Genomic DNA, 115,343 nt, shown 5'->3' on the forward strand with positions numbered 1-115,343 from the left:
CACTTAAATCACCGGGCACTTCAAATCCCAATTCACTTTGGCTAAAATTAATTTGCCCAAAGGCCAAATCAATATTTATGTATAATCCAATTACTAGAATTAGAAATAAAAATGATTTTTTATTTTTTATGTAATTTCTCAACATGATGAATTTGGCTATTTTAATAAGTAACAAATTTAATATATGGGCGGGCTTAATCCTTTTTTAAGAGATTATATTCGCCTAATAGCTAGATTTCTCGATTAAATGTGCCAATATTTTAAGCCGTTAAAATTGGATGGTTTATCACAAGAGGAAACTCTAACTGGAAGAATAGAAGAGGTGTTAATTTTAATAAAACAAAGTACGTAATTAATTTAATTTTATAGAGAAAACTCCACTAAAAGTACGCATACTTTAAGAGATTAAAATTGAATAGTTTACCCACAAGAGAAAACGCCAAATTGAAAATAAAAGTAATATCAACTCTCCTGGAACCTCTGAAAAGAAGGGATTTGTTTACTGTTTTAAGAAAAAAACTTCCACCATTTTGTCGTAGTCTTACCGTAGCCATAACCATATTTACCGCCATAACCAAGATTTGAATCATTTACGTCATTCACAACAAAGGAAAGACCATTTAATTTACCCTCATCATTAAGCTTCAAAGGGTACTCTATAACTCGGTTTTCAGTAACCCCTGCCCTAGTTACATAAAGCGTATGATTTGCATATTCACTTATCAATAACGTATCGGTCACCACTAATAATGGGGCAGTATCTACAATAACGTAGTCGTACATTTCTGCAACTTGGTCAAAAAGACTTTTCAACTTTGGACTCATAAGTAATTCTGCGGGGTTAGGTGGTATTTTACCGGAATATATAACATCTATGGTATTGGTATATGCTAACATCGGGGTGATGATGTCTTTAATATTAACAGAATCATCGTATAAATATTCTGTTAAACCAACATCCTTACTTCTACCTGGTTTGCCTAATTTATCAATTTCTGGATGCGTGAAAAAATTATATAATTTAGGATTTCGAATATCGGCCCCAATCAACAGCACCTTTTTATCAGTACTTGCAAATACCATCGCTAGATTAGAAGATAAAAAAGTTTTTCCCTCTCCAGGAACGCTGGAGGTAACATAAATAATATTGTTTTTTAATCCCTTTTTACTTTTTATAAGATAATCTAAATTCGTTCTCAATATACGTAATGATTCACTTAACACGGAGCGATCATTTTTAGTAATCAATTTAGATTCCTTCTTAGAAATTCTTGGTAATTCAGCGAGAACAGGTACTTGATTATCCAATAATTTCTCTAATCCGTTTTTATTGTGGATTTTATTATCCAGTAAATCATTTGTGTAAATGATGCCAAATGGAATTATAAATCCTAGCATAATTGCAGCTAAGAAAGTGATTGACCTTTTAGGAGAAACCGGTTTATCACCTATGGCATGGGCGCCATCGATAATTTTTGATTGTTCAGGACTGGATGCGGCCGATATCTGCGATTCTTCCCGTTTCTGCAACAAATAAAGATATAGTGATTCAGTTGTTTGTTGCTGTCGGGTAATATCGGTAAGTGCTCGTTGATTCCTTGGTGCTGAATATTTAATGGAATTCATGCGCGAAAGCTGACCCGACAAATTATTCACCTGCATTCCTAAGTTACGCTCCATACCTTCTAAACTGGAGTTCATTGTTTGCTTTAATGAATTCAGTTGCTGATCAAGGTTAACAACAATCGGGTTTTTTTCATCAGCACTTTGCAACAGTCTGTTCCGTTCAGAAACCAGTTCATTATACTTTGCAGTGGTATTTGCAATGGTAGGATCAGAAAGACCTATATTAGTTGGTAGAACCTCATACCCATTTTCTCCGGAAACAAATTCCCTGACCCCAGAGGCAATATTCAATTGCATTTTAGCATTTTCCAGTTCTTGCCTGCTAGATGCACCTACATTCATCGCTAAATTGGCCTCACTAGCAATATCCGTTATTCCTCTTGATGTTTTAAAATCTTCCGCTGTTTGATCTGTAGAAGTTAAATCGGTTGATATTTCCCTAATTCTTGCATTAATAAAGTCAGAGGTTTTATCCGCGATTATTTTTTTATCTTCAATTGCGTTAGTATTATAGGTTAGAATCAATCTATCTATAATATCCGATGCTTTTTGTTGAATAGGGTCATTAAGACTTATAGATAAAATAGTAGATAAATCACTTGCAGGAACTATCAAAACCTTAGCTTGATAGGCTTCAGCTACAGTATACACTGGCTTAATAATTACTTGGAGCTTTTTACCTTTATAACCCTCAAAATAAGGTGAAATAGGTGTGAGTACGATATCCCCAATTTCTGTAGGAACTTTGTTTCCATACGAAAATATTTTACTAGGGCTATCCAAATCAAGACTGTAGCCAAAGGTATTACCAGAAGTCAATTCAATAAAAAATGTAAAAGAAGCTTCATTTATTATAGAATCATTTGCAATGAAATTTATTTTAATTGGCTTTTTGGTATATACTTCAGAATTCTTAATCGTACCAAGTGCTATTAGTTTTACGTTAAGATCTAACTGTTTTACAACCTGAATAAAATTGGACCTGGAATTCAATATTTGAATTTCATCCTCCACTGTGTTATTGCCCCCCGTTAAAAATTGCATATCAGAAAAAGCAGAAAGTTCAGAACTTGAATTTTTATCTTCAATGATTTCTAATTTGGCACCAGAGGCATATTCTGGCGTTGCATATCTCAAATAAACATACGCAGCCCCGATCATGAACACCACTGACAGCACGAACCACTTCCACTGCTTTATATAGGCTGAAATTGCATCCTTTAAAGAGGAATCATCGTTAAAATTAGTACTAGGTTTTGAATTCATTAATAACTGTTTGGGTTGTTAGTAGAAAATAAGAAATTACCTATTTAGTTCGTTCTTAGTATCAAAATAGTAGAGGTAACCAACAAAGAGAATACAGAAAGATATATGGAAGCTCTATTGTCCAACGTTGAGGTCTTAATTGCCGAATTGTTCGGTTCTACATAAACCACATCATTTTGTGTTAAATAAAATACCGGTGAACTTAAAGCCTCCTTCTTAGTCAAATCTAAACGGGTATAGACTTTAGTACCGTTAAAATCACGTATGACCATCACATTATTTCTTTTTCCTTTAATAGTCAAATCATTTGCCAAACCTATAGCCTCTAAAATAGTTATTTGCTCACCATTAACAGGATATGTTCCAGGTCTATTTACCTCTCCTAATACGGTAACCGTAAAATTTTGAATTCTAATATTGATAATTGGATCTTTCAAATAATCTTTCAGTTTTTCGGTCAATAAAATTTTCGTTTCTTCTGGAGACAAACCCACTAATCTAATTTTACCTATTACAGGAAAATCTATCTCCCCGTTTTTATCAATAATATAATCCACTTGTTGAGGTCTCACCCCAGATTCATCTGAACCTTTGAACAAATTAAAGGGTACACTTGCCTGGGGGTCTAATGTAGATATGTGAATATTTACAACATCATCTACTTTGAATTTATTCGTATGGGTATTATCACTGACAATAGTTTCAAAAGCACTTGCATCTTGAAAGTAAACAACATCCTTTCTTGATGCACATGAAAAAATTAGCGGTATTATACCTAATACTAATAAGCTATTAAAATTTATTTTTTTTAAAATCATTTTTTAAGTGTTTTGGAAATAGAAAATTATATGGATTTAGCGCTGCACTATTTTTAGGTTTGATTTCGTTTGCGGAACACTTTCAGCGGTCTGCCTATCCAAATCGCAAAAGGATGAATTTTTTGAGATATATTCCGGTACTATTTCTTTCATCAATTTTACTGTATTTCCATTAAAGAACATATTGGTAATACAAAGCTCATCAATTTTTGATCTCACTTTAGTAAAATCAACCTCTCGCACTTTACTGATTTTTATTTTTTCATGGTAGGTGGGCAAAGTATTTTCACCATTGGCCAATAATTCTTCATACAATTTTTCTCCGGGTCGCAATCCAGTTATCGCAATATCGATATCCTGTGGATAACGTAGACCAGATAATTTAATCATATTCTTGGCTAGATCATAGATTTTAACGGATTCACCCATATCAAAAATAAAAATCTCACCCCCTTCTCCCATAGCACCAGCTTCTAGCACGAGCTGTGAAGCTTCGGGTATGGTCATAAAATAACGCGTGATATCTTTATGGGTTAAGGTAAGGGGCCCTCCTTTTTCAATTTGGTTACGGAATAAGGGGATAACAGAACCGTTAGACCCTAACACATTACCAAAACGCGTGGTGATAAATTTAGTCTTATTTTCTTTTTGCATACAACTAATGTACAACTCAGCAATTCGTTTGGTCGCTCCCATGACATTGGTAGGATTAACCGCCTTATCGGTAGAAACAAAAACGAATTTTTCAACACCATGGATTACAGCCAAATCTGCAATGTTCTTTGTTCCCCCTATATTAATTTTAATAGCCTCATAAGAATTGTACTCCATTAATGGAACATGTTTATAAGCAGCGGCATGGAAAACTATATCAGGCTTATATTCTGTGAAAAGTGCGTTCATCCTATTTTTATCCCTGACATCACTTACTATAGGGATGAAATTATGATATCCATTTTGTTTTAGTTCTTGTTGCAAATCATAGAGTGCAGATTCCGCAGAATCAATAATCACCAAGGATTTATATCCATAGGTGCAAATTTGACGAACAATTTCACTTCCGATTGACCCCGCACCACCAGTAACCATAATGTTTTTGTTCATTAATTCAAGAGCAATCTTACTATTCTTTATTTTTATAGGGGCACGATCCAGTAAATCTTCTATTTGTATTTGTTTAATTTGTGAAACTTTAAGCTCCCCATTGATCCAATCTTCTAAAGGGGGAACTATTTTCACTACAACAGGGTAGTCAACTAATCCTTCCACGGTTTTGCGTAACTTTTTAGCATTAATATTTTGAATGGAGAAAATTACTTCGCAAATATTATTTTTGATAATAAATTTTTCAGTTAAGTCCCTACGGCAAAAAACAGGAATACCGTTGATTTTTTTACCTATCTTTTTAACATCCCTGTCAATATAACCGACTACCTTATACCTACTTTGGGAATGATTGGTTATAGCCATTTGGGTCAACACCCCAGATTCCCCGGCACCGTAGATTACTACATTTTTATATGCCTTTACACCTCCCTTTATCTGATTATACATCGATTTAAATACAAATCGGGAAGCGGTCAAACCAACAAAGGTTATTAAACTATTGATGATAATAATGGAAAGTGGTATGGTAAAACTGCTGTAAACATTCAACTGCCTATTGGCAATAACTATGGTAATTAACAGTATACTTGACAGACATACCGCATTAAAAATATTATATACATCCCTAACACCTGTATGTCTAATAACCCCTTTATACGATCCAATAATTAGAAAGGATACTAAGGCAGTTGTCAATACCAAAGGCACCTGAACCAATAAATTTTCTAATTCAAAATTAAGGGTAAGGTTAAAACGTATGAAATAGGATAGTAAAAAAGAAAAGCCAATGGTAAAGAGATCAATACACAAAACAAGCCATTTTGAGGCATAACGTTTTGAAGTATAGGTTAAATATTTCTGTATCATAATAATACTTTTTTTATGCAATCGGCAACTCGTTCTAAATCGGCACGGCCAAGGTTACTACCACTGGGCAGACAAAGACCACGATTAAATAAAGACTCAGAAGTTCCATCCGTAAATTGCTTGTATTCTTTAAAAATAGGTTGTAGATGCAGCGGTTTCCATAAGGGCCTCGATTCGATATTTTCATCCTGCAATGCTAAACGTATCCGTTCACGCATTTCAAAAGAAGGCGTGAGTATACAGCTCAACCATCGGTTGGAATAATAACCTTCGGGTTCGTTTAAAAATTCAATTTCCTTAAATGAGTCCAGCATATCTTCGTAAAAGGCAAAATTCGCCCTACGGGCATCTACTCGATCTTGCAATACTTCCATTTGTCCCCGGCCAATACCTGCCAAAACATTACTCATTCGATAATTATAACCAACGTGAGAATGTTGGTAGTGCGGCGCATTATCTCTAGCTTGTGTAGCCAAGAATATTGCTTTATCTGTGAATGCCTTATCTTTAGACACCAATGCACCACCACCAGAAGTGGTGATAATTTTATTCCCGTTAAAGGATAATACCCCGATATCACCAAAAGTGCCACAAGCTTTTTTATTATAGGTGCTTCCTAATGCTTCCGCGCTATCTTCCAATATTGGAATGTTGAATTCGTTGGCTATGTTCTGTATCGCCTCTACATTATAAGGCATACCGTAGAGATGTACTGCTATAATCGCTTTTGGGACCCCTTTCTCCTTAATTCTATTTTCTATTGCCTTTCTCAAAAGCGTAGGAGACATATTCCACGTATCTTTTTCACTATCGATAAATACAGGTGTGGCGCCTACATACAAAATAGGATTTGCAGAAGCTGAAAACGTAAAACTTTGACATAGCACCTCATCACCTTGTTGAACCCCTAAAAGTTGCAAGCCTAAATGAAGGGCAGCAGTTCCAGAACTTAATGCAGCTACATGAACGGCATATCCAAGTTTTTCTTTTATGGCATGTTCAAAGGCATTGACATTAGGACCCAAAGGAGCTATCCAATTGGTTTCAAAAGCATCCTTGACATAACCCTGCTCTGTATCCCCCATATGTGGTGAGGACAGCCATATTTTTTCTTTTATATCTATCACTGTAGCCTATTAATATTTTAGTAAATATACATCTAGTTTAATTTAAAAATAAATTGTGTCACCTTATTTCGTTTAAGCCTAAAATTAAATCGTTCAATTACTTTAAATCAAAATTTGCTTTACCTTAGAATTTAAAAAAATTCTACAAATAATAACGGATAAATAATAAAATTACTTCAAAAAAGATTATTTTTTATTCTACTATTAAGGTATCACTTTTTTTTTAATTTTACCAGCAAACTATCTTATACCTTATTGTAGGTGCTAAAATCTTTATGGTCCCTTTTATAGAGTTCCTCCGAAGGCAAAGATTTGAAATACGCATACGTTTTTTTCATCCCTTCAGCCCTGGTAACTTTTGGCTCCCAACCCAATATTTCTTTAGCCTTAGAAATATCTGGCTGTCGTTGCATGGGATCATCCTGAGGAAGTGGTTTGTAAATTATTTTTTGGGTCGAACCGGTTAACTTTACAATTTCCTCTGCAAAATCCTTTATGGTAATCTCGTTCGGATTCCCTATGTTAATGGGCAAGGAATAATCACTTAACAATAATCGATATATTCCTTCTACTTCATCATCAACAAAACAAAACGACCTCGTTTGGTCCCCGTTTCCAAATACCGTCAAATCTTCCCCCCGTAACGCCTGCCCAATAAAAGCGGGTATCACACGACCGTCGTTCAAGCGCATTCTAGGTCCGTAGGTATTGAAAATTCTAACAATTCTAGTATCAACCCCATGAAAACGATGATAGGCCATGGTAATAGATTCCATAAAACGTTTAGCTTCATCATATACACCTCTTGGACCAATGGTATTTACATTGCCGTAATACTCCTCAGTTTGTGGATGCACCAATGGATCTCCATAAATTTCAGAAGTTGAAGCAATTAAAATTCTCGCATTTTTCTCCTTTGCCAAGCCTAGAAGGTTGTGTGTACCTAGAGCACCCACCTTTAAAGTTTGTATCGGAATTTTTAAGTAGTCTATTGGACTTGCCGGTGAGGCAAAATGTAAAATATAATCAAGATTCCCCGGTATGTGAACAAATTTGGTCACATCATGGTTGTAAAATTCAAATTGCTCCAAATGAAATAAATGCTCCAAATTTTTAAGGTCACCTGTAATAAGATTGTCCATTGCTATCACGTGATAACCCTCTTTAATAAAACGATCGCAGAGATGTGATCCCAAAAATCCTGCTCCACCTGTAATTAAAACTTTTTTCAAAATGTATTGTTGGTTTATAGATAATACGAAGATAGTTCAATGACCTCAACGACGAAATAGGAAATACCTAAAATACTACGAACGTCAAAAATATGGGATAAAAGTATACTAATACCCTATAAATTGAGTTCAATAGCTATGGAATCATTTTAATTCTGCTAAAAATGAATTTTTTAGCAGAATCCACATTAAAGAAGACTAAAACCATTAAATTAACCCTTTAACGACTTAATATTACATAATAAACTATTTTTACAATTTTTGCACTCTATTCAAATAAAAAAAATGAAAAATATTACAAATATTTGCTGTATTGGTGCGGGTTATGTAGGTGGCCCAACCATGTCTGTTATTGCAAGTCAATGCCCTGAAATAAAAGTTACCGTTGTTGACATTAATCAAGATAGAATTAACAGCTGGAACGATTCTAATTTAGACAATCTACCTGTTTATGAGCCGGGACTTAAAGAAATCGTGGCCAAAACAAGGAATAAAAATTTATTTTTTTCAACGGAAGTGGATAAAGCCATAGACGAGGCCCAAATTATTTTCATTTCGGTGAATACCCCAACCAAAACCTATGGCAAAGGGAAAGGACAAGCCGCGGACTTAAAATATGTTGAACTATGTGCCCGTAATATAGCCAAAGTTGCTACCGATGACAAAATTGTCGTTGAAAAGTCTACTCTTCCTGTTCGTACTGCAAGCGCCATCAAAAGCATCTTACAAAACACAGGCAATAAGGTTAATTTTGAAATACTATCCAATCCTGAATTTTTGGCCGAGGGCACGGCTATTGAAGACCTTCTAAAAGCAGATAGGGTCTTAATTGGTGGTGACGATACACCTTCTGGCCAAGAGGCGAAAGACACCTTAAGTTCCATTTATGAACATTGGTTGCCTAAAGAACGAATTTTACAAACTAATGTTTGGTCCTCCGAACTTTCTAAATTAGTGGCCAATGCGTTTTTGGCACAGCGCGTTTCTTCCATTAATACAATTTCGGCATTATGCGAGAAAACGGATGCCAATATCCAGGAGATTTCTAGGGCGATTGGGTATGACAGCCGCATAGGCCCTAAATTTCTAAATGCCTCTGTGGGTTTTGGTGGATCCTGTTTTCAAAAAGACATTCTCAATTTAGTGTATATCGCACGTTCTTATGGTCTTGCTGAAGTAGCCGATTATTGGGAGCAGGTAATTATCGCAAACGACTATCAGAAAAGTCGTTTTGCAGAGCATATCATTTCTTCTCTATACAATACCATTTCGGGCAAAAAAATTGTACTCTATGGCTGGGCCTTTAAAAAGGATACCAATGATACAAGGGAGTCTCCTGCAATAGCGGTAGCCGATGCCTTATTGGAAGAACATGCCGAAATTTTGGTCTATGACCCAAAAGTATCCGCAGAACGTATTTATACAGACCTTGATTATCTGAACACCCGTTCTCCTGAAGAAAATAGGAAATTGTTGAAAGTAACCCATAATCCTATCGAAGCAACGGCAGAAGCCCATGCCATAGCTATCTTGACGGAGTGGGACGAGTTCAAAGGTTATGATTGGAAGAAAATTTATGACTACATGTTAAAACCTGCCTTTGTTTTTGACGGTAGACGCCTGTTAGACAGCCATAAAATGAATTCTATAGGATTTAACTATTACAAATTAGGGCAGTCATGAAAATATTAGTAACCGGTGCTGCAGGGTTCATTGGCTTTTTTGTGGCCAAATCACTGCTTGAAAAAGGGTATACTGTAGTCGGCATGGATAATATCAATGATTACTACGATATCAATTTAAAGTATGCTCGATTAAGAGAACTAGGCATCGCCAAGACCGATGCCGAGCAATTCAATAGTTTAACCAGTAGTGGAAGCCATACCCATTTTTCCTTTATTCGTTTAGCCCTTGAGGATCGTAAAAATCTCCCGCAATTATTCGAGGCACAGGCATTCGATAAAGTCTGCAATTTAGCGGCTCAAGCTGGTGTTCGCTATAGCCTCGAAAACCCTGAGACCTATGTAGATAGCAATTTGGTGGGCTTCCTGAATATTTTGGAATGTTGCCGTAATTTTAAGATAAAACATTTGGTATACGCCAGTAGCTCGAGCGTTTACGGAATGAACGAAAAAATACCTTTTGAAACAACCGACGCTGTTGATCATCCTGTTAGTCTATATGCAGCTACCAAAAAAAGCAATGAGCTAATGGCCCATGCTTATGCGCATTTATACAATTTCAAAACCACTGGCTTACGTTTCTTTACCGTTTATGGCCCTTGGGGCAGGCCGGATATGGCCATGTTTCTCTTTACCGATGCCATTATAAACGGCAGACCCATTAAAGTGTTTAATAATGGAAAATTGGAGCGGGACTTTACCTATATCGATGATATCACCGAAGGGGTTGTTCGTATCATCGAAGACCAATATAGTTCTATTAAGGATTCACACAAAAACAACTACAAAATCTACAACATTGGTAATAGTAAATCTGTGAAGTTGATGGATTTTATTACCGCTATTGAAGAAAGTTTGGAAATAACGGCAAAAAAAGAAATGCTCCCTATGCAACCGGGTGATGTAGAAAGAACTTGGGCCAATGTCGATGATTTGATAAAAGATTATGATTACAGCCCAAATACACCCATAAAAAAAGGGGTAAAGCATTTTACAGAATGGTATAAAAATTATTACATTCCATTAGCGTAATAACACGGCTATATGCATGTCATTAGTATAGATAGATATCGCTTAGTCCATTTTTAAAAGTCTTTGATATAAAAACTTGTTCTAAATAATAAATCAAACAACATAATTACAATCTCAAAATACATAAATGAATTTATACAACCTCGATTCAAAATTTCACATTTTAGTTACCGGTGGCGCTGGCTTTATTGGATCCAATTTATGTCATGCTTTATTGGAGAATGGCAATCAAGTTACTTGTTTGGATAATTTTATCACAGGAAAGCGTGAGAACTTAGCCCCCTTAATGAACAATCCCAGATTCAAATTGATAGAGGGTGATATTCGAAACTTGAAGGATTGTAAAAAGGCCTGTGAAGGGGTAGATTACATATTACACGAAGCAGCCTTAGGCTCGGTACCACGCTCCATCAATGACCCTATTACCAGTAATGACGTCAATGTCTCTGGATTTTTAAATATGCTGGTCACCGCACGTGATGCTAAAGTGAAACGTTTTATATACGCTGCAAGTTCGTCAACCTATGGCGATTCTAAAAGCATGCCGAAAGTAGAGGATGTTATTGGAAAACCTCTTTCCCCATATGCCATCACTAAATATGTTAATGAATTATACGCCGATGTTTTTAGCAAAACCTATGGTATGGAGACCATTGGCTTGCGCTATTTTAATGTGTTTGGCAGAAAACAAGATGCAAACGGTGCCTATGCGGCGGTCATCCCAAAATTCGTCATGCAATTGATGCAACATGAATCGCCCATTATTAATGGTGATGGCACCTATTCCCGTGATTTTACCTATATCGATAATGTCATTCAAATGAATGTTCGCGCCTTGGTTACCGAAAACCAAGATGCCTTGAATACCGTATATAATGTAGCCTTTGGTGAACGTACCGATTTGAACGAACTCACCCAATTGTTGAAAGAGTATCTTAGCGCTTACGACGGTAAGATTGCTGGCATAGAGAATACCTATGGACCTACCCGTGCTGGCGATGTACCCCACTCGTTAGCCTCTATTGATAGAGCAAAACAGCTTTTAGGCTATAATCCACAGTACGATATCAAAACAGGCCTTAAAGAGGCGGTAGAATGGTATTGGGAGAATTTGAAATGAGTTGTTAGTTACAATAAAGAGTTAAGAAAGTAATAAATAGTAAAATAGCCTAGCTTAAAATTGCATTTAGTAAGACCAGTTAAAATAAATACATAAAATAGTAGTAATCGGTTTGCTAAGCGTAGCCGGAATAAATAAATTAGAAATATAATTCGGTTGCTAAGCGTAGCCGAATCCACAAATTTAAACAATATGAATAACATTAAAATTGCCATCATTGGATTAGGCTATGTGGGTTTGCCTCTTGCCCGTTTATTTGCCACAAAATATCCTGTCATAGGATTCGATATCAATGCAGATCGCATTGCGGAACTTCGAAAAGGGCATGATAACACTTTAGAATTAGAAGATGATGTTCTTCAAACCGTTCTTAAAGATTCATCCCAAATGGAAACTGGTCTATACTGTTCCGATCAATTGTCAGATATCGCTGACTGCACTTATTATATCGTAACCGTACCCACACCAGTAGACCGCACCAACCGACCGATTTTGACCCCATTATATAAGGCTAGTGAAACGGTAGGCCAAGTATTGAAAAAAGGCGATACTGTTATTTATGAATCTACGGTATATCCCGGGGTTACCGAGGATGAGTGTATACCTGTATTGGAAAAAGCTAGTGGATTGACCTATAATACCGATTTCTTTGCTGGGTATTCCCCAGAACGTATTAATCCAGGAGATAAGGAACATACCGTAGAAAAAATTTTAAAGGTAACCAGCGGTTCTACACCTGAAGTGGGTAAAAATGTAGATGCACTATATGCCTCGGTCATCACAGCCGGAACGCATTTGGCTCCAAGCATAAAAGTAGCGGAAGCTGCCAAGGTCATTGAAAACTCGCAACGAGATATCAATATTGCCTTTGTAAATGAGTTGGCTAAAATCTTTAACCTAATGGGCATCGATACCCACCAAGTATTAGAGGCAGCGGGCACCAAATGGAACTTTTTACCCTTTAAACCAGGTTTGGTTGGGGGTCACTGTATTGGTGTGGACCCCTATTATCTAGCACAAAAAGCCCAAGAATATGGGTATCACCCTGAGATTATCTTGGCAGGACGCCGAATGAACGATACCATGGGCAAATATGTAGCCTCAGAAATAATTAAATTGATGGTACAACGGGATATTAAAATAAAAGGGAGCTCCATTTTAGTGTTGGGCATCACGTTTAAGGAAAACTGCCCCGATGTGCGCAATACCAAAGCCGTGGATGTTATCAACAACTTAAAAAGCTATGGAACACATGTGACCGTTTACGACCCTTGGGCATCTATTAAGGATGTAGAACACGAATATAACATGCAAGTAACACAATCCTTACCCACAAACAAGTTCGATGCTATCGTATTAACGGTAGCTCACAACCAATTTTTAGAAATGGATTTGAAGGAAATGCTCAAACCTGATGGTGTCATTTATGATGTAAAAGGTATTTTAAAACAACATGTGGATGCACGATTGTAGCTAAACCCTATTTTAATTAATAAAAGTCCTAAAGAGAATTAATTCTCTTTAGGACTTTTACTTTACAATAAATTTTACATTTATCACTTATTTTCAATATTTATAATTATTTAATTGAAAAATATCAAAAAAACCTTAATAGTAAGATATTATCTACACATAACAAAAAATATGCAGCGATTCAAATTATTTACTTTCCTCCAATGTACAGAAAAGGTGCTTATATACTTGTGACAAACAAGAGCGTTTTAAAAAATCAACATTATGAGCAGTTCATCGAATTTTTAATAAATTCATGTAGTTCATCGAAAAAAAACATCCAATCATCTTACTTGCCTCGTATAGATTAAGAAGAAATATGCTTTTAATTATCTTATAAAACAGAAAAGTTAGTTTAGCATAATCTTCAAAATATATAAGCTATTACATCGTTATTAGTTATATACTACATTCAAACCTGTAGTTCATCGAAAATATCGATTATTTCAACGGCTTTATTAAATATTGTTTTATAATTGTAACCCAAATACTACTTTTTTTTACCCCAATACAAAATACCTACTTATGATGCATCATTTTAAAAAATTCATGCCAAAGTTACTACTTTTGGCACCTATTTTATTTAGCCACTTATCTTGTAGTAAAGATGCTGATTTACTTTCAGGTTACGTGATAAACAAAACGGATGACATTTCAGGCGTCTACAGTCTGGTAGTTGATGATATCTATTTTTCAGATATGAAATCAAGTATCCTGCTCGATGTTCTTAACAACGATACTTTTGAGAATTTTAATACTGTTACTGTCGTTGGAACTTCAGACCCTAAATTTGGAACCGTGGTCATAAACGAAAACAATACGTTAACATATACCCCACCAACGCTCGTTGAGAATGAAACGGTAGCTACAACGGTAGAAACAGTAGAGGAAGTCGTAGATACATTCGTTTATACTGTAGAAGAAACTAATGAGGACGGTACGGTTATCACTGAAGAAGGAAATGTCACCGTAAACGCTAATAGAGTACAAGATGAATTAAATGCAAGTGTTCTGGAATGGAAACAAAAGTTTGATGCGGAATGGGCTCGATCTAAAGGTTATTATACCGAGCAGAGTACCGGGCCCGAGGTAGGTAATCAGCGTAGATATTACGATTTTAGGGTTATTGATGGTTTAATTTATATGTTTCAGGCTACTGGGGATATCAAATATGTCAATGATTTCTTTTGGTATGTAGATCGAATCAAGAAAGAGGCTAGACCAAGTACATATCATAATGACTCTTATTTTGATTGGGAGGTTCCATTTGAAGGGGATATGGTGGCTTTTCAATTATATGACGGGCATGGGCTTAGAAATGTGTTTAAAATGCTCTGGTTGTTAAAGAAGTACCCCGAGGTTATGGCGCAAGCTAATTTTCAACAAAAATATGATGAGTACCTCCCTTGGTTCACCAAAAATTTATGGGATAAATGGAAATCGAGAGGTCCAAATAGTATTATTAGAAGTAATACCCATATGGCTTCCCATATGGCTTCCAATATGGCCTTATATCTTTCATTATTGGAAGAAAACACTATAAAGAAAAATGAATATTTAAGTTGGGTAGAAGCTTGGAACAATGATGTACAATCTAAATGGCCAAATTATGGAGGGACAAATCCCGGTGGTTTTAGAGATCAGTTACGGCTTAATGACCCACATAACGGCTATGTATGGGCGGGGCCTTGGGGGAACAAAAGTAGCGCTAACGATATTACCCATACCAATGCGGAAATCCAAGCGGTCATAAACCAGTACAATCAAGGTATTGAGTGGAATGACAATGATATTCAGTTATTTTTAAATACTTTAAATAACACCTTAGATCAGGCTAAAAAGGTGGATCTTTCAGATATACCTTTTTACATTGATCTAAGGACAAATTCATCCTCGGTAAAAACTTTATCATATGGCTGGGCCATGTTAGGTAGGTTTGATGAAACCACTCAATTACATTTAAAAAACTTTTCTATATCTAGAAACAAAGCGAGTTATTATTATAATATATATTTGGGGGTTATGGCCTTTAACAGAGCTTACTTAGATGACACTATTGTTTATCCTGACTTTTAATTTAAGTGTTTTTAGGTTTATGTTTTATTTCAAAAAAAAATGATAAAAAAATAAACGCAATTATTATGAAACCAAATTGGTACACTAGTTTAGTTCTTAATCCCACTTTTGATTTTTCGTAATATTTTTCTTTCAAAAATAAGGAATTTTCTTTCCTCATTCTACTAGTAAAATCTGAGTCATGAACCGAAAATTTCGATAGTATCTCTGTTGGAGCATTAAAGTGTATTGAAATTACATTGTTCTTACCCTTTACTTCTAATCTTTGAACCGTATCAATTTTTTCTTTCTCTGTGCTTATTATTGATTCTACCAGGTTAATTATATGATTAGAGGAAATCACTACTGCAATAGAGTCACTGTTTAACAAAGTGAATTTGTTATTGGATATTTTAAAAATACGGGTATTAGGATTTAGGTTAAAAGAACTTTTCAAAATCCTGTCGTTGTTTGATTCATCTTGGATGACAAGTTCTCCTTTATTTGGGTTTAAATTCACCTCTCTGGTGATGATATCTCCATTCTTATAAAACTTCTTCCCCATCATAATAGCCTTAGAATTTATTAGGTCTATTGTTTTTAGTTGTACACAGGAACTATCTGATTTCGTAAAATTTGCTATATCAAATGAAACCGTAGAATGAGCATCTTCAGCGTTTCTAAAAAAAATTCTTTCTTTAGAGTAATCATATGAGTATGTTCCCGTATTGGAAAAGAATGGATGATTAATGTATAAAGAAACCATCAAATCGTCCGGTTGCTTGTGTACATTGGGGGGGGTATAAAGGGAGGTAAATAAAATATTGATATTATTGTCATCAAAAGTCCAATTTGCTCCTGCAAGGTTGTTTGAAAAATCAAAAAATCGATTATTATCTATTTCAAGTGTATCCTTCGGACTTAGATAGTAGGAATAACTATCCCCAATACCTTCCATGTAACCATCGTTTGATGCCACATAATTCAAAAAAAATTGAGTATCGTTAAGTTTAGAAGCTAGGGTTTGAATACTCTTTAAGTCCTGCACTTCTGAAATTTTTGAGATTTTTAAAAATTGACTATAAATATAATGCCAATATTCCGTGGCAGATTCGTAAATAGCTCCATCCTCTCCTATGAAATAAGGAGTTATATCTTTTAATCTTTTATCAAACGCTTGGATTATTTTTTTTTTCGCTAAAGGGTCAGATGTAATTGCTAATAGTTGACCTAAACTTCTCAACTGCATGATGCCATGATTCGTTTGCCAAGTGAAAAAATTAGTGTCCATTAAAAGGTTTACGCACAAATTATAATCCCTTTGTAAGGCATTTAATAGATTTTCTTTTTCGGGGTAGTATTTTTTGACATAAGACGAAAAAACTGCCAAAAATTGTACACGTTCAGAAATTGCATGATCATTTATGGTGAAATAATTTTTTGAAAATGGATTTGCTATTTCTTGGTAAATAAATAAATAACAATCTCCTATTTGTTCAATCACTGCCTCATTGATTTCGTTCTCGTTAATCCTTTCCGTAAAATAATCTAACAGATACCCCATTGAAAATAGGGCTAATCTTTGTGTTGGGTGTAACTGATTTGCTTCTAGAATAATTTTATTTGAGCTATCTAAAAGAATATCATCAAAATTATCAACAGCTAAGTAAGGTTTATCGTTCTTTACAATAAATTGACCTCCTAGCATGTTATCCCCTTCGATGCTTTTGTAAACATTATCAAAGTCGGATAAGTCATGTTTAGGATAATGACTATAAAAAAATTTAGTTATATTATTGTATTTATTATAATCTATATACACTACTAAATAAACGATTGTAATTAATAAAAAACTGCCGTAAATAATTAATCTCTTTTTATTCATATAATTCGATATCTTTATGGTTTAAGTACTTTTTCTAATTTTTTTAAAAAGCTAATAAATAAGATAAAAAATAAAGAAATTCTAGCCACTTATGTTGTTCTTAAGAGAAATTAAACTCAACTTAATTTTAAAAATTGCTTTGATACGTTTCTAATATCATATTGCTCGATATTTTCAATAATTAAACCTCGTGAGTAATCGTTTTTTAGAAATTCGTTTACCTTTATCCTATCCAAATTAAAGGAATCTATAGAGAGTATAGGTTTGCCAATTAAGGCATAATCAATAAGTTTACTTGGAGTTTGAATAGCCGTTCCATTTTCAAAATTCACAACAAAATCCATTTGGCTTAGCACTTGTAGCAATTCTTCTCTAGAAATATAGTCTCTAATTTCCATTTTTCCTTTTAACTTCTCCTTAAAAGGTGCTAACAGCTCCGTATTTTTCGTATACAGTATAAATTTGAAATTGGTTTCTAGTTTAGACAGATATTCAAGAAATAAACGGGGATCTCGTATTCCCGGGTAAAATGCGCCTGCATAGGCAAAGGTTATAATTTTATTTTCGGCATTACCTTTTTTTAATAAGGCCCGTGTTTTTTCAAAATTAAAGCCTTGTGGAATAATTTTAATTTTTGAATAGAATTCAGGGTAATAGGCGCTAATGGCACCTTTTACAGGTATGGTAATAAAATCAACTTTTCTACAGAACCATTTTTCCACATACTTAAAATAGAAATTGGGCTTATGAAACTCATTTCCCATATAGGGATCCCCACAATCAGCTACCCAAACCTTTGGAAACTGCGCTGGTTTTCTAACCTTAGCCAAAGCTGCTCCCCAATGCAAAGGATATGGAATGGCTACAGTTATGAGTAAATCTACTTTCGTTTCTTTTTTGATTATACTTGGAATTTTGAACATTAACTCCACGTCTGGGAATTCTAATATTTTGCCAAAAAACTTTGACAAAATTCTTGTAGGCAAATCATTCCTTCTTTTTCCGTCACTATTAAACGTTGCGAACCTTAAATTCTCTATGGATTTGACATTAAGGTTAAACTCTTTTTCAAAGGAAGTATAATCATAACTCCCCAAAACTGAATATATAATAACCTCATGACCATATAATGCTAATTGTTTGGCCAGTTCTGTAGTGCGCAGAGCTCTAGGTGATTGTCTTGGGTAAAATGTTTGAGAAATTAGGACGATTTTTTTACTATTCATATAAGCCTATAAGGAGTCCAACAATTCTCTCTGCCGCCTTTCCATCCCATAATTGAGGTATACCTCCTGTTTTCCATTGACCGTTAAAAAGTTTATCCAAAGCCGGCTTTATATTTTTTGGATTGGTGCCTATGAGTTCGTTGGTTCCCATTGTTACGGTTTCAGGACGTTCCGTATTATCACGCAGGGTTAAACAGGGTACACCCATCACAGTTGTTTCTTCGGTTATTCCACCCGAATCTGTAATGACAGCTTTTGAATGTTTTACCAAATAATTAAATTCCAAATACCCCATTGGGTCAACAATGGTAAGGTATGGGGAGGTGATGCCCAACTCACTGAAAGTTTTGGCCGAACGTGGATGCATAGGGAAAATAATATGCGCTTCCCTTGAATTTTTTAAAATTTCTTCTATTAGTTCTTTAAATTTCTCACCTTCATCGACGTTAGCAGGACGATGTAAAGTCATCACCAAATACTCCTTTTCATCCAACGCCATTTGGTCATGAAAAATGGGTTTTTTTAGCCTTCCCATGTTAGCCAGTAGTGTATCTATCATTACATTACCAACAAAAAAAACCTTTTCACTGTCAATCCCTTCATTGCTAAGATTTTGATTTGCTGTTTCCGAGGTTGTAAAATAATAGTCCGTAATGGCATCCGTAACCATTCTATTAATTTCCTCTGGCATGGTTAAGTCAAAAGACCTTATACCTGCCTCAATATGGGCCACGGCCGTATTCATTTTCTTCGCTACGATGGCACAAGCCATTGTAGAGGTGACATCACCTACAACCAAAACTAAATCTGTAGGGTTTTCCGTCAATTCCTTTTCGAAGGCAATTAATATAGCAGCCGTCTGTTCCGATTGGGTACCCCCGCCACATCCCAAATTGCTATCTGGAGCAGGTATTCGTAATTGTTCAAAAAATGAATCACTCATTTTGGCATCATAATGTTGCCCAGTGTGCACTAACCTATAGGCTATTTTTTCTTGATCCCGGTTAGAAGCGTCAATAGCATGAATAATAGGTGCTATTTTCATAAAGTTTGGACGGGCGCCCGCAATTAAAGTTATATTCATAAAAGTAGATTTCAAAATTATTATGTTTTAAAAAATTTTTCCCTAAACTTTATTAATATAGGTTTCAGTACTATAAGATAGTCAATGTCTGCAATTCTTGCAGTCACCAACAAAATTAAGGTATAGACTACAAATGATATGCCTAATTGAATAAACATATTATTTATTGTTATAACATAAGTAAACGCAAGCCAAACTAAAGCTCCTGTAAATAGCCCATGCACAATTATTAATAATAAACTTTTAATGGGGTAAAGATCTAGTACTTTTATTTTTAATAGCTTCGCTATTAAGTAAGTAAAAATTAGAACCTTCGCTATTCGCAAAGTAACTGATAGTACAGCTATGGCCACAGGAGAATTAAATGTATTAATAATAATAAAGCCCAATACCCAGGAGGCAACGGCCAGAAACATATGTACGTTTGCGTAGAGTTTTGTTCTGCCCATCGACAACATTAATGGAGCAAAGACAATTATATTGAATAAGTTGTAAACTATAAAAATTTTGAAATAGGTTGCTGATGTAGTGTATTTTTCTGAATACAGCAGCACCATGATTTCTTTAGAAAAGAATAAAAAAAATATAACTATGGGATAAATAATTAGTGCCGACTTCGTTAATACAGAAGTCCACATACGAATAAGATTCGATGTGGACGTTTGGTCATGTATCATTTTTGAAAAAATTGGCATCACTACTGTAGCGGCGGAAACAGTTACCATTCCTACAAAAGGTACTTCTGTAAATCCATTTGCAAACTCGGCAAATACTTCTGCCCCAAAAAACCGACTGATATAGAATTGGTCAGCCGCACTAATTAGCAAGCCCCAAAAACTCGCAATAACTAAGGGTAAACTATAACTAAATATTTCTTTGTAGCTAAGACCCGTTTTTATGGGTTTTATTTTTTTAAAAGGTATGTTTTTAAAAAACAATGCAATTATCAAAGAAATAAAAGAAACCATAATCCATCCATAAAGCGCTGTTATATAGGTCCCGTTAAGCCAAACAACCGGCAGTACAATAAAACCCAGAGTTAATAACTTGGAAAGGGTATTGTAGATAGCTATATAAATAGTTTTTTTATACGTTGAGAATATCCCTTCAATGCCCAAAGTGGGTAATAATAAGGTCGGGATAATAGCAAATGTTTTCAAGCCAGTTTCTAGTTCCTTATTGTTTAACGCATTAGCAATTAACCCTGACCCAAAGAATAAACAAAGTGAAAATAAAAATCCTGCTAAAAAAAGTACTGTGGTAACTTTCCATACAATACTTTTACCTTCAGATATAGGATAACGGGGTAGAAAATATGAAAAAACCCTGGGAAGACCCGCACTAAATAATATGGATAAGGTAGTATAGACATATAGAATTTGACGATATGTTCCATATTCAAATTTATCCAAATATCGGGATAGTATAGCGGCGCTGAAAATAGCCAAAGCCAAGGAGCTAAAACTACCAATCAACATCCAAAAAGCTTGTATGGTATTACTACTTTCTTGTTTTTCCTTCAATATAAATTTTTTAGGCTTTACATTTTTATTTAAATTCTAATTTTTCTTCAGTTTAACAGTATGTTCGATTTCCTCATGATCTGATAGTAAAAAAGTTGATCCAATCAAAGCGGCGAAGAAAAAATAAAACAGAATCATGCTAATTCCACCACCGGCTTTTGCCATATTTAGAACAATGATGAAAAAAATTACCAAGTAAACTATTTTTCCATTTTTTTTGTATGACAAGAACAATATTTTAGCAATTCTCCAAATAAATATCATAAAAAAGCAAAAGCCAACTAAACCAGTGGTCATAGCAACGTATAAAAATACGTTATGGGGATCCATGGCTATACCTATTTCTTGGTACATCTCCGGTAATGCTGCTGGAAAACCCACTCCAATTATCGGATTATTCTCAATTACTTTTTGTGCTCCCACCCATGCAAGGTTCCTGCCAATATCACCTGTTTCTACGCTATCCAGCAATCTCCTTTGAAAATCTACATTATTTGCTAATACGAAAAGAAAAAAAGATATCGAACCTACTATTCCAAATAACCCTAAAACTATTTTTTTACCAATACTTATACGCATAAAAACCACAAATAAGGCTAAACCTATAAATACGGATAAAAATGCCCCACGTGATCCAGAAGCAATAACCAAACTTAATAATGGTATCATAATCAAACTGCCAAAGAGAATTTTTTTTAAGGAGAAGTTCGTTTCTAACATATTTGACAACACAATTAAAAAAGCAATTAAGGCTTTCATACCCATTATGTTTGGATTTTCACCAAAAATTCTTGGCCTGTTACTAATGTATTCTACCCCAATACCTAGTTTATACAGCAGGAACATCACTAAAATACTAAGTACATACAATAGCAAAGTCTTCGGAAGAATAGTTTGATCATTGTAATAGTGGTTTGCTATCAGAAACATCAAGATTATTAAAAGCAGCACTCGATAATGATAAGCTTCCTTCATTTCATCCAGATAAATGCTATTGAAAGCGGTTGAAATGAAACCAGTGATAATAAATAATAAAAGTGGAATTCCGAACTTTTTAAAGAGCGACAAACTTAATTCTTTAAGTTTTGGTAGCCAGCTTAATATATATAGTACACTAGCCATGAAAGTAACTGATAAGGTACCGCCAAAATTAAATGGATCCCAGTTTTCAAATGTGATGGATAAAACTAATAAATACAGACAGTAATTATTTAGTTTTTTGAGTAATTCAATCATACTTATGAATTAAGAACGTCCTCTAAAATCCAATCTTGAGTTGAAACTTTTTCTTCATGCCAGTTTAAATCAGAATCCCAATAACCTGGACAAGGCAAATACACTTTTTTGTTATAACAATAAGATACCTCCACAATTTGGGGTTGCCCCTTTTCATTGTAAATAAAATCATAGGACATAGATTGAAAACCAAGTTTTTGACTTACTTCAAAAGCTATTTTAACACACTCTTCATCAAACAATTCCCTATCGTAGTAAAACTCCCCACTACCAGATGCCCTAAAATCATTTTTTCTTACCATACGCTTAAGCCCAATCGCTCTATTGCCAATCACAATGATTCGTTGATCATGGTCATTGTTTGGTAAGAATTCTTGAAAATAAATATATCCTTTTTCGTTGGTTGACATGTTTTTAAATGGAGTACCTATAAAAAGACGTGCAACACCTTTTAAAAGCCCTAGAGCTGATTCTGTGCCCAATTTGTATTTTCTGTAACGTTCCCTTAAAATGGTATTCATATTCAAGGTAGGGAATCCTTTTCCAAAGGCTTTATTTACCAATTTTTTAGCATGGACGCGATTTTTAGCTAAAAACACATTTACCGAAGCTCCACCTTTACGAAGTTTAAATACTTTTGGAAATGAGGTTTTCTCTACCCATTCCATAGCTGTTTTTTTATTGTAGAAAACATAAGTCTCTACCATTGGCGCCCTGATTGCCTCTAGTAGATATTTTTGGGCAACTTTATCATCAAAATGCCATACCGTATTTTGGTTTGGAAATATTTTGATATTGGTGTTTTCTAAGGCCTGAATTAAATATTTTGCGAATATCTGATCTTGAAATTGTAAGTTGTCCACATGCCATAGCAAAACCTTACAATCAGCTAATTGATTTACTATATTATTATCGTAGCAAGAAACTAGTTTATAGGGGATGGAATTATTCTCACAATAATCTTTCCAATCGCGACTAAAGTCGTCTTTATTTCCGTAATGAATTGCTATCACAATGTTTAAATTTTATTTATTTATTATTAATGTTATGTATCAAAAACCTAACAATTGAAATATCTATGCGTGCGGGATGATACTTTTTATATCGATAATTTTTATTTTTTTTGCTGGTGACCCTGCTATCATTATGTCATTTTCAATAAATGATTTATTTACACTTGAATTTGCTGCGATTGCAATGTTGTTTCCAAGTTGGATATTACCATAAATCTTAGCACCGGGGCCAATATAAACGTTATCCCCTATTTGAGGAGCTTCAGGATTACCTCCAGAAGCTCCTATGTTGGTGCATGGATGAATTCGACAATTACTTCCTACTTTGGCATTAGGATTTACTACAATAGTACCATAATGAACGATAGCTAGACCGGGCCCGAAAACATTAGCAGGTATAGAGAATCCTAATTTTAAAGATTTTTTTCTAAATTTTATTTTCAAAAAAATAAGGTAAATCTTTCCCAACATACTCCTTTTACAGTTGTAATAGAACTCCAGTTTTCTAAGACACTTTTGAAAATCCCATATATAATCTGGGTAAAAAAAGTCTTTAGTCTTTTGATAAAAAGTATTAGCCTTTTTTAAGGCAATTCTATCTGCTTCTAAATAATTCAAATAGTCTGTTTTTGATTTTATCATAGTTACTTAAAATTCTATTCCAGATTTTTAAAAATTCATATTCTAAATCAAAATGTTTATATAATTATGAACTGGAGCGTAATTTACAATGCAAATTTAGTTGAACATAATAAAAATGAAATAATATAGTTGATATGTTACGGTTAATGGATAAAAAATATTAATTTGATTTTGATAATATTAATTTACTGTAAAGGCTTTCGGTCTTCCTAGCAATTCCTTCCCATTTAAAATAATCCAAAACTTTTTCCCATACCTCATCCGTTGGGTTTTTCTTACTATTGGCTATGGCATCGTGAATACTCTTTTTCATAGCATCAGTAGTCAGATCTTCTAGAACATGACCTACTTTACCAAATTTAAACGGATCGGTAAGCCCGCCGACATTTGAAACGATAACTTTCTTTTTTTCATTCATTGCAGTTAATAGAACACCGCTTTGCGAAATTTTCCTATAGGGAAGAAGCACATAATCGGTAACTTGTAACAAAGCAAGGAATTCCTCATCTAAAAGAAATCTATTTTCTAAGGACACGTTGCTCCTTTCGTTCAATTCCACTAACTTTTTATGGGTGCCCTTACCCGCAATTATAAGATGTATGTCATTCTTTTCAGATATAGTTTCGCTTTTCCAAGCATCTACAATCAACTCTATACCCTTATAATCGTTTATCACACCTAATGCCGAAAATACTGTTTTGCCCAATAGTCCAAAATCTTTAGTGAACTTGTTTTTATAAAAGGCAACTTTTTCCAAATCAATGTTGCTACTAAAATCTAGTGTACCATGGGGAATGACAGATATTTTTTCTTTTTGAACATCAAATGACTCCACTAGTTCCTCCTTAGTTTTTTCAGAATGAACAATTAGCCGGTCTGCTATGGTATATATTTTTTTATAGATTCTAAAATAACGATCGCCCGTATTGTGTGGTAGGACATTATGTGCTGTCAAAACTATTTTGGCTCCACTTTTACGAATTTTTATTAAAAAGTAATAATCCAAATAAGGAATTTTAAACCATTGAAAATGAACTATTTGTGGATATTCTGTTTGAATTATTTTTAATAATTTTAATTGAGATTTTAAATAGCTAATAAGTTTAGAGACTCCAGATTTATCGCTATAGTCATATAGCATATTCATTTTTAACGCTAGTTTTTGAGCATCATATTTAGTATTACAAAAATATTCCAGTTTAAAATGGGCTATGTTAGAAAGTAAGGAATAGTCATACATAGCCAAATTATTATAGCTCATAGGGCTTACATAAAATACTTTGGCATGACAGCTTTTATTGCTCATGAAAATAGCTATTGGTCTTAATGTAATTGAGAATGTCTTCTGCCCGTTTTGTAATTTCAAAATTTTTGGCGTAGGCTACTGCTGCTTTTCCCATTTTCTGTCTTTTAGAAGGGTTTTCTAAAATTTGACCTATTGCGGTTGAAATTTCTTTTACATTCATAGGATCTACTAATATTGAGGAAGCTGGATCGCATTGAAACCTTATTTCTGGGATATCTGAAGAGACTATTGGCAATCCACAGGCCATAGCTTCTATTATAGCGTTGCAAGAACCTTCGTGTAAGGTTGGCAATACAAATACGTCTGCAGCACAGAGAAATTCTGGAACTAGGGAGGTGGTGACCTTGTCTTTAAATGCAATTTTATCACTTTCTAGGACTTGAGGACCTTTTCCAATAAAAAGTATTTCTACATCGTTCATATGCTCAATGGCCTGTAATACTCTCAAGGGACCTTTGTCCTCAACGAAGCGCCCAACAAAAATTACCAATTTCTTATCTATAGGTAATCCATGTTTTTTACGCATTTCATTTTGATTCCTTGGATAAAAATGAGTCAAGTCAACCGCATTGGGCTTGATAATAATTTTATCTGAATTAACACCAACTTCAATCAAATTATCTTTAATCTGTGGAGATACAGCTATAAAACCTCTAATTTTGGAAATCAAGCTTAAATACACCTTTGGGTTGTAATAAGACTTTCTAAGGTTAATATTTTTTAGCTCTCCCTCTGCTACAAAAATAGGCTTTCCTGTATTTGATAGTGCCTTAACAGCTTTAATACCGTTTACCAAGAAATGGGCATAGATAATGTCAAACTTTAATTCGTTATTCTTAACAAATTTCTTTAAACTATATACTCCAAATGTTTCACCTATCAGATGCGTGTTATAACCTAAAATCCATTTGTTTGATACACTAATTGATTTTGGATAATATACAGTAGCGCGTTCCTCACCATAACTTATTTTTTTTCCTTTTCCTTTAGGTATACCTAATATATTTTTCATTGATATAACAGTAACCTCATGTCCAAGTTCTACAAATTTTTGAACTAGGTTATATACAAAAATACCATAGGTAGGTGCATTCGACGAAGGGTAGTTGTTAGATACAACCAATATTCTCATTTAAATAAATTTTAACTTTATAACGATAAAATAGTTGCATTATTATGCAGTATAGCAATAGATTAAGTTTAGAAATTAAACTTAATCTATTCAGTATAGTACTCTTCCTCAAAAGTAATCTTAAAAACTAGTAGTTTAACTAAAACAAAGAATAATTCGATAAATGCAATAGTCTTGGCGTCAAAGCAATTTGAACAGAATCTATATTTTCCGTTTGTTGAAAATTCACGACTATATAGCGGGCACTAAATCTTAACATTTGCTATTTTAGATTCAATGTGAATAATATATGTGTGTGTGTGTTTTCATTTGTATGATTATTTGAGTCGTAAATCATATATTCAATGATTTAATTTTATGAAATAGCTTAAAAAATTCTCATAACATTATAAAAAAACGATGAACTTGAATATAAAAATTAAAGCTTTAGAAAACTAAGCAGTTCTAATTAGGGGCATTAATACAATCTAATCTATTTATGATTAACTTTAAATCCGAAATAATGAATAAAAAAAATGATTTTTTTCAGGTTTTAAAAATTCAGAACATCTCTCATTAAATATTATCACAAGTAATCTCAAGAAAATGATATGAAAATACTCTATCTACACCAATACTTTAAGACCCCTGATAAGCCGGGTGGTACACGCTCTTATTGGAACAGTCTTGAGTTAATAAAAAATGGCCATAGTGTTACGGTCATTTGCTATAGTCGAGATGCGGAAGAAAAAATATCACGTGAAACGCGGAATGGAATAGATATAATTACCCTAAAAATTGATTATTCGCAATCAATGGGTGTCATGAACAGGCTAAAAGCATATATACATTTTATGCTAGTATCTACCCATATTGCCTTAAAACAGAAAGATATAGATTTTGTCATTGCCACTTCCACCCCTTTAACTATTGGTTTTCCTGCATTAGTACTCAAAAAGTTTAAAAAAATACCTTATCTATTCGAGGTTAGAGATTTATGGCCAGAAGTACCTATACAAATGGGAGGGTTAAAAAATAAGCTATTAATCAAACTAGCTAAATGGTTTGAAAAAACCATCTATAAAAATGCCTCCCATATCGTAGCCTTGTCTCCAGGAATGGAAGATGGGGTAATCGAAACGGGTATCCCAAAGACAAAGATAACCATGATTCCCAATATGGCCAAGATTGATGAATTTTGGTCGCGCCCTTTAAACAAGCAATTAATAGAAGAATTAAAGATAAATCCAAATACATTCAAGGTAATTTATTTTGGTGCCATGGGTGAGGCAAATGCAATAGAATATATATTAGAAACTGCAGATCTATTAAAAGAAAACAAGGATATTGAATTTATATTTATCGGCAATGGGGCTAAGAAAGATTTGATAATAGAAACCATTGAAAATAAAAGTCTTGGGAATGTTAGCTATCTAGGCCTTTTCGCTATGGAAAAAACATCAGAATTGGTGAATATTTGTGATGTTTCATTGGTTACTTTCTCTAATATTCCAATACTCTATACCAATTCACCCAATAAATTATTCGATTCCCTTTCGGCCGGCAAGCCCATTATTGTTAATTCAAAAGGGTGGACGAAAAAATTAGTCGAGGAACATGAGTGTGGCATATTCGTTGATCCAGAATCACCGCAAGATTTTGCAGAAAAACTTCTTGACCTAAAAGAATCACCTCAATTACGCAAAAAGATGGGGATTAATTCGAGGAAATTGGCTGAAACTGAATATGACAAGTCTATACTTTGTGAAAAATTTGCGTCAGTAGTAAATTCAATAAAAATCTAAATAATTCAATAATTAGCACTAGAACTATGCGTGTATTTATAAGCGAGTTTTAAATTTTTCTGGAGTCCTTCACAGGATTACAATTGGCACTCCCCATGGCAATGTTAGCTTGTATAGACCTGTTTATTCAAAATAAGACAAACCTTTCTATCGTCAACATAGAATAGGTAAAAACGAGAATATTTTTGCCATTTCCAAATTTAAATCCGTGAACGATAAAAAGATGACAATCAAAAGTTTTTACCAACTGGACAAAGCATTACCAAGGTTGTTAGAAAAACTCCTTTGAATACAATTTTTAATTATTTAAAATCTTAAAGGGAGACATAAGCTTGGTAAGCCCTTTACCGTTGTTGGTCTTCTATATTCCACTTAACAGGGTATTTCAGGCCAAAAGACACAAAATACAACAGGCGTAAAAGGGTGGGGCCAGATAAATGGGAGAAGCACCATAAATTGGGATGAAAATTTTCATAGTATATTTATTATGTTGATCACCAAAATTGTATATTAAATTTAAAAATATTTTTATTTCTGAAATTTTACCAGCTGATAATAATATAATTATGCCAAAATTTAGGGGTAATCAATAAACAAAACAAGAAGATTTAAAAAATAAATGAAGCTAAGTATTATCATCCCCGAGCATAAAATGCCGAAGATCATATAACTCAATGTTTAAAAAGCCTCGTGACAAAAAGTATTGATACTTCAGCATATGAAATTCTTGTGGTTAATGATGGGTCAACTGACAGAACGGAAGATTTGGTAAAGGACATGGGAAATTAGTTTACTAATAATGAACAAATTCTTCAAGTAAATAAAGGAAACGGTGCCGCAAGAAATACGGGTGTAAAAAATGCCAAGGGGGATTCTATTCTGGTGTTAGATGCAGATAACTACACGGCCTATAATGCTTCAGGAACTTTATGTTAACTTCCATACGCTAATAATCTAGACATGCTAGGTATTACCTCCATAAACCTGACTGATTCTAATAAAATAAACGCTAAACAAAAAGCTCTTGATGAAAAGATGAATCCAGGTTTAACCGGCATTAATTTTATGGGCACGTATAGTTATAAGGTTGAAGTTTGGTGGTATTTCATCAAAAAATCTTTCTTTGACGAGACTTGTGTAGCTTTTTATAATCGGAAATTCGTTCAAGACTCCTATTTGACCCCTACAATATTCAGTGAAGCAAAAAAAATGACTTTTATTGAGTATGACCTATATCCAAAATCGCCTAATTCAATAACAAGAAAAAAACCGTTGAACATCCCAACAGATATTTTAAGGATATCTCTTTCTCAATTCAAAAATTATATGACCTAAAAAAATTCTTATTTCTAAAAATGAATTAAACAAAAAAGCATTGTTTCGCATATATGCTTAACAACAACGTTATGCTTTATAGTGATTGTACGTTTTATAACATCTAGTCTACCTAATACTCAATTAAAAAAAACACTTAATGATTACAAAGCCATAAAGGCATATCCTATGAACAAGTTTATGTCCACCCTAGATTATAGAAGTCCATCCTATTCGGTGCTTACCTATATCTTCAATCGAACATATCAACAATACCCCTTAATATCCTTTTATAAAAAATTTAAATACTTTTAAAGTTCATTTACACCTAGACTAATTGAGATAATTTTATTTAATGCTGAGTTCTCGTTTTATCTTTATTTTAATAAGAAATATTTAATTTTAGTTATAAAGACTAACATCATTTAAAGAAAACATGAAATTAGTATATTATAAAAATTTAGATGGCGTACGGGCGATTGCTGCTCTGATGGTTATATTCTTCCATTTTTTCCATGAAATGAGTAATGAATTATCGCCAACATTATCCATAATAAAAAAAATTGCTTCTATTGGCCAAACCGGTGTTACCCTTTTTTTTGTATTATCTGGCTTTTTAATTACACGTATTCTTATTAATACTAAAGATACCGAAGGCTATTTTAAGAATTTCTACGTAAGAAGAACTTTACGAATATTTCCATTGTATTACTTTTTCTTAGTTATTTATTTTTTTGTTTCCCCTTTATTCCTAACTATCAATGAATTTCATTTCAATGATGAATTTTACTATTTTACTTATCTACAAGGTTTCGCAAGAACTTTTGGATGGGATGTATCAGGCCCTAACCATTTTTGGTCTTTGGCCGTAGAAGAGCATTTTTATTTGTTTTGGCCTTTTGTAATATTCTATGTTGCTAAAAAAAATTTAGGAAAAATAATTTTGGCCATTATAATTTTGGCCATCTTAGTTAGGGTAATCCTTCTAAATAATAACTATTCTGTTTTCCTTTTCACCTTTACCCGTATAGATTCACTAGCCATTGGTGCAATCCTTGCCTTATTGGAATTAAAAAAACTACTAACCCTTAAACATATTAAATATTTTATAGATCTATTTGTGGGGTTGGTAGTGGTAACTTTATTAATCTGGATTCTTTTAGCGGGTGAAGGCAGTAATTATATACAAAATTTAAGATATCTACTTCTATCCCTCGTTTATTTCTCAATGATAGGTTCTTTGTTGTGTATCCCTAAAGAGCACGGTGTAAACCGACTATTGGAAACACGATTTTTTCAATATACAGGAAAAATTAGTTATGGCCTATATGTCTATCATCCCTTAGTTTTCATGTTCTGTGTTCAATATTTACATACAGACTATTTAATCCTGAATTTAATAATAGGAACTCTAATTACTTATGTTGTTGCAGGGCTTAGCTACAAATATTTTGAATCACAATTTCTAAGATTAAAGAAATATTTTGAGTATAAAAAACCGAATAGCTTGTCGCAGCCTAAAGAAGCTTAGTAATTGAATATCAAGTATATTTATATTGGTCAGTGTATTTTTATTTCATAATAAATTACAAACTATATCTGAATTTTATTTTTATGTCTTAATAAATACAATTGCACTTCTAAATACGCGTTATTTATTTAAATAAATGACTTGTATCTCTTTATCGTTTATTAACGTGTTTTATAGAAAATATATTATTACATATTTACAATTTAATAACTTTAAATGTAACCATAAAAATTCTGACATAAATGTTGTACCATGGTAAAATTAACTGGTAAGAGCTATCCTATTTTAGGAACTAAAATATGATAACAATAGTTCAAATTCCGTTTGCCATACAAGTCATTTTTTTAAAAAAATCACCTAATCCAGTATCTGTAGGAAACTAACGAATAATATATATATAAAACTATTAATGAAAATTACTAACCAATTACTTAGGGCGAAACCGTTTATTTACAAGATTGCTTTTTACCTTATGGTTTTAAGTTTACTATTGGTTGGTTGTTACAAAGGCATTGGGGAGGATGGTGGAAAAGATGCTCAATGGTTCCCTGCCAAATTATTTTCAGATAATATTGATTTTTACCACTTTTATTTAGAGAATTTCAATGATTGGTTCATGAGAAGTGTCCCCAATTATTATTTTCAACTCTATTACTTATTATACCCTTTTTCCTCCGTCTCATGGGATACCTTTAAAATTATTTGGTTTTTAATCAATGCGGCGTTCTTATTACTTTTTGTTCTGCAGGTAAAAAAAAATTTTAATTTTAGCTATAAAAAAATGGTGATTATTTTTTTGCCATTTGTTTTAGGTTTTCCATTATTAAGTGTATTTACAAATGGCCAATCAACGTTACTAATATTAATTTTCATTTATTTTTCTTGGAAATTTAGGGATAATCAGTTTTTGCTACCTATATTTTTATCCCTTTTAACAATAAAATATAGCTTTGGCATACCCATTATCTTCGGTTTTTTACTAATGGGTTACTATAGATCTGTCTTACTTAGCGGCGTCTTAACTTTGGTATTTCCTTTAATCTATTCTATTCAATTTAATTTAAAGTTTCTACCAACTATATTTCTTCCTTTAAAGGTTGCGACCAGTTCCTCTTCAAATCCAATAGGGTCAGGTCCTGGTGATATTATGAGTTTATACGGATTACTAACGGATAAACCTTTGTTGGGAATAAATATTCTAACAATAGGACTAACCATTTTTATTATACTATTTGCATTCCTGTCGTTTAAATATCATGTAGATAAAAAAAGTATATTCACTTGTTCCCTACTTTTTTCACTTTTTGGGTTTTTTCATTTTGGACAGGCTTATGTTTTATTTTTATTGATTATACCCTTACTATATTACACAAAGTATTTTAAGTTTTTGTATGGATATCTACTTCTGTTTTGTACTTCACCAAGAATCGTTAGAATTTTGAACCTTCTCTTTAATCAGGAAATCGATGTTAAGGAGTTTATGAGAGATAAATATTTTGTCATCTTCAATATAATTATCCTACTATCGTTTTTTGTACTAGTATTATTGGATGGAATCTTAAAAAGAGAAAAATCAAGAATAAATTCAGCACATTCAATAAAAAGTCTGCTAAATATTAGTTAGCCCAAAATTCAATTTAGACTGTATAATAAACATTAAATATCAACGTGATCGAACAATTTAATTTCATTTATTGCCTAGCTGGTAAGGGTAAAAGATTTACTGCTCAAAATATTACATTGCCCAAGTATCTACTTAAATTGGAAAGTGGAGAAACTATTTTGGAAAGAAGCCTAACTGAATTTCATTTTTCAAATGAGGTCAATATCTTTATCGTCATAAATGAGGCGCATAAAGATTTTGTAGGTGAAATTGAAAAAGAACTTTCAAAATTCAATAATTTTCACCAGATAATCAGTACCCCAGATACAAAAGGCCAAGCAGAAACAGGTTTTATTGGTTGCAATATGATAACTAATGACTATCCTATTTTCTTTTTCAATGGCGATACAATTTTAAAAAGCCGGGATATCTCTTTAATGTCCAATGATTTAAAACAAAATTATACAGGAGCTATTGATGCCTTTATAGAGGATAAAGACCACTTTAGTTTTATTAAATTGACAGAAGAAGATTATGTAGTTGAAATTGCAGAGAAAAAAGTCATTTCTAAATTCGCGACAACAGGTCTTTATGGTTTTTCCAATAAAGAAATCTACATGAAATACTACCGTGAGTTACAGACCAAAAATGAAATGTACATTAGTGATATCTATAAATTGATGCTATCCCATAATGAACAAATTAAAGGATATGTACATAAAAATACTTTAGATACTATTATTTTAGGAACCCCCGAAGAATATTTTTCAAATAAAAATAAAGTATGATCAATATTCTTAAAAAAATAATATTCCTGATTATTGGTGTTATTTTCATAGTTCTTGTTTTTAATTTTTTAAAAATAGATGAACTAAAGTTTAGCGATATAATGTCTAATTATTTTAATTGGAAAATATTACTATGTATTGGGTGCTATATTATTTCCCATTGCATCCGTACCTTAAGACTCTATATTATTTCTGGAGATGTAAATGCAAGTTTGAAAGCCTTGTTTGTTGAACAGTTCAAAACCAACGGGGTTAATTTAATTATGCCTTTTAAACTGGGTGAAGCCTATAGATTTTTAAGATTTAAAAAGGTTTTTAATTCCGGATTTACCTCTTTAAATACTATTATTATTGAAAGATTTTTTGATTTTTTTATTTTGGCCAGTCTATTCTCCCTAGGGTTATTCCTTTATCCAAATGAAATATTAGAAATACAAAATACATTGGTAAGTATTATGCTGGTATTAGTATTAATACTAGTAGTATTGTTAGCCATGCAAGATGCAGTACTAATGCTACACAAAAGACTATTGTATAGATTCCAAAGTCGTTATAGTTTTAAACTTCTAAAATTTTCTTATGAATTTTTAAGAAACTCAAAGGAGGCCAAAAATATTTTAAGAACCAAATCGTTGTCAATTTTATCCTTTTCCATATTAATATGGAGTTTTGAACTTTTAAGTTTATTTCTATTTTTTAATGAATTGGACTATAGAATAGATTTAATAATTTTGTTGACCGTATTCATTGCCTTTTCCTCTTTATTGCCCAATGGACCGTTAGGATTTGGGGGCGTACAATTGTCCTTTTACAGTATATTTTTATTATTCAATAAGTTTGATGACTATTTGGTAGCATCAACAGCCTATACCATCTATATTTTTGGGTCAGGTATTATAATTTCCCTTATTATATTTATTAGAAACTCAGTCATAAAATCTAAATAATGAAGAAAAATAAATTAGTAATAGATTTGGATAATACTATTACCGTTGATAATAAAAATCTTGATTATCATGAAAAACCGGTAAATGATTTGGTAAGGCAAACTATTTCTGAATCAACCAAAAAGTTCGATATTACAATACTCACTGCTAGGAATATGAAATCCTTGAAAGGGGATCTCATCAAAATTCATGAAATCACGAAACCAATAGCGATAAAATGGTTGGAGAAAAATAAAATTAATTACGATGAAATATTATTTGGTAAGCCATATTGTGGTGAAGATGGCCATTATGTGGATGACAAGAATATTTCTATTGAAGAATTTATTTTTAAATTTTCAGGTCCATTCAAAGAATCTACCTTCGATATTATAGTGCCTTTTTATAATGAAGAAGGTAACATTCAGGAGATGTACAAAGATTTAAAGAAGCTTGAACGCATTTTTAATATTAATAAATTTCTTTTTGTCAACAATGGCTCAAAAGATGGCTCCGTTTTATTATTTGACGAATTAAAAAATCTGGAAAATAAAATTGAAATTATTGAAATTAAAGAAAACAAAGGTTATGGTAAGGGAATAAAAGAGGCGTTAAAAAAAAGTGATGCAGATTTTATACTATTAAACCATTCAGATAGACAGTTTGATGCGTACACTTATTTTCTCACCCATCTTGATAGTATTTATAAAATAAAACAACCCACTTCAATTTTTTCAATTCGAAAGAATAGACCTAAATCTGATGCCTTTTTTTCATTTTTTCTAAGGTTAATATTAAGTATTTGTTCCTTTAAAAAAGTCGAGGAATTCAACGGTCAACCGAAAATATTGGAAAAAAAATTAATCAATAATATTGACTCACTTCCAAATGATTTTACCTTAGATTACATGTTGTATAAAATAATAAAACCGACGTATTTTTTCCCTATAATAGAAAAACCAAGACATAGAGGGCAATCTAGTTGGAATAAAAATATCATAGGTAAACTAAAAGTATTTATAACCTATATAGCAACAAGTTTAAAATGACTCAGCTTTATTATTTAGATAATAATATTATCTCCGATAAAATAAAGGAATATTGCGTTAGCACTCAATTCTCACAGATCAGAATAGGAAATGAAACTATAAAAAAAAATATAGACGATGTATTAGGCTCAAAAAAAAATATTAAGGTTATCGATAACATAGATTTACTGACCGAAGATTCCGTGCCAGATGAAATATTGCTAATAAGCTCTAGTGTATTTTCAAAGAACCTTTCAAATCTTTTCAAATTTTTAGAATTTGCAGGGTATTCCATGATCAATACATTTTGGGGTCATAATAACTGTTTTGTATATAAAGGAGATAAAAACCGTCTTATTTCTTATTTAAAGGAAAATAGAAAAAAAGATATTTACTTTGTAAACTTCCCCGAATTTATAATTGACCTTACTTCCTTACCTGAGTTGAAATCACTTCTAAGTAACAATCATGATTCTAGGCACTTTAATGATCTAAAAAGTGTAGGTGACCTTTATGTTAAAAAATCAATGAATTTTAAAAAGCTGAAAACAGAATACGAATTTTTAGCTAATGTACCACTGCATTTAAAAAATTATTATGTGGAAGTTTTTGAATATAAACAATACTCAGACTTCTCTCAATACTCTATGGTATCCTATGATTATAAGGACGTTTCCTATTTATATTTATCAAAAAGTCTAACTGAGGATTCATTTAAAGCTTTAATGTCGCTTATTCATAAATATTTTAAGGAGTCTAAAAAGGTGACAACCTTTAACTATGAGAAAAATTCATTTGAAAGTCTCTTAGAAAAAAATAATGCACGTTTAAGAGAACTCGAAGGCATCCAATATTATGAAGAACTTAATTCTTTTATAAAAAATTTTAAAGGAATATCGATAACTGATCATTATCAAAGAATACAAGATGAACTAACTAAACGGAAAAGCATCTATTATGAAGAGGAGTATATTTTTTCTCATGGTGATCTTTGCTTTTCTAACATTTTGTTTTCCGAGCAAAATATGGACATTAAGCTGATAGATCCTAAGGGTTATGAAAATAAGGGCATGAGATCACCTTATTACGATATGGCCAAAATATCACATTCCATTTTTGGTAACTATGATTTAATAATCAATAATATGGCAGAAATCAATTTTAATGAGAATATGCATGCATTTCTCAATTTCACCAACCATGATTACATTAAAAATTATATCTATTCATTTGAAAACCTAGTTTTAAAAATGAAGATGAATATAAAGTTAATACGCCTTATTGAATCTTCCCTATTCCTTAGCATGATCCCACTTCATTATGAAAATAAAAGAAAAGCATTTATGTTATGCTTAAGGTCGATTGAACTTTATGAAGATTTTTTATCTTAAAAATTATGTTTTTAACCTGCCAAAAAAAATGTAGGACTTTATATACCTTTCCAATTAGATATTTATATCCAATTATGATTGCACAAAAAAGATTTCCCTACTCTATTTTTTAGATAAAATTATTCAATCGTATTCTATCACGTTATGCATAATTTTTCTTCTATTATTATTTTAACCAATATCTACAATGACTAAAAGTATAATTTCAAAGGAAATTATACAAAACTAAAGAAGGAAAATAGTCAACAGACTTTATCTACATGTTGCCTTCCCTAAAATTAGGACAACCTAAATTTTGAATTTATTTTCTTAAAATTTAAATGTCCCATGAAACAAGGTGAATTTAGCTAATGTAGGATTACCAAAATTTATAATGAAATAGAAAAGGAATGTGCTATCCTTAAATTAGCTCGGGAACTTAGAATAAAACAGATTATCATTTATTAATGGTACAGGAGAAAGGGTGTAACCAGTTTTTACACCTAGGAGGCCGATTCAAAATGTATATATGGAACGCTAAAAGATAATTTAGCTTTAGTACATAAGATGATATCTATATTGATTCAAAGACATACCATCATATAGATATATGGTCCGAAAAATGAGGACTGGGTCATATTAATTATCTTCAGTATTCAGCATTTAGGAACATGCCTTTTACGAGTACAAAAACCGTTTTGAAAAAGAATTATTTTCCGAAACTGACATTTATGACAAAAAATAGAACTGTATTAAAAAGGGGCAAGATTTCAAAAATAAATTAGTTCTCAATTACCCAGTGCTGTTAATTAAATGAAAATCATATACAATCAATATGCTATTGATTTCATAGAACTATCTCAGTTTGGAGTCTTCTGGTAAAACATATAAATTATTAAACAAGGAATACAAACCGATAGCTATAGTTACTAACCACATGCCCACACTAATATAGGAATCCACCATAAATTTATGCGAAAAATATCCTACTTCGTAAGTATAATCCCAATAGTAAATTTCATCTGCTATCTGATATAAGACTAAAATTGACACCAAACCTATCAACAGGTATTTTGCATTTTCACCTTTTGGGAGATATCTTCTAAAATTAGATAAGAAAGGTGCAATAATAAAGAGTCCATAACCAGTTATATTCAAAGCAAACTCAATATTTAACAACATCATATTACCTAAATGGAAGAAACATAAAATTATAAGGTAAATTCTCCAAGCCCTCCTACTCCAAAGTAAAAAAACAAAACTTAAAAGCTCTATAGTTGGGGCAATATGATCCAAAATTTCGAAAACAATGTAAGGTGTATTAAAGACACTATCAGCAAGCAGCAATTGTCTATCATAAGTATAATAGCCTTTAAAGAACCAATCTAGAAAACCAATATGGTTAATGTCAAAATCTACCCATCGTATAAATTTAGGCAAACCCGCGGTAAAAAAGCCAAAAGCGATGTAAATACACAAAAGGCTTAGTGCCCATTGTTGAGTTTTAGATTTTATCAACTTATCCTTAATTAATGCCGTTTTTGTTCCGGCATTGGTAAATGCCAAGGTCAACAAAACAATTAAAAATAAATGGACTTCATGGTCTATTTTGCCAAAACTAAATTCAAAACTAAAGCCTATAAAATTTACAATGAATAAAAGGAAAAATGACAATCTTGCTTTTATACCCAATGTTACCATTGCAAATAAAATTATATTAGATAAGTCTAATAAAAAATAAAGGTTCTTATCCCAAAAACCGTCAAACAAACCAGTGGCTGTAAACATATGGGGACTAAAAAAGGCTTGTGGGGCATCACCAAACCATAACCAATCTGGCAGATAATGGGACAACATAAAGATGCCCATAAAAACTCTAAAATAAGCAATGGATTGGGTATCTAGTTTACTGCTATTTTCAATTCTTTTGAAAATATTTCCAATAAAACTATCAATATAATTCAAAGTACCTTTCATCTATAACCTTATTAGATATTAATTCTCTAGTTTCCTTATCGATTTTTAACTTCTTAAATTTTACTAAAAAAACCGAATCATAACAATTTTGTTCCCGCAGTCCGTTTCTTATCCACTCTTTAGTCTGCTCAACATCTTCAGGTGTGGCATATTTAGTATAAATATTATTTAATTCAAGGTTGTTTTTGTCATATGCTATAGCTCCCAAACTTTCAGGTTTTATAAAGTAAATCATATGATGGATGTAAATTTTCTTTAGAAAAGATCGTTTGTTCAATTCCTCAAATTCATTGGTAACCTTATTCCTACCATAAATATCCATACTTGCTACTTCTATTTCAGCACCAATGTATTTTTTGTTTGCACCACCAGGAAATATAGCAGCTGGGAACATTTCATAATCACCACCCATTGTTTTGACAACTATAAACGGCACCAATAGAAATACTGATATAACCAAAAAGGCACTTATGTTTCTATATTTTTTTATCATCTCAAAAATTCTCTTTAAAATCTAAATTAACATCATCTAAGACGCTAGCTATTTGAATAAATTTTATAAAAATATCTAATAATTAGTTACCTAACCGCATAAAATATTTAAAAATAGAACAAAAAGGAAAAAATCCATGGCTGAGAGTGAAATTATATTATTTTTATTTTAGGCTATTCAAAACTTAATATATTTCGACAAAATAGAAAATTTTATACTTTAAGTACATGAAAGAAGGTTCTTATCGATTAATTACAGTTATAATCAAACAATTTCATTGCTTGTATTATTGTAAGCTACCTTTACAATTAAATTAAAACGGGCATAGCCTTTTCCGTATCATCTAGTTCACTTTAACGAAATAGCGAAAAATATTTTAATGATTTACTACTGTTTTTTTTTATAATTAATCTCTAAGGCAAGTCCGCGCCAAATTATTATTTTTTTAGCCAATCTCAATTGACCATCTTTTTATCAAACTTCATACTCCATTACTTTTCCTTAGTTCTTCACATACTGCACTATGGTATTTTCATTGTCACGGCGTTTTAACATATTACTATAAAATCTACTACCCATTAATGGCCCTTGCAACACTTACCATTATTAATATAGGTTAAAGGTATTTTATTGCGTTTTAAATTTTATCGGGCCGTATGTCGGAAGAGAATTAATAGAAAAATGTACATGATTCTTGTCGGTTTCTAGTTTTTAAAAACTGAATTTCATGTTTTTTTTATAAAATCCAAACATATTTGGTCTAATAGCCTTAATTACTTTTATACTTGATACCAATCGACAATATTTGGCAAACATACTTAACGGTAAAGTACCAACGAAACGTTGTGGCTCTTTAAAAACGGGTACTTAATCTCACGCTTAGAATAACTATTTTTCTTCATGTGAAATTATGCTTTGATGTATTTATCCTCCTAGAATAAAACTAGAAAGCTTTGTTTTCTTCTTCTATAGACACTTTATAAAATACAACCTTAGGATTTTCTATTTCACAAAAGTATTTATTGTATAGAGCAGCATAAACGAATATCTTAAAGTACAGATGAACGATGGAAAATTCTAAAAACTTTATTTATTACGTATTGATTAGTATCTTACAACAATATAATATTAACCCGATTTAAGGTATTGAAAAATTATTTTTTATACTTCATATATTTTTTACCTTTATAAGTATATATGATGAATATTTTGATAACATCAGCAGGAAGACGGGTATCGTTGGTTAGGGCTTTTCAAAATGAGTTGAAAAAAAAATATCCTGAATCTAAGGTTATCGCTTCTGATTCAGAACCAGAATTATCTGCGGCATGTCATGTTGCGGATTCTTTTTTCAAAGTACCTAGGTTAGATAATCCAGATTATATCGATAAACTTATAGAAAAATGTTTAGAATTTAAAGTTGGCTTATTAATTCCAACAATCGACACCGAACTTTTACTGCTTACCACTAATAAAAACCGCTTAGAACGTAACGGAATTATAGCTGTAATTTCTTCTGAAAATTTTATAACAAAATGTAGGAATAAAAGAGTTATTCATGAATTTTTCAAATCTAGGGATATTAACGTCGCTTATGAATATTCAAAAGAGGATTACCAACTACCTCTATTTATAAAACCTGAAGATGGTAGTAGGAGTATTGATACATATATCATTTTAAATAATAAAGAGTTAACTGAATATCATTTTACAAATGACAAATTAATGTTCTTGGAATATTTAAATCATAATGAATATGATGAATATACATGCGACCTCTATTATGATCAAAACCATTATTTGAAATGCGTAGTCCCCAGAAAGAGGATTGAGGTTAGAGACGGTGAGGTTTACAAAGCGCTTACTATTAAAAATGAATTGGTAAGTTATATTAAAGCAAGGTTAGACTTTATTGAAGATGCCGTTGGTTGTTTAACTGCGCAATTTTTTATGCATAAAACAACCTCTAAAATTTATGGTATAGAAATTAACCCAAGGTTTGGAGGCGGGTATCCCCTATCTTATTTAGCTGGTGCCAACTTTCAAAAATGGTTGATTGAGGAATATTATACTAATGAAAAAATAGAAAATAATTTTGATTGTTGGGAAGCTAATTTATTGATGTTACGTTATGATGACGAAATTTTGGTTCATGGATATAAAGGTTAATTCTAATAGTGCAATAGGATTTGATATTGATGACACCTTAAAAAATGAAATAGCCATGAACGTTGATTGACCAAATTGATTGGAAATCAATTCTAAGATATTCTCCTTATATAGAAATAAAAAAGATGTTTTTGATGTGTTGTTTACCTAGACCCCACTTCGCCAAAAGATTTTTCAGACAAAGTTGTCTTTTTGAAAAAGAACCCTGATACTTTAAAACAAATGGGAGTTGTCTCTAGAAAATTAGCCGAAACAAAATATGATAAATCTATCCTTTGTAGAGAATTTTCATCCGTTGTCGATTATGTACAGAAAACAATAGAAAAATAAATACCTTTGAAATCGTTTAAATAAAACCCTCAACTATGTACACTTACATTAAACAAATACTAGATATTTTTGTAGCTTTTACAGTATTACTTTTTATTTCTCCTATATTTATTTTAATCACAATTCTGCTTTTTATTGCAAATAATGGGTATCCTTATTATTTTCAAAAAAGACCTGGCAAGAACGAGAGCGTTTTTACCATCTGTAAGTTTAAATCAATGAACGATAAAAAGGACGCAAGTGGTAAGTTATTACCAGATGCAGAACGTATCACCAAAGTAGGTGCCTTTGTTAGAAAAACATCCTTAGACGAGCTTCCTCAACTATTAAATGTTGTTAAAGGAGATATGAGCTTTGTAGGACCACGACCCTTAATGGTGTCTTATTTAGAATTATATAATAAAAAACAAAAAAGAAGGCATTCAGTTCCTCCAGGAATTACAGGTTGGGCTCAAGTAAATGGTAGAAATGCTATTTCCTGGGAGCAAAAATTTGAGTATGATGTTTGGTATGTAAATAACCAAAGTTTTATACTAGACTTCAAAATTTTACTGCTTACTGTTAAAAAAGTTTTTAAGACCGAGGGTATCTCAGCTGCTGACAACGCTACCATGCCTAGATTTGAAGGGAGTATATAATATTTAATTATGAGGCTAAGTGTAATAATACCGGCATATAATGCTGAACAACACCTAATGGACTGTCTTATAAGTCTAACCAAACAAAAAATAGCTGTTGAAGATTTTGAAATTATTGTTGTGGATGATGGGTCTACCGATACTACCGCTAAAATTGTAACTAATTTTGCCAAATATCACAAAAATATTCGTCTAGAGTCTCAAAAAAATATGGGAAATGGTGCTGCTAGAAACACCGGTGTGCAGATTTCTAAAGGCTATTATATTTATTTTTTAGATGCAGATGATTACCTTGCAGAAGACACCCTTAAAAATGTTATTGAGGTTGCAGAAAAAAATGACTTAGATATTATTGGATTCAACACAAAAAAAGTTAGCAATTCTAACCATACGGCTTCCAAGAATCGAAACAGTAATACTACTGATTTAAAAGTTACTACGGGAATAGAATTTTTAGCACAACATAATTATGAAGCAGAAGTGTGGTGGTACATAACAAAAAAATCATTCTACCTAAACACAGGCACTACCTTTTACGACCGTAAGTTTGTTCAAGACTCTTACCTAACCCCTACCCTTTTCAGCAAGGCTACTAAAGTTATATTTATGGATTATGATGTACACCGGTATCGTATGTCCTTAAATTCCATTACTAGAAAAAAATCTATTGCACATTTAAACCAACATTTTAACGACCTTTCCTATTCAGTTAAAAAACTATATGAATTGCGTATGCAACTCCTAGAAAATGGAGTCTCTAATACGAACTGCATAAAAAGACTCCATGTGAAACAACAGCGTTATGTCTTTATTATTATAACCAGGTTTATAAAATCGCCACTTCCTTTACCACAGTTGAAAAATATGCTCAATGGTTTTATAGGGCTAGAAGCCTATCCATTGTCTACGTTTATGTCATTAAAGGATTATAGAAGTATACCCTATCATATATTAACTTGTATCTATAACAGAACATGGTTACTTTATCCGCTTACAAGAATATATAGAACCATAAAGATGATAAACTAGGTTTTAAGGACTTATTTCAGTTCTATCCGATTAAGAACAAAAAACCGCTGCGCTAAAAGACAATAACCAAAAGTTTTAATAATAACTAATTGGGCGTCATTGTTTTAAATGAATTATTTATGTGGCTTAATTATATTCCTAAAAATTTAAAAAAGCACAAGCAATTCTATAAATTTAACATGGATTATTTATGACCATGGGATATAATGAAATTTAAAATATAGTTTCCAGGACCATAGTGGACTTATGTAAACTATAAATTTACAACTTCACTTTTCTCTGGCCCAGGACTCAATAAAGATACTGTAGTCTTTCCTGGTCCATTTAAAGTCGAGATTGTTGAATTTAAATATACTTTTATACTATGAGATTGTTTATACTGTTTTAAATAAATATGTATGGTATTGAACCTAAACTTTTATTTATGGATAAAAAATATGATGTAGTTATAATCGGTTCTGGCCCTAATGGGTTAAGTGCTGGAATATGCTTAGCTGAAAAAGGATTAAAAGTAGCTATTATTGAAGCTGCAGAAACCATTGGTGGTGGCATGCGAACAGCCGAACTGACATTACCTGGTTTTAAACATGATATTTGCTCTGCGGTTCATCCAATGGCATATATGTCTCCCTATCTAAAAACTTTACCATTAGAAAAATATGGTTTGGATTGGATTATTCCGGAAGCATCCGTTGCACACCCTTTAGATAATGAAGACGCTGTTATTTTATCAAAATCAATTAAACAGACAGCAGCTAATTTGGGCTTGGATGGAAAACGATATAGTGAGTTAATAACTCCATTCGTTGAAAGAGCAGAAGATTTGATTGCTGACAGCTTAAAACCTTTAGGAATTCCAAGCAACCCTCTTTTAATGGCTAAATTTGGATTAAAAGCTGTGCAGCCATCAACACTATTTGCAAATAGTAGATTTAAGACCGAAAGAGCTAAAGCTTTATTTGCAGGGTGTGCAGCTCATAGTATTTTACCTTTAGATAAATTATTTACTTCTGCCATAGGGTTGATGTTTCTTATTACAGGTCATGTAGAAAACTGGGCTATTCCAAAAGGAGGATCCCAATCACTTGCTAATTCTTTAGGAGACTATTTTAAAGTATTGGGTGGAGAATTGATTTTAAACACGCATATTACAAATATGAATCAATTGCCTGAAGCAAGCAAGTATATGTTTGACACCGATCCTTTACAGCTTGCCAAAATTGCTCAAGATAAACTACCAAGTTTGTATAAAAAAAGATTAAACAATTACAAATTTGGTCCAGGTGTATTTAAAATAGATTTTGCCCTTGATGAAGCTATTCCTTGGAAAGATTCTAACTGCCTAAAAGCATCTACTGTTCATTTAGGTGGTACACTAAACGAAATAGCTAAAAGTGAGAAAGATGCTTGGCAAGGAAAACATAGTGACAAACCCTTTGTTCTTATTGCTCAACAAAGTCAGTTTGATGATACAAGAGCACCAAAAGGAAAACATACTGGTTGGGCTTATTGTCATGTACCTAATGGCTCAAAAATGGATATGACAACTAAAATTGAAAACCAAATTGAGAGGTTTGCACCTGGTTTTAAAGATATTATTCTAGCTAAAAACACCATGGCAAGCAAAGATTTCTACAGTTATAATACTAATTATTTTGGTGGTGCAGTTACTGGAGGTGTAGCAGATATCTCTCAGTTATTTACTAGACCCGTTACACGAATAGATCCTTACAGCACACCAAATTCTAATATATTTATTTGTTCAGCTTCATCACCTCCAGGCGGAGGTGTTCACGGCATGTGTGGCTATAACGCGGCCCAAAGTGTCCTAAAATCGTTAAAACTATAAAACACATTAAGTTTTATCCTACTCAATGAGATTGTCAAAACTTAAAACAGGGCTTAATATATTAACTCTATTATTTTTTTCATCATCTAGCAGCCATCCTGTTAAATCTTGAATATTTTTACAAGCTTCTTCTGTATTATTAATATTGATAATTGAAGAAAAATATCCTAAGTTGAATATGGCTTTACTCTTTTTACTATTACTGGCCAACTTTTGAAAAGAAACCTCATTAGTATCAGTACCATAAACAAATATTAATTTATAACCATAAACACTATATTCAGGATAAAATTGAGCATTAGATATAATGGTCTGCTTGCTTTTCAAAACTGGAATTACTTCGTTTGGACTATCTGCATTTCTCAATACAATAATAGGTGTTTTTGAGATAAACTTATCTAATACTTCTAAAAGAGAATTTTTAAGAGTTTCGTTTTCAAGTAGAAAATAGAAATTTTGATACTTGTGTAAGTATCTACTGTTAAAAAGTAGTGTATTTACACAATTTTCTTTCTCACGATTAATGTCATATCTAGAATCTGGATGCCATAGATGATACATTACACAATCTCGCATACTATAGAACTCTAATCCAGAATCCAATAAACGACAGACAAATTGTTGCTTATCCTTTACTCTGCCTAAAAAACTTTCATCAGCAAATAAATAACTATCTCTATACATAATACCCCACGGTTCCGGCAGTATGGTACCGTTTCGTATGCTTCTCATTACTGGAGTGATATCTTGTAACTCCTCCTCTTGCGGATACGTTAGCCAACGATCATGAAATTTAAATAAAGTTGCAGTTTTCTTGAAGTCATTTTTAAGTATAACTTCATGAGTTTCTTGAGTTTCCTTTTGAACTAATTCCTCAGGTTTATAATCACTTAAATAAGGAGGTATTAATTCCTCAAATAAAGGTAAAGGACACAAAACCTTTTCCGGAGATAACTCTTCCAAGTAATTTTTCTCAAAATTAGTCCAAAAATCATGTTGGAAAATAAAATCTACATCCAAATAAAAAATATAATCTCTTGTAGATTTCTCAAAAGCAATATTCCTAAACCTATTGGTAGGGTAAATTGTTTTTGGATCATAATGTTCAAAATAAACCTTTATGTTTTTTGGCTTGTTTTCAAGAGAATATTCTTTGTCTTTAATGTCTTTAAACCCAATTATCAATGTAATAATTAAATCATTAGGCATTGTTTTTGCCATCAAATAAGCCCTATTCAGCCTATTAACGTCGCAATGTGTTAGTATTTCAATATCTCTTAACTGAGGCATTTTTATTTTCTATTTTACGATTTGTATACAATCTATTTTAGCAACTAATTGTTTAGGAATGTTTTTTTTAGATTGATAATCAAAACAATTATTATGAATATTTAGTCCGTTATCTATAATCCCTATAGAATTCCAATATCTTTGATTAGGTATTATAAAATCTTTTTTGAAATTATCGGCAATGTAGGTATAAGTACAATTAGGAAATTTATCTTCAATTGTCTTGTAGTTATTTATATTAGGTTTTTCAGTTCCTATTTCCTCTGAAATAATAATAGTGTCAAAAAGGTCTATAATACCCAATGCTTTTAATTTATTTCGTTGTGTTAATGACCTACCGTCTGTAATAATACATATAGAGCCATTTGCTTTTTTAATTGCAATTAGCAATGAAAAAACACCTTTAAAAGGTTCGATATTTGGTATATGATTACGATAAATATTCAGTAATATATCTATAGAAATGGGATAATTACTGGTCAGAAATTCAAAAACATTTTCACTTTTCCTGTATAAGGATAACATTTTAGCATACAAGAACTCCCATTTTTCATCAACTATATGTTTAGCTATTTCTTTGTAAGCAGATTTTAAAAAATCTATTTCATTATACAATGTGTCATCCAAATCAAAACAGATAACAGTTTTTGCATCAACCTTCATATCCATGCACCAAGATTTCATCGTCATAACGTAACATTAATAATTTATCTTCCCAACAATCAAACTTATCCTCAATTATTTCTCCCTTAAAATACTCTTGCAATATCCATTTTGGAAAATTAGCACCTGCGGCATAGGAAAGGGGGTAACCACCTCCAAATCTTGGGTTTATTTCAATTCCATATACCTGATCACGAGTTTTATGAACAAAAAACTGAGCTGTTAGACAACCTATAGCTCCTTCAATTTTTGGTAATTTTTCCTTTATATAATCAACAAGATGATTTTTAACAGTAATTCCTTTATTTACTTCTCCATCCCTAACCTCAATACGTTTTCTAGGAACTACGCACGTTAATATGCTTTCTAAATTATAATATAGGTCACAAGTATATTCATCAAACTCATTGTGATCTATATATTCTAAAAACATAAGTTTATCATTTTGAAAATGATAATCCGTTAAATCCGATTCTTTTTTAATAATAAAAGTATCTACACTTCTGCTACCATCTAAAGGTTTTATAAATAAAGGTAATTTGAAATTTTCTTTAGAATACTCTTTAGCTATGTCTACTCGGTTAGATTTAAAAAAATCGTGAATAAGTCTTTTGTCTCTACATTTATTAATGAAACTTTCTTTTGATGTTAATAATGTAATGCCATTCTTTAAGAAATCAGATTTTTGTTGGGCCATGGGTAACAGCTCCGTGTCTATTGTTGGAATTACTAATGAGATATTATTTTTTAAGCAAATATCTAAAAGGGTCTTAAAATAGTCAGGATTATCTAAACGAGGTACTTTAAAATAGCCATCAGCAACATGACAACCTGAAGAGATATCTGGATCAGAATCAACAGCAAAAACCTTTCTTTTGGGATCTAACTTTTTTAATTCCTTTTGAAAGGACCTTACCAAAGAAACCCTTCTACCTGCTGAACTTATTAAAACATTCATTTTTTTCTACTTAAAGATATGATAACGAAAATTAATTCTAATTATTGGCAACAAGATGCAAAATCAATCAACTAATTAGAATATACAATACTACTTTATAAAAAGTACTTTACAGAGGTATTAAGAGGTATTCTTTTCAATACTATGTTTTGTTTTATAAATATCAATGTATCAATTAATAAAAATAACCAAAAAGTCATTATATGAATACGTATTGTATCGTAAAGAATTTGGTCAAAAAGTCAGGTAACAATAGTCTATTTATCAAATAATAACGTAGCTAACTAGAAGTTCAAAAAGTTAACTATGTAAACCCAGAACTGAAAAACCAATTCATGACCTATCTGAATCTTAAAACATATTTCTTCTGTATATTTATCACACTACCGTTTCTATTAGTCTCACAATACCAAGACATTGATGGTTTAATAATAATCGAGGCCGAAAATTTAAATCTAAAGGATAATTGGGTCATCGAAAACACCAAAACCGGCTTTACTGGAAACGGTTATATTGTTTGGAACGGTGAAAATTACTTCAATTCCCCAGGAAATTCGATCATCTCTACAACACTAACCATAAAAACCCCTGGCACTTATCGTGTACAATGGCGTAACGGTATTACCTTTGGCTCTGGCACAACTGATTTCAATGATAGCTGGTTACGGTTTCCCGACGCCAGTGATTACTACGCGACCAAAACAGATGACAGCACCGTTTATCCCTCTGGCAGTGGGAAAACCCCGAACCCGGAAGGTGCTGGTGGCGCTGATTTTTTCAAAATCTATACGAATACATTGGAGTGGAATTTTAATACGTCAACTTCGGACAATGACCCACATGACATTTATGTGACTTTTGATACCACCGGAACATACACGCTTGAAATAAGTCCACGCTCAAAAGGGCATGCTATCGATAGAATTATGCTGTACCAGCCCCAAGTTACGGACCCCTTAAATTTAGGAAATATTGAAACGGTTTTAGCCGAAGAAAGTAGCGGTGAAACCACTACTGGGGCAACGGTAAGTGGTGAACTTAAACAATATCACAAAGTAACATTGACGTATGACTCGGAACAAATATTTCAGGAAACGGCCACAACATACGAAAATCATAGAATGGATGTTACGTTCACGGCACCCAGTGGAAAGACCTTCAAAATTCCGGGGTATTTTGCGGCTGATGGTAATGCCCATAATACCAGTGCCACCAGCGGAACAAAATGGCGGGTAAACTTTTTACCTACGGAAACAGGGGTTTACTCCTACTCAACCTCTTTTCAAAAAGGAGATGTCACTGCCGCTAACCCAAGCATAATCGGAGATAGTGCAGAATTCGATGGGGATTCCGGGAGTTTTACCATAGCCAATACCGATAAAACAGGAGTTGATTTTAGGGCGAAGGGTAAAATTGGGTATAACGAAAAACGATATGCCCAATTTTCCAATGGTGAGCATTATCTGGAATTTGGGGCAGACTCCCCAGAAACGTTTTTAGAGTACACCGATTTTGATAATACGGCCAATGGAAAAACATTTTCGGCACATGCTGCGGATTATAAGGTAGGTAATCCCTCATGGCAAGAAGGAAAAGGTACTGAAATAATAGGAGCAATGAATTACCTGGCCTCAGAACAAATGAACGTTCAGTATTTTGTGGCAATGAGTATTACTGGAGATGGTGGTGATACATTTCCGTTTACCACCACTACCGATTATACGACCTATGATGTATCGAAACTAGCGCAATGGGAAATTGTCTTTGACCATATGACCACTATTGGCATTACCGCAGAAATGGTTTTTCTAGAGACCGAAAATTTAAATTGGTTTGAAGATAATGAAGGAATTGTAACCGATAGCTTTGCCGACTCAAGAAAAATCTATTATCGGGAGATGATCGCAAGGTTCGGTCATTTAAATGGAATAATCTATACTATAGGCGAAGAGGCTAATTGGGCAAGTGGTGATGATCAGTATTCAGCAGCGCAAATATTGGAAGCGGCAAACTTTATAGATACACTTACCCCCTACAAAGATTTAATATCGGTACATAACGGCCCCAGTAACGATGATTCCATTTTTAGCAGTTTATTAGGTGGGCAAAACCTGAACACTATTTCTTTTCAAGGAAATTGGGACGATGAACTACATGGTCATGACGCGATCCTGAACTGGATCAACGAATCAAACGCTACAGTAAATCAATGGATAGTACGTTATACAGAACCTTTTAGCCCATCGGCAGATCCTGATATTGATAAATGGACAGCAGATTCCCTTTGGGCGGCACTCACTGCCGGTAGTGCCGGAGTTCATTATTATGCAGGTGGCGGGGAAGACCTATCCGCCTCCAACTATCGGGATTTTGATTCCTACTACAACAGAATGCGCTTTGCCTATACTTTTTTTAAGGATAATAACATTCCTTTTTGGGAAATGACCAATAATGACGGCCTACTCTCACAGGGATATTTATTGTCTAAGGACCAGAAATATTACGTTGGGTTTTTAAAAAATGGGGGCAATACCACGATATCCCTGTCAGGTGCTACACCATATCGTATAAAATGGTATGATCCTAGAAATGGTGGTGACCTGGTCAATGGAACCCTAACAACGCTAAATAGTGGTGCTACGGTAGCTATTGGTTTGCCCCCGAATAACACGAATAAAAGTTGGGTTTTTCTAATTACCCTAGATACTTCCCAAACCGAAACCAGTGATACGGATACCGATAATGATGGTGTCACCAATACTGATGACCAATGTCCCGATACACCGCTTGGAGAGAGCGTAGATACTAATGGGTGCTCTAGCTCTCAATTAGATGATGATAATGACGGCGTACCAAATAACATTGACCATTGTCCAAACTCTCTTAATGGTGTTATTGTAGGTTCAACAGGTTGTATAGTGACAACGTTTCAAGATGACGACAATGATGGTGTTGCTAATTCAGTAGATGATTGCCCTAATACTCCGCTAGGCGAATCTGTTAATGATAATGGTTGTTCGATTAATTCATTTCCATCAAATCAATTTAAAATCACCTCTGTTGGCACTTCATGTATTGGCTCTAACAATGGATCTATTTTAATAGAATCAATCACCAATGAAGATTTCTCAGCAACGATAACAAGACCTAATAACACTATTACATTACCATTTACAGAAACTTTAGCAATAGATGATTTAGATTTAGGAGAATACAACCTTTGTATTTCATCAATAGACTTTCCTAATTATCAAACCTGTTCTAAAATAATAATTACAGAACCTTTACCATTAAGTGTACAATTAGACTTCAACTCATTGACCAATAGCGTTACCTTAAAAATGAATGGAGCTAAAGAATATATTATAGAAATTAATGGTAAAAGTATGCTAGCTAGAAATCAACTCATAAGCATTCCATTATATGATGAAGTAAATAATGTTAGTGTAAGTACAAATCAATTGTGTCAAGGAAAATTTAAAGAAACTGTTAATATAGAGAACTCATTTTTGATCTATCCAAACCCAGTTAATGAGAGTCTTACAATAGATTTAAAATCATTGACTTCTGATACCGTTGAAATAGCTATTTTTACGGAAGCAGGACTTTTGATACATTCTGAAACTTATTTAGTTAAACATTCTAAAATTGAATTAAATACAAATGCTTTTAGCTCAGGTATTTATTTTTTAAGAGTGAAGAATGATAAAGTAAATAAATCCTTCAAATTTATAAAGCATTGAAAAAAGTTGGATTTTTAATTTTCGTAATAATAGCAATCCAATCGTGCGGTGTAGATTTGGATGTTTTAGAATACGCAAGAAAGACTATAAATTTATCGCTTGTTTTTCCTGAGAACGATTCTGATTGTACAGAAGGTATTATAGTATCTGATACAGAAAGTGAACTAATTTTTGAATGGATAGATGAAAATAATAATGACCCATATATTTTACATCTAACCAATATTTCTATCTCTCAGACAGAATTATATGAAAGTGAGACTACCGAGGTAGCCATTATTCTTGAACGAGGCGCTACTTATTCATGGTACGTTACAGGAAAAATTAATAGTAGTAGTGAAATTTGGAGCTTCTATAATGAAGGCCCTGGCCTTGAATCAACTATTCCGTTTCCTGCAACAGCTATATCTCCTGTTTCTGGAGCATCAATTTCCCAAACTAGTATTACCGTTAATTTAATCTGGAAATCAGAAGATTTAGATAACGATATCGTTTCTCATGATCTATATTTTGGTGAAGCCAAAGACCCTGAATTATTCGGCACTGACATTATTGAAACTAGATTTGATGATATTCCTGTTGAGGCAGGTAAAACCTATTATTGGAAAATAGTTACTAAGGATAGTGTAGGTAATGAATCAACCTCTACTATATTCTTCTTTAGCGTTGGCTTATAAAAATAATATAGCCTAAGGTTTAGTTATCTGCTTCACTTCGTTAAAGACCAATTTATTAGTTGTTTATTCATATAAAAATAAAAGCCCGATAGAATTTCGTTAATCTTTCGGGCTGCCATTTTTGTATTCTACTTATTAAAACTCTAGTATAACAAACTCAGAACGTCTGTTAACTGAATGTTTTTCTTCAGAACAATAGGTTCTGTCATCACATTCATTTAATAACATACGCTCACCATAAGCTTCTGTAACTAATTTATCTTCCGAAATACCTTTAGACAATAGATAATCTTTTGTTTTATCAACTCTTCGTTGCGATAGCCTATCGTTATATGAACAGGCTCCCCTAGAATCTGTATGGGAGGTTATCTTTAATTTCAAAGTTGGGATTTCCGTCATTATGACGGACAACGAATCCAAAATAGTTTTAGATTTTCCTTTTATAGCAGATGAATTCAAATCAAAATACACATAACCCAAATTCTCGATTCTTGACCTTATATCTTCATTTCTCTTATTAAGGGCATCTAATTTCGCTTTTTCAGCAGCAGCCAATGCTGCCTCTTTTCTCTCTTTTTCAAGTCTTTCCGTCAGCAATACTTTGTCCTTTAATCTGTTGACCTCTGCAATTGAGTCTAATTGACGTTGCTTTTCCTTTTCTATAGCTGCCATAAGCTCCAATTTCTCTTCCCCTCTATTAGACAAGCCTTTCTCTATTCCGAATTGATACAACACACCTACAGCGTGTTGAATATGATTGGTGGCGCCATTATCTTGACTCATCGCCCATTTCCCTGAGGAACTGAAATCGAGTCCCCATCTATCTGAAAACCAAGTTCTAAATCCTACCACAGCATTGTAAGTACCTCTACCCAAATTATTAGCATCAGTATACCCTGCACCAATACCAATATATGGATCAAACCAACCTGTCTGCCCAATTATCTGATTTAAGTCATAAGTTAACCGAGCGTCAAGTCCATAATAACTAATATCTTCAAGTAGTACAACTGCATCAATAATATTACCTTCTTTATATTTATTGTAAGTACCAATAGCTTCGATTCCTAAGCCATTTTTAAAATATCTTCCGATACTTACTCGGGAAGGAAACGGAACAATATTCCATTCTTGACCAACGTTGAATAATCCATCAAAAACGTTTCCAGAATCATCAACGGCATTGAAACCAACACCGACAATCCAAGAACTCTGAACTATACTATCTTTTGCCGTAATTTGAAGCTCATCTTGAGCAAAACTGTAATTAGCAGCCAATAATAGTAATAAAAAACCAAAAAATTTAGTAGTTTTCATAATGAGAAATTTGGGTTATAAAATGTAAAATTAAATGTAGTTCAAGTGGTTGCCAAATAATTACTGTATATGGCAATTAAAATCGATTGATAGTTGAATGTAGATGAATTATCGACTAATTACTATTGAATTTTTAGAGCTTTTGAACTAAGTGGTAGTTTATAAACACTAAATGGACTGACTATTAAATTGTTTTCTTTCTCAGTTCTAGATTTGAGTTTATGAATAATTAAATTTTCGTCACTCTCTTTTATTTCTAAATCTGCAAAAGATGAGATTTTACTATCTCCGCACCAAACCAATAACATATTTTGAGTAAAATCAATTTCTGGTGGCGTCAAACCAGGCTTTCTCGTTCTATTAATTTTACCATAAAATAGATTTAAGGCCTCTTGATTTTTAATAAGAAAATATTCTTCTTCTTCAAAACCACTATAGTTTTCATTTAATAAATTCACTATGTCTGTGCTATTATTATCCTGCAAACCACTTGAAACTATACCTTTACAAGAATTTAACTGCACTATAAAAAAAAGAATATAATAAATGACGGGTCTAAACATTTTTAAAACGACTTTTAAATGCCCTTTCATAAACTTCTTCATAAAGTGGAACCACTTTTTGAATATCGAATCTTTGTGCCTCCTTTAGTGCATTAAGCTTAAACCTTTCTAATACATCATCATTTTTCAAGATTGTAATAGCTTTTGCTGCCATATCTGCAATATCACCTACATTACTTAGAAATCCACTTACACCTTCGGTATTCACCTCTGGAATACCACCAGCATTACTTGATATTACCGGCACCTTGTTTATCATAGCCTCTAAAGCTGCAAGGCCAAAACTTTCTGTTTCTGAAGGCAAAAGGAACAAATCTGAAAAACATAAAATTTTGTCAATCTCATTACTGTTTCCAAGAAATATTACCTTATCAGCAATTCCTAATTCTTCGCAAAGCCGTTCTGCACCTTCCTTCTCAGGCCCTTCACCAACCATAATTAGCTTAGAGGGTATTTCAAGTTGTATTTTACTAAACACCTTAATTACATCAGGTATTCGTTTCACTTTTCTGAAATTACTAATATGAGTTACAATTCTCTCATCTTCTGTAGCCATATTAGAACGTTGGCAATCAGTAAAAGATGTACTATATTTTTTTGCATCAATAAAATTCGGAATAACCACTATTTCCCCTTTTATATCAAAAGTTTCCAAAGTTCCCTTTTTTAAACTTTCTGAAACTGAAGTAACCACATCAGACTGATTTATACTAAATGTAACCGCAGGTTTATAAAAAGGGTGTTTACCTACTAATGTGATATCTGTACCATGAAGCGTTGTAATCATAGGAACATAAATACCCTCTTCCTCTAACATTTTCTTTGCCATATACCCAGCGTATGCATGAGGTATGGCATAATGCACATGTAGTAAATCTATTTTATGAAGTTTAATTGTATCTACCAATTTACTGGATAATGCCAATTCATAAGGTTGATAATGAAAAAGTGGATATTCTGGCACATGAACTTCATGAAAGAATATTTTATTACTTAACAACTCTAAACGTACAGGTTGCTTATAAGTTATAAAATGAATTTCATGGCCTCTATTTGCCAACGCTATTCCCAATTCTGTTGCGACAACACCACTACCCCCAAAGGTAGGATAACATACTATTGCTATTTTCATTGCTACAAAACTACCTTTTTAATTTATAATTGAGTCGTAAATAACTTGTTGAATTCTTGTTCTTAACCCAGATTTAACTAATAAGGTATTCGATGCGGACGGATATGTTCTGTTGGATAAGAACACATATACAATTTCTTCTTCTGGGTCTGCCCAAGTATACGTACCCGTAAAACCACTATGCCCAAAACTTTTTCTTGAGACACAACCACACGTAGGTCCGCTGTGTTCTAATTGAGGTTTATCAAACCCTACTCCCCTGCGTACATTCTTATCACAAAAATAGCAGGTATTAAATTTCTTGACCGTTCTAGAGTCGAAAAATTTGGTACCTCCATAATAACCATTCTGAAGATACATTTGCATAATCTTCGCAATATCATTAGAGTTACTAAATAGTCCAGCGTGTCCTCCTACTCCTGCTTGCATTGCAGCTCCCATATCATGGACATATCCTTGAACCCTTCCGTATCTATAATAATCGTCTTCCTCTGAAGGCACAATCATATTCTTATCAAATTTTTCTAAAGGATTATATGAAGTATGGTTTGCACCAAGTCTCCTGTATAGAAAATTACTTGTTAAATAATCTAACGATTGATTATACTTCTTTTCGATGATTTTTTTCATCACATAATAAGGCACATCACTGTAACGATACCTATTAGACTTTAGATCCTGCCTTCCGATTCTATTATATATTGAGTCTTGATAGGCATCTGCCAAATAAAGGTTATCATAAACTTTGGTTGAAAAACCCGGCAATGGTGAATTTCTATAGAACTCACTAGAAGGTTTTCTGTTTTCATCCAAAGTATTAATATAGAAGGGTATCCAAGCTGGTAAACGTCCATAATGCGATAAAGCTTTTAAGACAGTTACATTCTTAATTTCTGTATCTGAATAATTAGGCACCAATTCTTCAAAGGTGTCATTTAATTCTATTTTCCCCTCTTCCTCTAATTTCATTACCATAGGTAAGGTTGCCAAAATTTTGGTCAATGACGCTAAATCATAGATATAATCATTTGTAATCTTCTCTTTTGAATCATACGTTGGTTTACCAAAGCTTTTCTGATAGACTACCTTTCCTTTTCTAGTCACTAGAATTTGTGCTCCTGGAAACATTAAGCTATCTAAGCCATCATTAACCATACGGTCAATATTGCCCAAACCTTTTGAACTTAACCCTACTCGCTCAGGTATACTATACCCTAATCTACTCAAAGATTGAGTCCTTACCCCTGTATTTACAGGAAACTCTATATTTGCACTTACTGGTAATTTCCCTGAAGCACCAACAGCACCAAAAAGAATTTCTGCTGTTTTCTCTTGTGCAATATCACTATTTTGATAAGCCATAACAACGGCATCAATACTCTGAAATGATGGAATATCTAATAACGCATATGGTTTAGCAAATACACAAAGAACAAGATTAGATGTCCGTTCATTCGCTATCTCTTGCAACCAATTCAGCTCAGTACTAGAAAATTTATACGATTTCCACGGACTTTCATTACTCATATGATGACCCACAATAACAAGGTTAAACTCTTTCAGCTTCACCTTTAATGTATTTATATCATTCGCTTTTACTTCGGTAACATTGGCGTAGTTTTTAAGCCCCTTCACAAACGCATCATTTGAAGAATTACCAAATTTAACGTAGGCAATCTTTTTATTGTCCAAGTTTTTTATTGCGAGTAAATCTAATTTATTCTTTACAACCGTAATAGAATTTTCTATTGCTTCTTCATAAATAATATCGTCTTCAAGACTATTTAAATCGGCGTATAAATTATCAAGACTAATTGGTTTATAAATATTTAACCCCGCTTTATATTTCGCCAAAAGTATTTTTTTAACGGAATATGCTAAGCGTTCTTCTGTCAACTTACCTTTTTCATAAGCTTTCGTCAATTTCAATTTAGCACTAACAACATTCTCAGGCATTAACAACATATCATTACCTGCCATAAATGCAGCTAATTCCACACCACCGTCGCTTCCTTTTGTAGATACACCTTTCATATTAAGAGCATCGGTAAAAATTAAACCTTTATAACCAAGGTCTTCCTTTAAAATTCCTGATATGATTTGCTCAGAAATAGAAGATGGTTGGCCTTTTTTCATTTCTAATGCAGGCACTTCTAGATGGGCCACCATTATACTGCTTAAACCAGAAGCTATCAATTTCTTAAAAGGATATAATTCTAAACTATCAAGTCGTTTTTTAGAAAAAGGAATTACTGGTAAATCGTGATGCGAATCTACTTCAGTATCACCATGACCAGGAAAATGTTTTCCATTAGCCAATACACCTGCCCGCTCCATACCTTTGACAAAAGCGATTCCCTTTTCAACAACATTGTCTCTATTCTCACCAAAAGACCGATTACCAATTATTGGATTATTTGGATTAGTATTAATATCCAAATCTGGTGCAAAATTGATATGTACCCCTAGTCGTTTTGCATGCTTACCTATTTGATAACCTACTTTTTCAACAATTGAACTATCTTGTATTGCACCTAGAGTCATATTCCATGGAAAGGCATAGGTTGAATCTAACCGCATTGAAAGACCCCATTCAGCATCCATTCCAATCATTAATGGAATTTTTGATGCGTTTTGATAATCATTGGTCAGTTTAGCTTGTCTTACTGGCCCACCTTTTGAAAAAATAACGCCTCCTAAATTTTCTGTAATAATCAAATTTTTAATCCGATCTGTTGCCTGTTTGTTTTGATTAGATGCAACGCTAACCATAAATAATTGACCAAGTTTTTCATTAAGGGTCATATTTTCATATTGCCTATCTACCCAACTCTGTTGAGCCAGACTATCTTTGGTAACTAAAGGGTTTTGAGCAAAAAGACCTGAACAACAAAATAACCCACAACAAACTATTAAAATAAGGCGCATAAAAATATATGTACAGAGATAACTATTACGGTATGAAATTATTGCATTTCATCGATATAACCCAATAAATCAAGGTAGTTAAGAAGAATTTATGTTATAGAAAACGAGAATGCCAACTTTCAGAGGCAGGTACTTCCCAATGTTCAAGATATTCGCCCTTATTGGTGACCAAGTTATTGAATACTATCGTGTTCTTAGAAACAGCTTTTTGTTTGGCCATTGCCTTAAAATCCAGTAAGCTTTTATAGGCTACAAACTCCCCTTGTTTGTATGAAACATTCATTTTGTCAAGTAACAAAACATTGTATTTTTTCTCTAGAGCTTGTATAAAATGTACAGATGCATCAATTGAACAACCTGTAGCACCTTGAGCGGTTTGGTCTAATGAAATGACGATAAACCTTTTATACTTAATTTCATAACCAGCATTCAAATCATTACCATGTGCCGTCCAAGATTTTAAGAACGCATCTATATCTGAGCGGATTTCAATTAATTCATCTTCAGAAAATGATCGACTACATTGATATATCCAAACTCGTGCAGTTTCAGGTAATGTATTAAATTCTACTAGCAAATTATTTTATTTTTGTATTTAAAATTATATGTTGAATGTCTTATAGGTCTTCTGCCGTAGCAATCAATTCTGCAATATCCATTACAGCTATTGAATCTTCTTTCTCTTTGTTCTTGACACCGTCGGTCATCATTGTATTACAAAAAGGACATCCTGCTGCAATTATGTCAGGTTTTATTTCTAAGGCTTGTTCAGTACGTTCAATATTCACATCTTTATCACCTTTCTCAGGCTCTTTAAACATTTGAGCACCACCAGCACCACAACAAAGACCTCTTTGTTTACAGCTTTTCATTTCTACTAACTCTGCATCCAATTTTCTTATTAAATCTCTTGGAGCTTCATAAACACCGTTAGCCCTACCCAAATAACATGGATCATGAAAAGTGATTCGTTTACCTTTAAAGGTTCCTCCTTCCATAGATATTCTACCCTCGGTAAGTAGTTGTTTTAAAAACTGTGTATGGTGAACAACTTCATAATTACCACCTAAACCAGGATATTCATTTTTAATCGTATTAAAACAATGCGGACAAGCTGTTACTATCTTTTTTATTTCATACGCATTAAGCACCTCAATATTGGTAACTGCTTGCATCTGAAACAAAAACTCATTACCTGCACGCTTTGCTGGATCACCAGTACAACTCTCTTCTGTACCTAAAACAGCAAATGAAACATTCGCCTTGTTTAATATCTTAACGAAAGCTTTAGTTATTTTTTTTGCTCTATCATCAAAACTACCAGCACAACCTACCCAAAATAAAACTTCAGGCACGGTACTCGCCGCAAAAAACTCTGCCATTGTCGGCACTTTCAATTCACTTACCATATCTTCTTTTAAGATTCTTTACTCCAATTTAAACGGTCCATTTGGTTAAATGGCCAAGGTGCCCCATTATTTTCAATATTACCCATCATATTATTTAAATCTGTAGGCGCGGCAGATTGTTCCATTACTAAATATTGTCTCATATCCATAATAATGGATAAAGGATCTATACTTATTGGGCAAGCTTCTACACAAGCATTGCATGACGTACATGCCCATAATTCTTCTGGCGTAATATAATCGTTTAATAACTGCTTACCGTCTTCTTTAAACTCACCATTATTTTTATCTATATTCTTACCAACTTCTTCTAAACGGTCACGAGTATCCATCATTATCTTACGAGGAGATAATTTTTTACCAGTTATATTAGCCGGACATTCACTTGTACAACGACCACATTCTGTACAGGTATAAGCATTTAATAATTGAACCCAACTTAAATCTTGTACGTCTGAAGCACCAAATTTATCTGGGACTGAAGCATCTTCTGCAGGTTCTGCATAAGGGTCAGCATCAGGATCCATCATCACACGCACCTCATCTGTAACAGATTGCAAATTCTTAAATTGGCCTTTAGGTGTTAACTTTCCATAATAGGTATTTGGAAATGCAAGAAGAATATGTAAGTGTTTAGAATAATACAAATAGTTAAGAAAAAATAATATTCCTGTAATGTGCAACCACCATGCGATACGTTCTACTATTATTAAAGCTGAAATAGATAGGTTCTCAAATAAAGGAGCTATAAAACTACTAATCGGAAACGAACCTGCCTTGACATAATGTTCGGCACCCATTTGCTGTAATTGATAATCTGCCGCATTCATGGTCAGAAATAAAAACATCAATACCAATTCGATATACAAGATAAGATTACCATCTTTTTTAGGCCAACCAGTCATTTCTGGCTTAAAGAATCGTTTTAAACGAATTACATTTCTTCTTATCCAAAAAACTACAACAGCAATTATAACTAGAAAGGCTAATATCTCAAATGATGCGATAAGAAAATCATATAACAAACCTAAAACAGAAAATAACCTATGTGTACCAAAAATACCGTCTAAGATAATTTCAAGTACTTCAATATTTATGATAACAAAACCTACATAGACGATTATATGAAGTATGCCTGCAACAGGACGAACAACCATTTTCGTTTGGCCCAAAGCAATCTTTGCCATGTTTTTCCATCGTTGTGGCTTATTGTCTTTTAATGACTCCTCCTTACCAAGGAAAATATTTCGTTTTAATTTTGAAATATTCTTGACAAAAAAACCAACACCAACAATTAGGAGGATTATAAAAATAATATTTGGGAGATACTGCATAAATTTATTCTTCTATTTTCTGAGCTGGATCATCTTCAGGAACTGTGTAATCTTTTTGTTTTTTACCAAAAACTGAAACATTTACATACCGCTTAGGGTTTAAACGAAAATCTTGCAAAAGAAGCTCCAGTTCTTTGCTAGAACTATTCAAATTTGCATATAGTTCCTTATCATTCATTAACAAGCCTAAAGTTCCGTCACCGTTTTCTATTTTTTGGGTCACTTGGTTTAAACTAGCCATTGTAGATTCTAAGCTCGCTAAAGTACGACCGATACCTGCTGAATTTATTGAATCAGAAAGCTTAGCGAAGTTTGTGGTAAGTACATCAAGATTATTAAATGAATTATCTAACTTTTCCTTATTACCTTCCAATATACTATTGAGCGAATTTGCACTACCATTAAGACTCGATAACAAAACGTTTAGTCCACTGATAACCTCTTTCAATTCCTTTTTTGTATTAGTATCTAATACTGAATTTACGTTGACCAAAACAGAATCTGCACCAGAAATTGCCGATTCAAATTTCCGTACTAATGGAGTTAATTTTTGTTGTGCTAAATCTGTTATCCCAGGCCTAGTTTCAGTTTGTAAAGTATCACCAGATTGTGCAATACCCGTAGCATCAAAAACAGGTTTAATCTGTAACCCCTTACCTCCTATAATACCTGTATCATAAAGTTCTACTAAACTATTTTTAGAAAATTTAAAATCATTACCAACTGTAAAAGTAACTAACAGGTTTCCCTGTTCATCTAAAAATTTTATATCGTTAACCTTACCAACACTAAAACCATTAATTGAAACCGAAGTTCCAGATTGAAGTCCACCAACATTTGGGTAAATGGCATAAAAGGTTTTACTATTGTCAAAAATAGGAGTGGATTTCAAAAAGCTGAATCCCATGATAAACAAAAGAATACCTCCTATTACAATAATTCCCGTTTTTAATTCTCTAGATAGTTTCAAGCAATTATATTTTTAGTACACTCAAAATTAGGAATAATATTCACACTTTAAGGGGTAAATTCAGAAACCTCATCCATTGCTTCTTTTATTGGAATTCTTTCTCCTAATTTATATGCAACAATATATGCTGTTGAATACCCTTTTTCTTGAGCTAAGGTTTGCATCATTTTCGCTTCTCTATATGACCTAGTTTCCCCATACATATAGCGATATAAATTTTTATACGGCTCTTGCGATAAATTTGAAAGACCATTAAAGTTACTAGGATTAAGCTGTACATTTTTACTACTAGCCATCAACTGAATTTTGAATACAATTGACGCTGCAACTTCTTTAGAAGTAATAGCCTCTTTCTGTTTACTTTCAATTATTGGTTGATTTAAAACCTCTCTCGCTTCTTCAACATTTGTCGACTCAATAATCGATTCTTGTTTTGAACCATTTACTACTTTTTCCTTGGTTGGTTCTATTATATCATTTTTCTTCTCTACTACTTTTTCCGCAATCTCTTCATTAATTGTTGGTGCTTTAGGCTTTTCTACTGATGCCTCCACTGTTGGCTTAACACCTTCTTTATAGTGTAAGATTGCCTTAGCAATAGCACTACCCATATCCTTTTGTCCTTTATCAGAATTCAAATATGCCCCTTCATCTTTATTCGTTAAAAATCCCGTTTCTACTAAAACGCTTGGCATAAATGTTTGGTGTAAAACTATAAAACCAGCTTGTTTTACCTTCCTATCTGTTCTCTTTAATGAACTTGAAAAATTTTCCTGAATCATAGTAGCTAAAGCAACACTTTGGTCCAAAAACTCTTCTTGCATTATTGTAAGACCAATTACAGATTCTGGTGAATTAATATCATAATCGGCATATCTGTTTTCGTAATTATCTTCTAAATAAATTACCGAGTTCTCTTTTTTGGCAATTTCAAAGTTTTGCTTATTTGCATGTAACCCAAGTACAAAAGTACCTGCACCATGCGCATCTGAAGTATGTGAATCGCAATGCACAGAAACGAATAAATCTGCATTTGCCTTATTCGCTACCTCACCCCTAACGTATAAATCAATGAAAGTATCGTCTTTACGTGTATAAATAACTTTGATATCTTTATTCTTAGATAAAATTTCGCCTACTTTCAAAACAATATTCAGTGCAATCTTTTTCTCTAAATAACCATTCCCTAAATTACCTGGATCGTGGCCACCATGCCCCGCATCTAACACAACAATAAAAGGATCGTCAGAATTATTTTCTATATAAGACCCTGAAAAAGATTGAAGCAAAAATGAAATTGCCAAAACTAATGAAATGCAAAAGAATTTTATTTTCATACGAACTAGGGATTATATAGCCCTGATAATGGTTAAATTTATTGTAACACCCTACATGAGGATTAAAAAATATATGTAAGTTTGACATCTTAAACACTGGCTCATTGGACGGCCAAACCTTTACAAAAATAGGATATATAGCCTTGCAATCAAACAAACAATACTTACTTTTCCTATTCTTAGTTTTTGCCGGTGCTTTTTATGCTCTTGGGCAAGAAGACAAAATCATTCCACTTGACATTAAAGTAGAGAAGGATACTCTAATAGCTCCTTTATTCCCATCCACAAGCATTAGAGACTCTATTACAGCCGACTCCTTAGCTACAGATTCAATAAACAAAAAGCCACCTCTATTATTAGACAAAATAACTTATAAAGCGAAAGATTACGTTAAATTAAGTCAAAAAGAGAATAAAATTTATCTCTATAACGAAGCGGAAATTTATTATCAAGATACAGAATTAAAGGCTGGTATAATCATTATGGATTATATTAAAAATGAAGTTTATGCTGGCAGAATGATAGATTCTTTGGGAAATTACAGTCAGCTACCCTATTTTAAACAAGGTTCTAATATTGTTATACCCGATTCTATACGATTTAATTTTGATACTCAAAAAGCATTGATTTGGAATTCACGAACAGAGCAACAGGCAGCTGCAGGTCAATTAGGTAGTGATGCCATGAAGGTATACGCGGAAATTACTAAAAAAGAGAATGATTCGGTTTATTTTCTAAGCGAAGGTAAACTCACAACATCAAAAGACACTATAAACCCTGATTATTACATTCGAGTTAGAAAAGCAAAATTTGTTCCTAAAAAGAAGGTGATTGCAGGTTTCAGCAACTTATATATCGCGGATGTACCCACACCAATAGCAATGCCATTTGCGTATTTTCCACTTTCGGTAGGCAGGTCTGCAGGTATTTTAATGCCTTCATTTGGTAACGACCCAGATACAGGATATTTTCTACAAGACATGGGTTACTATGTACCTTTAGGTGATTATGCCGATATAACACTCTCAGGAGATTTTTACACCAATGGTAGTTATGCTTTTCGAACAGCGTCAATTTACACGAAACGATATAAGTATAGGGGCAATGTTAATCTAAGATTCGAAAACCAGGTAAATAGTCAAAAAGGATTCAGCGATTATAGCCTATCGCAAAATTATAATATTCAATTCTCTCATTCTCAAGATACAAAGGCGAGTCCGAATTCTAGATTTTCAGCATCAGTTAACCTCGGTAGTAGTGAATATTATAGAAATTCACTGCAACAACGAAATTTACCTAATACCCAGAACAACACATTATCTTCATCAATTTCATATTCAAAAACATTTCCTGAGTATCCATCAGTGAATATGAGTATGACTGCTACACATTCACAGTTGACATCACCAACCGCAACTGAATCTGACACAGATAACATAAATATGACCTTACCTACCTTTCAAGCAAGTATGGAGCGTATTTATCCTTTCGCAAAAAGAGACGGTATAAAAAAGGGAATTATTCAAAATGTTAATTTCCAATACAGCGTAAATGCACAAAATAGTTTAACCACGAATGATGAAGATTTCCTGACCACAAGAATGTTCGATAATGCGAGAGTTGGTGCAAGCCATAGCATACCTTTAACCACAAATTTTAAAGTAGCCAAATTTTTCAGTGTAAGTGTTGGTGGTAATTACAAAGACGTTTGGAGTTTAAACACATACAATCAGAGTTACGACTTAGATACAGAATCAGTCGTAAGAGATACCATTTCTGGTTTTGACCGTTATAACACCTATAATTTAAGCGCGAGCATTGGCACTACACTTTATGGTACTTTTGATTTAGGAGAAGACAAGAAAATACAAGCAATAAGACATACCATGCGACCATCTATTAGCTATGGGTACGCACCCTCTTTTGACCAATTCTACGATGAATACCTAGATGGTGATGGTGATGTTGTTCAATATAGCCGTTTTCAAGGAACTTTAAATGGCGCTCCTTCATTAGGCAAATCAAGCAGTTTAGGTTTCTCGCTAGCTAACACGTTAGAAGCCAAAGTGAGAGATAAAGATTCAACCAAACTAGAACCTAAGAAAGTTTCTTTATTAAGCAACTTCAATATTTCTACAGGCTACAATTTTGAATCAGACTCACTACGTCTTAACCCTCTAAGTGTTAATGGGGGCACCAACATTCTTGACAACAAAATGTCGATAAACTTTTCAGCAGGTCTTGACCCTTATGCCATTGATAATAATGGCACAAGAATAAACACATTCAACATTGATAATGGTGGAAGTCTTTTTAGACTTTCAAGAGCTAATGCTAACGTTTCATACTCCATAAGCAGTGAAATGTTTGGGAAGAAAGATGATAAAGGAGAAGAGAAAGAAGATGACACGGACCCATTTGATTATGTAGCACAAAGTGGAGGTAGAGATGATGACCTCTTTGGTAGGGCCGATAGTTTTAACGATAACCCCATTCGTGAAGGAGATAAAGATTCTGATGTTGAAAACCCTATATATGGCACCAAAATACCATGGAATTTAAGGCTGGCATATTCAGCTAGTTATAGTAATTCAGCAAGGCAAAATGAGTTTAGCAGCCATTCATTAATGTTTTCAGGAGATATTGAATTAGCGCCCAGATGGTCGGTGGGCGGTTCTTCTGGTTATGATTTTAAAAACGAAGGTTTTACATTAACTCAATTACGTTTTCAGCGAGATTTAAAGAGTTTTACAATGCGTTTTAACTGGACTCCGTTTGGTCAATACAAAAGATGGTATTTCTTTATCGGTATCGATTCATCTATACTTAAAGACCTTAAATGGGAAAACAGAAGCAAGAACTAATAATTATATAAATATTACAACATGAAAAAGATAATAAACACTACTAACGCTCCTGCTCCAATAGGCCCTTACAATCAAGCTATATTAAGCAACGGCACACTATATATTTCTGGTCAAATACCTTTGAATCCGAAAAATGGTGAATTAGTTTCTGGAGATATTAAAAAAGAAACTAAACAGTCTATGGAAAATTTAAAGGCCATTTTAACCGAAGCTGAAATGACCTTTGAACATGTCGTAAAATCGTCTATTTTTCTAAGTGACATGAATCAATTCACTGAAGTAAACGAAGTATATGCCTCCTATTTTAATGCTGAAACTGCACCTGCAAGAGAAACCGTAGAAGTTGCAAATTTACCCAAATTTGTAAATGTTGAAATTTCTATGATTGCTATAAAATAAAATTTTACATATTTGCTTGATGAAATTCTACTAAACCTTCTATTGGTTTCTGTCGAATAACCCCCACAATTAAATCATTCCTTAACAATACAGAAGTCAGCTCATCTCGCAAGTAATGGGCGATACTACCTACAAAGTTAATTGGCACTTTCGTAGCCAATTCAAACTGCATTACATAATTGTTGATGAATTGCTGAAACCCTTTATCAATAACACCTTTAGAGTACGGGTGGTCTTTATTTTCAATCAAAAAGCGAGCGAACGTTGCGAGATAAGTATTAGGGTTGGGTTGTTTGTATAGATTTTCTTTAATAACATCAGCATCTAAATCATGCTGCTTAGCAAATTTATGCGCTAAATCTGCTGGCATTTTATGAAAATAATAATCCCTGATTAATTTGCGACCAAAGAAATTACCACTACCATCATCCATTGGTATATAACCTAAAGATGTTACTTTTTGAAATAATTGATTACCATCGTAATAACTACAATTAGAACCTGTACCAAGAATACAGACAATACCTTGATGACCTACTTTCGTAGTAGCAAATATTGCAGCATAAGTATCTTCTTTTACATCTGCTTTAGCATTCGGAAAGAAATCTTTAAAAATAGCTTTTAAGAATTTTTTCATACGATCCGTTCCACAACCGGCACCATAAAAATATAGGTGAGATACTTTTTCACGGTTTTTAGAAAGTTCAAAGTTATTCGCCAAGCGATCTTCAATAACATCTTTAGTTAAAACCTCTGGACTTAAGCCCAATGTTTGCGTTAAAAAAAGCTGCTTACCACTTTCATCCAAAGCAATCCAATCTGACTTGGTTGCACCACTATCTACTATTAAAATCATATACCGAATGTCTTTAAAAAATAAACCTGAAAATAAGGAAAAAAATGCCTCATTTTCAGGAAATATCTTAATTATACCAAATTGTTGGTTATAGCGTATTTACGTGTTGAATAAGGTCTACCATTTTATTGGAAAAACCTGCTTCGTTATCATACCAGCAAATCAATTTGAAAAACTTAGAATTCAATTCAATTCCTGCACCAGCATCAAATACACTTGTGTGAGTTTCTCCTATAAAATCTTGAGAAACAAGTAACTCTTCCGTATATCCTAAAACACCTTTCAATTCTCCTTCAGAAGCATCTTTAAATGCTTTTTTTATTTCTTCATAAGATGTCTCCTTTTCTAAACGAACAGTTAAATCAACAACTGAAACATCAGCAGTAGGAACTCTAAAAGCCATCCCTGTTAATTTACCTTTTAAAGAAGGTATTACTTTAGTTACTGCAACAGCAGCTCCTGTAGATGCAGGTATAATATTCAACATAGCACTTCTACCGCCTCTCCAGTCTTTTCTTGAAGGACCATCAACTGTCATTTGAGTTGCAGTTGTAGCATGAACGGTAGTCATTAAAGCTTCTTCGATACCGAATTTATCATTCAATACTTTAGCCATTGGTGCTAAACAGTTAGTTGTACAAGATGCATTTGAAACAATAGTATCAGATGATTTAACATCTTTATGATTAACTCCCATTACAAACATTGGGGCATCTTTAGAAGGCGCAGATATTACTACTTTTTTAGCACCGCCATCGATATGATATTGAGCAGTTTCTAAGGTTGTGAATATACCAGTACATTCAGCAACAGTTGTTGCACCTACTTCGTCCCATTTACAACTCTTAGGATCTCTTTCTGCTGTAATACGAACAGTTTTACCATTTACAACTAAATGACCATCTTTTACCTCTACAGTACCATCAAAAGCACCATGAACAGAATCATATTTAAGAAGGTAAGCTAAATGCTCTACATCTAGTAGGTCATTAATGGCAACTACATCAACATCACCACGTTTTACCGTTGTTCTGAAGACTAATCTACCTATTCTACCGAATCCGTTAATTCCTATTTTTAAATTTGACATTTTATCTATTTTTAATATTTAATATTATGTAGTCATTATTTCTGAAACCCTAATAAGTTCCTTATCAATTTTAGTATGCCCTTTGATCGCCTTATTAATAGGGGTCAAGGTTATCTTATTACATTGAATACCTACCATTAGGTTCGTTTTACCTTCAAGTAAAGCTTCCACTGCTTTTACCCCCATTCTACTAGCAAGTACTCTATCGTAGCACGATGGTGCCCCGCCTCTTTGCATATGACCTAGAACAGATACTCTAACATCGTAAATTGGCAAATGCTCTTCAACATATTCCTTAAGTTCGAATACGTTTTTACCAGATTTATCACCTTCCGCAACAATTACAATACTGGAAGATTTACCTGACTCCTTACTTCTCTTCAAAGATTCTAATAGTCTATCAAGTCCAAGGTTTTCTTCTGGAATTAAAATTTCCTCAGCACCTGCACCAACACCTGCATTTAAGGCAATATGGCCAACATCTCTACCCATAACTTCTACAAAGAAAAGTCTGTTATGAGAACTGGCTGTATCTCTTATCTTATCGATACATTCTACCACTGTATTAAGAGCTGTATCAAAGCCTAATGTAAAAGTGGTTCCGAAAATATCGTTATCAATTGTACCGGGTATACCAATTACTGGAAAATTAAACTCCCTGTTAAAAATCATGGCACCAGTAAAACTACCATCACCTCCAATAACAACGAATGCATCTATTCCAGCTTTTAGAAGCTCTTTATGGGCTTTTTTTCTACCCTCTGGTGTTCTAAAATCATCACATCTGGCAGACTTAAGTATTGTACCACCTTTGTTAATAATATTGTTAACGCTACGGGCATCCATAGGTTTAAAATCCCCTTCAATCATACCTTGATACCCTCTGTAAATTGCAACGCAATCTACCTTCATATAGGCACAGGTACGAACAACTGATCTTATGGCTGCATTCATGCCTGGAGAATCACCTCCTGAAGTCAGTACTGCTATTTTTTTTATTTCTGAAGACATCGAAAAATTTAAGCCAACGAAAGTACTAAATCTTAACGCAATAATAAAATAATGTAAGCCCCCATTTCGAATAGAATTTAAAGAAAACGTTTTAGTTGTGACATTTTAATACAATAGTTCTTAAAATGTCACATTTCTTAACAATAAGCACACATTAGCTTATCAATTTATTGATTTAGGCTTATCGTAAAATCGAATTAAACTATCATTTCCCATTACCGAAGAAGGAGTTTCTTCTAGTTTTTCAGGCTCCTCAATTTCTTTCTTTTTAGTCAAGATTTTTCTAAAAAGTTCTTTGAAATTATTAAAATCAACTTCATAGGTCAAACCAGCCCCTTGTGTTGAACCTTGTTGATCTGATAAATATGCTTGAATCTCGCTTTGTCTACTAAAAAACTTAGCACTTAACGTTCCTTCTTCGTTTAATAAAACTTGTATTTCAAAATCACCTGCTACCAACGTTTCACTAGAAGCACCTACCGGCACCCCAACTTTACCATTGAATAATATTCTATCAGAAATTTGTGTAGAAACCGTCACCCCAATTCGGTCATCGGTTGTAATATCTGCAGATCTATCTAATATACCTTGCTCATAAGAAAGACCAAGATTGAACTTATCATTACCCCCACTTAAAATAGAATTTAAAATACTTGATGCACTCTGAACCAAATTACCTGTAATTGCCTGTTGACTTATACCACTTTGCGAATTAACAAAAGTGCCTTGAGCTAAAAGAAATATAGCATTTTTCTCTTCTACTGTCGGATCCTGCAACCTATATTCAAGTTCAGATTGTACTATAGAATTTGTACCTGGAAAGTCGATACTAAAATCAATATCTGGACTTTGTAGTTCTCCCGTTAATCTAATAATTACATCGGTCGGAATTCTACGGGTAAATTGTGCATCATCTAGCAAAGGTGCAGGATTGGCATTAAGAGAATACACTGCCTCCATTGCTAAAATTGCTTCTAAGGGTTTTTGGTCCCAGTTAATTGTACCACCTGGTTCCACTTTAAATTTCTTATCTATAATACCACCAAACTTATAACTGAATTCTCCGGTAACCACAACAAAATCTCCATACATCTCAAACTTTCCATTCGTATTGATCTGTATCAAAATAATTCCTTCTCCGGTACCCTTTAAAGAACTACCTGTTTTAGTATCGGTTACAATTTCGACTTCCGCATCTGGTGTAATATCTAGGTTAAATTCCAACTCTAAACCTTGATAGTCTTTTAATTGTCGTTGCCTTTCTATCGCTTGAATATCATTTTTCTCTATAAAATTGATAAAAGAATAATCACCCACACTAGCAACATCGCTCAACGGTATTTTCAAAGAAGTCCCCTTCGCAGTTGAACCATCTACAGTTATATTTAATGCCGTAGTAGGTCCAAAAATACGGCCTGTACCATTTAAATACCCAGTCCCGTAATACAACTCACCTTCTTTAAAATCCGTATTTAATATTAAAAAACGTTGATCTTTGGTATCAACATTTAGATCTAATACCCAATTGTCAAAAAAGCTATGTGTTATGGTACCATCCAAATTCGCCCTAGTTCCTTTTGCTACATCTTCTAGAGCTATATTCTCAAAATTGAAAGTCTGGTCAGATAGTACGACTCGTGAACGTGGTGCAAAACCATAATCTACATTTAAATATGGGACTGCTATACCTGCATTATCTAAAGTTAATAGCCCATTAAAACTCGGATTATTAACATTACCAACGATACTGACCCTACCATCAATATCTCCTCGGATATTATCTATGACACCTTCGCCTAACGGACTAAAAGGCTCTAAACTAAAGTTATTAAAATTGGCTATTAAATTAGCTTTGGGTATTTCATCTTTATTCTCAATACTACCAACTACGCTGAATTTTTCCAATCCATTATCAGAGAGTTGAGAGTTAACTTGAAACTCGGTTAAATCTTTATTACCAATTATACTAATTGCTAAATCTCCCAGCTCAATATCGTTAATACCGAAGCCATTAATATTCAAGTTCGATGATGGTAAATAAATACCATCTTTTTGCAATACATTCAAAGTTCCGTTCACCTCGCCTTGCAATTTAAGGCTGTCAATTACAGGAGTAATTTTATCTAATGAGACTATTTTAAACTGCAACTGAAGGTCTTTATAGGTAGAATCAGCCAACTGACCTCGCAATCTAATTTGCTCTTTATCCTCATTATTCATTACAATTTCTTGAATAGTAATACTGTCTAAAGCCCTATTTAAGATTACTTTATTTTTAGTATCACCATCTTTATTCAACACCCATTTATTACCCTTAAAATTGACATCGGATGTTTTAAGACCAATTACTGATTTATTGTCTTTATTGAAAGTGTGGTAAAAATTGAGATTATAAGAATCATTAAAATCACTTCCTCCTTTAAATTCAGACCTAAAGAACAAAGTATCTTTAAGAGTAGTGTTGATTAAATTAAAATCTTTGAAATTATAATAAGGAGTATCTAACTCCCCAACAGAAACGAATGTGTTGAAAAGAGGGTTTTTATTATCTATACGAACCTCTATATTATCTGCAGCAGTACCAAAAGCTTCTATGCTAGGTGATTCAAAATTGAGCTTAAAATCGCCCTCATCAGCAACAATGTTTCCTTTTATAAAAGTGTTAGGATCAAACCGAACTTCAGGAAAAAAAACATCTACGATTTTATTATAAATCTTAAAATTAAAAGAAAGATTTTGTCCATCAGAAATTTCAAACGGTCTATAATTTGTATAAATACTACCCAAAGAGTTTTGCACAAGTTTACCCAATTCACGTACTTTAAAATTACCTTTCATAAAACCGGTAATAATATCTGGAGAATTGATATTTATAATACGTGCTTTCTCATTATCAAAACTTGAGGTAATCGAAAAATCTTCGAAATAATAGGTGTCATTTACATTTTGATAATTGGTTTGAGTGAATTTAATATCGCCTTCAATATTATCAAGGCTAGTGCCCGTAATATCCATGCTTACATTACCTTTAAAAACGGAAACGCTATCATTAATAAAATTAAGTTTCTTTAAATCTGCATAATCTACAGAGGCTATAAAATTAAAATTGTTTCTAGTCTCAGCAACATTGGCAAGACCTTTAAAATTAAATTTTAAATTTTCATCATTACTTATTAATGAACCATCAAACAATTGATCTTTAATTAAACCCGAAACTCTTAAATCTTGATAATTATACTTGTTAAATTCTATAGAATAAATTTGACCTATAACTTCGGTATTCAATTTTTCCTTAACAAAACCTTTTCCTTCTACATTAAAATCTAAAGTTGTTTTACCTAAATTTTTATTCTCTGCAAAATCGCCTAAGTCAAAATCGATCAAGGAAATAAACCCTTTATAAGTGGCATTATCTATATTATTGAAATCGCTCAATACAATGTCAGCATAGCTACTACCAATTGCGGTATTCAAGTTTACTTTTGCATCAATAGACGAGTTGGTGATAAATGCATTACCACGAATTGTAAACTGACCAAGTTTACTAAAACTAGAGGGCAATGAGTTGCCAATTAGATTAGGCAACAAAGCATTTAATTGATAGTAACTACTTGTTACATTTTTCATTTCAGCATTTAAACTGAAAGGTTTCTGCTTACTAAATAAATTTTTAAAATTGAAATCTCCACGTATACCTGTATTATCTGAAAACAGAAAAAGATTATCGGTATTTAAATCATTTAGAGCACCATTTATATCTGCGCTGAACGTAACTTCTTTACCTTTTCCAAATTCATTATAAAGGAGATTAATTTCATCAAAAGAAACCTTCGACTCTTTAAAATCAGCAACAACATTTACCTTATTTAAAAAATCATGAAAATCTTCCCGATTATAATTAAAAGCCAGGTTACCATCTAATTCGGATAACGGTGTATTTATTTTAAGGGAATCGAAACGCATTTGTTGCTTCGTATACTTAAAATTAGTGGCCAACCTATTCACTTTTAATCCTCTATTACTGTACAGCGACATATCTTGTATATCGACCGTCACTTCTGGGCCAAGAATAAGAAAATCACCCGCATTTATATTTAGGCTATCAAAATTTAAAATAGTAGATTTTTCTAAATTCTCATCGATGTATTTAAATCTACTTTTATTAATAACCACATTAGAAGAAGATAATTTAAATGGAGGTGTACCAGGCGCTCTTGGCTGACCATCATCAAGTTTATCTACAAAAACTTCTAAATTAGTGTTCTCTTCACCATAGTAGGTTCTCAATTTAAAATTCAACCTATCGACAGAAATGTCTCCGAATTCCAAATTTCCTTGAGCCAAATTGCCTATACTTAGAATAGATGTTTTTAGTTCATTAACATAAAACAAGGTGTCTTTTTTATAATCTTCTATGAAGACACCTTTTAATGCAGTGTCCCAAGAAATCAAAGAAAGTTTTAATCGTTCTATATTTATATTGGTACCATATTGTTTATTAATTTGCTTGGTAGCATACTGTGCTAATAACGTCTGAACAACTGGAAGGGAAAATATTAAGGTACCTAAAACACATATCAGTAAAAGCACTAATAATGTTCTAACCAATATTTTCCTAAGTTTTTTGATAGAGCTATATGTTTTACCTTTGTTATTCAAATTTTATTCCAAATATGTTGGAAAACGAAACAATTTATATACTTGCTATAGAATCTTCTTGTGATGACACTTCTGCGGCAGTTTTAATGAACGATAAAGTGCTTAGTAATGTTGTCGCCACCCAAGAAATTCACAAGGAATACGGAGGGGTTGTACCAGAACTAGCATCAAGAGCGCATCAACAAAACATTGTCCCCGTAGTCGATCAAGCAATAGCCAAAGCAAATATCGATAAAAAACAATTATCAGCCATAGCATTTACAAGAGGACCTGGTCTTATGGGATCACTTCTTGTAGGCACTTCATTCGCTAAATCATTGTCACTAGGCTTGCAAATACCTCTTATTGAGGTAAATCATATGAAGGCTCATATTTTAGCGCACTATATCGACGACGATAGCATGAAGGCACCTAATTTTCCTTTTCTAGCATTAACTATAAGCGGGGGGCACACTCAAATTGTACAGGTCAATGATTTTTTTGATATGAAAATTATTGGTCAAACATTAGATGATGCTGTTGGTGAGGCCTTTGACAAAAGCGCAAAAATTTTAGGCCTACCCTACCCTGGCGGTCCTTTAATTGATAAATATGCAGCAACAGGTAATCCACTTAAATTTGAATTCCCCATTCCAAAGGTGAAAGAATTAGATTTTAGTTTCAGCGGATTAAAAACCAACATACTCTACTTCATTCAAAAACAGACAAAAGAAGATTCAGATTTCGTAAAAAACAATCTAGAGGATATCTGCGCATCAATTCAATTCACTATTATAAAAATTTTGATGCTAAAACTTAAAAAAGCTGTTAAACTAACGGGAATTAAAGAGATAGCCATAGGAGGCGGAGTTTCTGCAAATTCTGGCATTAGAAAAGCTCTAATTGAAGCACAAACTAAATATGGTTGGAAAACCTATGTGCCTAAATTTGAATATTGTACAGACAATGCTGCAATGATAGGCATAGTAGGATATTATAAATTCAAAAACAATGCCTTCACGCAACAAGATGTAACTGCAAAAGCGAGATATTTAATTTCTTGATTCAACCAAAGATTGTATGCAACTATTCTATAATTCTGATATAAAAGCCACCGATACTATTTTTACTTTCGACAATAACGAAAGCAAGCATATTATTAAAGTGCTCAGAAAAAAAAATGATGACGAATTATGGATTACTAATGGCCATGGCTATTTATTTCAAGCCAAAATCATAGGTGATTCCATTAAGAAATGTGAGGTTGAACTCATATCCTCGAAAAAGACGCACCCTAAGGCACATTGGCTTCACATGGTTGTTGCCCCTACAAAAATGAACGATCGTTTCGAATGGTTTTTAGAAAAGGCAACAGAGATTGGTGTTGATGAAATAACTCCGATAATCTGCGAGCGTTCTGAGCGAAAAATCATTAAGTTAGATAGAATGCAACGCGTAATTGAATCAGCCATGAAGCAATCTCTTCAAACCTATTTACCAAAATTAAACGAACCTTTAAGCTTAGCCGAGTTTTTAAAAAAACCCGTTACTGGTTTACAGTTTATAGCGCATTGCGAAGACAGCGAACGTCATGAACTTAAACGAAGAGTTGGGGCAGATCAAGATGTAACCATTCTAATAGGTCCTGAAGGTGATTTCACTCTAAATGAAATTAAAAGTGCAATGACAAGTGGGTATTTACCTGTTGCCATGGGTAAAACTAGATTGAGAACAGAAACCGCCGCCATTGTTGCCTGTACTATTGTCGCCTCGATTAATAACGGATAATTAAATTAACTTTAGATGAATTTACGACAGATTGAAAATAGCTCCGTGTCAATTTTTAATCTTCTAATTTCGTAGATTTGATTATGAGAAATTTTGTCACTTCGCTCCTCTTTTGCATTTTACTCTCAAATTTTTCATTGGAGGCACAAGAAGTTGCAATTTTAAAATACCAAGGTGGTGGCGATTGGTATGCCAACCCTACGGCGTTACCTAATTTAATTAAATTCTGTAACAATAATATCGGAACAACTTTAAGTAGTAAACCTGCAACTGTTGAAGTTGGCAGCTCTTCAATTTTCCAGTATCCATTCATACATATGACTGGCCATGGTAATGTGGTATTTTCTGAAGATGATTTAGAAAACTTAAGAAATTACCTTTTGGCTGGAGGTTTTTTACATATTGATGACAATTATGGCATGAAACCTTACATAACTAGAGAGATTAAAAGACTTTTTCCTGATGCTACTCTTGAGGAGCTTGGAGCCGAACATCCTATATTTTCAAATAGTTACACATTTGCAAAAGGATTGCCAAAAATTCATGAACACGATGGTCAACGCCCACAGGCATTCGCGGTTTTTAAGAATGGAAGAATTGTATTATTATTTACATCAGAGTCAGATTTAGGTGATGGCTGGGAAGACCCTACCGTTCATAATGATTCCGCTGAAATACGAGAACAAGCGCTAAAAATGGGCGCAAATATTATCACCTATGTTTTTAAAAGCTAACTAATGACGTCAAAAACTATTTCGAAAGGTATTCTTAGGGCTATTGGCTTCATAGTGGGTATTACCTTATTACTTTATCTCCTATACACGATACGGTCGGTATTGGCATATTTGGCCATTGCTGCAGTAGTAGCATTAATAGGAAGACCTTTGGTTCGATTTTTAAGACTAAAACTTAAATTCCCTAATATTCTGGCGGTTATTATTACAATGCTGTTAATGGTTGGGATTTTGTCCGGTATAGTAGCATTATTCGTCCCGCTGTTATCAGAACAAAGCCAAAACCTTTCTCTTCTTGACATTGATGAATTACAAAAAAGTCTAAATACTTTATACCATCAAATCACCAATTACCTAGGCTTATCATCTCATATCGTTGAAGATGTTATTGATGATGTAGCTTTGGAGAGGAATATTTTAAAAGGATTAGATATAGGGTTTATTCCTAATTTTTTAAATTCCTTTTTAACGATATTAAGTTCTGCTAGTATAGGCTTATTTTCAGTACTTTTTATTTCCTTTTTCTTTCTAAAAGACAGAAAACTTTTTGAGCACGGACTGCTTATTTTCATTCCAAATACTAAAAAACAGGGAACTACTAATTCAATAGAAAAAATAAACAGCCTGTTATCAAGATACTTTGTTGGCTTACTGCTTCAAATATTCATACTTTTTGTTATTTATACCATAGTTTTATTAATTGTAGGTATTGAAAATGCTGTGGTTATAGCATTCTTATGTGCACTCTTCAACATCATACCTTATATAGGTCCTATAATTGGAGGAGTTATAATGTTAACATTAACCATGACGAGTAATTTAGGTTCTGATTTTAGCGAAGTAATTCTTCCTAAAACAGGTTATGTATTCTTAGGATTATTATTCGGGCAATTGGTAGATAATTTTTTCTCTCAACCATTCATATTTTCCAATAGTGTAAAATCACATCCTTTAGAAATTTTCTTGATTATTATAATTGCTGGCTTACTCTTCGGTGTAGTAGGCATGATTGTCGCAGTACCCGGTTACACTGCTATAAAAGTTATATTGAAAGAGTTTTTATCAGAGAATCAAATCGTTAAATCATTGACCCATAACCTCTAAAATTTTCGTGAATCCTTTTATTTTATCTAATGAAGCACAAGAGTTTATCAATGATAATCTTAATACAGATATTCATAAGATTCTTTTAAAGAAATCGCCATTTGCCGAAATCTCATCAAAAGAACTTGTAGAGCAAATAGAATCTAAAGCAAAAGCAAAACAAAAATTACCGACTTGGTTCGCAACTAAAAATATCTACTACCCCAATAAACTTAATCTTTCACAAACATCATCAGAGATATCGGCTAACTACAAATTTTCATTACTAGAAGGTGATGATATAATAGATATTACAGCTGGTTTAGGAATAGATTCTTTTGTTTTCAGCAAGAAATTTAAAAATGTTATTCATGTTGAAAAAAATGAAGAACTGTCTGCCATCGCCCAACATAATTATATTCAATTAAAAGCCACGAATATCAAATGTATTTCTGAAGATGGTATATCTTTTCTAAAGAATACACCAGAATCATTTGATTGGATATATATAGACCCTTCACGAAGAGATAAGAACAATAAGAAAGTCTATTATTTATCTGATTGTGAGCCAGATGTTACGTTACACATTGATTTTCTATTTACAAAATCAAGTAATATTTTAATAAAAACCGGCCCATTACTAGATTTAAATAATGGATTAAGACAATTAAAAAATGTAAAGGAAATACATATCGTAGCAATAGGTAACGATGTAAAAGAAATTTTATGGGTTTTAGAAAAAGGTTATATTGAAGAGCCATTAATAAAAACCATAAACATCAAAAATGAAATTGAACAAACCTTCCAATTTCAATTTAGTCAAGAACAGTCATCTATTTCTACATATTCTCAACCCCAGAATTTTTTATATGAACCAAATGCCGCTATTTTAAAATCTGGTTCATTCCAATATATTGCTGAGTATTATAACTTAAATAAACTACATTCTAATTCACACCTTTACACTTCAAAAAAATTGATGTCTTTTCCTGGTCGTATTTTTAGAATATTAGATATTCTTGATTACACTAAGAAATCAATAAAAGGTATATCTAAAGCAAATATTACTACTAGAAATTTCCCTGATTCAGTTGAGAAAATTAGAAAGAAATTTGGTTTAAAAGACGGTGGTAATTCTTATATATTCTTTACTACAAATAAAGACCAAAAATTAATTGTAATCAGCTGTATTCAAATCTTCGAATAATCGATCACCATTAGCACTACATCGTTATAGATTGGTTTTTTACCGTGATATTTTACTACAAATTAAATCAAATATGTTAAAGTTTTAAACTTAGGAATTTGTAAAAAAAAATACCTCTAAATTATTGATACTTCAATAATTACAAGCGCTTAAAGAGATAATATTAATCACAATAGTCGTTAATAGAATTAAACTACTCGTAAAATAACCCATTTGAATTATACCTATATGCGGTAAAAGTGCTATTATTATACCGGATTTTGATTTTTTTAACATTTAAAAGCTTCATACAATGTTTATAAAAGTTCAAAATTCAGAAATTAATTTAAACTAACAAACAACAACGATTATGAGTCAAAAACGTGATTACAAGTCGGTTAAATCCAAAAAAAGGTCTTCCTTTTTTAAAACCGGATTTTTATCGATGCTCATGTGTCTTGGTGCCCAAATGGCGCAGGCAAATGAGAAAACAAGTACTTCAAATGAAGTTGAAGTAAAAACACTTCAATCTACGATTACAGGAACTGTATTAGATGATGCTGGGCAACCACTTCCTGGAGCAAACGTCCTTGAAAAAGGTACTACCAATGGTACCCAAACAGATTTCGATGGAAATTACAGTATGAATATTGCTGATGGGGCAACATTAGTATTTAGTTACGTCGGTTTCAAAAGCCAAGAAATTGCAGTTAACGGCCAAACTACTGTTAATGCAACTTTAGTAGAAGACGCTGCAGCTTTAGATGAAGTTATTGTAACTGGTTATTCAACACAAACAAGAGGCGATTTAACAGGTTCTGTTGGTAGTGTTGATATTTCAGAAGCTACTAAAGCTCCTATTGTGAATGCAGCAGAAGCATTACAAGGTAGAGTTTCTGGTGTTACTATTACTAACAATGGTTCTCCTGGTGCAACACCAGTTGTAAGAATTAGAGGTTATGGTACAGGTAACAGTAATGACCCACTATATATTATTGATGGTGTGCAAACTGATGACGCATCAATCTTAAATTCTATAAACCCTGCTGATATTGCACAGATGAACGTTCTTAAGGATGGTGCTGCTGCAATATATGGTGCTAGAGCATCTAACGGTGTTGTTATCATAACAACTAAAGGTGGTGGTTATAATATGAATTCCGCAAAAATTTCTGTTGACATGTACACTGGTTTTTCTAGTGCAACAAATCTTCCTGAATTATTAAACACCCAACAACATGGGAATATGATTTTTCAGAGTTTAAGAAATGATGGTGGTTTCCCATCTCATGCACAGTACGGTAATGGTCCAAACCCAGTAGTTCCCGAAAAACTTCAAAGAGCTCCTGTTGATGCAACTGTAAAGCCAGGTGGTGGTACTGATTGGTTAGATGAAATATATAGAACAGCTATTACACAAAATGCCTCTATTACATTAGAGAATGGTAATGAGCAATCTAAGTTTCTTTTTTCTGCTAGCTATCTAAATCGACAAGGTATTCAAATTGCAACTGGCTACAAGAGAGGTTCGGTTCGTTTGAATTCGGAATTTAAAGTAGGTGATAGAATTAAAATAGGAGAACATACTAATATTTCTTTTGATAATAGAAGTGGTGGACAATCTTGGTTTGGCTTTGCCACTAGAATGTCTCCGTTAGTTCCTGTTTTTGATGACGAAGGTAATTATGCAGGTAACTATAGTAATGATACAGGATTATCAAACCCTAACAACCCGGTAGCTGAAGCTAATAGACAATCAGATAATTACACTAAAAACTTAAGAGTATTTGGTGATATTTATGCTACTTTAGACATATTAGATGGTTTGCAGTTCAAAACGTCTATTGGTGGATCTTTAAGAGCGTTCAATACTAGACAATTTAGAGCACTGATACCTGAATCTTCAGAACCAATATCAACAAATACACTGACAGAGGCTGATCAAGACACATACGAATGGGTATGGTCGAATACTTTAAATTATAGTAAATCATTTGGTGATCATAATTTAAATGCACTTGCAGGTATTGAAGCGGTTAACGTTTCTGGTAAGGGTAAAGAAATTACTAGAACGAATTTTTTCTTTGAAACTCCAGAATATTATCTATTAAGTAATGGTGGTGGTGCTGCAAACGTAGCGTATGCATATGATAATGCATCTTCACTATTTTCAGTATTTGGAACCGCAAACTACAATTTTGCAGGCAAATACTATTTGACAGCAACAGTACGTCAAGATGAGTCATCAAGGTTTCTAGGTGACAATAAAAGCGATATTTTTCCATCTTTTAGTGGTGGTTGGGTAGTAAGCAACGAAGGCTTTTGGCCAGAAAATAATACAGTTAGCAGATTAAAGTTTAAAGGTTCATGGGGTCAATTGGGTAACCAAACACTTCCAGTAAACAATCCTACTTATAATATTTCTGCGCTTAGTCAACAATATGCCGATTACGGGTTTAATGGTAGCGGTGGAGTTACTCAAGGTGCTATTTTAGAATCTGCTGGTAACCCTAATTTAAAGTGGGAAACTAGTGAAACAACCAATTTTGGAATTGAACTTGGCTTTTTTGACAACAAATTAAATTTAGAAGCAGAATATTTTATTATCGAAACTAAAGATTTAATTAGCCCAGATAACAGTCTATTCAGTTCTACAGCGATTGCAGCAAATGCTCCGTATGTAAATTTAGGGTCAATTGAAAATAAAGGTATCGACGCTACATTAAGCTTTGCCGATGTAACTTCATCTGGTTTTAGCTATGGTATTGATATGAATTTTTCTTCATACAAAAATGAGGTTACTGATTTAATTAGTGCTTTCCAACCTGGCGATGGTGGTTTCAGAACTACGGGTACGGTTACGAGAACGCAAGTTGGCCAACCACTGTCTTCCTTTTATGGTAGGGTAGTTGAAGGTATTTTCGCATCTGCTGCTGAAGTATCTGCGGCACCTGATCAAGGTTTTGCAACTCCTGAAGATGGTGTTGGTAGGTTTAGATATGCCGATGTAACACCAGATGGTGTAATCAATGATGATGATAGAACTTTTATTGGTTCTCCACACCCAGACTTCACATATGGTTTCAATTTAACCATGGGTTATAAAGGTTTTGATATGTCCGCCTTTTTACAAGGTTCTCAAGGAAATGATATCTTTAATAACGATAAAGTGTATACTGATTTCCCAACATTCTTTAATGCAAATAGAAGTGTAAGAGTATTAGATTCTTGGACTCCAGATAATCTTGATGCAACTTTACCAGCGCTTAGCGCTAGTATTACCAATAATGAAGGTACTTCAAATTCATTCTTTGTAGAAGACGGTTCTTACATGAGACTTAAAAACTTACAAATTGGGTATTCTTTTGATGAGAAAGTTGCTGGTATGATGGGTATGGACAGTGTAAGGTTCTACATTCAAGGAACTAATCTATTAACAGTTACTGGTTACGATGGTGTTGATCCTGAATTACAACCAAGGTTTAATGATAATGATTCAATAGACAACCTTACAATTGGTGTTTCAAATAACAACTACCCTTTAGCCTCTATTTATTCATTAGGCGTTAATTTAAAATTTTAAAAAATGAAAAAGAAAATATTTTATTCTATAACACTTACATGCATGATGCTAGGTGCATGTAGTGATGATTTTACGGAGATTGCCCCTACAGGTGCACTTTCCGACTCGGCATTACAGAATGCAACAGGCGTTGACCTTAAACTCACCGCAGCATATTCGGCAATGGATGGGGAACGTATTAGTAGACAAGGTGAAGGTGTTGCCGCAGGTGGTGACAACTGGTGGACCGATGTGGTTTCTGATGATGCCCACAGAGGTAGTACAGATAGTGATAACACGGCTTTATTTCAAGTAGAGACATTAGACTGGCAAACCGGAAACAACTGGTTCTTAGGTAGATGGAGCGCGCTTTATGGCGGTGTTAATGCTTGTAATGCTGTACTAGATTTGATAAACCAAGTAGAGGATGGTGATTTCACCCAACAAAAAGGTGAAGCGCTTTTCTTGAGAGCTTATTATAATTTTGAACTTCAAAAATTCTTTGGAAACGTTCCATTTATTTCTGTTGAGAACTTAGTAAATTTTGAATTCAATCAACCGAATCCAGGTCCGATTTGGGCTCAAATCGAAGCTGATTTACAAGAAGCAACTACTAGCTTAGGTTCTGATGTTGTTAATGGACGTGCTAATTCTTGGGTTGCAAAAGCCTTTTTAGGAAAAGCCTATTTGTATCAAGAAAAATGGGATGATGCGTTTACACTTTTAAATGAAGTAGTAACTACAGGACCATATTCTTTAAATACTGAATTCGTAAATAATTTTAATTTTGCGGGTGAAAATAGCTCAGAATCAATGTTCGCTATTCAATTCGTTTCAGATGATGGTAGATCATTTAATGGAAACGGAGCTGGTACTTTGAATTTTCCAGGAGGTGGACCTTTAGGAACTTGCTGTGGGTTTTATCAACCAACACAAGATTTAGTTAACGCCTATCAGACAGATGCAGCAGGTCTTCCTCTTTTGGATACCTTCGCAGCAACAGATGTTACAAGTGATTATGGCATTAACAGTACTGAAGATTTTACCCCATTTACAGGTCTTTTAGATCCTAGACTTGACTACACAGTATCAAGAAGAGGTATTGATTATAATGGTTTTGGCCCTAACCCGGGAAAAGAATGGATTAGAGCTGGATTTAGTGATGTTTCTGGACCATATCTTCCTAAGAAGAACATATATCAAGCAGATGAAGTTGATGCGAATAGAGGAACCGGGGGCTGGGGTTCTGATTGGTCTGGCATAAATTATAACGTTATGCGTTTTGGTGATGTTCTTTTATTGGCTGCAGAAGCGGCTGTTGAGAAGTCTAGCCCAAATTTACCTTTGGCACTTTCATATGTTAACCAAGTTAGAACTAGAGCTCAAAATATGACATATATACAAAATGAAGCGGGTGATGGTGCAGCGGCAAATTATCAGATACAACCTTATGGATCTTTTCCTACGGCTGCTTTTGCAAGAAAGGCTGTTCGTTTTGAGCGTCGTTTAGAATTAGGTATGGAAGGTCATCGTTTATTTGATTTAAGAAGATGGGGAGTTGCACAACAAGTTATCAATACCTATATAGCTAATGAAGCAGCAGACATTAGTAAATCAGATTATAGCAGGTTCGGCACTTACACAGAAAAATTTGATTTGTTCCCTATTCCGATTAATGCTATTGATCAAAGTGGTGGAATATTAACTCAGAATCCTGGGTATTAATTAAATTTTCAATAAAATAAATCTTAACAAAATATAGACATGAATAAATTTCGAACAATAAGTATTGTTTTTTCGATGCTCGCGTTAGTAGGATTAAACTCCTGTGATGATGATGATATCGAATCGCCAGGCAGTGCCATTATTGGCCCAGGTTCGGTGTATACTAGAATTAATACAGGAGGAAGCACAACCGCTCTCGACGCTGCACTTAAAGCAGCTTCAGGCGACCTTGTTGCAACTTTAAATGGTACTGAGGCTTTTACGGTATTAGCACCTAATGACGGAGCTTTTACTGCCTTAGCTAATGCAGTAGGTTTTGAGACTGCAGATGAATTTTTAGCCAATGTTGATCCAGGAGTACTTTCCCAAATATTAAGATATCATTTGATTTCGGGGATTACTGAAGCAGGATCTTTTTCAGATGGAAGTTCGATAAGTACTGTTTTAGGGGATGAGCTTTCTGTATTTATTTCTGCAGATGGTGATGTACAATTGCAAGATGCAAGCAAATTACCAGAAACCAACCCTTTATCAACAGTGGTTCAGGCCAATGGTTATGCTGACAATGGTATCGTTCATTTAATAGATAAGGTACTTCTACCACAGGCAGCAATTGAGGCTTTAAATTTTGACCTTAGACCTACGCTTATGGAATGGGCAAATGGCACAGAAGAATTAAGCCTTTTAGCTACAGCTTTAGATAAAGCAGGCTTAGTTGGTGCAATAACGGAATTGGATACGGCAAGAGTATTAGCACCTAACAACCAAGCTTTTGCTGATTTATTTACTGCATTGGGCGATGATTATAGCAGCCTAGATGATTTTGATAATGATGTCGAAATTGCCTTACTTAGCGATATTCTTTTATTCCATGTGTTACCACCAGCTAATGAATCTACAGATTTAGTAGTAGGACCGGCAGCAACACTTTTAAAAGATAATGTTGTTGATGTAACTGCCGACGGTACAGGATTCGCTTTTGGCGATGCTACAGCAACTACTGCTAGTACAGCGACTGCAGATATAGATGCTAAAAATGGATTTGTTGATATAATTGACAAAGTTCTTTTACCACAAGCAGCCTTAGACTTTATAGCCTTACTAGCATCCGATGATTTGGCTACTGTTGTAAGCGGTTCTGCGCAATTGAGTATTTTAGAAGAAGCATTGATTGCAACCGATTTGGTTGGTGCCTTCACCGATGCTACTAATGTTCAAGACACAACAGCTACCAATTTCACCTATTTTAGGCCAGCAACTGTTTTTGCACCAACTAATGCTGCTTTTTCCGATTTATTCAATACTTTAGGACCTGACTATACCAGTATAGCTAGTTTCGATACAGAGGATGAGAAAGCACTTCTTAGTGAAATACTTTTATACCATGTATTAGCAGGCAAAATAGTAAATGAAGATTTTGAGGCTGGAATGGAAACCACAGCACTAGGAAGAGACCTAGAAATTATTAGTGTAGTAGGTAGTACCGATGTTTTCGTTATTGGTGATGAAACTAACGATGTAAATGCCAATTTAATATCAATCGACGTTTTGGCAAGAAATGGTGTAGCCCATGTTGTCGATAAAGTATTGTTACCTAAAAGTGCAATTGACTTTATAAAGGATATGGAATAACACATTAAGTTTAACGCTAACACTTTGTTTAGTGTAAATAAATACTAAACCACCCTGCATTGATTATGCAGGGTGGTTTTTTTTAGAAAGCTGATTTTTTTAAATTATTTTAAACATAGTAGTGCTAAATCCCCCTTTTTGATATTCTCCTGAGTATATATTTAATATTTTAGAAGGAATTTATACTGAAGTTCTTTTACTAAGCTGTACATTATTTATTAACATCAACATTTGAAGTTATACTCAATGTATTTATCATTATTATGTTTAATCTTAAATTTGAACAATAATATTTATCATAGTATTTTAAGTTATTTAATACTGCAACACAAGTAAATCACAATGAAAAATCTATTATTCATTTCAATTATTATATTTTTAATAATCAGCTCATGCGGAAAGAAAGAGGAAAAACTATTTTCCAAAATAGACGCTTCACAATCAAACATAACATTTAATAATAAAATAATTGAAACTGATAGTTTCAATATACTTACCAGCGAATATATATTTAATGGAGGTGGTGTCGCAATAGGCGATTTCAACAATGACAATACTCCGGACATCTTTTTTACAGGAAATCAGGTTTCAAATAAACTTTATTTAAATCAAGGTGAACTAAAATTTAAAGATGTTACTGATATCAGTGGTCTTGCAGCCAACAATAAATGGAAAACAGGCGTAGCAGTAGTAGACATTAACAATGATGGTTTCCTAGATATATACATTTGTGCTGCTATGTATCCGTCAAATGCACAAAAAGCAAATATGCTTTTTGTCAATCAAGGATTGAATGATGAAGGTGTACCTATCTTTAAAGAATTAGCAAAAGAATATGGCATAGCTGATACAGGCAATAGCATGAATGCAACATTTTTCGATTATGATAAAGATGGTTTACTTGATCTCTACGTACTAAATAATGTTGACATACATGAACTACCCTCTAATTACAGAAAAAAAATTACGGATGGATCAGCTTTAAGCAATGATCGCTTATACCACAATAATGGCGATAATTCATTTACTGATGTGACAATAGAATCAGGCATTACTATTGAAGGCTACGGTTTGGGTATTGCTATTGCAGATTTAAATTATGATGGATGGTCAGACATCTATATCAGTAATGACTACCTAACAAATGATTTACTTTATATTAATAATCAAGATGGTACATTCAGTAATAATATAGATGAAATGGTCAAACATCAGAGCAAGTTTTCTATGGGTAATGACATTTCAGATTATAACAATGATGGTTATTTAGATATCATAACCCTTGATATGTTAGGTGAAACAAATCAAAGACTAAAAACTACCATTCGAGATACAAAGTATAATGACTATGTAATGAATGAGAGATATGGTTTCAGCTATCAATATATGAGAAATATGTTACAACTGGGCCAAGGTATTAACGTGCCTTACAGTGAAATTGGTTTATTTGCAGGAGTATCGAGAACTGATTGGAGTTGGTCTCCCCTATTTTTTGACGCTGACAATGATGGTTTTAAAGATTTAATGGTAACAAACGGGTTTCCAAGAGATATTACAGATTTAGACTTTGGAGAATTTAATTTCAATGTTAGAAGATATTTAAAACCAAGTCAAATATTAGATTCTGTTCCAGTTGTAAAAATTCCTAACTATGCTTTTAGAAATAATCAAAATGGTTTATTTAAAGATGCTAGTAGTGATTGGGGAATTGATATTCCATCGTTTTCAAACGGGGCAGCCTATTGTGATTTAGATGGTGATGGTGATTTAGATTATGTTGTAAATAATATAAATGATGAAGCATTTATATTCAAAAACAATACAAATGATAATGAAATAAAAACGAAACATTATTTAAAAGTCAAATTAATAGGCACTAAAACTAACCGAAATGGCATAGGTGCAAAACTAGTTGTTAGAAAAAAGGATAGCGAATTTCAATATCATGAACAATATTTAACTAGAGGCTATATGTCTTCCGTTGACGAAATCATGCATTTTGGTCTTGGCGAATTAAGCACTGTAAAATCTTTAGAGGTATTATGGGCTGATGGTAAATATCAATTATTAGAAAACATTAAAGTTGATCAGACAATAACATTAAATTATGAAAATGCTGTTTCTATCAAAAATCAGGAGTTGGATTTCCCACTAATACCAAAAAAATCTAATCCTATCTTCTCAGAAATCTCAAAAAAGATTGGCGTAGAATACATGCACGAAGAATTAGATATGATTGATTTTAATGTGCAAAGAATTCTACCAAAAAAACTTACTCAAAATGGACCATGTGTAACTACTGGCGATATAAACGGGGATGGTTTTGAAGATTTTATCGTTGGAAGTTCTTCCGGAAAATCACCACAACTTTTCATTCAAGATATTAAAGGTAATTTTTCAACTCAATTACTTTTTGAAGATGTTTACAATAAAACTTTCGAGGAAGAAAGTCTAGTTCTTTTTGATTTGGATAACGACGGAGATCTTGACCTTTATCTAGTTTCTGGTAGCAATGAGTTCATGAATGGAAACGAATTTTATACAGATCGATTAATGATTAACGACGGTAAAGGAAACTTTCAATTAAAAAATGAAAATATGCCTAGTATTCAGGCAAGTGGATCTGTTGTAACAGCAGAGGATTTTAATAAAGATGGATTTACAGACTTGTTTATAGGAGGTAGAACACCTTTTGCAAAATTCCCATTACCTGAAAAAAGTTTTCTGCTTTTAAATGAAAATGGCATTCTTAATGATGTAACTGACTCCATTGCACCTGAATTACGGAGTATTGGTATGCTTAACGATGCAATATGGCAAGACTTTGATAACGATGGTAGAAAAGATTTAATTGTTACAGGCGAATTCATGTCCATAACATTCTTTAAAAACGAGAAAACGAGATTAAAAAAGATTGAACAAACCGGCCTAGATAACTTATTTGGATGGTGGAATAGTATTGAAGGAGCAGATTTTGACAAAGACGGAGATATTGATTTCATTGTAGGCAATTTAGGCGGCAACAATCTTTTCCAACCCTCTACAAACAGACCGGTTACCATACTTTATAAAGATTTTGATAACAATGGAACTATTGACCCAGTATCGTTTGCCTTTTTTAGAAAAAACTATTCAGATACAACTTACGCTTCTGTACCTGTAAATTTTGGAGGTGATTTATATGGTCAAAGCCCTCTATTTAGAGACAAATTCAATATGTATAAAGAATATGCAAAGACAACTCAAGAAACACTTTTCAAAAAAGAAGAATTAGATGGTGCACAAAATTTAAAGGCAAATTTTGACAAAAGTATATATGTAGAAAATTTAGGCAATGGTAAGTTTAAATATAAAGCACTACCATTTGAAACACAGTTTTCTCCCATTAAAGACATTGCACTAACCGATTTTAATAATGATGGAAATATAGATTTATTATTGGTTGGTAATGACTACGGCAACGAAGTCTTCATTGGTAAATACGATGCTTCTAATGGTATCTTATTAAAAGGTGATGGTAAAGGAAATTTTAAAACTATACCTACTGTAGAAAGTGGTTTTTTAGCAGATGGTGATGCTAAAACTGTTTCGAAAGTTAAAAGTGCCAATGGCACTAATGATTATTATATAGTTACACAAAACAGAGGACCACTCAAAATATTTCAAAAAAATGAGTTAATACAGTATAAATAATTTCACTTTTGTTATAATGTTAAAGTCCATTCTTTAAGATTCTTTTAATGATGGACTTGAACATTATAACCTTATCAAATACATTATTCTTAAATAATTTTCAATCAACCTTTTATTAATTTGTAAAATTCAGTAATAAGGTAACTATTATAAATAATTCTATTTCAATTCTTGATTCATAAACCAATCATATAGGGCTTCTGTTTCATATGCTTTGATCCATGCATTATGCCCAACATTCGGGTATTTTGTAAATAGTACCTCATAGCCCATTTCCTCTAGCTTGGCAACCATGGTTTCAGATTCCTCAATGGGAATCGACTTGTCCTTTTCGCCATGAAATACCCAAATTGGCATTTTCCTGTTAATCCATGATGCATAAGGCAAAGGGGTCATTCCGCAAACCACAGCCATAGCAGCGAACGTATCTGGGTATTGCACGGCCATTTCCCAAGCAGCTCCTCCACCTCTACTTAAACCCGTTAAGTAAATTCTATTTTTATCGATTCGATTTCCTTCTACAATCGAATCTAGTAATTGTTTAACTGCTCTAGTATTCCACCATTTTTTTGCATTAGGATTTTGCGGTGCAAGTATTAAAAATGGAAATTTTTTTCCCTGAACAATTAATTTTGGAGGACCATTTCTCTTTACAGTAATTAAGCTATCTCCAGATTCACCTCCGCCATGTAGAAATAAAAGAATTGGAAACTTCTTTTCGGGCTCTTCAAGGTAATCTTCTGGATAATATAGATAATAGGCAAGATTCTCTTTTACATTGGTTTCCATTTCTGAATCTACCAGAACTGGCTTAACTTGAGAAGCGCAACTCTGAAAAATAACCAATAAAATAATATATAAAATATACTTCATCAACGATAGCTCTGTTTGTCTATCAAATGTACCTAAAAAGGATTGTTTTTAAAGTGTAATATAATTTGGGCTTACAATTTCGGGCTTTGTATTCTATTAAAGCAAAGAGGAGGTACAAATTGTATCTCCTCTCCTATATTTGACTATGATTATCTATACAAGGTAAAATGACCTACATATCGTATCTCATTACTATTAGCATTTACCACATACCAATAATCTCCTGTTGGCACCTCTTTGCCCTCGTAAGTTCCGTCCCAACCACTGACCTCATCTAATATAGCCACCACTCTACCATAACGGTCATAAATCTTAACTACGACACCATTAAAAAGATCCCTATTCTTTGGTGACCATATATCATTTAAATTATCTCCATCGGGTGTAAAGAAATTAGGGAATTCTAACATCCCTGTAAATTCAAAAGGTACACTTAGTTCTAAAACACAACCTTTAGCATCTACTACTCTAACATTCACCATACCACTTTCATTGGTAGTAAATGTTGTCTCTTCACCATAAGATTCTCCATTGAAGAAGAATTCATATTCACCATAACCACCTGCAGCAGAAGCAACCACTTCATTAGGTCCGGTTTTATCGACCACTAAGCTTAATGGCTCATAGCTTTCGATATTAAATTCTACACTATTGGTACAACCATTCTCATGATAAATATAGACTATGTGATCACCAGCAGGTAAATCGCCCCATACATACTCGTCTGTAGCATTAGAACTTATGGCATCGGTAGGATCTAAAGGATCAAGAGCAAACATAAATTGTGGAAGCAAATTATCGTTCATCATCTGAATGGTCGCTGTACTTGTTGGGAATATACCATCACAACCATATTGCACTTGAGGCTCTGCCGTTAAATCTACACCTATATCTATGGTAAAAAGTTCAGAAGTTGAACAGAAATTAACGTCTTGAACATAAATAACATAAGATGCCCCACCTTGTAAATCTTCAATAATCTCTCCGTTGTAAGGAGCAAATGTGGCAGTACCTGTTTCATCTATAGGATCCACCATTTCAATCTTATATTCAAAATATGGGGTAGCGCTCACTAAGGCATCATTAAATGGAGTGCCGCCAGCGATATCGAAAACTACAGACCCATTATTAGCTCCAATACAAAGCTCTGGAGTTGTACTGATATTAATAACTTGTAATTGATCAGGCTCTTCAACCGTAATGAAATCTTTTTCAAAACAACCATTCTCATCTTGTATTAGAATCTCATAAGTACCAGCTGCTAGCTCATCGAACGTATAGGTACCAGGATTGTCAGCATCACTAAAGAACTCATTAAAATTAGGTGCGATAGCAAATTGAATTAAACCAACTCCGCCATTACTTACAGAAACAGTAATTGTACCATCTTCTTCACCATTACAACTTACATTGCTAGGTACTGCATCAAAAATTATTGGTTCTGGTCTAATGATTTCGAACGGACCTGCAATATCCATACAAGTAGCACCACTAGTTACTGCAATATAATAGCTTGTTCCTTCTGGTAATGCTTCAAACGTTCCGTTTTCTTGAGGTCCTCTTACCAAGGTAGCTGTCGCTGATGGATTAAATGCATCTACTGGATCACCCTCATAAAGATAAAATAAGTCTTCACCTACACCGCCATTTACAAATGATTCAATTCTACCATCTAGTTCTGAAGCACAAGAAATATCATCTGGTAAATTCGGTAATAAAGTAATACCCGTTGCATTGGTCATGGTAATACCATTTGATCGTATTGCTGGGCAAGCTCCTGCAGAGTTTACCTTTCTTACATCAAATTGATAAGTTATTCCTTCTACACCCGAAACTGTAACTGAATTTCCAATCATTGGGATATATGTTCCAAGAGTTGCTCCATTTTCTACTCTCAAGTATTCATAGGTAAATAATGGGTCAGGATTTTCAACGGTCAACCTCATTTCACCATCACCTCCACAACCGGGCACTCTTGTCTGTACTAATAAAGGTTGAATTGGTGGTGGTGGATCTACAAAATAAGCTTCAGTCACAAATGAACAACCAAAACTAGATGATACCTCTATAGCATACCAACCTGTACTGATATATCCTCCACTATCCCCAACAAAGGTTGGTGTGTTTTGAAGTCCACTTTGTGAAACTATATCTGTATTATCGTTACCATTCAAGTAAAGTAATGTATAATTATATCCAGCACTTACAAAGCCTCCACTAGCCCCTGCCAGAGCAGTCAATACATCACCGGAAGTAATATCATAAGCTTCTAGAACTGCATTGTTACCATTAGGGCAATCAAGACCCTGTGGCTCTCTTATGCCAGCAACTATTTGAGGAACTTCTTCCAGTTCAATTTCAAAGGTATTCGTACAACCTTCTATATCTCTAACCTCTACTTGGTAAAATCCGAAAGAAAGGCCTGTAAACTTATTATTGTTTGAGAATGCGTTTATCTCTGTCGCATAGGTAGCACCATTGTCAGCACTAATCAACAACCTAAATTCATAAGGGATAGTATCCCAACCACCAGTTCCTGTAGCGTTTATTTCACCAGTATCATTGGTACAACTTACATTACCTATAGATTCAGCAGTTACTTGAAGAGGGCCGTTCGGAGTTCTAATATTAGCAACATTACTTGTCGCAGAACAAAACGGCATACCCGTTGAAACGATATCTACTATTAAATTACCGCCTGGCAAGTTTTCTATACGAGCTTCCTCGCCATTACCATCAGGATAATTATTCGTATCAAAACTACCTGAAGCCAATACTGTAGACCTCGAAACATCGGTAGCCTGATAAACCTCATAGTTATATGTTCCCGAATAATCACCAACAGTAATAAACAACGCTCCATCGTTTCCTGGCACAGCACAACTTACAGGCTTAGCCTCACTGATTAAAGCTGTAGGAACTATAGGTTGATTAACCGTATGTACTGGCATTGGATATGTACATCCGACAGTATTATCCGTTATCTCGAACAAATAATCTCCAACATCAGAAAGATACACATCAACATAATTATTACCTGAAGTATTTGTTACTGCAGCAACTGGAGTAACAGATACTGTATTCACAGTAAAATCATTAGTTCCAATAACTTCTATACGTACGCGCTCGTCATCTCTACAGTTTAAAATATCGACTTCAATAATCGTGGGAATAACATCTGTTGGTGGATTGATAGTCGGAACATTAAAAGTTGTTTGACAACCGTTGCCATCGATTGCATAAACTGTGATGTTTTGGGTAGAACCATTATCTACTATTTCAAAAGTATTACCAGTTTGATAGTTTGAAAAACCCGTAATACTGTACTGATATCCAGAACCAACTGTTCCTAGATCAACTATACCTACGGTAATAATGGTTGAACTATATCTATTAGCACCTGGTTCACAAGCAAAGTCTGGTGCACTAGCAGTTATACTAAAAGCATCAGGATTATCAATTGTATGAACCGCAGATAATACTTCACAATTACGAGCAGTTACCACTTGAACTTGGTAGTCACCTGCAGGCAAACTAGAGAATGCACCAGTTGTGTTTCTATCCTGCTCTGTAGCTGTCGTTAAGTTATTTAAAATATAAGTTAATGGTGTATCTTGAGAAGTAAATGGAACAGCTGCATTAGCCGGACCAACAACAACTTCTATAGAACCATCATTTTCATCTCTACAACTAATATCTATTGCTTCTTCAGAAACAATAACCGGTTGTGCTGCTTGATTTAGTATGATGTTTGTTACCCTAGTTTCACAGAAACCAGCACCATCATTCACAATATTATCTGTGATTAACACCTCATAAGTTCCAGGTGTCAATCCTGTGAATAACGGATTATTAGTTTGCGTAATAGGACCTACTGAATTTGAGTTATAATCAGTTCCCGTAAGCTCATATTCAAAATCTCCACTACCACCGTTCGTACTTATTGTTATTACTCCATCAGCATCATTACAAGTACTATCAGTTGAAAATCTACCTGTAGCAGATAAGAAATCATAAACTGTGGCAGTACCTTGACTACTACAACCATTAGCATCAACAACATCTACCACATAATCCCCAGGGCTACTAACTATGTACGTATATTCCCAAAAACCACCTACTATCGTCGGTAATTGTTCATCACCTCCCAAAGTAAATCTTGGCGTATTTATAGTATTAGGCACTCTTACCGTAATATCAAAAGCAGTAGAAGTAGGATCACACTGATTTACAACTGTAAAATCTGGCACTGCCAAATCTGGATCTAATGATATAATGGTAGCTATATCAAATGAAGTACAACCACTTACATCTCTTACATACACATCATAAGTACCATCTGGTGCAGAGAATGTAGTGTCAGTAGTCCAATCTATAGCAGTTGGAGCAATACCGGCATCCATAAAGGCAAACTCATATGGCCCGCCAGAACCTCCTCTACCTTGTACGGTTACCTGACCAAATGCATTACAATTGGCAGGAACTTCTTGTAAAATATCTATGTCCGGTAAATTTTGAAGAACTAAAACCGGATCTGCCGCTGTACAAGTATCTGTTATATTAGTAACTAATATTTGATAATCACCTGGTAATTCTGGATAAGCTCCATTATAAGGTAAGCCTGTAGTTAAAACTGAATTCTCAAGTATAATACTTGACCCATCTTCATTGTTTATCAATTCTATTCTTAAAAGATCACCAATGTCATAACCTGTAATTTCATAAGTTATTTCTCCATTCCTATTAGTATCACAAGCGCCAGGTGTAGAATCTGCTGTAACACCTAAAGCAGAAAAACCGTCTATTGGTGGTATTTCTTGCTCATAAGTACAACCTGTACCTACATCTAAAACAACTACGGTATAAGCTACACCATATTGAATTCCGTCTGTAACATTACTGAATGTATGATCATCAGCCGCAGGCGTATTATTTAAGTTATAAAAAGCTGGCTGATCTATCAACCTTATTTGATAAGGACCAGTGCCTCCACTAACGGAAACAGCATAAGTAAAAGCCGTATCATCACAATCAACAGGTGCTGGCGGTGGTATAGGTGTTATCACAACTTCATTGGAAGTTATGGTTACAGTATCTATATCTGTACAACCATTAGAATCTACAGTAATAACCGTATAATTACCTGTTACTAAGCCTGCATCTAATATTTGCAATGGTAATGCAGAAGGATCAACATCTTCTCTACGTGTAATTTCTACGCCTGTATTATCTTCAATAATAAAATCGAAATTTGGGGTGCCTTGCGTAACATCGACAGTAATACCCCCACTTACTGGACCACTACCACCACAAATCGCCTGAACTTCAGTAACAATAGTAGCTGGCGGTGGAGTATTATCTAAAACAATATCAAAAGTATCTACAACTGTTTCACAACCTCTAGCATCTCTTACCAAATAAGAATACGTACCAACCGTTAAGTTTGAGTATACAGTTTCAGATGCCCATCCATTTCCATTGAAATTAATTTCATATGGTGGTACACCACTTGTTGCATCTGGTGTTATAGTAACCGCACCATTATTAGTTGAGCTACAGCTTACCGGTCTAGTAGTAACAGCTGCTGCAGCAATATTCTGAGGTGGATGTAAAGTAATAGCAACAGACTGCGCTACACAACCACTACTAGTAGTATTGTTATCTGTAATTCTAAAAACATAGTCGCCAGGAGTAGCAGTATCATGGAAAAAATTATCAGAAGTTAATGGAAATGCAGCACCAAAAGTTGCTCCACCATCCTCACTAACTTCGTATTGTTTTGCACCTGCTCCAATAGTATAACCACCGTTAACACTTACATTTATTCTACCAGGATTACCACCACATGGTATTTCAGTTTCTATACTAGTATTCACTCTTAATTGAGGTTCTATAGTAATAGGAAGACTATCTGAACAGTCATTACCATCTACCACTTCAATGGTATAATTTCCAGGTGCAAGTCCAGAGAAAGATGCACTCGCCTGTAAGGTTCCGCCGTTAATTCTATATTGATGTGTACCTACGACTGCCGTTCCTGCAGTTGAAGTTACCGCTACCGTTGCACCCACTCCAGCCACATAACAAAAATCAGATGCTGGTCCGTCTAAAGAAACAGTCGGAGCATCAATTGGATTTAAATCAAAAGAAAAAGTAGCTGTACAACCTTCAACATCTTCTACAGATAAGGTATAGGTTCCAATGGCAGAAAGATTACTAAAACTTCTTCCTGATTTTGGACCAATTTGTGGTCCGGTTGGTGGTATTAACGTATATCTGTATGCTCCCCATCCCCCTGTTGCTGTTGCTCTAACAGCGCCTAAATTGCCATTTGCACAACTCATTGGCGTAACAACACTAGTAGATAAGTCTAAAATCGGCGCATCTTGAATATCAAAAGAGGCGGTATCCGTACAACCAGTATCAGCATCTGTTATAGTAATAGTATAGGTACCTGCACCTGATAATGGAAGAACAACTTCAGTATCACTTTGTGGACCACCTGTAAACAGGCCTCCATTTATATCATATGTATAGTTATTAGCGAATCCGTCGATAATAAATGTTCCTGTTCCATCTGTAGCACCATTACAAACTCTCAAATCTCCGCCCGATTTTACACGAACACGAATTGAGCTCATAACAATAGGTCTGAAACCTTCTGTATAAGAGCATCCATTAACATCAGTAATTTGAAAAATATAAGCTTGAGAAGTCAGTAATCCTGTAAAAGTATCGTTATTACCATTATCAAAATAAGCTGGGCTTATTATTTCATATCTGTTGATAGCTGCATTACTTGTTGGAGTTAACTGAACATCTGAAGTACCGGCCGAACAACTTATATTACTTTGAACAAAATCTAAATTAGTTGGGGGATCTACATCAAATATTTCAATTGATGTAATTTCTAAGCGACATCCGCCTGCATCACGAATAATTGGCGTGTAAACTCCCGCAGACAAACCACTATATGATGTGGTAGTTGAAAAATTAACTCCATCAATACTAAAAACATAACCACTGCCAGAACCTCCTGAAAATGGACCTACAAAATCTATCTGACCGCCATTGGTTCCTGAACTAGTACAGCTAACGTCAGAAATTTTATTTGCAGAACCTGTCAAAGTACCTACTGTTGTTACCGCTATAGAAGGCAAGTCTAATGTACATTCAAAACCACCTTGTTGGTACCTTACTTCAATATCATTATACGTACCTGCCGCTACAGAAATTTGAGGTGTACCAACCCAAGGTTCAGAAGCGCTTTCTCTAAACGAAATATTATAACCTCTTCCATTATTTATTATAAAGTCTAATTTTGCTCCTCCATTACTACATGTACCGTCAATACCTGTAACCGTTATATCTGGTGGTAATAATGTTTCTACATCAGAAGAAGCATTTATAATACAGCCATTACTATCGGTTATAACGAAGTCATATGTACCATCGGTTGTCACCGTATATGTGGTCGTACCAGAATCTGTTGACGCATTACCGAAGGATGGTTGCACTGGCCCACCATTAACCCTAAAGGTATAAGGAGCTGAGCCACCTGTAGTATTTAAAGTAATATCTACACTAGAAATATCAGAGCACCCAAAACTACTGTTAACTTCAGTAGAGGCATCTAAAGCTGAAGCCCCTGCACCAATAGTTAGTGGGTTACCACTAGTATCAAAACTCTGTCTTGGTGCTGTAATTCCGTTCAACGGGTCACCCGTGCATTGTTGTGTTTCTACTTGAACAGTATACGTACCAAAACCTACAGCAGAAAAAGTGTAAGGATTAGTTGATACAAAAGCAGTAAATTCTTGTGCTACACCACTAGAATTCAACAACGTATATTTATAAGGACCAGGTACATTAGAAGCTGTAACCGTTATACTACCGGTATCACCACTACATAATGCATCTGTAAAAGTAGCAGATATCTGAATCTCTTTCTCTTCAATTACTATAGGCTCATACGGATATTCACAAGTGTTTGCCGTATTTTTTAATCTTGCCTTAATATTATAGGTACCAGGCGCTAGATTAGAAAATATAGCACTTTGCCAGCTAACACCGCCATCAATACTAAACTCATAGGCACTAGATAAATTGGTAATTTGTATTCTACCATCTACACCGCAGATATAATCTTGTTTTACAAAGGTTTGGGTAATGGTGCTTTTCTTTACCTTGAAATAGTATGTTTGTCCGTCAGCAATTACTCGATATTCGGCACCTGTTGTTGATGGAACTGAGCTTGCATCTAACGAAAAAGTTTGAGCACCAGAAACTTGAGTATAACAAGAGCCTGTATTTGGACATTCCGTATTTACATTCGGGCTACAAGAACCACCCAATATTTGCCATGATACATTAGTATAAGTACCGCCGGATAAGCTTATTATTCGGTCATCATATTCACCACAAAGATTAAAACGTGCTATTGTAAAACCGTTATCATCACAGTTATCAATATCATCTGCCCCTTTAATGATTGTTGCAAACATTGCTGGTGCGGCCTCAATTGACTTGCTAGCAACATTAATTTTCTTTTCTAAATTAGGTTGTCTGTTCGTGGTTATTGAAACCGCCTTTTCTATAACTAAAGAAACCTCCTCAAATAAGGTGCTTACTTTAGAATTGGCAAGTGCCGTAGTACCAACAACCGAAATAAGAAGCAGAAGCAGTACATACAGCGTGAACCGCTGTTGTTTTGGAAGCATAGGTTAAGATTCGTTTAAAAGAACAATAGTGATTTGGGATCTTTACCGTTCTTTGGTGTAATTTTATATACTTATATTTTATCTTTAAATAATCATTAGTCCTCTAACATATTTCTAACGCACCAATATGAAAAAAAGTATCATTCTAAGAATTTTATTTGTTGTAATACTCAACAATTCTTGCGCGCAAGATGCTGAAAACAAAGTAAATACACCAGAAATTCCTGTTTTTAAAGCAGTGCTGTTCGTCGATGAGCTACAGGTTCCATGGGGGTTCACCTTCCTTCCTGATAAAAGTATTTTAATAACAGAAAAAGAAGGAAAATTAATTCATTTTTCAAATGGTAAAAAATCGATAATCGGTAATATTCCTGAAGTTTATCAACGTGGGCAAGGCGGACTTCTCGATATTGAAATTCATCCTAATTATGAAAAAAATGGATGGATATATTTTACATATGCATCTGCTGAAGGGGACGAAAAAGGAGGACATACTGCTCTAATGCGGGCACAATTGAAAAACAACACTCTTATCAATAAAGAATTGCTTTACAAAGCAGTACCAAATACAACAAAAGGGCAGCATTTCGGCTCTAGAATTGTTTTTGACAATGAAGGATACATTTACTTCTCTATTGGCGAAAGAGGTGACCGAGATAGTAACCCCCAAGATATTAAAAGAGATGGCGGAAAAATATACCGGTTACATGATGATGGTCGTGTACCAAAAGACAATCCGTTTGTTAACGTAGCTGGGGCTAAGACCGCTATATACAGCTATGGTCATAGAAATCCTCAAGGGTTAATAAAACACCCGAAAACCGGTAAAATTTGGGATAATGAGCACGGACCAAGAGGTGGAGATGAAATAAATATAATAAAAAAAGGTGCCAATTATGGCTGGCCTTTGGTAACCTATGGAATTAATTATGGTGGCACTCCCATTACCGATAAAACAGAAATGAAAGGTATGGAACAACCAATTCATTATTGGGTACCCTCAATTGCCCCAAGTGGTATGGCTTATGTAACCTCTGATAAATATACAAATTGGAAAGGAAGTTTATTGGTGGGTTCTTTAGCCTTTCAATACTTGGAGAGATTGGTTTTAGACGGAACAAAAGTTGTTACACGTGAAAAATTAATGGATGGTTTTGGAAGGGTTCGTACCGTAAAACAAGGTCCAGACGGATTTATTTATGTAGCCGTTGAAGGTAAGGGCCTTTATAAATTAATTCCAATAAAATAAACGAAAGAAAAACGCATCAATCTAATATTCATCGATTGATGCGTTCTTTCTTTAAAATAAGACTAGTTAAAAAAATCTTAGGGTTTAAGCCCTACCAGCATCTATGGCCAATTTCACTGAGCCGTGTTTTTTCAACAATGCTTCTGCTTCAGGATATTCAATATCTAAACCTTCCATAATATAACGTGTACCACGGTCAACCAACTTATCATTACTTAGTTGCATGTTCACCATTTTGTTTCCTTTCACTCTACCTATCCTAATCATTAGGGCGGTAGATATCATATTTAAAACTAGTTTCTGAGATGTACCACTTTTCATTCGGGTACTACCTGTTAGAAACTCAGGGCCAACATTAATTTCGATAGGGATGTCTGCTATTCTTGCAATCGGCGCACCTGGGTTATTTGTTATTGCCGCCGTTAGTATTCCATTCTTTTTCGCGTCTTCTAATCCACCAATAACATATGGCGTACTTCCAGAAGCAGCAATACCAACAACGACATCATTTTTTGTAATATCATGTGCCATCAAATCTATCCAAGCTTGCTTAGTCGCATCTTCTGCATTCTCAACGGCCTTTCTAATAGCGGTATCACCACCTGCGATTAATCCGATTACACGTTCATGTGGCAAACCAAAAGTTGGTGGTATTTCTGACGCATCTAAAATACCTAAGCGCCCACTAGTACCTGCTCCAATGTAAAACAATCTACCTCCCATTTCAAAACGTTGAGCCAAGGCGTCAACCAATTTAATCACTTGCGGTATTGTTTTCTCTACTGCCGAAGCGACCTTATGGTCTTCTTCATTAATTTTTTGTAGAATAGTTTTTGTATCCATCAACTCCAAATTCTCATGATTAGATGGGGTTTCAGTAATTTTTTTATAATCCATATAATTATATAATTTTTATATCGTGATTTTTAAAGGGCTTAAGTAGTCTATCTTCAGGCTTCAATTCAGTAATCATCGTATTAATATTATTAATATCACATGTTTTATATCGATGCTGGGAATTTAACTTCTCTGAAATAGATAATAAAACTGTTTTTTTAGAAGCTTTAATAACCGCTTTTTTAATTTGAACAATATCCCAATCGAACTCTGTTAATCCGTAAATGGCATCAACGTATCCTGTACCTATAAAGCTATAATCGAACCGTACTTCTGAAAGATGATGAATTGCATTGGCCCCAATTGAAATTTGAGCTTCCTTTGATATTTGACCACCAATTGAAATAACGTTAATATTAGCCTTGTGCGATAATTCCATAGCCACCGGTAAACTAATTGTAAAGCAGGTAAGATTCAGATTTTCAGGAATAATACGTGCGAGTTCCATGCAAGTTGTACCTCCATCTATAAAAATAACAGCCCCATCTCGTAACAACCCAACTGCTTTAGCAGCAATCGTTGCTTTATCCTCTATCTTATAGATGTTGGTATTTCTAGCACTATTGGTCATATAACCCATAGAAATTGCACCGCCATGAACTTTTCGTAATTTATTGTCCGCGTCGAGTTCTTTAACGTCTCGCCTTATAGTATCTATGGACACATCTAAAGCTTCAGCAATATCTGTTATTAATATTCTATTATGAAGATCTACCTCATTTAAAATTGTCTGCTGACGTTCCTCTTTAAGCATAAAATTGCTATTATTATCTAATAATACGAGCAAAGATAGTAATTTTATTAACTTGCTGTTTTATGTCGTCAATGTAATCTAAACACTATTTAAATATTAATTAACAGCAAATAACAGCATAATTACTTGCAAAAAGCCGCATTTAAGTAAAATAACGTATATATTTGCATGATTTAAAAACCTAAAATTTCATTGAAACTTTATGAAAAACGCCGTTAAAGACATTAAAATTGACATTGGTCACCAACCTATAGGACAGTTTGAAGAAACAAGATTCGAAAAGATTCATAATGTGATCTTTCAAGATTCTAATAAAGCCTCTATTGAAGTGGCACAGGAAATTGCGAGTCTAATAAAGAAAAGACAAGGTCAAAAAAGAAATTGTGTTTTAGGGTTGGCTACAGGGTCATCTCCAATAAGGGTGTATGAAGAATTGGTACGCATGCACAAAGAAGAAGGCTTGAGTTTTAAAAATGTGGTAACCTTCAATTTAGATGAGTATCTACCCATGGAACCGAATAACATTCAAAGTTATTTTTACTTCATGCACGAGCATCTATTTAATCATGTTGATATTCCTGAAAAAAATATCCATATTCCAGACGGCACAGTAAGTAATCAAGACACAACGGCATATTGTCTTAGTTATGAACGAAAAATAAAAGAAAATGGCGGTCTCGATTTTCAATTATTAGGTATTGGTAGAACAGGTCACATAGGTTTCAATGAACCCGGGTCTCATTTTAATTCAGGTACTAGGGTTATCACCTTAGATCATATAACACGCGTTGATGCCGCCCCTTCATTTCTAGGAATAGACAATGTACCCAGAAAGGCAATAACCATGGGTATTTCTACCGTGAGAAAAGCAAAACGTATCGTTCTTTTAGGATGGGGTCAGAATAAAGCTGAAATAATTAAAAAGACTATTGAGGGTGAAGTTTCATCGCATGTACCTGCGACTTATTTACAGAACCATGACAATTGTACTTTTGTTTTAGATACAGGAGCTGGAAGCGAACTTACACGTAACAAAACACCTTGGCTAGTAGATGCCTGTAAATGGAATGAAGATTTAAAAGCCAAAGCAATGGTTTGGCTATGTGAAACTACGGGCAAAACTATCTTAAGCTTAACGGATAAAGACTATAATGATAACGGTATGGCAGATCTTCTAGCTTTAGAAGATTCTTACGACCTTAACATTAAAATGTTCAATAAACTACAGCATACTATAACTGGCTGGCCTGGTGGCAAACCAAATGCAGATGATACACATAGACCTGAACGTGCTACACCAGCTAAAAAGCGTGTTATCATATTTAGCCCTCACCCAGACGATGATGTTATCTCTATGGGAGGTACTTTTGATAGACTTGTAGAACAAGGACACGATGTACATATCGTTTATCAGACTTCAGGAAATATAGCGGTATCTGATACTGATGCTAGAAAATATGCTGAGATAGCCATGCAAATACATCCTTCAGATGAGGCTGAAAAAATTATAAAATCAATTACCGAGAAAAACGAGACGCAAATAGATTCGGCAGAGGTTCGTAACCTAAAAGGTAAAATAAGACGGGGTGAATCATATGCTGCAACTAGATATATGAGCTTACAAGATGAAAAAGTGCATTTTTTAGATTTACCATTTTATGAAACGGGCACCATTAAAAAGAAGAATTTATCAGAAGAAGATATTGCATTGGTTGTCGATATAATTGAAAAGATAAAACCTCATCAAATTTATGCCGCAGGTGATTTAGCCGACCCACACGGCACACACAAAGTTTGTTTAGATGCTGTTTTCTCTGCTTGTGAACAACTGAAATCTGAATCATACATGAAAGATTGTTGGGTGTGGCTATACCGAGGAGCATGGCACGAATGGGATATCAATGAAATTGAAATGGCCGTACCAATGAGTCCTGGTCAAGTTTTAAAGAAAAGACATGCCATTTTCTGTCATCAATCTCAAAAAGACGGAGTAATGTTTCAAGGTGATGATTCAAGAGAATTTTGGATGCGTGCCGAAGAGAGAAATCGAAATACCGCTAATAAATATAAAGCGTTGGGCTTATCGTCTTATGCCGCAATGGAAGCCTTTGTTAGGCATAAATTTAATTAACAAATAAACTTGATTAAAAAGGCCTATTTTAGTTCTAAAATGGGCCTTTTTTTACATTATGTCAAAATACACATTCCTCTTTCTTCTTATAATTCTATTTAATTCTTGCGGAATTTTCAATACCTATGATAAATATCCTAAAACTGAATTTAGAGGTGTTTGGATTGCAACTGTCGTTAATATCGATTGGCCAAAGAACGGTAATGATACTACCGAGAAACAGAAAGCCGACTATCTAAAGATTTTAGATTTTTATCAGAAAGAGAATTACAATGCAGTTATTGTACAAGTAAGAGCTGCTGGCGATGCTTTTTATGAATCTGATTACGCACCTTGGTCACGATTTTTAACGGGAGAAGAAGGTACTCCACCACAATGGAACACTGATGTATTGGAATGGATGATTTTGGAGGCTCATCAACGTGGAATGGAATTTCACGCTTGGTTAAATCCGTACAGGGCAACATTTGATGAAAATTTTGAAGTCCTTGCCGAATCTCATGATTATTGCACACACCCTGAATGGATGGTGCATTATGGTAAAAAGAACTATTACAACCCGGGTTTACCTGAAGTTCGAAACCATTTTTCAAACATCATTGCTGAAATTGTATCAAACTATGATGTAGATGCCATCCACTTTGATGATTATTTTTATCCGTATAAAATTAAAGATGCCATTTTTAATGATTCTATTGCCTTTGAATCCTATGCTAAAAAAGATCAGACAATTGATGATTGGCGACGTAGCAATATTGATTCTTTAGTAAAACAATCGTACGAAACAATTAAGTCGATAAAACCATGGGTGCAGTTTGGTATTAGTCCGTTCGGAGTTTGGAAAAACAACTCAACAGATCCTAAAGGTTCAAACACCAAAGCTGGACAAACTACCTACGAAGATTTATATGCAGACCCATTACTTTGGATGGAAAAAGGATGGATAGATTATTTGGCTCCACAAGTATATTGGAGTATGGATTTACCCGTAGCATCACATAAAACTATTATTGATTGGTGGTCAAAAAACAATTTCAATACAAACCTTTATGTTGGAAACGGTGCTTATAAAATTCGAAATAACAGTGATAAAGCGTGGGACGATATAAAAGAATTACCAATGCAATTAGAGCTAGCTAGAGAAACACCTGAGATTTCTGGCAACATAATGTTCAGTGCTAAATCTCTTATGAACGATAATGACGATGTTGTAAAATACATTCATAAAAAGTATTACAAACTACCTGCTCTGAATCCCGCTTTCCCATTATCAAATATGGCTACATTGAAAACACCACATTTATCCATTACAGAACAAAACGAAAAAGACTTTATTCTTCATCTCGATGACACCAAAAATATGCGCTATGCGTTACTTTATAAATCTGGTCGTAAGGCAAAAGACGAATACCCTATTAAAAAATTAGTTTATAAGATTTTCTTAGATGGCAGCCCAAATAGACTGCTAATTCCAAGAAACCAGATATCAAACAACTTTTTAGCACTTAGTTTTATAGATGTATATGGTGTTGAGACTGAACCGACAATAATTAATATAAAGCAACTTGCAAAAAATGATACAAAAAGATAAAGGAGCATGGGCATGGGTGCCCGTTCTATATTTCACGCAAGGCTTACCCTATGTATTAGTGGTCACAGTATCAGTGATTATGTATAAAAAATTAGGCGTAAGCAATGAAGATATCGGACTTTACACCAGTATTTTATATTTACCATGGGTCTTAAAACCTTTATGGAGCCCTTTTGTTGATTTAAAAAGCACAAAGCGAAAATGGTTTTTAGCTATGCAACTTTTAATAGCAATATCGCTCTTGGGAGTTGGTTTAACCATACCGACCAATATGTTTTTCATTTCTTCACTAGCCTGTTTTTGGATGGCCGCATTTGCATCAGCAACCAATGATATTGCTTCAGATGGTTATTACATGCTTGGGTTAACCGAAAAAAAACAGTCCTTTTTTGTTGGTATGCGAAGTACTTTTTACAGATTGGCCATGGTTACAGGAGAAGGGTTGATTGTTGTTCTAGCAGGCTTTTTAGAAAACAAATATGGTGATAACACTAAAGCATGGAGTATTACGATGTCTGCAGCAGCTTTTTTAATGTTGATAATGACTGTTGCAAACTTTTTCGTTACTCCGAAATATGAGTCGGAAAATGACGAGCTAAAGGAAAAACCTAAAGGGTTTTTAGAAGTGTTTTCCTCCTTCTTTAAAAAGCCAGGAATAGGTATCGCATTAGCTTTCATTTTAACCTACCGTTTGGGAGAATCGCAATTAGTAAAAATGGCGTCACCTTTTCTATTAGATACTCCAGATGAAGGAGGTCTTGGCTATTCAACCGAACAACTTGGAACCATTTTTGGTACCGCGGGAGTTGTATTTCTTTCCATAGGAGGAATTCTAGGTGGTATATTAATTTCAAGGGATGGTCTAAAAAAATGGATGCTACCCATGGTGCTTTCATTGAACTTACCTAACATTTTATATGCAGTACTGGCAGTAACCAATACAACCAACATTTATGCCGTAACCACAACAGTTATATTCGAAAAATTTGGCTACGGATTCGGGTTTGCAGCATTTTTAATGTACCTCATATACATTGCCGACGGAAAATCGAAAACCTCTCATTATGCCATAGCTACAGGCTTTATGGCATTAGGCATGATGCTGCCCGGCATGGTAAGCGGTTATATACAACAATGGCTAGGCTATGATGGCTTTTTTGTTTGGGTAGTTATCGCAGCCTTACCTGCTCTTTTCTTATTAAAGTTTATTTCTTATCCGGCAGATTTCGGTAAAAAAACTACAGTTCCTAATGAATAAAATGATATCAACAACTGAGGCTATTGACCAACTTTCTAAAATTGAAAAAGTAGGTCAACTATTTATGCCTGCTGCCTTCATTAACGATACAGAAGAAGAAATACAGCAAATTGAAAAACTAATTTCTACATACCATGTTGGTGGATTTTGTTTTTTTCACTCTAGGGCAAGTGCTGCCACTAATTTTGAAGGGAAAAAGAAAGTAGTAAAAAATGAGAACAGTTTTGAGGTGCTTAAAAACCTCATCATTAGATATCAAAAAGCTGCCACCTATCCCCTATTAATTTCAATTGATGCAGAATGGGGACTGGCCATGAGAATTGAAAATACACCTCAGTATCCTTACGCCATAACACTTGGTGCAAATGTCAAAAATATAGACCTGACTTTTGAAGTAGGTAAGCAAATCGCTAAAGATTGTAAAGCAGCGGGTATTCATTGGAATCTTTCACCCGTGGTTGATATTAACACGAATCCTAATAATCCGGTAATAGGTTATCGTTCCTTTGGTGATGATAAAGAGAACGTAGTTTCATTGGCTACTGCATATATAAAAGGAACGCAAAGTGAAGGTGTTCTTACAAGTATTAAACATTTTCCGGGTCATGGAGACACCGCAACAGATTCGCATTTAGGACTACCTGTAATTAATAAATCTAAAAAGGAACTTTTGGAGAATGAGTTGTTCCCTTTCCAAAAACTTATCGATGAAGGAGTAGATTCAGTTATGGTGGGACACTTATCCGTTCCTGCCTTAACGAATAATAAAAATCTACCATCAAGTATTAATAAAGATATTATTACAGGTGTTCTTAGAAATGAAATGGGATTTGATGGCGTGGTTATTTCAGATGCATTAAACATGCATGCAGTTTCTAAAAATTATCCTGTTCATGGTGAGTTAGAATGGCTTGCCTTTGATGCGGGTAATGACGTATTATGTTTTGCCGAACATATTGAAGAGGGAATACAAATGATCTTAGAAAATGCAACGGAAGCTCAAATTAATAAAAGCATTGAACGTATTTGGAAGTTAAAAGTAAAAGCAATTCAACAAAAAGATATACCAGAAAAATTAACGGACCCTAGTTCTCTTAACAGAAAAATTGCCGAACATTCGCTTACTTTCCTTAACGGAACCGTAGAAGAAATTAAAGAATTTAGAACATCGAATTTCTGCACTCTAACCTTAAAAAGGTATGACACATACCAATCTGAAAAAGAAATTTCAGCTTCTGTAAAAGAAATGCAAAAAGAAATCGTCAATGAAACCGAAATACTTTTACTACTTACACCACCACAAATTAAACCAACGAACAATTTCGGATTCCTTCAACAGGAAATAGATTTTGTGAATGAAATAATTCAGTCGAAAAGAGTGGTCCTATATCACTTTGGAAACCCGTATGCTTTAAAATTTTTCAAAACAAAAAATACAATTGCTGCTGTTATTGCTTATCAAAATTTCAAGGAATTTCAAGATGTAGCTACAGAGCATTTTCTAGGAACTTTTGAAGCTAAAGGAAAGCTTCCTGTTTCTCTAACATAACAAAATTGACAATTCAATTAGAACATAAAAGAGCATCCTCAAAATTCTACCCTAATGAAAGTATATAAAATCATCGGCCTAATGTCAGGAACTTCCTTAGATGGCCTAGACCTTGCTTATTGTCATATTTGGGAGAATAATGGAGCTTGGCAATTTGACATTAAGAATACCAAAAGCGTATCCTACGATGCAGAAATGTTGAACACCTTAAAAGATGCCATTGGTTTATCCGCAGAAAAACTAATTGAACTGCATAATACCTATGGCACATGGTTAGGAGAGCAAGCATTGCTGTTTATTGATGAAGACAAACTAGATGTTGACTTTATCGCCAGTCATGGTCATACCACGCACCATCGACCAGAAATGGGGTTAACTTTTCAAGTGGGTTCAGGTCAGCATTTAGCAAATACAAGCGGTCATAAGGTAATCTGCGACTTTAGAACAAACGATTTAGCATTAGGAGGTCAAGGTGCGCCTTTAGTGCCTATTGGTGATCGAATATTTTTTAGTGAATATGATTATTGCCTTAATCTAGGCGGAATTAGTAATATTTCTTTTGATGTAAAAGGAAAGCGAATAGCCTATGACATTGGTCTAGCGAACATGATTTTAAATTATATTACTAGAAAAGTTAATTTAGAATATGATGAAAACGGAAATTTGGCACGAAAAGGCGCTGTAAATGATACTATGCTGAAACGCTTGAATGACCTACAATACTATCTACTGCCATACCCAAAATCTATTGGCTATGAGTGGTTTTTGGCAGACGTAGTACCTATCGTGGAAGAAACGGATGACTCCATTGAAAATTTACTACATACAAGCATACATCATATTTGTGATAAAATAGCACAGCAAATCAATTTAAACTCCAAAGGTAAAAGACAACGTTTATTAGTTACAGGGGGCGGTGCTCTGAATTCTTTCTTTATAGAAACCTTGCAACAAAAATTGGGTGAAATCATTGAGGTCATCATACCCGAAAAAATTATAATAGAATTTAAGGAAGCATTGGTGTTTGCTTTAATGGGTGTCTTAAGGGTTGAACAACAAACAAATGTTCTTTCATCTGTTACAGGAGCAAAAAAAGATTCTTCTAGTGGTGTTATTTACTTACCAAATTGAACTTTTTTACCTAATTTACTCGATAATCGAAAGTTAAATGCTTCGAGGTTTATCTCGATAATAAAAACATTTTCCTTTTTAATGCCTCGTGGTTTTGCCCGAGATAATTTACTTGAATTGAAATGTCAGAAAAACAAAAAAAAGCATCGGCTTATTGGAAACAGAACGTAAGGTATCTATTTATACTTTTAGCTATATGGTTTGTAGTTTCATTCGGAGCTGGAATTTTATTTAAAGATGCATTAGACTCCATCAAAATTGGGGGATTTAAATTAGGTTTCTGGTTTGCCCAACAAGGTTCTATTTACGTTTTCGTAATACTCATATTTGTCTATGTTCGATTAATGAACAAACTAGATAAAAAATACGGCTATAACGAATAGCATCATATAAAACCAACCATAAAAAAACAATCAAATGAGTGTTCAAACTTGGACGTATATTTTAGTAGGGGTCACTTTCGCTCTATATATAGGAATCGCAATTTACTCTCGAGCTGGTTCTACAAAAGATTTTTATGTAGCTGGTGGTGGAGTTTCCCCCCTAGCTAACGGAATGGCTACTGCTGCAGATTGGATGTCTGCCGCCTCTTTTATATCAATGGCTGGTATTATTTCCTTTGCTGGATATGATGGCTCGGTTTACTTAATGGGATGGACGGGAGGTTACGTATTGCTGGCATTACTCCTAGCTCCCTATTTACGTAAATTCGGCAAGTTTACCGTACCAGATTTCATTGGCGATCGATATTACTCAAAAACTGCACGTATTGTTGCCGTTATCTGTGCATTGATCGTTTCATTTACCTACGTCGCCGGTCAAATGCGAGGTGTTGGTGTTGTATTCTCTAGGTTTTTACAAGTAGATATTAATACGGGTGTGATTATAGGAATGATCATTGTATTATTTTATGCCGTTTTAGGAGGCATGAAAGGAATCACCTATACCCAAGTAGCGCAGTATTGCGTACTAATCTTTGCCTTTATGGTTCCTGCTATTTTTATTTCGATACAAATGACTGGAAATCCTATTCCGCAATTAGGAATGGGTTCAACCTTAAATGATGGTTCAGGAACTTTTTTGCTGGATAAATTAGATGGACTTTCTACTGAACTTGGATTTAATAAGTATACGGACGGTTCTAAATCAATAACAGATGTTTTTGCAATAACGTTAGCTTTAATGGTAGGTACTGCCGGGCTACCCCATGTAATCGTTAGATTCTTTACCGTAAAGAAAGTTAAGGACGCACGAAAGTCTGCTGGTTTAGCATTGTTATTAATTGCGATTCTTTATACTACAGCACCCGCTGTTTCTGTATTTGCAAAAACGAATTTAATTAACACGGTTAGTAACGAAGAATATTCCAATATGCCAGTTTGGTTCAAAAATTGGGAAGAAACAGGATTATTAGCTTTCGATGATAAAAATGCCGATGGTAAAATTCAATACGTAGCCGATAAAGAAAAAAACGAGCTTACAATTGACAACGATATTATGGTTTTGGCAAATCCTGAAATCGCAGATTTACCTGCGTGGGTAATTGCATTGGTAGCTGCAGGCGGTCTGGCTGCCGCGCTTTCTACAGCTGCAGGCCTTCTACTGGTTATTTCTGCTTCTGTATCACATGATTTAGTAAAGAAAGTTTTTAATCCGAATATTTCAGACAAAGCAGAGTTATGGGTTGCTAGGGGTTCGGCTACAGTTGCTGTTATTATCGCTGGTTATTTCGGAATAAATCCGCCAGGTTTTGTGGCAGCCGTAGTTGCGTTGGCATTTGGTTTGGCAGCAGCTTCATTTTTCCCTGCAATAGTACTAGGGATTTTTTACAAAAAAATGAATAAGGAAGGTGCTATTAGCGGAATGGTGGTAGGTATAATTCTTATGTTATTTTATATGACCAAATTCAAATTCGGTTGGTTTGGTGGCGGCACGCAGGCAGATTGGTGGTTTGGTATTTCTCCCGAAGGTTTTGGCAGTATCGCTATGATTGCTAACTTTATTGTAGCAATCATTGTTTTACAATTCACACCTGAACCACCAGAAGAAGTTCAAGAAATTGTAGAAAATATTAGAATACCAAGTGGAGCTGGCGAAGCCACTGGACATTAATTGAAACAAATCAACTTTTATCAATAGAATAAAGGTGTGAACACCTTTATAATATAAAATTAACGAGTACAATGAGTAATTATCACATCAAACATTTAGAAGAATATTTTCAAGTGTATCGTAAATCGGTACGAAACCCGGAGGCCTTTTGGGAAGAAATTGCCGAAGAGCATTTTGTTTGGCGAAAGCGCTGGAATAATGTTTTGAGTTGGGACTTTAAAAAACCAGAAGTAAAATGGTTCGAAGGAGCCAAACTAAATATTACAGAAAACTGTTTAGACCGACATTTACCAACTAGGGGGACAAAAACTGCCATCATATTTGAACCCAACAATCCTGAAGAGGAAGCAGTTCATATAACTTACAGGCAATTACATGAAAGAGTTTGCCGTATGGCAAATGTATTATTAGACCATGGGGTAAAAAAGGGTGACCGAGTGTGCATCTATTTACCAATGATACCTGAGCTTGCAGTAGCACTTTTAGCCTGTGCTCGAATAGGAGCCATACATTCTGTAGTATTTGCAGGATTTTCATCAAATGCATTATCAACAAGAATCAATGATTCTGATTGTAAAATGGTCATTACTTCTGATGGTTCATTCAGAGGAACAAAATCAATCGATTTAAAAGGAATCGTAGATAAGGCGCTCGAAGAATGTCCTGGTATAGAAAATGTTCTCGTGGTAAAACGGACGGGTTCTGATATTCACATGGAAAGTGGTAGAGACAAGTGGTTACAACCTTTATTAGATGATGCGTATGCTGATTGTGTTGCAGAAATTATGGATGCAGAGGACCCATTATTTATTCTATACACATCTGGTTCAACGGGTACTCCAAAAGGTATGGTTCATACCACTGCCGGTTATATGGTATATACCGCATACACCTTTAAAAATGTTTTTCAATACACTGAAAATGATGTATATTGGTGTACCGCCGATATAGGCTGGATTACCGGTCACTCATACATCGTATACGGACCATTGGCGAACGGAGCAACCACATTAATGTTTGAAGGGGTACCCTCCTATCCAGATTTTGGTCGCTTTTGGGATGTGATTCAAAAACATAAAGTAAATCAATTTTATACCGCACCTACAGCTATAAGGGCATTAGCAAAAGAGAATTTAGATTATGTTGAAAAACACGACCTTTCAAGCCTAAAGGTGTTAGGCTCGGTGGGCGAACCTATTAATGAGGAGGCATGGCACTGGTATAACAATAATATAGGAAAGAAAAATAGCCCAATTGTTGATACATGGTGGCAAACGGAAACAGGTGGGATAATGATAACCCCAATACCCTATGTAACACCAACAGCACCTACCTATGCGACACTACCTTTTATTGGTATTCAACCAGCCCTTATGGATGAGAACGCCAAAGAATTAAAAGGTAATCAAGTTGAAGGTCGATTATGTATTAAATTCCCATGGCCCGCAATTGCAAGAACAATTTGGGGTAATCATGACAGATATAGAGATACTTATTTCTCAGCATATGAAAACATGTATTTTACAGGTGATGGTGCTCTTAGAGATGCTGTTGGGTATTACCGAATTACTGGTCGTGTTGATGATGTTATTATTGTTTCAGGTCATAACTTAGGTACAGCGCCTATAGAAGATTCTATTAATGAACACCCTGCAGTAGCAGAATCAGCCATTGTAGGTTTCCCTCATGATGTAAAAGGAAATGCACTCTACGGTTATGTTATTTTGAAAGAGACAGGGGAAAGTCGAGACCGAGAAAACCTTAGAAAAGAAATAAACCAACAGATAACAGAACATATCGGACCTATTGCTAAATTGGACAAAATTCAGTTTGTATCTGGACTTCCAAAAACCCGTAGTGGTAAAATTATGCGTAGAATTCTTCGTAAAATTGCAAGTAACGATACAAGCAATTTAGGGGATACTAGTACGCTATTGAACCCAGAAGTAGTGAAGGAAATTATGGATAATTCACTATAATTTTTAAAAATCAACATTACCAAATTTCACCAAACTCGTTTTAAATTATGGGTTTGGTGAATTTTTATTTTATACGAGAAATTATTAACTCAATATCTGACTTCCTTCCTAAAATATAATGAGGTATTTTCTTTTTAATTTATTAATTATGAGTGTGTAAGAATTCTTAAGTCTTGAAATAAACGCAGTATTTCTTCATCTTCAGTGCCATTATAAACACCCCTAATTTGTCTTTTCCTATCGACCAAAATAAAATTAGGCGTATGTATAAAATCTTGTAGCCCACCGTCCCCTTGCTCTACAACTGCAAAATAGCTTTTGCGAGCTAGCTCATAAATGTGTTTTTTACTCCCAGTAGTTATGTTCCATATAGAATCTATTACACCTTTATCATTTGCATATTTTCGTAGTACCGAAATACTATCTATTTCAGGGGTTACGGAAAGTGACAATAACATAATATCACTATTATTTAAAAATTCATTTTGAATCTTAACCATATTATCTGTCATAACAGGACAAATACTTGGACACCTAGTAAAGAAGAAATCAACAATATAAACCTTATCTCTATAGTCTTCTTGAGTTACTATTTTTCCATTTTGATTTATTAGTTCAAAATCTAAAACGGTATGATTCTTATTTTTAGTCTGTAAACTAACATCTACCAATTCTGCATTAAAATCTGATGGATTATAAATAGGAAGTTCCTCCCTCTCCCAACTATTACATGACAGCACTAAAAAAATGAGCGTACACAAAAACCATACTAAACACTTTATATTCATGATTACGAATTAAGTTGAAGAAATTCTTTAGCCTCACGTATCTCTGGTCTGTCAGTGTTAGAATCTTTGGTGAGATCAAGGAGTGATTCAAAATAAAAAATAGCCTTTTCGTTATTACCAGATTCTTTGGCAGCTAAGGCAGCCCCATAAATTCCATTAAATCTATTTGGTCTTCTTTTAAGGTTTAATTCATAGGCATCTAAAGCTTCACTTGGCCTGTTAGCTTTTAAAAGCATATCGGCCAAAAGCTCATCTGCAGGTAAGATTTCACCTGGTGTAACTGGGTGTTTTGAAGTCAAACTTTCCATTTCTGCAGCATTTCTCATTTGACTTAATGCCTTTTCTACATCTCCACTCTTAAATTCTACCCAAGCTTCAATTATTTCGATTTGAATAGCAACTTGAT

Annotated in this window: 79 protein-coding genes and 1 pseudogene (1 of these 80 running past the window's edge); 42 read left to right on the forward strand and 38 right to left on the reverse strand. The window is 33.9% G+C overall.

What is annotated here, in order from left to right; all coding sequences use genetic code 11:
• Nucleotides 1-507 precede the first annotated feature (507 nt).
• The 5 genes from AAC084_RS09065 to AAC084_RS09085 form a co-directional block, all read right to left on the reverse strand.
• Entirely contained in the window at nucleotides 508-2,892 is a 2,385-nt protein-coding gene (locus tag AAC084_RS09065) for a polysaccharide biosynthesis tyrosine autokinase (protein WP_339839772.1), read from the reverse strand.
• A gap of 44 nt (nucleotides 2,893-2,936) precedes the next feature.
• Complete coding sequence (locus AAC084_RS09070) at nucleotides 2,937-3,710, reverse strand: polysaccharide biosynthesis/export family protein (protein ID WP_339839773.1); 774 nt, start codon at nucleotides 3,708-3,710, stop codon at nucleotides 2,937-2,939.
• Between the two features lie 36 nt (nucleotides 3,711-3,746).
• Nucleotides 3,747-5,684, reverse strand: coding sequence for a nucleoside-diphosphate sugar epimerase/dehydratase (locus AAC084_RS09075; RefSeq protein WP_339839775.1), 1,938 nt, complete (start codon nucleotides 5,682-5,684; stop codon nucleotides 3,747-3,749).
• A complete protein-coding gene (locus tag AAC084_RS09080; protein ID WP_339840005.1) occupies nucleotides 5,681-6,808 on the reverse strand; it encodes a DegT/DnrJ/EryC1/StrS family aminotransferase in 1,128 nt (375 codons plus the stop codon). The genes AAC084_RS09075 and AAC084_RS09080 overlap by 4 nt, the downstream gene beginning before the upstream one ends.
• A 248-nt stretch (nucleotides 6,809-7,056) precedes the next feature.
• Entirely contained in the window at nucleotides 7,057-8,043 is a 987-nt protein-coding gene (locus AAC084_RS09085; RefSeq protein WP_339839777.1) for a UDP-glucuronic acid decarboxylase family protein, read from the reverse strand.
• A 285-nt stretch (nucleotides 8,044-8,328) separates the two neighbouring features.
• Between AAC084_RS09085 and AAC084_RS09090 the strand changes: the two genes are divergently transcribed.
• The 5 genes from AAC084_RS09090 to AAC084_RS09110 all read left to right on the forward strand — a co-directional run bounded on the left by AAC084_RS09090 (nucleotide 8,329) and on the right by AAC084_RS09110 (nucleotide 15,465).
• The gene (locus AAC084_RS09090) at nucleotides 8,329-9,726 is read left to right on the forward strand and encodes a nucleotide sugar dehydrogenase (RefSeq protein WP_339839779.1); all 1,398 of its coding nucleotides are present in this window, start codon (nucleotides 8,329-8,331) and stop codon (nucleotides 9,724-9,726) included.
• Entirely contained in the window at nucleotides 9,723-10,757 is a 1,035-nt protein-coding gene (locus tag AAC084_RS09095; protein ID WP_339839782.1) for an NAD-dependent epimerase, read from the forward strand. The genes AAC084_RS09090 and AAC084_RS09095 overlap by 4 nt, the downstream gene beginning before the upstream one ends.
• A 127-nt stretch (nucleotides 10,758-10,884) precedes the next feature.
• Nucleotides 10,885-11,877, forward strand: a complete 993-nt coding sequence (locus AAC084_RS09100) for an SDR family oxidoreductase (protein WP_339839784.1) — start codon at nucleotides 10,885-10,887, stop codon at nucleotides 11,875-11,877.
• Between the two features lie 192 nt (nucleotides 11,878-12,069).
• A complete protein-coding gene (locus AAC084_RS09105) occupies nucleotides 12,070-13,350 on the forward strand; it encodes a nucleotide sugar dehydrogenase (protein ID WP_339839787.1) in 1,281 nt (426 codons plus the stop codon).
• Nucleotides 13,351-13,938: 588 nt separating this feature from the next.
• A complete protein-coding gene (locus AAC084_RS09110; protein WP_339839789.1) occupies nucleotides 13,939-15,465 on the forward strand; it encodes a hypothetical protein in 1,527 nt (508 codons plus the stop codon).
• Between the two features lies 1 nt (nucleotide 15,466).
• Here the strand turns inward: AAC084_RS09110 and AAC084_RS09115 are convergent, their stop codons facing one another.
• From AAC084_RS09115 to AAC084_RS09135, 5 genes are all read right to left on the reverse strand, one after another.
• Nucleotides 15,467-17,329, reverse strand: a complete 1,863-nt coding sequence (locus tag AAC084_RS09115; RefSeq protein WP_339839791.1) for a heparinase II/III family protein — start codon at nucleotides 17,327-17,329, stop codon at nucleotides 15,467-15,469.
• A gap of 116 nt (nucleotides 17,330-17,445) precedes the next feature.
• Nucleotides 17,446-18,555, reverse strand: coding sequence for a hypothetical protein (locus AAC084_RS09120; RefSeq protein ID WP_339839793.1), 1,110 nt, complete (start codon nucleotides 18,553-18,555; stop codon nucleotides 17,446-17,448).
• Nucleotides 18,548-19,639 carry a UDP-N-acetylglucosamine 2-epimerase (non-hydrolyzing) gene (gene wecB / locus AAC084_RS09125; RefSeq protein WP_339839795.1) on the reverse strand — a complete coding sequence of 364 codons (1,092 nt, stop codon included), beginning with the start codon at nucleotides 19,637-19,639 and terminating at the stop codon, nucleotides 18,548-18,550. The genes AAC084_RS09120 and wecB overlap by 8 nt, the downstream gene beginning before the upstream one ends.
• A gap of 20 nt (nucleotides 19,640-19,659) precedes the next feature.
• The gene (locus AAC084_RS09130; RefSeq protein ID WP_339839797.1) at nucleotides 19,660-21,162 is read right to left on the reverse strand and encodes an oligosaccharide flippase family protein; all 1,503 of its coding nucleotides are present in this window, start codon (nucleotides 21,160-21,162) and stop codon (nucleotides 19,660-19,662) included.
• A gap of 36 nt (nucleotides 21,163-21,198) precedes the next feature.
• Nucleotides 21,199-21,921, reverse strand: coding sequence for an O-antigen ligase family protein (locus AAC084_RS09135; protein WP_339839799.1), 723 nt, complete (start codon nucleotides 21,919-21,921; stop codon nucleotides 21,199-21,201).
• 250 nt (nucleotides 21,922-22,171) lie between these two features.
• Between AAC084_RS09135 and AAC084_RS09140 the strand changes: the two genes are divergently transcribed.
• Nucleotides 22,172-22,369, forward strand: a complete 198-nt coding sequence (locus AAC084_RS09140) for a hypothetical protein (protein ID WP_339839801.1) — start codon at nucleotides 22,172-22,174, stop codon at nucleotides 22,367-22,369.
• A 31-nt stretch (nucleotides 22,370-22,400) separates the two neighbouring features.
• Here AAC084_RS09140 and AAC084_RS09145 read toward each other — a convergent pair whose 3' ends face one another.
• From AAC084_RS09145 to AAC084_RS09160, 4 genes are all read right to left on the reverse strand, one after another.
• Nucleotides 22,401-23,411, reverse strand: a complete 1,011-nt coding sequence (locus tag AAC084_RS09145; RefSeq protein WP_339839803.1) for a hypothetical protein — start codon at nucleotides 23,409-23,411, stop codon at nucleotides 22,401-22,403.
• A 63-nt stretch (nucleotides 23,412-23,474) separates the two neighbouring features.
• Complete coding sequence (locus AAC084_RS09150; RefSeq protein WP_339839805.1) at nucleotides 23,475-24,053, reverse strand: serine acetyltransferase; 579 nt, start codon at nucleotides 24,051-24,053, stop codon at nucleotides 23,475-23,477.
• Between the two features lie 160 nt (nucleotides 24,054-24,213).
• Nucleotides 24,214-25,359, reverse strand: a complete 1,146-nt coding sequence (locus tag AAC084_RS09155; protein WP_339839807.1) for a glycosyltransferase — start codon at nucleotides 25,357-25,359, stop codon at nucleotides 24,214-24,216.
• The gene (locus AAC084_RS09160; protein WP_339839809.1) at nucleotides 25,349-26,491 is read right to left on the reverse strand and encodes a glycosyltransferase; all 1,143 of its coding nucleotides are present in this window, start codon (nucleotides 26,489-26,491) and stop codon (nucleotides 25,349-25,351) included. Before AAC084_RS09160 ends, AAC084_RS09155 begins: the two co-directional genes overlap by 11 nt.
• A gap of 590 nt (nucleotides 26,492-27,081) precedes the next feature.
• On the opposite strand from AAC084_RS09160, the gene AAC084_RS09165 reads away from it, so the two are divergent.
• The 9 genes and pseudogenes from AAC084_RS09165 to AAC084_RS09205 all read left to right on the forward strand — a co-directional run bounded on the left by AAC084_RS09165 (nucleotide 27,082) and on the right by AAC084_RS09205 (nucleotide 36,856).
• A complete protein-coding gene (locus tag AAC084_RS09165) occupies nucleotides 27,082-28,275 on the forward strand; it encodes a glycosyltransferase family 4 protein (protein ID WP_339839811.1) in 1,194 nt (397 codons plus the stop codon).
• Between the two features lie 663 nt (nucleotides 28,276-28,938).
• Nucleotides 28,939-29,211 (forward strand): annotated as a pseudogene (locus tag AAC084_RS09170) (glycosyltransferase family A protein); the annotation flags it as partial.
• Between the two features lie 24 nt (nucleotides 29,212-29,235).
• Nucleotides 29,236-29,610 carry a hypothetical protein gene (locus tag AAC084_RS09175; RefSeq protein WP_339839813.1) on the forward strand — a complete coding sequence of 125 codons (375 nt, stop codon included), beginning with the start codon at nucleotides 29,236-29,238 and terminating at the stop codon, nucleotides 29,608-29,610.
• A gap of 415 nt (nucleotides 29,611-30,025) precedes the next feature.
• Nucleotides 30,026-31,120, forward strand: coding sequence for an acyltransferase (locus AAC084_RS09180; RefSeq protein WP_339839815.1), 1,095 nt, complete (start codon nucleotides 30,026-30,028; stop codon nucleotides 31,118-31,120).
• Between the two features lie 409 nt (nucleotides 31,121-31,529).
• Entirely contained in the window at nucleotides 31,530-32,744 is a 1,215-nt protein-coding gene (locus AAC084_RS09185) for a hypothetical protein (RefSeq protein WP_339839817.1), read from the forward strand.
• A 44-nt stretch (nucleotides 32,745-32,788) separates the two neighbouring features.
• Nucleotides 32,789-33,511 (forward strand): sugar phosphate nucleotidyltransferase, encoded by a 723-nt coding sequence (locus AAC084_RS09190; RefSeq protein WP_339839819.1) that lies wholly within the window; start codon nucleotides 32,789-32,791, stop codon nucleotides 33,509-33,511.
• Nucleotides 33,508-34,458 (forward strand): lysylphosphatidylglycerol synthase transmembrane domain-containing protein, encoded by a 951-nt coding sequence (locus AAC084_RS09195; RefSeq protein WP_339839821.1) that lies wholly within the window; start codon nucleotides 33,508-33,510, stop codon nucleotides 34,456-34,458. Before AAC084_RS09190 ends, AAC084_RS09195 begins: the two co-directional genes overlap by 4 nt.
• Complete coding sequence (locus AAC084_RS09200; protein WP_339839823.1) at nucleotides 34,458-35,486, forward strand: glycosyltransferase family 2 protein; 1,029 nt, start codon at nucleotides 34,458-34,460, stop codon at nucleotides 35,484-35,486. The genes AAC084_RS09195 and AAC084_RS09200 overlap by 1 nt, the downstream gene beginning before the upstream one ends.
• Nucleotides 35,483-36,856: a hypothetical protein gene (locus AAC084_RS09205; protein ID WP_339839825.1), complete on the forward strand. Its 1,374-nt coding sequence runs from the start codon at nucleotides 35,483-35,485 to the stop codon at nucleotides 36,854-36,856. Before AAC084_RS09200 ends, AAC084_RS09205 begins: the two co-directional genes overlap by 4 nt.
• Nucleotides 36,857-37,690: 834 nt before the next feature.
• On the opposite strand, the gene AAC084_RS09210 is transcribed toward AAC084_RS09205, so the two are convergent.
• The gene (locus tag AAC084_RS09210) at nucleotides 37,691-38,812 is read right to left on the reverse strand and encodes a hypothetical protein (RefSeq protein ID WP_339839826.1); all 1,122 of its coding nucleotides are present in this window, start codon (nucleotides 38,810-38,812) and stop codon (nucleotides 37,691-37,693) included.
• A complete protein-coding gene (locus AAC084_RS09215) occupies nucleotides 38,787-39,305 on the reverse strand; it encodes a hypothetical protein (RefSeq protein ID WP_339839828.1) in 519 nt (172 codons plus the stop codon). The genes AAC084_RS09210 and AAC084_RS09215 overlap by 26 nt, the downstream gene beginning before the upstream one ends.
• A gap of 1,197 nt (nucleotides 39,306-40,502) precedes the next feature.
• Between AAC084_RS09215 and AAC084_RS09220 the strand changes: the two genes are divergently transcribed.
• The 5 genes from AAC084_RS09220 to AAC084_RS09240 all read left to right on the forward strand — a co-directional run bounded on the left by AAC084_RS09220 (nucleotide 40,503) and on the right by AAC084_RS09240 (nucleotide 45,320).
• A complete protein-coding gene (locus tag AAC084_RS09220; RefSeq protein ID WP_339839830.1) occupies nucleotides 40,503-41,474 on the forward strand; it encodes an ATP-grasp domain-containing protein in 972 nt (323 codons plus the stop codon).
• A gap of 192 nt (nucleotides 41,475-41,666) precedes the next feature.
• On the forward strand, nucleotides 41,667-41,804 hold the full coding sequence (locus AAC084_RS09225; RefSeq protein WP_339839832.1) for a hypothetical protein: 138 nt from the start codon (nucleotides 41,667-41,669) through the stop codon (nucleotides 41,802-41,804).
• A gap of 35 nt (nucleotides 41,805-41,839) precedes the next feature.
• Nucleotides 41,840-42,442 carry a sugar transferase gene (locus AAC084_RS09230; RefSeq protein ID WP_339839834.1) on the forward strand — a complete coding sequence of 201 codons (603 nt, stop codon included), beginning with the start codon at nucleotides 41,840-41,842 and terminating at the stop codon, nucleotides 42,440-42,442.
• A 9-nt stretch (nucleotides 42,443-42,451) separates the two neighbouring features.
• Nucleotides 42,452-43,471 (forward strand): glycosyltransferase, encoded by a 1,020-nt coding sequence (locus AAC084_RS09235; RefSeq protein ID WP_339839836.1) that lies wholly within the window; start codon nucleotides 42,452-42,454, stop codon nucleotides 43,469-43,471.
• 424 nt (nucleotides 43,472-43,895) lie between these two features.
• Nucleotides 43,896-45,320, forward strand: a complete 1,425-nt coding sequence (locus AAC084_RS09240) for an NAD(P)/FAD-dependent oxidoreductase (protein WP_339839838.1) — start codon at nucleotides 43,896-43,898, stop codon at nucleotides 45,318-45,320.
• An 18-nt stretch (nucleotides 45,321-45,338) separates the two neighbouring features.
• On the opposite strand, the gene AAC084_RS09245 is transcribed toward AAC084_RS09240, so the two are convergent.
• The 3 genes from AAC084_RS09245 to AAC084_RS09255 are packed head-to-tail and all read right to left on the reverse strand — an operon-like array spanning nucleotide 45,339 to nucleotide 48,231.
• Nucleotides 45,339-46,610: a hypothetical protein gene (locus AAC084_RS09245; RefSeq protein ID WP_339839840.1), complete on the reverse strand. Its 1,272-nt coding sequence runs from the start codon at nucleotides 46,608-46,610 to the stop codon at nucleotides 45,339-45,341.
• A 9-nt stretch (nucleotides 46,611-46,619) separates the two neighbouring features.
• Nucleotides 46,620-47,279 (reverse strand): HAD family hydrolase, encoded by a 660-nt coding sequence (locus tag AAC084_RS09250; RefSeq protein ID WP_339839842.1) that lies wholly within the window; start codon nucleotides 47,277-47,279, stop codon nucleotides 46,620-46,622.
• Nucleotides 47,263-48,231 carry an ATP-grasp domain-containing protein gene (locus tag AAC084_RS09255; protein ID WP_339839844.1) on the reverse strand — a complete coding sequence of 323 codons (969 nt, stop codon included), beginning with the start codon at nucleotides 48,229-48,231 and terminating at the stop codon, nucleotides 47,263-47,265. Before AAC084_RS09255 ends, AAC084_RS09250 begins: the two co-directional genes overlap by 17 nt.
• Nucleotides 48,232-48,566: 335 nt before the next feature.
• Between AAC084_RS09255 and AAC084_RS09260 the strand changes: the two genes are divergently transcribed.
• Together AAC084_RS09260 and AAC084_RS09265 are read left to right on the forward strand one after the other, a co-directional pair.
• A complete protein-coding gene (locus AAC084_RS09260; RefSeq protein ID WP_339839846.1) occupies nucleotides 48,567-51,974 on the forward strand; it encodes a DUF5060 domain-containing protein in 3,408 nt (1,135 codons plus the stop codon).
• Nucleotides 51,971-52,651 carry a hypothetical protein gene (locus AAC084_RS09265; protein WP_339839848.1) on the forward strand — a complete coding sequence of 227 codons (681 nt, stop codon included), beginning with the start codon at nucleotides 51,971-51,973 and terminating at the stop codon, nucleotides 52,649-52,651. Before AAC084_RS09260 ends, AAC084_RS09265 begins: the two co-directional genes overlap by 4 nt.
• A gap of 135 nt (nucleotides 52,652-52,786) precedes the next feature.
• Here AAC084_RS09265 and AAC084_RS09270 read toward each other — a convergent pair whose 3' ends face one another.
• From AAC084_RS09270 to AAC084_RS09310, 9 genes are all read right to left on the reverse strand, one after another.
• On the reverse strand, nucleotides 52,787-53,968 hold the full coding sequence (locus AAC084_RS09270) for an OmpA family protein (RefSeq protein ID WP_339839851.1): 1,182 nt from the start codon (nucleotides 53,966-53,968) through the stop codon (nucleotides 52,787-52,789).
• Nucleotides 53,969-54,090: 122 nt separating this feature from the next.
• Nucleotides 54,091-54,561, reverse strand: coding sequence for a hypothetical protein (locus tag AAC084_RS09275; RefSeq protein WP_339839853.1), 471 nt, complete (start codon nucleotides 54,559-54,561; stop codon nucleotides 54,091-54,093).
• A complete protein-coding gene (gene bshA / locus AAC084_RS09280) occupies nucleotides 54,524-55,663 on the reverse strand; it encodes an N-acetyl-alpha-D-glucosaminyl L-malate synthase BshA (protein WP_339839855.1) in 1,140 nt (379 codons plus the stop codon). The genes AAC084_RS09275 and bshA overlap by 38 nt, the downstream gene beginning before the upstream one ends.
• Before the next feature lie 18 nt (nucleotides 55,664-55,681).
• Nucleotides 55,682-58,591: a glycoside hydrolase family 3 N-terminal domain-containing protein gene (locus AAC084_RS09285; RefSeq protein ID WP_339839857.1), complete on the reverse strand. Its 2,910-nt coding sequence runs from the start codon at nucleotides 58,589-58,591 to the stop codon at nucleotides 55,682-55,684.
• A 94-nt stretch (nucleotides 58,592-58,685) separates the two neighbouring features.
• A complete protein-coding gene (locus tag AAC084_RS09290; RefSeq protein WP_339839859.1) occupies nucleotides 58,686-59,168 on the reverse strand; it encodes an ABC transporter ATPase in 483 nt (160 codons plus the stop codon).
• Nucleotides 59,169-59,208: 40 nt separating this feature from the next.
• Nucleotides 59,209-60,000: a (Fe-S)-binding protein gene (locus tag AAC084_RS09295; RefSeq protein WP_339839861.1), complete on the reverse strand. Its 792-nt coding sequence runs from the start codon at nucleotides 59,998-60,000 to the stop codon at nucleotides 59,209-59,211.
• A gap of 8 nt (nucleotides 60,001-60,008) precedes the next feature.
• On the reverse strand, nucleotides 60,009-61,334 hold the full coding sequence (locus tag AAC084_RS09300) for a (Fe-S)-binding protein (protein WP_339839863.1): 1,326 nt from the start codon (nucleotides 61,332-61,334) through the stop codon (nucleotides 60,009-60,011).
• Nucleotides 61,335-61,338: 4 nt separating this feature from the next.
• Nucleotides 61,339-62,304, reverse strand: a complete 966-nt coding sequence (locus AAC084_RS09305) for an MlaD family protein (protein WP_339839865.1) — start codon at nucleotides 62,302-62,304, stop codon at nucleotides 61,339-61,341.
• A 47-nt stretch (nucleotides 62,305-62,351) separates the two neighbouring features.
• Nucleotides 62,352-63,641, reverse strand: a complete 1,290-nt coding sequence (locus AAC084_RS09310) for an N-acetylmuramoyl-L-alanine amidase (RefSeq protein ID WP_339839867.1) — start codon at nucleotides 63,639-63,641, stop codon at nucleotides 62,352-62,354.
• Nucleotides 63,642-63,745: 104 nt separating this feature from the next.
• Here AAC084_RS09310 and AAC084_RS09315 point away from each other — a divergent pair, with 104 nt between their 5' ends.
• Nucleotides 63,746-66,505, forward strand: coding sequence for a putative LPS assembly protein LptD (locus AAC084_RS09315; RefSeq protein WP_339839869.1), 2,760 nt, complete (start codon nucleotides 63,746-63,748; stop codon nucleotides 66,503-66,505).
• A gap of 21 nt (nucleotides 66,506-66,526) precedes the next feature.
• Nucleotides 66,527-66,907, forward strand: coding sequence for a RidA family protein (locus AAC084_RS09320; RefSeq protein ID WP_339839871.1), 381 nt, complete (start codon nucleotides 66,527-66,529; stop codon nucleotides 66,905-66,907).
• A 4-nt stretch (nucleotides 66,908-66,911) separates the two neighbouring features.
• Here the strand turns inward: AAC084_RS09320 and AAC084_RS09325 are convergent, their stop codons facing one another.
• The 4 genes from AAC084_RS09325 to AAC084_RS09340 all read right to left on the reverse strand — a co-directional run bounded on the left by AAC084_RS09325 (nucleotide 66,912) and on the right by AAC084_RS09340 (nucleotide 74,454).
• Complete coding sequence (locus AAC084_RS09325) at nucleotides 66,912-67,763, reverse strand: N-acetylglucosamine kinase (protein ID WP_339839873.1); 852 nt, start codon at nucleotides 67,761-67,763, stop codon at nucleotides 66,912-66,914.
• 88 nt (nucleotides 67,764-67,851) lie between these two features.
• Nucleotides 67,852-68,853: a type I glyceraldehyde-3-phosphate dehydrogenase gene (gene gap, locus AAC084_RS09330; protein ID WP_339839875.1), complete on the reverse strand. Its 1,002-nt coding sequence runs from the start codon at nucleotides 68,851-68,853 to the stop codon at nucleotides 67,852-67,854.
• A 24-nt stretch (nucleotides 68,854-68,877) separates the two neighbouring features.
• Nucleotides 68,878-69,864, reverse strand: coding sequence for a 6-phosphofructokinase (gene pfkA, locus AAC084_RS09335; RefSeq protein ID WP_339839877.1), 987 nt, complete (start codon nucleotides 69,862-69,864; stop codon nucleotides 68,878-68,880).
• A gap of 162 nt (nucleotides 69,865-70,026) precedes the next feature.
• Nucleotides 70,027-74,454: a translocation/assembly module TamB domain-containing protein gene (locus AAC084_RS09340; protein WP_339839879.1), complete on the reverse strand. Its 4,428-nt coding sequence runs from the start codon at nucleotides 74,452-74,454 to the stop codon at nucleotides 70,027-70,029.
• A gap of 86 nt (nucleotides 74,455-74,540) precedes the next feature.
• Between AAC084_RS09340 and tsaD the strand changes: the two genes are divergently transcribed.
• The 9 genes from tsaD to AAC084_RS09385 all read left to right on the forward strand — a co-directional run bounded on the left by tsaD (nucleotide 74,541) and on the right by AAC084_RS09385 (nucleotide 89,905).
• Nucleotides 74,541-75,566 carry a tRNA (adenosine(37)-N6)-threonylcarbamoyltransferase complex transferase subunit TsaD gene (gene tsaD / locus AAC084_RS09345; RefSeq protein ID WP_339840006.1) on the forward strand — a complete coding sequence of 342 codons (1,026 nt, stop codon included), beginning with the start codon at nucleotides 74,541-74,543 and terminating at the stop codon, nucleotides 75,564-75,566.
• 16 nt (nucleotides 75,567-75,582) lie between these two features.
• The gene (locus AAC084_RS09350; protein ID WP_339839881.1) at nucleotides 75,583-76,290 is read left to right on the forward strand and encodes a 16S rRNA (uracil(1498)-N(3))-methyltransferase; all 708 of its coding nucleotides are present in this window, start codon (nucleotides 75,583-75,585) and stop codon (nucleotides 76,288-76,290) included.
• An 83-nt stretch (nucleotides 76,291-76,373) separates the two neighbouring features.
• Nucleotides 76,374-77,024: a DUF4159 domain-containing protein gene (locus AAC084_RS09355; RefSeq protein ID WP_339839883.1), complete on the forward strand. Its 651-nt coding sequence runs from the start codon at nucleotides 76,374-76,376 to the stop codon at nucleotides 77,022-77,024.
• Nucleotides 77,025-77,027: 3 nt separating this feature from the next.
• Nucleotides 77,028-78,128, forward strand: coding sequence for an AI-2E family transporter (locus AAC084_RS09360; RefSeq protein ID WP_339839885.1), 1,101 nt, complete (start codon nucleotides 77,028-77,030; stop codon nucleotides 78,126-78,128).
• Nucleotides 78,129-78,135: 7 nt separating this feature from the next.
• On the forward strand, nucleotides 78,136-79,314 hold the full coding sequence (locus tag AAC084_RS09365) for a class I SAM-dependent methyltransferase (RefSeq protein WP_339839887.1): 1,179 nt from the start codon (nucleotides 78,136-78,138) through the stop codon (nucleotides 79,312-79,314).
• A 349-nt stretch (nucleotides 79,315-79,663) separates the two neighbouring features.
• Entirely contained in the window at nucleotides 79,664-82,876 is a 3,213-nt protein-coding gene (locus tag AAC084_RS09370; RefSeq protein WP_339839889.1) for a TonB-dependent receptor, read from the forward strand.
• A 3-nt stretch (nucleotides 82,877-82,879) separates the two neighbouring features.
• Complete coding sequence (locus AAC084_RS09375) at nucleotides 82,880-84,580, forward strand: RagB/SusD family nutrient uptake outer membrane protein (RefSeq protein ID WP_339839891.1); 1,701 nt, start codon at nucleotides 82,880-82,882, stop codon at nucleotides 84,578-84,580.
• 39 nt (nucleotides 84,581-84,619) lie between these two features.
• The gene (locus AAC084_RS09380; RefSeq protein WP_339839893.1) at nucleotides 84,620-86,212 is read left to right on the forward strand and encodes a fasciclin domain-containing protein; all 1,593 of its coding nucleotides are present in this window, start codon (nucleotides 84,620-84,622) and stop codon (nucleotides 86,210-86,212) included.
• 342 nt (nucleotides 86,213-86,554) lie between these two features.
• Nucleotides 86,555-89,905 (forward strand): VCBS repeat-containing protein, encoded by a 3,351-nt coding sequence (locus tag AAC084_RS09385; RefSeq protein WP_339839895.1) that lies wholly within the window; start codon nucleotides 86,555-86,557, stop codon nucleotides 89,903-89,905.
• 159 nt (nucleotides 89,906-90,064) lie between these two features.
• On the opposite strand, the gene AAC084_RS09390 is transcribed toward AAC084_RS09385, so the two are convergent.
• Complete coding sequence (locus tag AAC084_RS09390; protein ID WP_339839897.1) at nucleotides 90,065-90,778, reverse strand: PHB depolymerase family esterase; 714 nt, start codon at nucleotides 90,776-90,778, stop codon at nucleotides 90,065-90,067.
• A 149-nt stretch (nucleotides 90,779-90,927) separates the two neighbouring features.
• The gene (locus AAC084_RS09395; protein WP_339839899.1) at nucleotides 90,928-99,498 is read right to left on the reverse strand and encodes a T9SS type B sorting domain-containing protein; all 8,571 of its coding nucleotides are present in this window, start codon (nucleotides 99,496-99,498) and stop codon (nucleotides 90,928-90,930) included.
• A 127-nt stretch (nucleotides 99,499-99,625) separates the two neighbouring features.
• Between AAC084_RS09395 and AAC084_RS09400 the strand changes: the two genes are divergently transcribed.
• Entirely contained in the window at nucleotides 99,626-100,747 is a 1,122-nt protein-coding gene (locus AAC084_RS09400; protein WP_339839901.1) for a PQQ-dependent sugar dehydrogenase, read from the forward strand.
• A gap of 84 nt (nucleotides 100,748-100,831) precedes the next feature.
• Here the strand turns inward: AAC084_RS09400 and murQ are convergent, their stop codons facing one another.
• Both murQ and AAC084_RS09410 read right to left on the reverse strand, forming a co-directional pair.
• Nucleotides 100,832-101,644, reverse strand: a complete 813-nt coding sequence (murQ, locus tag AAC084_RS09405) for an N-acetylmuramic acid 6-phosphate etherase (protein ID WP_339839903.1) — start codon at nucleotides 101,642-101,644, stop codon at nucleotides 100,832-100,834.
• Between the two features lie 4 nt (nucleotides 101,645-101,648).
• Nucleotides 101,649-102,431 carry a DeoR/GlpR family DNA-binding transcription regulator gene (locus AAC084_RS09410; protein WP_339839905.1) on the reverse strand — a complete coding sequence of 261 codons (783 nt, stop codon included), beginning with the start codon at nucleotides 102,429-102,431 and terminating at the stop codon, nucleotides 101,649-101,651.
• A gap of 169 nt (nucleotides 102,432-102,600) precedes the next feature.
• Here AAC084_RS09410 and nagB point away from each other — a divergent pair, with 169 nt between their 5' ends.
• The 8 genes from nagB to acs all read left to right on the forward strand — a co-directional run bounded on the left by nagB (nucleotide 102,601) and on the right by acs (nucleotide 114,149).
• Complete coding sequence (gene nagB, locus AAC084_RS09415) at nucleotides 102,601-104,529, forward strand: glucosamine-6-phosphate deaminase (RefSeq protein ID WP_339839906.1); 1,929 nt, start codon at nucleotides 102,601-102,603, stop codon at nucleotides 104,527-104,529.
• Nucleotides 104,530-104,587: 58 nt separating this feature from the next.
• Nucleotides 104,588-106,120 carry a family 10 glycosylhydrolase gene (locus AAC084_RS09420; protein ID WP_339839908.1) on the forward strand — a complete coding sequence of 511 codons (1,533 nt, stop codon included), beginning with the start codon at nucleotides 104,588-104,590 and terminating at the stop codon, nucleotides 106,118-106,120.
• On the forward strand, nucleotides 106,104-107,378 hold the full coding sequence (locus tag AAC084_RS09425) for an MFS transporter (protein ID WP_339839911.1): 1,275 nt from the start codon (nucleotides 106,104-106,106) through the stop codon (nucleotides 107,376-107,378). Before AAC084_RS09420 ends, AAC084_RS09425 begins: the two co-directional genes overlap by 17 nt.
• Complete coding sequence (locus tag AAC084_RS09430; protein ID WP_339839913.1) at nucleotides 107,371-108,927, forward strand: glycoside hydrolase family 3 protein; 1,557 nt, start codon at nucleotides 107,371-107,373, stop codon at nucleotides 108,925-108,927. Before AAC084_RS09425 ends, AAC084_RS09430 begins: the two co-directional genes overlap by 8 nt.
• Before the next feature lie 54 nt (nucleotides 108,928-108,981).
• Nucleotides 108,982-110,058, forward strand: a complete 1,077-nt coding sequence (locus AAC084_RS09435) for an anhydro-N-acetylmuramic acid kinase (RefSeq protein ID WP_339839915.1) — start codon at nucleotides 108,982-108,984, stop codon at nucleotides 110,056-110,058.
• A gap of 122 nt (nucleotides 110,059-110,180) precedes the next feature.
• A complete protein-coding gene (locus AAC084_RS09440; protein ID WP_339839917.1) occupies nucleotides 110,181-110,441 on the forward strand; it encodes a DUF4212 domain-containing protein in 261 nt (86 codons plus the stop codon).
• Between the two features lie 34 nt (nucleotides 110,442-110,475).
• Nucleotides 110,476-112,170, forward strand: a complete 1,695-nt coding sequence (locus AAC084_RS09445) for a sodium:solute symporter family protein (protein WP_339839919.1) — start codon at nucleotides 110,476-110,478, stop codon at nucleotides 112,168-112,170.
• A gap of 71 nt (nucleotides 112,171-112,241) precedes the next feature.
• A complete protein-coding gene (acs, locus tag AAC084_RS09450) occupies nucleotides 112,242-114,149 on the forward strand; it encodes an acetate--CoA ligase (RefSeq protein ID WP_339839921.1) in 1,908 nt (635 codons plus the stop codon).
• 146 nt (nucleotides 114,150-114,295) lie between these two features.
• On the opposite strand, the gene AAC084_RS09455 is transcribed toward acs, so the two are convergent.
• Both AAC084_RS09455 and AAC084_RS09460 read right to left on the reverse strand, forming a co-directional pair.
• Nucleotides 114,296-114,937, reverse strand: coding sequence for an SCO family protein (locus AAC084_RS09455; RefSeq protein WP_339839923.1), 642 nt, complete (start codon nucleotides 114,935-114,937; stop codon nucleotides 114,296-114,298).
• 2 nt (nucleotides 114,938-114,939) lie between these two features.
• Nucleotides 114,940-115,343, reverse strand: the 3' end of a protein-coding gene (locus AAC084_RS09460; protein WP_339839925.1) for a hypothetical protein. Its footprint extends 1,276 nt past the window's final position; the window shows 404 of its 1,680 coding nt (coding positions 1,277-1,680); the start codon falls outside the window, past its right edge; it ends in the stop codon at nucleotides 114,940-114,942.

Origin of the sequence: uncultured Maribacter sp. (assembly GCF_963977385.1) — a bacterium.
GTDB lineage: Bacteria > Bacteroidota > Bacteroidia > Flavobacteriales > Flavobacteriaceae > Maribacter.

What these genes read in the sequence shown, in the direction of transcription:
- AAC084_RS09065 (WP_339839772.1), bottom strand. Translation starts at nt 2,892, where the DNA reads ATGAATTCAAAACCTAGTACTAATTTTAACGATGATTCCTCTTTAAAG.
- AAC084_RS09070 (WP_339839773.1), bottom strand. Translation starts at nt 3,710, where the DNA reads ATGATTTTAAAAAAAATAAATTTTAATAGCTTATTAGTATTAGGTATA.
- AAC084_RS09075 (WP_339839775.1), bottom strand. Translation starts at nt 5,684, where the DNA reads ATGATACAGAAATATTTAACCTATACTTCAAAACGTTATGCCTCAAAA.
- AAC084_RS09090 (WP_339839779.1), top strand. Translation starts at nt 8,329, where the DNA reads ATGAAAAATATTACAAATATTTGCTGTATTGGTGCGGGTTATGTAGGT.
- AAC084_RS09095 (WP_339839782.1), top strand. Translation starts at nt 9,723, where the DNA reads ATGAAAATATTAGTAACCGGTGCTGCAGGGTTCATTGGCTTTTTTGTG.
- AAC084_RS09100 (WP_339839784.1), top strand. Translation starts at nt 10,885, where the DNA reads ATGAATTTATACAACCTCGATTCAAAATTTCACATTTTAGTTACCGGT.
- AAC084_RS09105 (WP_339839787.1), top strand. Translation starts at nt 12,070, where the DNA reads ATGAATAACATTAAAATTGCCATCATTGGATTAGGCTATGTGGGTTTG.
- AAC084_RS09110 (WP_339839789.1), top strand. Translation starts at nt 13,939, where the DNA reads ATGCCAAAGTTACTACTTTTGGCACCTATTTTATTTAGCCACTTATCT.
- AAC084_RS09115 (WP_339839791.1), bottom strand. Translation starts at nt 17,329, where the DNA reads ATGAATAAAAAGAGATTAATTATTTACGGCAGTTTTTTATTAATTACA.
- AAC084_RS09120 (WP_339839793.1), bottom strand. Translation starts at nt 18,555, where the DNA reads ATGAATAGTAAAAAAATCGTCCTAATTTCTCAAACATTTTACCCAAGA.
- wecB (WP_339839795.1), bottom strand. Translation starts at nt 19,639, where the DNA reads ATGAATATAACTTTAATTGCGGGCGCCCGTCCAAACTTTATGAAAATA.
- AAC084_RS09135 (WP_339839799.1), bottom strand. Translation starts at nt 21,921, where the DNA reads ATGAAAGCCTTAATTGCTTTTTTAATTGTGTTGTCAAATATGTTAGAA.
- AAC084_RS09140 (WP_339839801.1), top strand. Translation starts at nt 22,172, where the DNA reads ATGAAACCAGTGATAATAAATAATAAAAGTGGAATTCCGAACTTTTTA.
- AAC084_RS09150 (WP_339839805.1), bottom strand. Translation starts at nt 24,053, where the DNA reads ATGATAAAATCAAAAACAGACTATTTGAATTATTTAGAAGCAGATAGA.
- AAC084_RS09155 (WP_339839807.1), bottom strand. Translation starts at nt 25,359, where the DNA reads ATGAGCAATAAAAGCTGTCATGCCAAAGTATTTTATGTAAGCCCTATG.
- AAC084_RS09160 (WP_339839809.1), bottom strand. Translation starts at nt 26,491, where the DNA reads ATGAGAATATTGGTTGTATCTAACAACTACCCTTCGTCGAATGCACCT.
- AAC084_RS09165 (WP_339839811.1), top strand. Translation starts at nt 27,082, where the DNA reads ATGAAAATACTCTATCTACACCAATACTTTAAGACCCCTGATAAGCCG.
- AAC084_RS09175 (WP_339839813.1), top strand. Translation starts at nt 29,236, where the DNA reads ATGCTAGGTATTACCTCCATAAACCTGACTGATTCTAATAAAATAAAC.
- AAC084_RS09180 (WP_339839815.1), top strand. Translation starts at nt 30,026, where the DNA reads ATGAAATTAGTATATTATAAAAATTTAGATGGCGTACGGGCGATTGCT.
- AAC084_RS09185 (WP_339839817.1), top strand. Translation starts at nt 31,530, where the DNA reads ATGAAAATTACTAACCAATTACTTAGGGCGAAACCGTTTATTTACAAG.
- AAC084_RS09195 (WP_339839821.1), top strand. Translation starts at nt 33,508, where the DNA reads ATGATCAATATTCTTAAAAAAATAATATTCCTGATTATTGGTGTTATT.
- AAC084_RS09200 (WP_339839823.1), top strand. Translation starts at nt 34,458, where the DNA reads ATGAAGAAAAATAAATTAGTAATAGATTTGGATAATACTATTACCGTT.
- AAC084_RS09205 (WP_339839825.1), top strand. Translation starts at nt 35,483, where the DNA reads ATGACTCAGCTTTATTATTTAGATAATAATATTATCTCCGATAAAATA.
- AAC084_RS09210 (WP_339839826.1), bottom strand. Translation starts at nt 38,812, where the DNA reads ATGAAAGGTACTTTGAATTATATTGATAGTTTTATTGGAAATATTTTC.
- AAC084_RS09215 (WP_339839828.1), bottom strand. Translation starts at nt 39,305, where the DNA reads ATGATAAAAAAATATAGAAACATAAGTGCCTTTTTGGTTATATCAGTA.
- AAC084_RS09220 (WP_339839830.1), top strand. Translation starts at nt 40,503, where the DNA reads ATGATGAATATTTTGATAACATCAGCAGGAAGACGGGTATCGTTGGTT.
- AAC084_RS09230 (WP_339839834.1), top strand. Translation starts at nt 41,840, where the DNA reads ATGTACACTTACATTAAACAAATACTAGATATTTTTGTAGCTTTTACA.
- AAC084_RS09235 (WP_339839836.1), top strand. Translation starts at nt 42,452, where the DNA reads ATGAGGCTAAGTGTAATAATACCGGCATATAATGCTGAACAACACCTA.
- AAC084_RS09240 (WP_339839838.1), top strand. Translation starts at nt 43,896, where the DNA reads ATGGATAAAAAATATGATGTAGTTATAATCGGTTCTGGCCCTAATGGG.
- AAC084_RS09245 (WP_339839840.1), bottom strand. Translation starts at nt 46,610, where the DNA reads ATGCCTCAGTTAAGAGATATTGAAATACTAACACATTGCGACGTTAAT.
- AAC084_RS09250 (WP_339839842.1), bottom strand. Translation starts at nt 47,279, where the DNA reads ATGGATATGAAGGTTGATGCAAAAACTGTTATCTGTTTTGATTTGGAT.
- AAC084_RS09255 (WP_339839844.1), bottom strand. Translation starts at nt 48,231, where the DNA reads ATGAATGTTTTAATAAGTTCAGCAGGTAGAAGGGTTTCTTTGGTAAGG.
- AAC084_RS09260 (WP_339839846.1), top strand. Translation starts at nt 48,567, where the DNA reads ATGACCTATCTGAATCTTAAAACATATTTCTTCTGTATATTTATCACA.
- AAC084_RS09270 (WP_339839851.1), bottom strand. Translation starts at nt 53,968, where the DNA reads ATGAAAACTACTAAATTTTTTGGTTTTTTATTACTATTATTGGCTGCT.
- AAC084_RS09275 (WP_339839853.1), bottom strand. Translation starts at nt 54,561, where the DNA reads ATGAAAGGGCATTTAAAAGTCGTTTTAAAAATGTTTAGACCCGTCATT.
- bshA (WP_339839855.1), bottom strand. Translation starts at nt 55,663, where the DNA reads ATGAAAATAGCAATAGTATGTTATCCTACCTTTGGGGGTAGTGGTGTT.
- AAC084_RS09285 (WP_339839857.1), bottom strand. Translation starts at nt 58,591, where the DNA reads ATGCGCCTTATTTTAATAGTTTGTTGTGGGTTATTTTGTTGTTCAGGT.
- AAC084_RS09295 (WP_339839861.1), bottom strand. Translation starts at nt 60,000, where the DNA reads ATGGTAAGTGAATTGAAAGTGCCGACAATGGCAGAGTTTTTTGCGGCG.
- AAC084_RS09300 (WP_339839863.1), bottom strand. Translation starts at nt 61,334, where the DNA reads ATGCAGTATCTCCCAAATATTATTTTTATAATCCTCCTAATTGTTGGT.
- AAC084_RS09310 (WP_339839867.1), bottom strand. Translation starts at nt 63,641, where the DNA reads ATGAAAATAAAATTCTTTTGCATTTCATTAGTTTTGGCAATTTCATTT.
- AAC084_RS09320 (WP_339839871.1), top strand. Translation starts at nt 66,527, where the DNA reads ATGAAAAAGATAATAAACACTACTAACGCTCCTGCTCCAATAGGCCCT.
- AAC084_RS09325 (WP_339839873.1), bottom strand. Translation starts at nt 67,763, where the DNA reads ATGATTTTAATAGTAGATAGTGGTGCAACCAAGTCAGATTGGATTGCT.
- gap (WP_339839875.1), bottom strand. Translation starts at nt 68,853, where the DNA reads ATGTCAAATTTAAAAATAGGAATTAACGGATTCGGTAGAATAGGTAGA.
- pfkA (WP_339839877.1), bottom strand. Translation starts at nt 69,864, where the DNA reads ATGTCTTCAGAAATAAAAAAAATAGCAGTACTGACTTCAGGAGGTGAT.
- AAC084_RS09350 (WP_339839881.1), top strand. Translation starts at nt 75,583, where the DNA reads ATGCAACTATTCTATAATTCTGATATAAAAGCCACCGATACTATTTTT.
- AAC084_RS09355 (WP_339839883.1), top strand. Translation starts at nt 76,374, where the DNA reads ATGAGAAATTTTGTCACTTCGCTCCTCTTTTGCATTTTACTCTCAAAT.
- AAC084_RS09360 (WP_339839885.1), top strand. Translation starts at nt 77,028, where the DNA reads ATGACGTCAAAAACTATTTCGAAAGGTATTCTTAGGGCTATTGGCTTC.
- AAC084_RS09370 (WP_339839889.1), top strand. Translation starts at nt 79,664, where the DNA reads ATGAGTCAAAAACGTGATTACAAGTCGGTTAAATCCAAAAAAAGGTCT.
- AAC084_RS09375 (WP_339839891.1), top strand. Translation starts at nt 82,880, where the DNA reads ATGAAAAAGAAAATATTTTATTCTATAACACTTACATGCATGATGCTA.
- AAC084_RS09380 (WP_339839893.1), top strand. Translation starts at nt 84,620, where the DNA reads ATGAATAAATTTCGAACAATAAGTATTGTTTTTTCGATGCTCGCGTTA.
- AAC084_RS09385 (WP_339839895.1), top strand. Translation starts at nt 86,555, where the DNA reads ATGAAAAATCTATTATTCATTTCAATTATTATATTTTTAATAATCAGC.
- AAC084_RS09390 (WP_339839897.1), bottom strand. Translation starts at nt 90,778, where the DNA reads ATGAAGTATATTTTATATATTATTTTATTGGTTATTTTTCAGAGTTGC.
- AAC084_RS09395 (WP_339839899.1), bottom strand. Translation starts at nt 99,498, where the DNA reads ATGCTTCCAAAACAACAGCGGTTCACGCTGTATGTACTGCTTCTGCTT.
- AAC084_RS09400 (WP_339839901.1), top strand. Translation starts at nt 99,626, where the DNA reads ATGAAAAAAAGTATCATTCTAAGAATTTTATTTGTTGTAATACTCAAC.
- murQ (WP_339839903.1), bottom strand. Translation starts at nt 101,644, where the DNA reads ATGGATTATAAAAAAATTACTGAAACCCCATCTAATCATGAGAATTTG.
- nagB (WP_339839906.1), top strand. Translation starts at nt 102,601, where the DNA reads ATGAAAAACGCCGTTAAAGACATTAAAATTGACATTGGTCACCAACCT.
- AAC084_RS09420 (WP_339839908.1), top strand. Translation starts at nt 104,588, where the DNA reads ATGTCAAAATACACATTCCTCTTTCTTCTTATAATTCTATTTAATTCT.
- AAC084_RS09425 (WP_339839911.1), top strand. Translation starts at nt 106,104, where the DNA reads ATGATACAAAAAGATAAAGGAGCATGGGCATGGGTGCCCGTTCTATAT.
- AAC084_RS09430 (WP_339839913.1), top strand. Translation starts at nt 107,371, where the DNA reads ATGAATAAAATGATATCAACAACTGAGGCTATTGACCAACTTTCTAAA.
- AAC084_RS09435 (WP_339839915.1), top strand. Translation starts at nt 108,982, where the DNA reads ATGAAAGTATATAAAATCATCGGCCTAATGTCAGGAACTTCCTTAGAT.
- AAC084_RS09440 (WP_339839917.1), top strand. Translation starts at nt 110,181, where the DNA reads ATGTCAGAAAAACAAAAAAAAGCATCGGCTTATTGGAAACAGAACGTA.
- AAC084_RS09445 (WP_339839919.1), top strand. Translation starts at nt 110,476, where the DNA reads ATGAGTGTTCAAACTTGGACGTATATTTTAGTAGGGGTCACTTTCGCT.
- acs (WP_339839921.1), top strand. Translation starts at nt 112,242, where the DNA reads ATGAGTAATTATCACATCAAACATTTAGAAGAATATTTTCAAGTGTAT.
- AAC084_RS09455 (WP_339839923.1), bottom strand. Translation starts at nt 114,937, where the DNA reads ATGAATATAAAGTGTTTAGTATGGTTTTTGTGTACGCTCATTTTTTTA.